The sequence below is a fragment of the Nocardioides daphniae genome (assembly GCF_004777465.1).
GTDB lineage: Bacteria > Actinomycetota > Actinomycetes > Propionibacteriales > Nocardioidaceae > Nocardioides > Nocardioides daphniae.
In genome coordinates, this window is sequence record NZ_CP038462.1 from 276,695 (window position 1) to 387,132 (window position 110,438).

The 110,438-nt window shown below is 71.8% G+C and carries 111 protein-coding genes, 1 tRNA gene and 7 pseudogenes (2 of these 119 running past the window's edge); 59 read left to right on the forward strand and 60 right to left on the reverse strand.

Annotation, left to right across the window (positions count from 1 at the left end; all coding sequences use genetic code 11):
• From E2C04_RS20545 to E2C04_RS01430, 16 genes and pseudogenes are all read left to right on the forward strand, one after another.
• Window positions 1–4 carry the 3' portion of an acyclic terpene utilization AtuA family protein gene (locus E2C04_RS20545; RefSeq protein WP_275106539.1) on the forward strand. It extends 461 nt beyond the left edge of the window, so the window shows 4 of its 465 coding nt (coding positions 462–465); its start codon lies beyond the left edge, outside the window; it ends in the stop codon at window positions 2–4.
• Between the two features lie 34 nt (window positions 5–38).
• The gene (locus E2C04_RS01395) at window positions 39–1,298 is read left to right on the forward strand and encodes an acyclic terpene utilization AtuA family protein (RefSeq protein ID WP_275106540.1); all 1,260 of its coding nucleotides are present in this window, start codon (window positions 39–41) and stop codon (window positions 1,296–1,298) included.
• Between the two features lie 159 nt (window positions 1,299–1,457).
• Window positions 1,458–1,970: an acyl-CoA dehydrogenase family protein gene (locus tag E2C04_RS19020; protein ID WP_238694385.1), complete on the forward strand. Its 513-nt coding sequence runs from the start codon at window positions 1,458–1,460 to the stop codon at window positions 1,968–1,970.
• A gap of 65 nt (window positions 1,971–2,035) precedes the next feature.
• A pseudogene (locus tag E2C04_RS20550) lies at window positions 2,036–2,140 on the forward strand (acyl-CoA dehydrogenase family protein); the annotation flags it as partial.
• Window positions 2,141–2,208: 68 nt separating this feature from the next.
• On the forward strand, window positions 2,209–2,463 hold the full coding sequence (locus tag E2C04_RS20555) for an acyl-CoA dehydrogenase family protein (RefSeq protein WP_275106541.1): 255 nt from the start codon (window positions 2,209–2,211) through the stop codon (window positions 2,461–2,463).
• Entirely contained in the window at window positions 2,460–3,062 is a 603-nt protein-coding gene (locus E2C04_RS20560; protein ID WP_275106542.1) for a carboxyl transferase domain-containing protein, read from the forward strand. The genes E2C04_RS20555 and E2C04_RS20560 overlap by 4 nt, the downstream gene beginning before the upstream one ends.
• Window positions 3,050–3,723 (forward strand): annotated as a pseudogene (locus E2C04_RS21190) (carboxyl transferase domain-containing protein). The gene E2C04_RS20560 and the pseudogene E2C04_RS21190 overlap by 13 nt, the downstream one beginning before the upstream one ends.
• On the forward strand, window positions 3,623–4,045 hold the full coding sequence (locus tag E2C04_RS20575) for a carboxyl transferase domain-containing protein (RefSeq protein WP_275106544.1): 423 nt from the start codon (window positions 3,623–3,625) through the stop codon (window positions 4,043–4,045). The pseudogene E2C04_RS21190 and the gene E2C04_RS20575 overlap by 101 nt, the downstream one beginning before the upstream one ends.
• 57 nt (window positions 4,046–4,102) lie before the next feature.
• A pseudogene (locus tag E2C04_RS20580) lies at window positions 4,103–5,388 on the forward strand (acetyl-CoA carboxylase biotin carboxylase subunit); the annotation flags it as partial.
• A gap of 507 nt (window positions 5,389–5,895) precedes the next feature.
• Complete coding sequence (locus tag E2C04_RS20585) at window positions 5,896–6,108, forward strand: biotin/lipoyl-containing protein (RefSeq protein WP_275106594.1); 213 nt, start codon at window positions 5,896–5,898, stop codon at window positions 6,106–6,108.
• On the forward strand, window positions 6,105–7,268 hold the full coding sequence (locus E2C04_RS01415; protein WP_135831241.1) for an acyl-CoA dehydrogenase family protein: 1,164 nt from the start codon (window positions 6,105–6,107) through the stop codon (window positions 7,266–7,268). The genes E2C04_RS20585 and E2C04_RS01415 overlap by 4 nt, the downstream gene beginning before the upstream one ends.
• Window positions 7,269–7,475: 207 nt before the next feature.
• Window positions 7,476–7,622: a hypothetical protein gene (locus E2C04_RS17540; RefSeq protein WP_158630551.1), complete on the forward strand. Its 147-nt coding sequence runs from the start codon at window positions 7,476–7,478 to the stop codon at window positions 7,620–7,622.
• 93 nt (window positions 7,623–7,715) lie between these two features.
• On the forward strand, window positions 7,716–8,777 hold the full coding sequence (locus E2C04_RS01420; protein ID WP_238694386.1) for a GAF domain-containing protein: 1,062 nt from the start codon (window positions 7,716–7,718) through the stop codon (window positions 8,775–8,777).
• On the forward strand, window positions 8,777–8,926 hold the full coding sequence (locus E2C04_RS19030) for a hypothetical protein (RefSeq protein WP_238694387.1): 150 nt from the start codon (window positions 8,777–8,779) through the stop codon (window positions 8,924–8,926). The genes E2C04_RS01420 and E2C04_RS19030 overlap by 1 nt, the downstream gene beginning before the upstream one ends.
• A gap of 184 nt (window positions 8,927–9,110) precedes the next feature.
• A pseudogene (gene exaC / locus E2C04_RS01425) lies at window positions 9,111–10,629 on the forward strand (acetaldehyde dehydrogenase ExaC).
• Window positions 10,629–11,018: a DUF779 domain-containing protein gene (locus tag E2C04_RS01430; RefSeq protein WP_135831242.1), complete on the forward strand. Its 390-nt coding sequence runs from the start codon at window positions 10,629–10,631 to the stop codon at window positions 11,016–11,018. The pseudogene exaC and the gene E2C04_RS01430 overlap by 1 nt, the downstream one beginning before the upstream one ends.
• Window positions 11,019–11,036: 18 nt before the next feature.
• Here E2C04_RS01430 and E2C04_RS01435 read toward each other — a convergent pair whose 3' ends face one another.
• Together E2C04_RS01435 and sigK (E2C04_RS01440) are read right to left on the reverse strand one after the other, a co-directional pair.
• The gene (locus E2C04_RS01435; RefSeq protein ID WP_135831243.1) at window positions 11,037–11,750 is read right to left on the reverse strand and encodes an anti-sigma factor; all 714 of its coding nucleotides are present in this window, start codon (window positions 11,748–11,750) and stop codon (window positions 11,037–11,039) included.
• The gene (gene sigK, locus E2C04_RS01440) at window positions 11,747–12,355 is read right to left on the reverse strand and encodes an ECF RNA polymerase sigma factor SigK (RefSeq protein ID WP_135831244.1); all 609 of its coding nucleotides are present in this window, start codon (window positions 12,353–12,355) and stop codon (window positions 11,747–11,749) included. The genes E2C04_RS01435 and sigK (E2C04_RS01440) overlap by 4 nt, the downstream gene beginning before the upstream one ends.
• 98 nt (window positions 12,356–12,453) lie before the next feature.
• Here sigK (E2C04_RS01440) and E2C04_RS01445 point away from each other — a divergent pair, with 98 nt between their 5' ends.
• Complete coding sequence (locus E2C04_RS01445) at window positions 12,454–14,106, forward strand: ABC-F family ATP-binding cassette domain-containing protein (protein ID WP_135831245.1); 1,653 nt, start codon at window positions 12,454–12,456, stop codon at window positions 14,104–14,106.
• A gap of 28 nt (window positions 14,107–14,134) precedes the next feature.
• On the opposite strand, the gene E2C04_RS01450 is transcribed toward E2C04_RS01445, so the two are convergent.
• The 5 genes from E2C04_RS01450 to E2C04_RS01470 form a co-directional block, all read right to left on the reverse strand.
• Window positions 14,135–14,833, reverse strand: coding sequence for an anti-sigma factor (locus E2C04_RS01450; protein ID WP_135831246.1), 699 nt, complete (start codon window positions 14,831–14,833; stop codon window positions 14,135–14,137).
• Entirely contained in the window at window positions 14,830–15,441 is a 612-nt protein-coding gene (gene sigK / locus E2C04_RS01455) for an ECF RNA polymerase sigma factor SigK (protein WP_229721360.1), read from the reverse strand. Before sigK (E2C04_RS01455) ends, E2C04_RS01450 begins: the two co-directional genes overlap by 4 nt.
• Window positions 15,442–15,471: 30 nt before the next feature.
• Window positions 15,472–16,104, reverse strand: a complete 633-nt coding sequence (locus E2C04_RS01460) for a fasciclin domain-containing protein (RefSeq protein ID WP_135831247.1) — start codon at window positions 16,102–16,104, stop codon at window positions 15,472–15,474.
• Window positions 16,105–16,247: 143 nt separating this feature from the next.
• A complete protein-coding gene (locus tag E2C04_RS01465) occupies window positions 16,248–17,774 on the reverse strand; it encodes a molybdopterin-dependent oxidoreductase (protein WP_135831248.1) in 1,527 nt (508 codons plus the stop codon).
• Between the two features lie 35 nt (window positions 17,775–17,809).
• Window positions 17,810–18,169, reverse strand: a complete 360-nt coding sequence (locus E2C04_RS01470; protein ID WP_135831249.1) for a DUF3054 domain-containing protein — start codon at window positions 18,167–18,169, stop codon at window positions 17,810–17,812.
• Window positions 18,170–18,392: 223 nt separating this feature from the next.
• On the opposite strand from E2C04_RS01470, the gene E2C04_RS01475 reads away from it, so the two are divergent.
• The 3 genes from E2C04_RS01475 to E2C04_RS01485 all read left to right on the forward strand — a co-directional run bounded on the left by E2C04_RS01475 (window position 18,393) and on the right by E2C04_RS01485 (window position 19,814).
• Entirely contained in the window at window positions 18,393–18,899 is a 507-nt protein-coding gene (locus tag E2C04_RS01475; protein WP_135831250.1) for a hypothetical protein, read from the forward strand.
• A gap of 71 nt (window positions 18,900–18,970) precedes the next feature.
• Window positions 18,971–19,423: a pyridoxamine 5'-phosphate oxidase family protein gene (locus tag E2C04_RS01480; RefSeq protein WP_135831251.1), complete on the forward strand. Its 453-nt coding sequence runs from the start codon at window positions 18,971–18,973 to the stop codon at window positions 19,421–19,423.
• Between the two features lie 70 nt (window positions 19,424–19,493).
• Window positions 19,494–19,814, forward strand: coding sequence for a hypothetical protein (locus tag E2C04_RS01485; protein ID WP_135831252.1), 321 nt, complete (start codon window positions 19,494–19,496; stop codon window positions 19,812–19,814).
• Here the strand turns inward: E2C04_RS01485 and E2C04_RS01490 are convergent.
• From E2C04_RS01490 to E2C04_RS01515, 7 genes are all read right to left on the reverse strand, one after another.
• Entirely contained in the window at window positions 19,792–20,160 is a 369-nt protein-coding gene (locus E2C04_RS01490; protein WP_135831253.1) for a hypothetical protein, read from the reverse strand. The genes E2C04_RS01485 and E2C04_RS01490 overlap by 23 nt on opposite strands.
• Window positions 20,161–20,180: 20 nt before the next feature.
• Window positions 20,181–20,402 (reverse strand): putative signal transducing protein, encoded by a 222-nt coding sequence (locus E2C04_RS01495; RefSeq protein ID WP_135831254.1) that lies wholly within the window; start codon window positions 20,400–20,402, stop codon window positions 20,181–20,183.
• Between the two features lie 49 nt (window positions 20,403–20,451).
• Entirely contained in the window at window positions 20,452–22,620 is a 2,169-nt protein-coding gene (locus E2C04_RS01500; protein ID WP_135831255.1) for a HelD family protein, read from the reverse strand.
• A 109-nt stretch (window positions 22,621–22,729) separates the two neighbouring features.
• Window positions 22,730–24,076, reverse strand: coding sequence for a hypothetical protein (locus E2C04_RS01505; RefSeq protein WP_135831256.1), 1,347 nt, complete (start codon window positions 24,074–24,076; stop codon window positions 22,730–22,732).
• Window positions 24,073–24,642, reverse strand: a complete 570-nt coding sequence (locus E2C04_RS01510; RefSeq protein WP_135831257.1) for a SigE family RNA polymerase sigma factor — start codon at window positions 24,640–24,642, stop codon at window positions 24,073–24,075. Before E2C04_RS01510 ends, E2C04_RS01505 begins: the two co-directional genes overlap by 4 nt.
• 247 nt (window positions 24,643–24,889) lie before the next feature.
• Complete coding sequence (locus tag E2C04_RS17545) at window positions 24,890–25,027, reverse strand: hypothetical protein (RefSeq protein WP_158630552.1); 138 nt, start codon at window positions 25,025–25,027, stop codon at window positions 24,890–24,892.
• Window positions 25,028–25,158: 131 nt separating this feature from the next.
• Window positions 25,159–25,920 carry an enoyl-CoA hydratase-related protein gene (locus E2C04_RS01515; protein WP_135831258.1) on the reverse strand — a complete coding sequence of 254 codons (762 nt, stop codon included), beginning with the start codon at window positions 25,918–25,920 and terminating at the stop codon, window positions 25,159–25,161.
• 199 nt (window positions 25,921–26,119) lie between these two features.
• Here E2C04_RS01515 and E2C04_RS01520 point away from each other — a divergent pair, with 199 nt between their 5' ends.
• Genes E2C04_RS01520 through E2C04_RS01535 form a run of 4 tightly spaced genes read left to right on the forward strand, consistent with a single transcriptional unit; the run spans window position 26,120 to window position 31,621 of the window.
• Complete coding sequence (locus E2C04_RS01520; protein WP_238694388.1) at window positions 26,120–28,012, forward strand: anthranilate synthase family protein; 1,893 nt, start codon at window positions 26,120–26,122, stop codon at window positions 28,010–28,012.
• Complete coding sequence (locus E2C04_RS01525; protein ID WP_135831260.1) at window positions 28,012–29,757, forward strand: sulfatase-like hydrolase/transferase; 1,746 nt, start codon at window positions 28,012–28,014, stop codon at window positions 29,755–29,757. Before E2C04_RS01520 ends, E2C04_RS01525 begins: the two co-directional genes overlap by 1 nt.
• Window positions 29,758–29,765: 8 nt before the next feature.
• On the forward strand, window positions 29,766–30,347 hold the full coding sequence (locus tag E2C04_RS01530) for an anthranilate synthase component II (RefSeq protein ID WP_135831261.1): 582 nt from the start codon (window positions 29,766–29,768) through the stop codon (window positions 30,345–30,347).
• Window positions 30,344–31,621 (forward strand): anthranilate synthase component I family protein, encoded by a 1,278-nt coding sequence (locus tag E2C04_RS01535; RefSeq protein ID WP_135831262.1) that lies wholly within the window; start codon window positions 30,344–30,346, stop codon window positions 31,619–31,621. The genes E2C04_RS01530 and E2C04_RS01535 overlap by 4 nt, the downstream gene beginning before the upstream one ends.
• Window positions 31,622–31,907: 286 nt before the next feature.
• Here E2C04_RS01535 and E2C04_RS01540 read toward each other — a convergent pair whose 3' ends face one another.
• The 5 genes and pseudogenes from E2C04_RS01540 to E2C04_RS01560 form a co-directional block, all read right to left on the reverse strand.
• On the reverse strand, window positions 31,908–33,305 hold the full coding sequence (locus E2C04_RS01540; protein WP_135831263.1) for a sensor histidine kinase: 1,398 nt from the start codon (window positions 33,303–33,305) through the stop codon (window positions 31,908–31,910).
• Window positions 33,302–34,011: pseudogene (locus E2C04_RS01545) on the reverse strand (response regulator transcription factor). The gene E2C04_RS01540 and the pseudogene E2C04_RS01545 overlap by 4 nt, the downstream one beginning before the upstream one ends.
• A 57-nt stretch (window positions 34,012–34,068) precedes the next feature.
• On the reverse strand, window positions 34,069–34,938 hold the full coding sequence (locus E2C04_RS01550; RefSeq protein WP_135831264.1) for a fructosamine kinase family protein: 870 nt from the start codon (window positions 34,936–34,938) through the stop codon (window positions 34,069–34,071).
• The gene (locus tag E2C04_RS01555; protein ID WP_135831265.1) at window positions 34,935–35,444 is read right to left on the reverse strand and encodes a low molecular weight protein-tyrosine-phosphatase; all 510 of its coding nucleotides are present in this window, start codon (window positions 35,442–35,444) and stop codon (window positions 34,935–34,937) included. The genes E2C04_RS01550 and E2C04_RS01555 overlap by 4 nt, the downstream gene beginning before the upstream one ends.
• A complete protein-coding gene (locus E2C04_RS01560) occupies window positions 35,444–35,839 on the reverse strand; it encodes a phage holin family protein (RefSeq protein ID WP_135831266.1) in 396 nt (131 codons plus the stop codon). Before E2C04_RS01560 ends, E2C04_RS01555 begins: the two co-directional genes overlap by 1 nt.
• Before the next feature lie 133 nt (window positions 35,840–35,972).
• On the opposite strand from E2C04_RS01560, the gene E2C04_RS01565 reads away from it, so the two are divergent.
• A complete protein-coding gene (locus E2C04_RS01565) occupies window positions 35,973–36,758 on the forward strand; it encodes a hypothetical protein (RefSeq protein WP_145965124.1) in 786 nt (261 codons plus the stop codon).
• 13 nt (window positions 36,759–36,771) lie between these two features.
• On the opposite strand, the gene E2C04_RS01570 is transcribed toward E2C04_RS01565, so the two are convergent.
• Window positions 36,772–37,716: an EamA family transporter gene (locus E2C04_RS01570; protein ID WP_158630553.1), complete on the reverse strand. Its 945-nt coding sequence runs from the start codon at window positions 37,714–37,716 to the stop codon at window positions 36,772–36,774.
• 69 nt (window positions 37,717–37,785) lie between these two features.
• On the opposite strand from E2C04_RS01570, the gene E2C04_RS01575 reads away from it, so the two are divergent.
• Genes E2C04_RS01575 through E2C04_RS01585 form a run of 3 tightly spaced genes read left to right on the forward strand, consistent with a single transcriptional unit; the run spans window position 37,786 to window position 40,442 of the window.
• Window positions 37,786–38,340 carry a VanZ family protein gene (locus tag E2C04_RS01575; protein WP_135831269.1) on the forward strand — a complete coding sequence of 185 codons (555 nt, stop codon included), beginning with the start codon at window positions 37,786–37,788 and terminating at the stop codon, window positions 38,338–38,340.
• Between the two features lie 22 nt (window positions 38,341–38,362).
• Complete coding sequence (locus E2C04_RS01580) at window positions 38,363–39,433, forward strand: aminotransferase class I/II-fold pyridoxal phosphate-dependent enzyme (RefSeq protein WP_135831270.1); 1,071 nt, start codon at window positions 38,363–38,365, stop codon at window positions 39,431–39,433.
• 22 nt (window positions 39,434–39,455) lie between these two features.
• Complete coding sequence (locus tag E2C04_RS01585) at window positions 39,456–40,442, forward strand: glutathione S-transferase family protein (protein ID WP_135831271.1); 987 nt, start codon at window positions 39,456–39,458, stop codon at window positions 40,440–40,442.
• A 6-nt stretch (window positions 40,443–40,448) separates the two neighbouring features.
• Here the strand turns inward: E2C04_RS01585 and E2C04_RS20590 are convergent, their stop codons facing one another.
• Window positions 40,449–40,985, reverse strand: coding sequence for a TetR/AcrR family transcriptional regulator (locus E2C04_RS20590; protein ID WP_135831272.1), 537 nt, complete (start codon window positions 40,983–40,985; stop codon window positions 40,449–40,451).
• Between the two features lie 64 nt (window positions 40,986–41,049).
• Between E2C04_RS20590 and E2C04_RS01595 the strand changes: the two genes are divergently transcribed.
• Window positions 41,050–42,576, forward strand: coding sequence for an MFS transporter (locus tag E2C04_RS01595; protein ID WP_229721359.1), 1,527 nt, complete (start codon window positions 41,050–41,052; stop codon window positions 42,574–42,576).
• 140 nt (window positions 42,577–42,716) lie between these two features.
• Here E2C04_RS01595 and E2C04_RS01600 read toward each other — a convergent pair whose 3' ends face one another.
• On the reverse strand, window positions 42,717–43,643 hold the full coding sequence (locus E2C04_RS01600) for a cation diffusion facilitator family transporter (RefSeq protein ID WP_135831273.1): 927 nt from the start codon (window positions 43,641–43,643) through the stop codon (window positions 42,717–42,719).
• Window positions 43,644–43,763: 120 nt separating this feature from the next.
• Between E2C04_RS01600 and pdhA the strand changes: the two genes are divergently transcribed.
• The 5 genes and pseudogenes from pdhA (at window position 43,764) to E2C04_RS01625 (ending at window position 50,031) form a co-directional block, all read left to right on the forward strand.
• Window positions 43,764–44,990 carry a pyruvate dehydrogenase (acetyl-transferring) E1 component subunit alpha gene (gene pdhA, locus E2C04_RS01605; RefSeq protein ID WP_135831274.1) on the forward strand — a complete coding sequence of 409 codons (1,227 nt, stop codon included), beginning with the start codon at window positions 43,764–43,766 and terminating at the stop codon, window positions 44,988–44,990.
• Window positions 44,987–46,003 (forward strand): alpha-ketoacid dehydrogenase subunit beta, encoded by a 1,017-nt coding sequence (locus tag E2C04_RS01610; RefSeq protein ID WP_135831275.1) that lies wholly within the window; start codon window positions 44,987–44,989, stop codon window positions 46,001–46,003. The genes pdhA and E2C04_RS01610 overlap by 4 nt, the downstream gene beginning before the upstream one ends.
• 14 nt (window positions 46,004–46,017) lie before the next feature.
• Window positions 46,018–47,510 (forward strand): annotated as a pseudogene (locus tag E2C04_RS01615) (dihydrolipoamide acetyltransferase family protein).
• A 117-nt stretch (window positions 47,511–47,627) separates the two neighbouring features.
• Entirely contained in the window at window positions 47,628–48,608 is a 981-nt protein-coding gene (locus tag E2C04_RS01620) for a DUF2804 domain-containing protein (RefSeq protein ID WP_135831276.1), read from the forward strand.
• 121 nt (window positions 48,609–48,729) lie between these two features.
• Window positions 48,730–50,031 carry an AI-2E family transporter gene (locus E2C04_RS01625; protein WP_135831277.1) on the forward strand — a complete coding sequence of 434 codons (1,302 nt, stop codon included), beginning with the start codon at window positions 48,730–48,732 and terminating at the stop codon, window positions 50,029–50,031.
• A 33-nt stretch (window positions 50,032–50,064) separates the two neighbouring features.
• Here E2C04_RS01625 and E2C04_RS01630 read toward each other — a convergent pair whose 3' ends face one another.
• Window positions 50,065–51,564 (reverse strand): carboxyl transferase domain-containing protein, encoded by a 1,500-nt coding sequence (locus tag E2C04_RS01630; protein ID WP_135831278.1) that lies wholly within the window; start codon window positions 51,562–51,564, stop codon window positions 50,065–50,067.
• Between the two features lie 207 nt (window positions 51,565–51,771).
• On the opposite strand from E2C04_RS01630, the gene E2C04_RS01635 reads away from it, so the two are divergent.
• The 5 genes and pseudogenes from E2C04_RS01635 to E2C04_RS19040 all read left to right on the forward strand — a co-directional run.
• Window positions 51,772–52,893 carry an ABC transporter substrate-binding protein gene (locus tag E2C04_RS01635; RefSeq protein ID WP_135831279.1) on the forward strand — a complete coding sequence of 374 codons (1,122 nt, stop codon included), beginning with the start codon at window positions 51,772–51,774 and terminating at the stop codon, window positions 52,891–52,893.
• 1 nt (window position 52,894) lies between these two features.
• Complete coding sequence (locus E2C04_RS01640; RefSeq protein WP_135831280.1) at window positions 52,895–53,722, forward strand: ABC transporter ATP-binding protein; 828 nt, start codon at window positions 52,895–52,897, stop codon at window positions 53,720–53,722.
• Complete coding sequence (locus tag E2C04_RS01645; RefSeq protein ID WP_135831281.1) at window positions 53,715–54,554, forward strand: ABC transporter permease; 840 nt, start codon at window positions 53,715–53,717, stop codon at window positions 54,552–54,554. The genes E2C04_RS01640 and E2C04_RS01645 overlap by 8 nt, the downstream gene beginning before the upstream one ends.
• A 78-nt stretch (window positions 54,555–54,632) precedes the next feature.
• Window positions 54,633–55,970, forward strand: a complete 1,338-nt coding sequence (locus E2C04_RS01650) for an LLM class flavin-dependent oxidoreductase (RefSeq protein WP_135831282.1) — start codon at window positions 54,633–54,635, stop codon at window positions 55,968–55,970.
• 217 nt (window positions 55,971–56,187) lie between these two features.
• Window positions 56,188–57,255 (forward strand): annotated as a pseudogene (locus E2C04_RS19040) (amidohydrolase); the annotation flags it as partial.
• Between the two features lie 373 nt (window positions 57,256–57,628).
• On the opposite strand, the gene E2C04_RS19045 reads toward E2C04_RS19040, so the two are convergent.
• From E2C04_RS19045 to E2C04_RS01670, 5 genes are all read right to left on the reverse strand, one after another.
• Window positions 57,629–57,829, reverse strand: coding sequence for a helix-turn-helix domain-containing protein (locus tag E2C04_RS19045; RefSeq protein ID WP_238694540.1), 201 nt, complete (start codon window positions 57,827–57,829; stop codon window positions 57,629–57,631).
• 125 nt (window positions 57,830–57,954) lie between these two features.
• Window positions 57,955–58,179: a hypothetical protein gene (locus E2C04_RS19050; protein ID WP_238694389.1), complete on the reverse strand. Its 225-nt coding sequence runs from the start codon at window positions 58,177–58,179 to the stop codon at window positions 57,955–57,957.
• Between the two features lie 5 nt (window positions 58,180–58,184).
• Window positions 58,185–58,811 carry an RsbRD N-terminal domain-containing protein gene (locus E2C04_RS19055; protein ID WP_238694390.1) on the reverse strand — a complete coding sequence of 209 codons (627 nt, stop codon included), beginning with the start codon at window positions 58,809–58,811 and terminating at the stop codon, window positions 58,185–58,187.
• 17 nt (window positions 58,812–58,828) lie between these two features.
• Window positions 58,829–59,149, reverse strand: a complete 321-nt coding sequence (locus E2C04_RS01665; protein WP_135831284.1) for a hypothetical protein — start codon at window positions 59,147–59,149, stop codon at window positions 58,829–58,831.
• A 493-nt stretch (window positions 59,150–59,642) separates the two neighbouring features.
• On the reverse strand, window positions 59,643–60,479 hold the full coding sequence (locus E2C04_RS01670; RefSeq protein WP_158630554.1) for an ABC transporter ATP-binding protein: 837 nt from the start codon (window positions 60,477–60,479) through the stop codon (window positions 59,643–59,645).
• Between the two features lie 243 nt (window positions 60,480–60,722).
• Between E2C04_RS01670 and E2C04_RS19060 the strand changes: the two genes are divergently transcribed.
• From E2C04_RS19060 to E2C04_RS01700, 7 genes are all read left to right on the forward strand, one after another.
• The gene (locus E2C04_RS19060) at window positions 60,723–61,364 is read left to right on the forward strand and encodes an FAD-binding oxidoreductase (protein WP_238694391.1); all 642 of its coding nucleotides are present in this window, start codon (window positions 60,723–60,725) and stop codon (window positions 61,362–61,364) included.
• Between the two features lie 35 nt (window positions 61,365–61,399).
• On the forward strand, window positions 61,400–61,837 hold the full coding sequence (locus tag E2C04_RS19065; protein WP_238694392.1) for a 2Fe-2S iron-sulfur cluster-binding protein: 438 nt from the start codon (window positions 61,400–61,402) through the stop codon (window positions 61,835–61,837).
• Between the two features lie 446 nt (window positions 61,838–62,283).
• Complete coding sequence (locus E2C04_RS01680) at window positions 62,284–63,132, forward strand: fatty acid desaturase family protein (RefSeq protein ID WP_338088797.1); 849 nt, start codon at window positions 62,284–62,286, stop codon at window positions 63,130–63,132.
• A 144-nt stretch (window positions 63,133–63,276) separates the two neighbouring features.
• Window positions 63,277–63,504, forward strand: coding sequence for a hypothetical protein (locus tag E2C04_RS01685; protein WP_135831286.1), 228 nt, complete (start codon window positions 63,277–63,279; stop codon window positions 63,502–63,504).
• A 105-nt stretch (window positions 63,505–63,609) separates the two neighbouring features.
• The gene (locus E2C04_RS01690) at window positions 63,610–67,401 is read left to right on the forward strand and encodes a carboxypeptidase-like regulatory domain-containing protein (RefSeq protein WP_135831287.1); all 3,792 of its coding nucleotides are present in this window, start codon (window positions 63,610–63,612) and stop codon (window positions 67,399–67,401) included.
• A 144-nt stretch (window positions 67,402–67,545) separates the two neighbouring features.
• Complete coding sequence (locus E2C04_RS01695) at window positions 67,546–67,896, forward strand: hypothetical protein (protein ID WP_135831288.1); 351 nt, start codon at window positions 67,546–67,548, stop codon at window positions 67,894–67,896.
• A gap of 49 nt (window positions 67,897–67,945) precedes the next feature.
• A complete protein-coding gene (locus tag E2C04_RS01700; protein WP_135831289.1) occupies window positions 67,946–69,112 on the forward strand; it encodes a hypothetical protein in 1,167 nt (388 codons plus the stop codon).
• A 16-nt stretch (window positions 69,113–69,128) separates the two neighbouring features.
• Here the strand turns inward: E2C04_RS01700 and E2C04_RS01705 are convergent, their stop codons facing one another.
• The 3 genes from E2C04_RS01705 to E2C04_RS01715 form a co-directional block, all read right to left on the reverse strand.
• The gene (locus E2C04_RS01705; protein ID WP_135831290.1) at window positions 69,129–70,625 is read right to left on the reverse strand and encodes a hypothetical protein; all 1,497 of its coding nucleotides are present in this window, start codon (window positions 70,623–70,625) and stop codon (window positions 69,129–69,131) included.
• Between the two features lie 77 nt (window positions 70,626–70,702).
• Window positions 70,703–71,644, reverse strand: coding sequence for an SDR family NAD(P)-dependent oxidoreductase (locus E2C04_RS01710; RefSeq protein ID WP_135831291.1), 942 nt, complete (start codon window positions 71,642–71,644; stop codon window positions 70,703–70,705).
• Complete coding sequence (locus tag E2C04_RS01715) at window positions 71,641–72,474, reverse strand: maleylpyruvate isomerase family mycothiol-dependent enzyme (RefSeq protein ID WP_194098871.1); 834 nt, start codon at window positions 72,472–72,474, stop codon at window positions 71,641–71,643. The genes E2C04_RS01710 and E2C04_RS01715 overlap by 4 nt, the downstream gene beginning before the upstream one ends.
• Window positions 72,475–72,900: 426 nt before the next feature.
• Here E2C04_RS01715 and E2C04_RS01720 point away from each other — a divergent pair, with 426 nt between their 5' ends.
• Both E2C04_RS01720 and E2C04_RS01725 read left to right on the forward strand, forming a co-directional pair.
• Window positions 72,901–74,466: an NHL domain-containing thioredoxin family protein gene (locus E2C04_RS01720; protein WP_238694393.1), complete on the forward strand. Its 1,566-nt coding sequence runs from the start codon at window positions 72,901–72,903 to the stop codon at window positions 74,464–74,466.
• 121 nt (window positions 74,467–74,587) lie between these two features.
• A complete protein-coding gene (locus tag E2C04_RS01725) occupies window positions 74,588–74,815 on the forward strand; it encodes a DUF6458 family protein (protein WP_135831292.1) in 228 nt (75 codons plus the stop codon).
• 104 nt (window positions 74,816–74,919) lie between these two features.
• Here the strand turns inward: E2C04_RS01725 and E2C04_RS01730 are convergent, their stop codons facing one another.
• Window positions 74,920–75,279 carry a hypothetical protein gene (locus tag E2C04_RS01730; RefSeq protein ID WP_135831293.1) on the reverse strand — a complete coding sequence of 120 codons (360 nt, stop codon included), beginning with the start codon at window positions 75,277–75,279 and terminating at the stop codon, window positions 74,920–74,922.
• A gap of 49 nt (window positions 75,280–75,328) precedes the next feature.
• On the reverse strand, window positions 75,329–76,114 hold the full coding sequence (locus E2C04_RS01735; protein ID WP_135831294.1) for a DUF7662 domain-containing protein: 786 nt from the start codon (window positions 76,112–76,114) through the stop codon (window positions 75,329–75,331).
• A 108-nt stretch (window positions 76,115–76,222) separates the two neighbouring features.
• Between E2C04_RS01735 and E2C04_RS01740 the strand changes: the two genes are divergently transcribed.
• Complete coding sequence (locus E2C04_RS01740) at window positions 76,223–76,870, forward strand: hypothetical protein (RefSeq protein ID WP_135831295.1); 648 nt, start codon at window positions 76,223–76,225, stop codon at window positions 76,868–76,870.
• A 78-nt stretch (window positions 76,871–76,948) separates the two neighbouring features.
• On the opposite strand, the gene E2C04_RS01745 is transcribed toward E2C04_RS01740, so the two are convergent.
• From E2C04_RS01745 to E2C04_RS01760, 4 genes are all read right to left on the reverse strand, one after another.
• The gene (locus tag E2C04_RS01745) at window positions 76,949–77,467 is read right to left on the reverse strand and encodes an RNA polymerase sigma factor (RefSeq protein ID WP_135831296.1); all 519 of its coding nucleotides are present in this window, start codon (window positions 77,465–77,467) and stop codon (window positions 76,949–76,951) included.
• Complete coding sequence (locus tag E2C04_RS01750) at window positions 77,464–77,685, reverse strand: hypothetical protein (protein WP_135831297.1); 222 nt, start codon at window positions 77,683–77,685, stop codon at window positions 77,464–77,466. Before E2C04_RS01750 ends, E2C04_RS01745 begins: the two co-directional genes overlap by 4 nt.
• A gap of 9 nt (window positions 77,686–77,694) precedes the next feature.
• Window positions 77,695–78,048 (reverse strand): hypothetical protein, encoded by a 354-nt coding sequence (locus tag E2C04_RS01755; RefSeq protein WP_135831298.1) that lies wholly within the window; start codon window positions 78,046–78,048, stop codon window positions 77,695–77,697.
• Window positions 78,049–78,145: 97 nt separating this feature from the next.
• Window positions 78,146–78,739 carry a hypothetical protein gene (locus tag E2C04_RS01760; protein WP_145965125.1) on the reverse strand — a complete coding sequence of 198 codons (594 nt, stop codon included), beginning with the start codon at window positions 78,737–78,739 and terminating at the stop codon, window positions 78,146–78,148.
• Between E2C04_RS01760 and E2C04_RS01765 the strand changes: the two genes are divergently transcribed.
• Window positions 78,719–78,907 (forward strand): hypothetical protein, encoded by a 189-nt coding sequence (locus E2C04_RS01765; RefSeq protein ID WP_135831300.1) that lies wholly within the window; start codon window positions 78,719–78,721, stop codon window positions 78,905–78,907. The two genes, E2C04_RS01760 and E2C04_RS01765, sit on opposite strands and share 21 nt — an antisense overlap.
• A 492-nt stretch (window positions 78,908–79,399) precedes the next feature.
• Here E2C04_RS01765 and E2C04_RS01770 read toward each other — a convergent pair whose 3' ends face one another.
• Window positions 79,400–81,280: an acyl-CoA dehydrogenase gene (locus tag E2C04_RS01770; protein ID WP_135831301.1), complete on the reverse strand. Its 1,881-nt coding sequence runs from the start codon at window positions 81,278–81,280 to the stop codon at window positions 79,400–79,402.
• Between the two features lie 312 nt (window positions 81,281–81,592).
• Here E2C04_RS01770 and E2C04_RS01775 point away from each other — a divergent pair, with 312 nt between their 5' ends.
• Both E2C04_RS01775 and E2C04_RS01780 read left to right on the forward strand, forming a co-directional pair.
• On the forward strand, window positions 81,593–82,516 hold the full coding sequence (locus tag E2C04_RS01775; RefSeq protein ID WP_135831302.1) for a sulfite exporter TauE/SafE family protein: 924 nt from the start codon (window positions 81,593–81,595) through the stop codon (window positions 82,514–82,516).
• A gap of 17 nt (window positions 82,517–82,533) precedes the next feature.
• Window positions 82,534–82,992 carry an RrF2 family transcriptional regulator gene (locus E2C04_RS01780; protein ID WP_135831303.1) on the forward strand — a complete coding sequence of 153 codons (459 nt, stop codon included), beginning with the start codon at window positions 82,534–82,536 and terminating at the stop codon, window positions 82,990–82,992.
• 4 nt (window positions 82,993–82,996) lie between these two features.
• Here E2C04_RS01780 and E2C04_RS01785 read toward each other — a convergent pair whose 3' ends face one another.
• Window positions 82,997–83,632, reverse strand: a complete 636-nt coding sequence (locus E2C04_RS01785; protein WP_135831304.1) for a DUF2461 domain-containing protein — start codon at window positions 83,630–83,632, stop codon at window positions 82,997–82,999.
• 22 nt (window positions 83,633–83,654) lie between these two features.
• Window positions 83,655–83,918, reverse strand: a complete 264-nt coding sequence (locus tag E2C04_RS01790; protein ID WP_135831305.1) for a hypothetical protein — start codon at window positions 83,916–83,918, stop codon at window positions 83,655–83,657.
• Between the two features lie 349 nt (window positions 83,919–84,267).
• Here E2C04_RS01790 and E2C04_RS01795 point away from each other — a divergent pair, with 349 nt between their 5' ends.
• Window positions 84,268–85,959 carry a BclA C-terminal domain-containing protein gene (locus E2C04_RS01795; RefSeq protein ID WP_158630555.1) on the forward strand — a complete coding sequence of 564 codons (1,692 nt, stop codon included), beginning with the start codon at window positions 84,268–84,270 and terminating at the stop codon, window positions 85,957–85,959.
• Window positions 85,960–86,033: 74 nt separating this feature from the next.
• On the opposite strand, the gene E2C04_RS01800 is transcribed toward E2C04_RS01795, so the two are convergent.
• Both E2C04_RS01800 and E2C04_RS01805 read right to left on the reverse strand, forming a co-directional pair.
• A tRNA-Gly gene (locus tag E2C04_RS01800) sits at window positions 86,034–86,109 on the reverse strand.
• Window positions 86,110–86,140: 31 nt separating this feature from the next.
• Window positions 86,141–86,902, reverse strand: coding sequence for an SGNH/GDSL hydrolase family protein (locus tag E2C04_RS01805; protein WP_135831307.1), 762 nt, complete (start codon window positions 86,900–86,902; stop codon window positions 86,141–86,143).
• A 64-nt stretch (window positions 86,903–86,966) separates the two neighbouring features.
• Here E2C04_RS01805 and dcd point away from each other — a divergent pair, with 64 nt between their 5' ends.
• A complete protein-coding gene (gene dcd / locus E2C04_RS01810) occupies window positions 86,967–87,545 on the forward strand; it encodes a dCTP deaminase (protein ID WP_135831308.1) in 579 nt (192 codons plus the stop codon).
• Window positions 87,546–87,706: 161 nt separating this feature from the next.
• Window positions 87,707–88,654, forward strand: a complete 948-nt coding sequence (locus E2C04_RS01815; RefSeq protein WP_135831309.1) for a siderophore-interacting protein — start codon at window positions 87,707–87,709, stop codon at window positions 88,652–88,654.
• A gap of 1 nt (window position 88,655) precedes the next feature.
• Here E2C04_RS01815 and E2C04_RS01820 read toward each other — a convergent pair whose 3' ends face one another.
• The 5 genes from E2C04_RS01820 to E2C04_RS01835 all read right to left on the reverse strand — a co-directional run bounded on the left by E2C04_RS01820 (window position 88,656) and on the right by E2C04_RS01835 (window position 95,792).
• Window positions 88,656–88,850, reverse strand: a complete 195-nt coding sequence (locus E2C04_RS01820) for a YiaA/YiaB family inner membrane protein (protein ID WP_229721356.1) — start codon at window positions 88,848–88,850, stop codon at window positions 88,656–88,658.
• Between the two features lie 475 nt (window positions 88,851–89,325).
• Entirely contained in the window at window positions 89,326–89,505 is a 180-nt protein-coding gene (locus E2C04_RS18380; RefSeq protein WP_202977851.1) for an AMP-binding enzyme, read from the reverse strand.
• Entirely contained in the window at window positions 89,478–90,776 is a 1,299-nt protein-coding gene (locus E2C04_RS01825; RefSeq protein ID WP_202977852.1) for an AMP-binding protein, read from the reverse strand. The genes E2C04_RS18380 and E2C04_RS01825 overlap by 28 nt, the downstream gene beginning before the upstream one ends.
• Window positions 90,777–91,047: 271 nt before the next feature.
• A complete protein-coding gene (locus E2C04_RS01830; RefSeq protein ID WP_145965126.1) occupies window positions 91,048–91,962 on the reverse strand; it encodes a hypothetical protein in 915 nt (304 codons plus the stop codon).
• A gap of 212 nt (window positions 91,963–92,174) precedes the next feature.
• Window positions 92,175–95,792 carry a (Fe-S)-binding protein gene (locus E2C04_RS01835; protein WP_135831312.1) on the reverse strand — a complete coding sequence of 1,206 codons (3,618 nt, stop codon included), beginning with the start codon at window positions 95,790–95,792 and terminating at the stop codon, window positions 92,175–92,177.
• Window positions 95,793–95,919: 127 nt separating this feature from the next.
• Between E2C04_RS01835 and E2C04_RS01840 the strand changes: the two genes are divergently transcribed.
• Window positions 95,920–96,273: a hypothetical protein gene (locus tag E2C04_RS01840; RefSeq protein WP_135831313.1), complete on the forward strand. Its 354-nt coding sequence runs from the start codon at window positions 95,920–95,922 to the stop codon at window positions 96,271–96,273.
• Here E2C04_RS01840 and E2C04_RS01845 read toward each other — a convergent pair.
• Complete coding sequence (locus tag E2C04_RS01845; RefSeq protein ID WP_135831314.1) at window positions 96,263–97,024, reverse strand: IclR family transcriptional regulator; 762 nt, start codon at window positions 97,022–97,024, stop codon at window positions 96,263–96,265. The genes E2C04_RS01840 and E2C04_RS01845 overlap by 11 nt on opposite strands.
• 77 nt (window positions 97,025–97,101) lie before the next feature.
• Here E2C04_RS01845 and hutH point away from each other — a divergent pair, with 77 nt between their 5' ends.
• The gene (gene hutH, locus E2C04_RS01850) at window positions 97,102–98,661 is read left to right on the forward strand and encodes a histidine ammonia-lyase (protein WP_135831315.1); all 1,560 of its coding nucleotides are present in this window, start codon (window positions 97,102–97,104) and stop codon (window positions 98,659–98,661) included.
• On the opposite strand, the gene E2C04_RS01855 is transcribed toward hutH, so the two are convergent.
• The 6 genes from E2C04_RS01855 to E2C04_RS01880 all read right to left on the reverse strand — a co-directional run bounded on the left by E2C04_RS01855 (window position 98,550) and on the right by E2C04_RS01880 (window position 103,352).
• Window positions 98,550–99,308 (reverse strand): winged helix-turn-helix transcriptional regulator, encoded by a 759-nt coding sequence (locus tag E2C04_RS01855; RefSeq protein ID WP_135831316.1) that lies wholly within the window; start codon window positions 99,306–99,308, stop codon window positions 98,550–98,552. The genes hutH and E2C04_RS01855 overlap by 112 nt on opposite strands.
• A gap of 62 nt (window positions 99,309–99,370) precedes the next feature.
• A complete protein-coding gene (locus E2C04_RS01860; RefSeq protein ID WP_135831317.1) occupies window positions 99,371–99,841 on the reverse strand; it encodes a hypothetical protein in 471 nt (156 codons plus the stop codon).
• Window positions 99,842–99,870: 29 nt separating this feature from the next.
• Window positions 99,871–100,422: an antibiotic biosynthesis monooxygenase gene (locus E2C04_RS21755; RefSeq protein WP_371870073.1), complete on the reverse strand. Its 552-nt coding sequence runs from the start codon at window positions 100,420–100,422 to the stop codon at window positions 99,871–99,873.
• 118 nt (window positions 100,423–100,540) lie between these two features.
• Window positions 100,541–101,041, reverse strand: a complete 501-nt coding sequence (locus tag E2C04_RS01870; RefSeq protein WP_135831319.1) for a TetR family transcriptional regulator C-terminal domain-containing protein — start codon at window positions 101,039–101,041, stop codon at window positions 100,541–100,543.
• 118 nt (window positions 101,042–101,159) lie between these two features.
• The gene (locus E2C04_RS01875; protein WP_135831320.1) at window positions 101,160–102,440 is read right to left on the reverse strand and encodes a methyltransferase family protein; all 1,281 of its coding nucleotides are present in this window, start codon (window positions 102,438–102,440) and stop codon (window positions 101,160–101,162) included.
• A gap of 3 nt (window positions 102,441–102,443) precedes the next feature.
• Complete coding sequence (locus E2C04_RS01880; protein WP_135831321.1) at window positions 102,444–103,352, reverse strand: hypothetical protein; 909 nt, start codon at window positions 103,350–103,352, stop codon at window positions 102,444–102,446.
• A gap of 135 nt (window positions 103,353–103,487) precedes the next feature.
• Here E2C04_RS01880 and hutU point away from each other — a divergent pair, with 135 nt between their 5' ends.
• On the forward strand, window positions 103,488–105,173 hold the full coding sequence (gene hutU, locus E2C04_RS01885) for a urocanate hydratase (RefSeq protein WP_135831322.1): 1,686 nt from the start codon (window positions 103,488–103,490) through the stop codon (window positions 105,171–105,173).
• A 111-nt stretch (window positions 105,174–105,284) separates the two neighbouring features.
• Here hutU and E2C04_RS17970 read toward each other — a convergent pair whose 3' ends face one another.
• Window positions 105,285–105,428, reverse strand: a complete 144-nt coding sequence (locus E2C04_RS17970; protein ID WP_170213479.1) for a hypothetical protein — start codon at window positions 105,426–105,428, stop codon at window positions 105,285–105,287.
• A 214-nt stretch (window positions 105,429–105,642) separates the two neighbouring features.
• Here E2C04_RS17970 and E2C04_RS01890 point away from each other — a divergent pair, with 214 nt between their 5' ends.
• Window positions 105,643–107,037 carry a hypothetical protein gene (locus E2C04_RS01890; protein WP_135831323.1) on the forward strand — a complete coding sequence of 465 codons (1,395 nt, stop codon included), beginning with the start codon at window positions 105,643–105,645 and terminating at the stop codon, window positions 107,035–107,037.
• Window positions 107,038–107,099: 62 nt separating this feature from the next.
• On the opposite strand, the gene E2C04_RS01895 is transcribed toward E2C04_RS01890, so the two are convergent.
• From E2C04_RS01895 to E2C04_RS01910, 5 genes are all read right to left on the reverse strand, one after another.
• Window positions 107,100–107,963 (reverse strand): HpcH/HpaI aldolase/citrate lyase family protein, encoded by an 864-nt coding sequence (locus E2C04_RS01895; RefSeq protein ID WP_135831324.1) that lies wholly within the window; start codon window positions 107,961–107,963, stop codon window positions 107,100–107,102.
• Window positions 107,964–107,996: 33 nt separating this feature from the next.
• Entirely contained in the window at window positions 107,997–108,125 is a 129-nt protein-coding gene (locus E2C04_RS20600; RefSeq protein ID WP_275106545.1) for a hypothetical protein, read from the reverse strand.
• Window positions 108,089–108,955: an HpcH/HpaI aldolase/citrate lyase family protein gene (locus E2C04_RS01900; RefSeq protein ID WP_238694394.1), complete on the reverse strand. Its 867-nt coding sequence runs from the start codon at window positions 108,953–108,955 to the stop codon at window positions 108,089–108,091. Before E2C04_RS01900 ends, E2C04_RS20600 begins: the two co-directional genes overlap by 37 nt.
• A 195-nt stretch (window positions 108,956–109,150) precedes the next feature.
• Complete coding sequence (locus E2C04_RS01905) at window positions 109,151–109,717, reverse strand: DnaJ family domain-containing protein (RefSeq protein WP_135831325.1); 567 nt, start codon at window positions 109,715–109,717, stop codon at window positions 109,151–109,153.
• Window positions 109,718–109,751: 34 nt separating this feature from the next.
• On the reverse strand, window positions 109,752–110,438 hold the 3' portion of the coding sequence (locus E2C04_RS01910) for an MFS transporter (protein ID WP_135831326.1). Its footprint extends 753 nt past the window's final position; only the last 687 of its 1,440 coding nucleotides appear in the window; its start codon lies off the right edge, out of view; its stop codon occupies window positions 109,752–109,754.

The window sequence follows — 110,438 nt, forward strand, 5'->3', positions numbered from 1 at the left end:
CTGACGTCGTCGTCACCGGCCGCGTCACCGACGCCTCGGTGATCGTCGGCCCGGCCGCGGCCCACCACGGGTGGACGCTCGAGGACCACGACGCCATCGCCGGCGCCATGGTCGCGGGCCACGTCATCGAGTGCGGCACGCACGCCACCGGCGGCAACTTCTCCGGCTTTCTGAGCCTGCCCAAGGCCGCCCGCCAGCAGAAGATGGGCTTCCCGATCGCCGAGATCGCCGCCGACGGCTCCTCGGTCATCACCAAGCACGCCGGCACCGGCGGCGCCGTCACGGTCGACACCGTCACCGCGCAGCTGGTCTACGAGATCCAGTCCGGCCTCTACCTCGGCCCCGACGCCACGGCCGACCTCACCAGCATCGAGGTCACCCAGCAGGGCGAGGACCGGGCCGCGATCGCCCAGGTCAGCGGCCAGGCGCCCCCGGAGACCCTGAAGGTCTGCGTCAACGAGCTCGGCGGCTTCCGCAACTCCATGGAGTTCCTGATCACCGGCCTCGACACCGACGAGAAGGTCGCCTGGATCAAGGAGCAGGTCACCGAGGCCTGGGGCGACAAGGCGCCCGCCACGGTCGTCTGGTCCGAGGGCCCGCCGCCGGTCGACGACCCGGCCACCATGGCCGAGGCCGCCACGATCCTGCGCGTCATGTGCCTCGACGCCGACGCGAAGGTCGCCGGCAAGGGCTTCACCGCCCCCGCCGTCGAGATCGCGCTGGCCTCCTACCCGGGCTGCACGCTCGTCGGTCCGCCGGCGCCCGCGTCGCCCTACGGCATCTACCGCCCGGAGTACGTCTCCCGCGACAAGGTCGCGCACACCGTCGTGCACGCCGACGGCACCCGCGAGGTCGTCGCCGACCCGACGACGTACGGGACCGCTGACGTCGCCGACGCCGGGCGGACGACCGCCTCCGGCACGACGGCCGTGACCGCAGGGGAGACCGTCCAGCTCGGGCGGCTCGTCCACGCCCGCTCGGGCGACAAGGGCGGCAACGCCAACCTCGGCCTCTGGATCCCGCGCGACGGAGGGGCGGAGAGCGACGAGAAGTATGCCGCCCGCGTCGCGTGGCTGCTCGACTTCGTCACCCCCGAGAAGGTGCGCGAGCTCGTGCCCGAGGCCGCCGACCTCGACGTCGACGTCTACGCCCTGCCGAAGCTGGGCGCCGTCAACGTCGTCATCCACGGCTTGCTCGGAGCCGGTGTCGCAGCATCCACCCGCGTCGACCCCCAGGCCAAGGCCCTGGGCGAGTGGGTCCGTTCACGCCACGTCACTGTCGAAGGAGGACTGCTGTGACGGCAGTTGCCGAAGAACTCTCCACGGCCGAGGACCGCGAAGCCCTCAAGGCCGCGGCCGCGGAGTTCACCCGGCGCGAGATCGTGCCCCACATCCAGGAGTGGAGGACGCCGGCGCGCTCCCCCGCGAGCTGCCAAGAAGGCGGCGCAGGCCGGCCTCATGGGCGTCTCGATCCCCGAGTCGGCCGGCGGCGTGGGCGGTGGGCTGCTCGACACCGTCGCCCTGCAGGAGGGCATGTTCTCCGAGGGCGCCACCTCGGGCCTGATGTCCGCGCTCTTCACGCACGGCATCGCGCTGCCGCACATCATCGCCCACGGCTCCGACGAGCTCATCGACACGTACGTCCGCCCCACGGTCGCCGGCGACATGATCGGCTCGCTCGGCATCACCGAGCCCGGCGGCGGCTCCGACGTCGGCAACATCCGCACCACTGCTGTCCGCGACGGTGACCACTGGGTGATCAACGGGTCGAAGACCTTCATCACCTCGGGCACCCGCGCCGACTTCGTCACCACCGCGGTCCGCACCGGTGGCCCCGGCGCCGGCGGCGTCTCGCTGATCGTGGTGCCGACCGACACCCCGGCTTCTCGGTCGACCGCAAGCTCGCCAAGATGGGCTGGCACTCCTCCGACACCGCCGAGCTGTCGTACGTCGACGTGCGCGTGCCGCTGACCAACCTGGTCGGCGACGAGAACGCCGGCTTCTGGTACATCGCCGAGCAGTTCGTCGTCGAGCGCATGGCGCTGGCGATCCACGGCTACGCGATCGCCGAGCGCTCGCTCGCCCTGACGGCCGACTACTGCCGCCAGCGCGACACCTTCGGCAAGCCGCTCATCACCCGCCAGGTGGTGCGCCACAAGCTCGTCGAGATGCGTCGCCAGGTCGAGGCTGCGAAGGCCTACACCCCCTGGTGGCCGGGCAGTACGTCGCCGCCGGCGGCCCGAACGAGCAGATCATCGCGCAGGCCTGCCTCGCGAAGGAGACCGCTTGCAACGCCGCGACGTACGTCTGTGACCAGGCCGTGCAGCTGCACGGCGGCACCGGCTACATGCACGGCACCGAGGTGGAGCGCCACTACCGCGACGCCCGGCTCCTGCCCATCGGTGGCGGTGCCACCGAAGTCCTCACTGACCTTGCCGCCAAGTTGTTGGGATACGCCAAATGACCGAGACCACTGTTGACACCGCCGAGGCGCCCGAGGAGCTCACCGTCGAGGAGCTCAGCGTGGAGGAGCAGCGCCGCGCGCACCTGCTCTCCAAGCTCGCCGACCTCGACGAGCAGCACGCCAAGGCCGTCGCCGGCGGCGGCGAGAAGTACATCGAGCGCCACCACAAGCGCGGCAAGCTGCTGCCCCGTGAGCGCATCGAGCTGCTGATCGACGAAGGCACCGCGTTCCTCGAGCTGAGCCCGCTGGCGGGCTGGGGCTCCGACTTCACCGTCGGCGCCTCCACCGTCTGCGGCATCGGCGTCGTCGAGGGCGTGGAGTGCATGATCTCCGCCAACGACCCCACCGTGAAGGGTGGCGCGTCGAACCCCTGGACGCTGAAGAAGACCTTCCGTGCCGCGCAGATCGCCGAGGAGAACAACCTCCCGCAGATCTCCCTGGTCGAGTCGGCCGGTGCTGACCTGCCGACCCAGAAGGAGATCTTCATCCCGGGCGGCAAGATCTTCCGCGACCTGGCCCGCCCTCGGGTCGTCGCCAGCCCACCATCGCGCTGGTCTTCGGCAACTCGACCGCCGGTGGCGCCTACGTGCCCGGCCTGAGTGACTACACCGTCATGGTGAAGGAGCAGGCGAAGGTCTTCCTGGCCGGCCCGCCGCTGGTCAAGATGGCCACCGGTGAGGAGACCGACGACGAGGAGCTGGGCGGCGCCGAGATGCACGCCCGCATCTCCGGCCTCGCCGACTACCTGGCCGAGGACGAGCGCGACGCGATCCGCCTGGGCCGCCGCATCGTCGCCCGCCTGAACTGGAGGAAGGCGCGCCCGAGGGCGAGCGTACGTATGCCGAGCCGGCCTTCGACCCGGAGACGCTGCTCGACCTGATCCCGACCGACCTCAAGGAGCCCTTCGACCCGCGTGACGTCATCGTCCGCATCGTCGACGGAGTTTCCGCCGGGAACGAGGTCCCCTTCGACGAGTTCAAGCCGCTCTACGGCTCCTCGCTGGTCACCGGCTGGGCTCGCCTGCACGGCCGCGAGATCGGCATCCTGGCCAACGCGCAGGGCGTCCTCTTCTCCGAGGAGGCGCAGAAGGCGACCCAGTTCATCCGCTGGCCAACGCCAAGAACACGCCGCTGCTCTTCCTGCACAACACACCGGCTACATGGTCGGCAAGGAGTACGAGCAGGGCGGCATCATCAAGCACGGTGCCGCGATGATCAACGCGGTCTCCAACTCGACCGTCCCGCACCATCTCCGTGCTGATCGGCTCCTCCTACGGCCGCGCAACTACGGCATGAACGGACGTGCGTACGACCCGCGCTTCCTCTTCACCTGGCCCAACGCGAAGTCGGCGGTCATGGGGCAGCAGCTCGCCGGCGTGCTCTCCATCGTCTCCCGCGCGGCGGCCGAGGCGAAGGGCAAGCCGTTCGACGAGGAGGCCGACGCCGGCATGCGTGCCTTTCGTCGAGCAATGGTCGAGGAGCAGTCGCTGCCCTACGTCCTGAGCGGAATGCTCTACGCTACGACGGCGTCATCGACCCGCGCGACACCCGCACCGTGCTGGGGATCGCCTTCTCCGCCATGACACCCAGCCCATCGAGGGCACCGACCGCTTCGGCGTCTTCAGGATGTGACCAGGAAAATGACTGACAAGACCATCACTCGCATTCTCGTCGCCAACCGCGGCGAGATCGCACGCCGTGTCTTCACCACCGCCCGCCGCCTCGGCATCGAGACGGTCGCGTGCACTCCGACGCCGACGCCGGCCTGCCCTTCGTGGCCGAGGCCGACCAGGCGGTCCGCCTCCCGGGCAACACCCCGGCCGAGACCTACCTGCGCGCCGACCTCGTCATCGAGGCCGCCCGCAAGACCGGTGCCGACGCCATCCACCCCGGCTACGGCTTCCTCTCGGAGAACGCCGACTTCGCCCGCGCCGTGACCGAGGCAGGCATCGCCTGGATCGGCCCCGCGCCGGAGTCGATCGTCTCGATGGGCTCGAAGATCGAGTCGAAGAAGCTCATGGAGGCCGCCGGCGTGCCGGTCCTGGCCGACCTGGGGACCACGGCCACCGAGGCTGACCTGCCGCTGCTGGTCAAGGCCAGCGCCGGCGGCGGTGGCCGTGGCATGCGCATCGTCCGCGACCTGGCCGCCCTGGCCAGCGAGGTCGAGCTGGCGTCCGCCGAGGCGGCCTCGGCGTTCGGCGACGGCACCGTCTTCGTCGAGCCGTACGTCGAGCACGGCCGCCACGTCGAGGTGCAGGTCGTCGGTGACCACTCCGGCACCGTCGCGGTCTTCGGCGAGCGCGACTGCTCGATCCAGCGTCGCCACCAGAAGGTCATCGAGGAGGCCCCGGCCCCCGGCCTGAGCGACGAGACCCGCGCCGCGCTGCACGAGGCGGCCCGCAACGCCGCCGCCGCCATCGACTACGTCGGCGCCGGCACCGTCGAGTTCCTGGTGGACGCCAGCGACCCGACCCGCTTCTGGTTCCTGGAGATGAACACCCGCCTCCAGGTGGAGCACCCGGTCTCCGAGGCGATCTTCGGCGTCGACCTGGTCGAGGCGCAGATCGCCGTGGCCGAGGGTCGCCCGCTGGGCCACGTCGCCGAGGCGGCTGCTGCGAAGCCGAACGGCCACGCCGTCGAGGTGCGCCTCTACGCCGAGGACCCGGCCGCCGACTGGCAGCCGCAGTCCGGCACCCTGGGCGCCTTCGAGATCCCGGGCGTGCAGGTCGAGTTCGCCAACCCCGCCGCATATGGCCTGCGCCTGGACACCGGCTTCGTCGCCGGCTCCGAGGTCGGCACGCACTACGACGCGATGCTCGCCAAGGTGATCGTGCACGCCGCCACCCGTGAGCAGGCCCTGCGCCAGCTCGCCGGCGCGCTGGCCAAGGCCAAGCTGCACGGCCTGACCACCAACCGCGACCTGCTCGTCGAGGTGCTGCGTCACCCGGTCTTCGTGGCCGGCGACGTCTCCACCGACTTCTTCGAGACCCAGGAGCTCGCGAACCGCTCGTCGGGCGTCGACGAGACCCTCGTCGAGCGCTCGGCCTTCGCGGCGACCGTCGCCCTCATGGAGGCGGCCCGCGAGGCCCGCACCGTGCAGCGCGGCATCCCGGTCGGCTGGCGCAACATCGTCTCCGCCCCGCAGGTCACCGAGTTCGCGCTCGACGGCATCGAGGAGCCGGTGCGCGTGGAGTGGTACGGCGGCCGTGACGGCTACTCCGGCGACAGCGGCGCGGTCCTGGCCGCCTCGCCGACCGCGGTGACGCTCGAGCACGACGGTGTCGCCGTGACGTACGCCGTCGCCGTCGACGCCAGCAGCCTCACCGCCCCGGTGGTCCACGTGGACTCGCCGTCGGGCTACGTGAAGCTCACCAAGGTGCCCCGCTTCGTCGACCCGTCGGAGCAGGTCGCCACCGGCTCGCTGCTCGCCCCGATGCCCGGAAGCGTCATCTCCGTGGCCGTCGAGGAGGGCCAGCAGGTCACCGCCGGCCAGACCGTCCTGGTCATGGAGGCGATGAAGATGCAGCACACCATCACGGCACCCACCGACGGTGTGGTCGCCAATATCAGCGTGAAGCCCGGCAGCCAGGTCGGCGCCGGCGACGTCCTCGCGGTCGTCGAGGGTGAAGAAGGAGCAGAGGCATGACGGTTGCGTTCACCGAGCCCGAGGAGCGCGTCGCGCTGCGCGAGGCGGTCGCCAAGCTGGCCGGCAAGTACGGCCGCGAGTACGTCGAGAAGCAGGCGCGCGAGGGTGGCAAGACCACCGAGCTGTGGCAGGAGATGGGCCGCAACGGCTTCCTGGGCGTCAACATCGCCGAGGAGTACGGCGGCGGTGGCGGCGGCATGTCCGACCTGGCCGCGGTGCTCGAGGAGTGCGCCGGCCAGGGTGCCCCGCTGCTGATGATGGTGGTCTCGCAGGCCATCTGCGGCTCGATCATCGGCCGCTACGGCACCGAGGAGCAGAAGCAGCGGTGGCTGCCCGGCATCGCCGACGGCTCGATCACCATGGCCTTCGGCATCACCGAGGCCGACGCGGGCTCCAACTCCCACAACATCACCACCACCGCGAGCCGCGACGGTGACGAGTGGGTGCTGAAGGGCCAGAAGACCTACATCTCCGGTGTCGACGAGGCGCAGCTGGTGCTGATCGTCGCGCGCACCGAGGACGCGAAGACCGGCAAGCTGAAGCCGGCGCTCTTCGTGGTGCCGACCGACGCCGAGGGCTTCTCCAAGCAGGTCATCCCGATGGCCTGGTCGGCGCCCGAGAAGCAGTTCACCCTCTTCATCGACGACGTCCGGCTGCCGGCCGACGCGCTCGTCGGCGACGAGGACGCCGGTCTGGTGCAGCTCTTCGCGGGCCTCAACCCCGAGCGCATCATGGGTGCGGCCTTCTCCTGCGGCATGGCGAAGTTCGCCATCGACCGCGCCGTGGAGTACGCCAAGACCCGCACCGTCTGGAAGGCGCCGATCGGCTCCCACCAGGGCATCGCGCACCCGCTTGCCAAGGCCAAGATCGAGCTGGAGCAGGCCCGCCTGCTCTGGCAGAAGGCGGCCGCGCTCTACGACGCCGGTGACGACTTCGGCGCCGGTGAGTACGCCAACATGGCGAAGTACGCCGGTGGCGAGATCGCCTGCAACGCGACCGACGTCGCGGTCCACACCCACGGCGGCAACGGCCTCACCGTCGAGTACGGCCTCGCCAACATGATGGTCGCCGCTCGCCTGGGCCGGATCGCTCCGGTCAGTCGCGAGATGATCCTCAACTTCGTGGCCATGCACTCGCTGGGTCTGCCGAAGTCCTACTGAGGTCCCGCCCCTCCGGTCAGGGGCCACGGCCCAAGAAGTCCACGACGCCGCCCGTCCCGCTGAGCGGGGCGGGCGGCGTCGTGCGTGGCGAACCTCCGCCGTGGTGGCCCCCTCTGCCTCTCATTTCTGCACCGAGCGCGTTTGGGTCTCCCGAGCCCCGGGCAGTGATGGGGGGGCCGACACCATCGAACGAAGTGAGGGATCCACGTGCGACGCAGGTCCACGAGCGCCGCGACCACCGTCCTGCTGATGACGCTGGCCGCTGCCAGCAGCATCGACGACGACGACCGGGCGCCGCTGCAGGTGCTGCCCGACGGCGAGGACGCGCTCGAGACCCTCCCGGTCGCCTCCTGATCCACCCCGCTGCCGCGCTCCTTGGCGCGCAGCGACGGCGCCGTCCTGGCCATTTTTCTGGCCATTCTTGGTGTGACCCAGTTCACTGGGCCTGTGGCGATCCGTCCCCCGATGCGGGCCGAGGTGGCCGAGTCGTGGCACCGCTCGGCCGCCGCCGGCGTGCGCCCGGACGTCGACGAGGCCCCGATCACGCTCGACGTCGACCTGCTGCGGGACCACCGCGAGGCCCACCCGCTGGCAGCGGTCTTCCCGGCGCTCGACGACGTCCTCGGTCAGGCAGCCCGTGACTTCGACGCGGTGATGGCCGTCTCCGACGCCTCCGCCCAGCTGCTCTGGGTCTGCGGCAGCCCGTCGGCGCTGCGGCAGGCCGAGCGGATCGGCTTCGTCGAGGGCTCCAACTGGGACGAACGGCTCGCCGGGACCAACGCCCCCGGCGTCGCGCTGACCCTCGACCGGCCGGTCGCGGTGATCGGCCAGGAGCACTTCCGACGCTCGGTGCAGCAGTGGAGCTGTGCCGCCTCGCCGATCCATCACCCGACGACACGAGAGGTGCTGGGCGTGCTCGACGTGACCGGAGGGGCCGAGGTCGCCGCTCCGCAGACCCTGGCGATGGTGCGGGCCGCGGCCCGGATGGCGGAGAGCGAGCTGGCGCAACGGCTGCTGTCGGCCGGGCCGCCGGTGCCCGAGTCGCGGGGGACGTTGACCCTCCACGTCGAGGCGCTCGGGCGCAGCGAGGCACTGGTGACGGTGACCTCGGGCGGGCGGCGCCGTGAGCGGCTGCGGCTCAGTCCGCGGCACAGCGAGATCCTGGTGCTGCTGGCCTCCGCCCCGCGCGGACTCTCCGGCGACGAGCTCGCGGTCCTGCTCTACGAGGACGACCAGGGCACGTCGACGCTGCGCGCCGAGGTGAACCGGTTTGCGGCAGGTGCTCGGCGACGAGCTGCTCGCCTCGCGTCCGTACCGGCTGCGGGCCGAGGTGCACGGCGACTGGCTCGGCGTCGAGGCAGCGACGACCTCGGGCGACGTGGCCAGCGCACTGTCGGCGTACTCGGGCGAGCTGTTGCCCCGGTCGGTGGCCCCGGCGTGCAGCGGCTGCGCGACGCCCTGGCCGACGACCTGAGGACCCGGTTGATCACCTCCGGCGCGCCGACCTGATGTCGACCTGGACCCGTACGACGTGGGGGCGCGACGACTACGGGATGTGGCTGGCCCAGCGTGCCGTGATCGGGCCGGGGTCGCCGCTGCTGCCGCTGGTGGACGGCCAGATCGCCCGGCTCGACCGCGAGCTCGGCAGCCCGCGCTGACCTTCCCTCCGCTGAGGTCGTCGTGTGCCGCAGCCACCGCCGGTCATGACGCCCGCAGGAAGGCGAGGGCCCCGGCTGCAACGTCGACGCAACGTTGCACTTCCTAGCGTGTGAGCCACGTCACCGAGGCGCGATCCCCCCGGCGTCTCGGTGACGCTCCAACTCACCTCCCGAGGAGCCCGAAGTGACGATCCACGCAGCCCCTGGTTCAGCCGACTCGACCGTCGAGGTCAAGTCCCGTTACGAGCACTACATCGGCGGCGAGTGGGTCGCGCCGGTGAAGGGCCAGTACTTCGAGAACGTCTCGCCGGTCAACGGCAAGGTCTTCACCGAGGTCGGTCGCGGCACCGCCGAGGACATCGAGGCCGCGCTCGACGCCGCCGAGGCCGCAGCGCCGGCGTGGGGGCGTACGTCCCCCGCGGAGCGGGCGAACATCCTCAACAAGATCGCCGACCGGATCGAGGACAACCTCACCGACCTGGCCGTGATCGAGACCTGGGACAACGGCAAGGCGGTCCGCGAGACCCTCAACGCCGACCTCCCCCTCGCGGTCGACCACTTCCGCTACTTCGCCGGCTGCATCCGCGCGCAGGAGGGCGGGATCTCCGAGATCGACGAGACGACCTACGCCTACCACTTCCACGAGCCGCTGGGCGTGGTCGGCATATCATCCCGTGGAACTTCCGATCCTGATGGCGGTCTGGAAGCTGGCGCCCGCCCTGGCCGCCGGCAACGCGGTCGTGCTCAAGCCGGCCGAGCAGACCCCCTGGTCGATCCTCAAGCTCGTCGAGCTGGTCGGCGACCTGCTCCCGCCGGGCGTGCTCAACGTCGTCAACGGCTTCGGCGTGGAGGCCGGCAAGCCGCTGGCCTCCAACAAGCGGATCCGCAAGATCGCCTTCACCGGCGAGACCACCACCGGCCGCCTGATCATGCAGTACGCCAGCGAGAACATCATCCCGGTGACCCTCGAGCTCGGCGGCAAGAGCCCGAACGTCTTCTTCGACTCGATCGCCACCGAGCGCGACGCCTTCTACGACAAGGCGCTCGAGGGCTTCACGATGTTCGCCCTCAACCAGGGCGAGATCTGCACGTGCCCGTCGCGCGCGCTGGTGCAGCGCAGCATGTACGACCAGTTCGTGCCCGACGCCGTCGAGCGGGTCAAGGCGATCAAGCAGGGCAACCCGCTCGACGAGTCGGTGATGATGGGTGCCCAGGCCTCCAACGACCAGCTCGAGAAGATCCTCTCCTACCTCGACATCGGCAAGCAGGAGGGCGCCACGCTGCTCACCGGCGGCGAGCGGCTGGTCCTCGACGGCGACCTGGCCGAGGGGTTCTACGTGCAGCCGACGATCTTCGAGGGCAACAACGCGATGCGGATCTTCCAGGAGATCTTCGGTCCGGTGGTCTCGCTGACCTCCTTCGACGACGAGGCCGACGCGCTCAAGATCGCCAACGACACCCTGTACGGCCTGGGTGCCGGCGTGTGGACCCGCGACGGCTCGCAGGCCTTCCGCGCCGGACGCTCGATCGAGGCCGGCCGGGTGTGGACCAACTGCTACCACGCCTACCCGGCCCACGCGGCCTTCGGCGGCTACAAGCAGTCGGGCATCGGACGCGAGAACCACAAGATGATGCTCGACCACTACCAGCAGACGAAGAACCTGCTCGTCTCCTACAGCGCGGACAAGCTGGGCTTCTTCTGATGGACGACCGGGCCGTCGAGCGGGTCGGCCTCACCGACCAGGCGGTGGACCTCGTCCGCCGCCTGGTCGGCGTGCACGGGCCGGTCATGTTCCACCAGTCGGGCGGCTGCTGCGACGGGTCCTCGCCGATGTGCTTCCCGGTCGGCGAGTTCCGCACCGGCGACGCGGACGTCCTGCTCGGCAGCGTACGGGTGGACGCGGAGGGTCAGGAGTCGGTCGAGGTGTGGATGTCTGCCGCCCAGTTCGCCTACTGGAGCCACACCCACCTCACCATCGACGTGGTGAAGGGGCGCGGCGCCGGCTTCTCGTTGGAGGCGCCCGAGGGGGTGCGGTTCCTGATCCGCTCGCGGCTCTTCACCGACGAGGAGGCGGCCGCACTGGGCGGCTAGGGCGGGGGCCGGAGCCGCTCAGCCGTCGACCAGGTCGAAGAGCGCGATCGGCTCCGACGTGGGCGCCTTCGAGCCGCCGACCGGCTCGACGGTGATCCCGACCCCGGTCGCGTCGGCGGCCGAGCCGTCGAGCAGCAGGGTCTGGTTGGGCACCGGCTCCATCACGCCGGCCGGGACCATGTCGTCCTCCGGCGTCTGGAACCAGACCTGGTAGACCTTGCCCTCGGGCGGGGCGACCATGTCCTCGGTCATCAGCACGGCACGGTCCTCGCTCACCGAGCGTACGACCGTGGCGCGGCCCGCCTCACCGAGGTCGACGACGTCACGCTCGGCGTCGTCGGCGCTGATCACCTGCTCGGCGGCGGTCAGCGGCGGGGCCTCGGACTCCCACGGGCTCCACGCGCTGATCCCGACGCCGGCCGCGGCCACCACGGCGGCGGCAGCGGCGAACATCAAGGGCAGTCGGCGACGCCGGCGGGCAGCCAGCTCGTCGTGCGGCACGACCGGCGGCAGCGGGCGGACCCGGGCGATCGCGCCCAGCACGCCGTCGCGCAGCTCGGGCGGTGGACCCAGCGGCTCCAGCTCGGCCAGCAGCGCAGCAGTCTCGCGCAGCTCGGCGACCTCCTGCGCGCACGCGGGGCACTCGCCCACGTGGGTCTCGAAGAGGAGCCGCTCGTCGCGGTCGAGCGCGTCCAGGGCGTAGGCACCGGTGAGCAGGTGGATGTCGTTCATCGTGCCACCCCCAAGGCGTCGCGCAGGCGGATGAGCCCGTCCCGGATCCTTGTCTTGGCGGTGCCGAGCGGCACCTCGAGCATGCTGGCCACCTCAGTGTGCGTGTAGCCGCCGAAGTAGGCCAGCTCGACGGCCTGGCGCTGCGCCGGCGTCAGTTCGGCGACGGCACGGCGTACGCGGTGCCCCTCCAGAGCAGCCTGCGCCGCCTCGGCGGTCTGGTCGTGGTCGAGCGGCCGGGCGACCTGCTCCCAGACCTGTTCCCGACGGACGGCGCTCTCGCTGGCCCGGACCCGGTCGACGGCCGCGCGGTGCACGATCGTCATCAGCCACGCGAGGGCGGAGCCCCGGGTGGGGTCGAACCGCGCGCTCTGGCGCCACACCAGGAGGTAGGCCTCCTGGGTGACCTCCTGCGCGTGGCTGGGGTTGCGCAGCACCCGCACCGCCAGGCCGTACGCCTGGGCACAGGTGGCGTCGTAGAACTGGGCGAACGCCTGCTGGTCACCCTGCGCGGAGGCCCGGAGCAGGGCCGCCACGTCGGGAGACGCGCTCCCTCCGGAGCTCCCCGGCTCGGGGCCCTCGGACGGCAGGGGCCGGAGGTGGTCCACGTGAATCCTCTGGTCGTGCGGCGAGACGATGACTACACCTTGGCACCGGCGCTCGGGCTGTCGCCAGGTAGGCCCACCCAGCGGCCTAGGCTGGGCCGGTGAGTGGAACCCTCGTCGCGAAGGGCCTGGCCGGGGGCCACGGCCACCGCACCCTTTTCGAAGGACTTGACCTGACCGTCGCACCCGGCGACGTCGTCGGCGTGCTCGGCGCCAACGGCTCCGGCAAGTCGACCTTGCTGCGCGTCCTCGCGGGCCTGGACGAGCCGCTCGAGGGCACCGTCTCCCTCGCGCCGGCCGACGCCTTCGTCGGCTGGCTGCCCCAGGAGCACGAGCGGATCGACGGCGAGACGGTCGCGGCGTACGTCGCCCGGCGTACGGGCGCCGCCGAGGCGACCGCGGAGATGGAGCGCACCGCGGCGCTCCTCGGCAGCGACGAGCCCGGCATCGACGACGCGTACGCCGTCGCCTTCGACCGCTGGATGGTCTCGGGCGCCGCCGACCTCGACGACCGGCTCCCCGGGCAGCTCGCCGAGCTCGGCCTGGAGGTCGGCCCGGACGCCCTGATGACCGCGCTCTCGGGGGGTCAGGCCGCGCGGGTCGCGCTGGCGGCGCTCTTGCTCAGCCGCTTCGACGTGGTGCTGCTCGACGAGCCCACCAACGACCTCGACCTGGCCGGGCTGGCGGTGCTGGAGGGCTTCGTACGCAGCCTGCGCGCCGGCGTCGTCCTGGTCTCCCACGACCGCGAGTTCCTGGCCCGGTGCGCGACCCGGATCGTCGAGCTCGACCTCGCCCAGAACGAGGTCTCCGTGCACGACGGCGGCTACGACTCCTTCCTGGCCGAGCGGGCGGTCGCCAAGCGGCACGCGCGCGAGGCCTACGAGGAGTTCGCCGAGAAGAAGGCCGACCTCGTGGCCCGCGCCCGGACGCAGCGCGAGTGGAGCTCGCAGGGCGTGCGCAACGCGATGAAGAAGAGCCCCGACAACGACAAGATCCGACGCCGGGCGCAGGTCGAGTCGAGCGAGAAGCAGGCGCAGAAGGTGCGCCAGATGGAGACGCGGATCGCCCAGCTCGACGAGGTCGCCGAGCCCCGCAAGGAGTGGGTGCTGCAGTTCGACATCGCGGCCGCACCGCGCGGCTCCTCGGTGGCCGCGGTGCTGGACGGGGCCGTGGTGCGCCGGCGTCGGCCGTCGGGGGAGGAGTTCGTGCTCGGACCGGTCTCGCTGCAGGTCAGCGCCGGTGACCGGATCGGCATCACCGGCCCCAACGGTGCCGGCAAGACCACCCTGCTGTCGCTGCTGCTCGGCGAGGTCGAGCCCGACGAGGGGCGGTCGTCGCTCGGCGCCACGGTCGCCGTCGGCCGGATCGACCAGGCCCGCACGGGCCTCGACCACGCACTGCCGTTGGGCGACGCCTTCGAGGCCGTCATGCCCGACATGGCGCCCGCCGATGTGCGGACCCTGCTGGCGAAGTTCGGCCTGAAGGCCGACCACGTCGCCAGCCCGGTCGGACGACTCTCGGGCGGCGAGCGCACCCGCGCGGCGATGGCGCTGCTCCAGGCTCGCGGCGTCAACCTGCTGGTGCTCGACGAGCCCACCAATCACCTCGACCTGCCGGCGATCGAGCAGCTCGAGCAGGCGCTGGGGTCGTACGCCGGCACCCTGCTGCTGGTCTCCCACGACCGGCGGCTGCTCGAGAACGTCAGCGTCGACCAGCGCTGGCACGTGGAAGCCGGTCAGGTCACCCGGCTCTGACCGCGTGTAGGCGCGGCGTCCGGGCGCGTCAGCTGAGGTCGAAGAGCGCGATCGGCTCCGTGGTCGGCGCGGGTGACCCGCCCTCGGGCTCGACGGTGATCCCGGCGCCGATCGCCTCGCTGGCGTCGCCGTCGAGCAGGACCGTCTGGTTGGGCACGCGCTCCATCAGGGCCGCCGGCACCATGTCGTCGTCCGGGGTCTGCAACCAGACCTGGAAGACCTTCCCCTCCGGCGGCTCGACCATGTCCTCGGTGATGAGGACGGCGCGGTGCTCGCTCGCCGAGCGGACCACGGTGGCCCTGCCGGCCTCGCCCAGGTCGACCACGGCCCGGACGGCGTCCTCGGCCTGCAGCACGCGCTGGGTGGCGGTCGGTGCGGCCTCGTCGGAGGACCACGGGCTCCAGGCCACGACGCCGGTGCCGACGACCAGCGCAGCGACGGCGGCGACCAGGAGCGGGAGGAAGCGGGAGACGCGGAGACGTCGCGCGTGCGGGACCACGGGCGGCAGGGGTCGTACCTGGGAGACAGCGGTGAGCACGGCGTCGCGCAGGGTCGGGGGAGGAGTCGTGGCCTGTCCCTCGCCCAGGAGCGCAGCGGTCTCCCGCAGCGACTCGACCTCCTCGGTGCACTCCGGGCACTGCGCCAGGTGCTCCTTGAAGCGGGCCCGCTCGAGCTCGTCGAGCGCGTCCAGGGCGTACGCGCCCGAGAGCAGATGGATGTCGTTCATGATCCCACCCCCAGGGTGTCGCGCAGCCTGATCAGGCCGTCTCGGATACGGGTCTTGGCCGTGCCCAGCGGCACGTCCAGCAGGGTGGCCACCTCGGTGTGCGTGTAGCCGCCGAAGTAGGCGAGCTCGATCGCCTGGCGCTGCACCGGCGTGAGCTCGGCGACCGCGCTGCGTACGCGGCGCCCCTCCAGTGAGGCATGGACGGTCTCGGCGGTGTCGTCGTGGTCGACCGGTCGGGCTGCCCGCTCCCAGGTGACCTCGCGCTGGGAGGAGCTCTCGACCGAGCGGACGCGGTCGACGGCCTTGCGGTGCACGATGGTCAGCAGCCAGGCGAGCACGGAGCCCCGCGACTCCTCGTAGCGGGCGCTCTGGCGCCACACGTCGAGGTAGGCCTCCTGGGTGACCTCCTGGGCGTGGCTCGGGTTGCGCACCACGCGCAGGGCCAGGCCGTACGCCTTGTCGCCGGTGAGGTCGTAGAACCGGGCGAACGCGGACTCGTCCCCGCGCGCGGCCTGTCGCAGCAGGTGGGCGAGGTCGGGGACCGTGCCCACCCCGGAGGGCCCCGCGGCGGCGGGGTCCTCCGGGGGGAGGGGCCTCAGGTGGTCCACGTCAGTCCTTGGCTCTGGTCGTTCGATCGATCAGGGCATGAGCACCGTGTCGATGACGTACACCTTGGCGTTGGCGGTGGAGACGTTGCCGCAGACGACGGCCGCGCCGTCGACGGTCCACTCCTCGCCGGAGCCCTCGACCATCACCATGTCGCCGTTGAGCGTCTCGTGCTCGCCGCCGATGGCGTCGGGGCCGGCCGCCTTGCCGACCACGTGGTGGGTCAGCACCTTGGTCAGGGCGTCCTTGTCGGCGAGGAGCGCGTTGAGGTCCTTCTCCGGGATCTTGGCGAAGGCCTCGTCGGTGGGCGCGAAGACGGTGAGCTCCTCGGCCGAGTTGAGGGTGTCGACCAGGCCGGCCTGCTTGATGGCGGCGGTCAGGGTCTTCAGCAGCGGGTTGCCCGCGGCGGCGGTCGCGACCGGCTGCTCGGCCATCGTGGCGGCCGATCCGTCACCCTCGGTCGGGAGGGAGTCACAGGCCGGGCCGAAGGGCGCGTCGGCGGCAGGCGCCATCGACTCGTCCTCCATGGGCGTCGGGGTGGCCGACGAGCTGGTCTCGGAGCTGCTGGCGTTGTTGTCGTCGCTGTCGTCGCCGCAGGCGGAGAGCCCGAGAGACAGGGTGAGCGCGAGTGCAGCCAGTCCGGCGGTGCGGTTCGAGAGCTTCATGATCGTGCCTTTCGAGTGGAGGACGGAGTCCGTGGACCGGAGCTCCGGGGCCGTTCTTCGGGCCCTGTCACGTGGTCTTCGGAGCGGCCGCGGCATCGGATTGGGCATTGGACAAACCTTTTACAAAAAACTTGGTTCGCGCCTCAGGAGACGGTCACGGCGATCTCCTGGATGCCGCTCGACCCGCTCGGGAAGGGCGTCCGCCGGACCGACTCCTGCAGCGTCCCGTCCTTGCCGCGAGCGCGGCAGGCCAGGTAGTGCGTGCCCTCCTCGGCCTGCCACGGCAGGTACCACTGGCGCCAGTGGTCGTCGCCGACGTCGGGGCCCAGCTCGGCCGTGCGCCACGCCTGACCGTCGATGCGCACCTCGACGCTCTCGATCCCTACGTGCTGCGCCCAGGCGACGCCGCCGATCACCAGCTCGCCGGCCTTCTCGTCGGCCAGCGCCCTGGGGGTGTCGATGCGGCTCGAGATCCTGATCGGGGCGTCGGTCGCCCAGTCACGCTCGGTCCAGTAGGCCTGCTGCTCGTCGTAGGTGGTGAGCGTCATCCGGGTGATCCACTTGCAGGCGGAGACGAAGCCGTAGAGCCCGGGCACGACCATCCGCGCCGGGAAGCCGTGGGCCAGCGGCAGCGCGGAGCCGTTCATGCCGATGGCGATCATCGAGTCGCGGCCGTCGAGGGCGACGCGCAGCGGCGTGGAGATGGTCATCCCGTCGACGTCGGTGGAGAGGATCTGGTCGGCCGAGGTGCCCTCGATCCCGGCGCGCGCCAGCAGGTCGCCCAGTGGCACTCCGAGCCAGCGAGCGCTGCCGACGTACGGGCCCCCGACCTCGTTGGAGACGCAGGTGAGCGTGATGTCGCGCTCCGTCAGCGGCATCGCCGTCAGCTCGTCGAAGGTGAAGCTGACCTCCCGCTCCACGTCGCCGTCGATCGTCAGCGACCACTGGTCGAGGTCGACCCGCGGCAGCATCAGACGGGTGTCGATCCGGTAGAAGTCGCTGGTGGGCGTGCGCAGCGGGGTGATGCCAGGGACCGTCTCCTCCAGCCCACGGGGGAAGGGGCCCGCCGGGTCCGAGGCCGCCGGGAGCACGACGTCGGCGACCTGCTGCGCCCGGCGTACGAGCCACTCGCCACCGGCTGCGAGCCCTGCGGCGACCGCTGCGAGGCCGGCACCGGCCAGCAGCACCCCGCGGCGGCTCGGGGCGGACGAGGCGGCGGCGACAGCTCCCGTACGCGCGTCCAGACGCACCAGCCAGAGCAGGACGCCGGCGCCACTCACCGCGGCGGCGACGCCGGGGAGCAGGGCGGCGGGGCCAGCGCCCGGGCGTGCCACGGCCGCTGCTGTGCCGATGCTGGCCAGCACGACCAGGGCCACGGCGCCCACCGTGGGTCGGCGGCGCGCGACGACGCCTGCGAGAGCGGCCAGGAGCAGGACGACGGCGACCACGCTGCCCAGCAGGACTGCCTTGTCGGCGGTCCCGAGCTCAGCGACCGCCCACTCCTTCACCGGCGTGGGTGTCAGGTCGACGACGGTGGACCCGACCGCGTAGACCGGTGAGGCGTCGGGGACGGTCAGCGCCGCCACCAGGTGGGCCAGGGCGATCCCGACGCAGGTCGCGACGACTCCGTGGAGCGCGTGGCGGGCGGTGGCTCTCGTGGGTGTCTGCACACCCGGTGTTCGTGGCGGAGCGCCGGTCGGATGGGTCAGCGGCGGCGTGCCACCAGCAGCGCGACCAGCCGCCACCCGACGAGCGTGGCCAGGGTGAACCCGGTCGCCACCAGCACGAAGGCCAGCGCAGTGCCGTCGCCGGTCGCGAGCCGCAGCGCCATCCCGACCACCACGGTGCTCACCCAGACCACCAGGCCGGAGGTGACGGTCCACGGCACCTGGCGCAGCGCATGCGCCAGCCCGAGCCCGACCAGGAAGGGCCAGGCCACGTCGGCGACCTCGGTGACGCCCACGGCGCCGTCGTGGTGCGTACGGGCGCCCAGCGTCGCGAAGACCACGACCAGGACGGCGTCGAGCGCGAGTGTGCCGAGACGGCGTACGTAGGGGCTGCTCATGGGTCGATCCTCCCAGCCCGGCGAGCGCTTGTCGCGCGCAGGCGTGGCCGGTGGCGAGAAGTGGTGGCGGGAGGTGCGCGGAGATGGTGGCGAGAAGTGGTGTCCAGAAAAGGTGGACAGGGTCTTCCCCCGAGCGCGGCGGTGTGGGATCCTGCAGCGCCCTCTCGTACCCAGCCAAGGAGAACCATGAGTCACCTCGTCCGTCGCGTCGGTCCCCGCCACCGTGGCTGCGCTCTGCGCGCTCTCCCTCGTCGGGTGCGGTGCGGGCGAGAAGGCGGTCGAGGAGGCCAGCAACAAGGCGATCGAGAAGGCGCTGGAGGACGACGGGGCCAAGGACGTCGACATCGACTCCGAGGACGGCTCGGTGAAGATCGAGACCGAGGACGGCACCACCGCCTACGGCGAGGACCTGGACATGCCGGGCGGGTTCCCCTCCGACGTGCCGCTGCCGCTGGCCGACCGTTCGATCATCTCCGCCACCACGAACAAGAACGAGATGGCCGTGATGATGGCGCTCACGGACCCCGACCTGGCCGCCGAGGAGAAGCACCTGGTGGGCGGCTTCGAGGAGGCCGGCTACACGGTCAGCGACAAGGTGAGCAGCCAGGCCGAGGGCATGGAGATGCTCATGTTCACCGCCACCAAGGGCTCGACCCAGGTGAGCGTCAGCATCACCGGTGAGCAGGGCGGCGAGTCCAACGCGATGTACGCCGTCACCCAAGGCTCCTGACTTCTTGCCCGGGGTGACTTGCCCGGGGTGACTTGCCCGGGGTGACTTGCCCGGGGTGACAGGGTGACGCCATGAGCATCTTCCGTCCCGGGTGGGACGCCTTCCCCGCCAAGCTGTGGGACTTCTACGGCGAGTACCACCTCAACACGCTGACGACCCTGCGCCCCGACGGTCGTCCGCACGTCGTGCCGGTGGGCGTCACCCTCGACCCCGAGAACAAGTGCGCCTGGATCATCACGCGCGCCGGCTCGCGCAAGGTGAAGAACGTGGAGGCGGGGTCGGCCACCCCCCAGGGCGCGCGCGTCGCCGTCTGCCAGGTCGACGGACCGCGCTGGTCGACGATCGAGGGCCGGGCGACGGTCGTGACCGACGCGCCGTCGATCGCCCGCGCGGTCGAGCTGTACGCCGCCCGCTACCGCCAGCCCTCCGACAGCCCGACGCGCGTCGCGATCCGCATCGAGCTCGACCGGATCGTGCACGGCCCGATGCTGCTCGACGACCCGCCGACCCTCCCGGGGCGCTGACCCGCACCACTGCTCGGCCAGTGCTCGGAAAGCGCTCGACCCGGCCGCGGCCGGCCGCTACGGTGCGTGCGTGACCTCGACTCCTGGCGGCCTGGGCCGCAGCACCCAGCGCGCCATCGGTGCAGTGATCCTGCTGGTGGCCGGCATGGTCAGCCTGCCGTTCTCGGCGGCCTTCCTCGACCGTGAGGGCACCGAGAGCTGGATCCTCCCGGTGCAGTTCGCCGTGATGGCAGCGCTCGGCGCCGAGACCGCCGTCGTCCTGCCAGCGCTCGCGCGTCCGGGCGCCACGACCGTACGTCGTGCGCTCACCGGCGTCGGCTGGGGACTGCTGGCTGCTCTGGTCGGGGTGGCCGTCTTCTGGTTGCTGCTCAACGGCTTCGAGGGCGCGTGACTCCTGAGTGGTGCCCCCGGTAGGGCACGAAGAGCCGCGCCAGGAAGGCGTCCAGCTCCTGCGCCATCTCGTCGTCCAGGTCCGGGAACGAGAAGGTCGCCCTCCCGGTCCGCCGCGCACGGAAGCGGTCGGACGCCTCCGTCAACGTCTCGGGCCAGGCGTCGACGGCGATCGCGTAGAGGCTGACCTTCCTGGCGCTGCGTTGCACCGCCGCGAAGTAGTCGTGCGCCTTGGCGCCGGGCCACCGCAACGACGGCATCCCGTAGATCGACGACTCTTCCAGGTCACCGCGGTAGGGGGCGAGAGCGGCCCAGATCCTGGCCTCGACCGCGTGGAGGTCAGCCATGGGTCACCTTTCGGGGGTGGTCACGGCCGCAGCCAGGACCCGAGGTCGGCGTCGGTCAGCAGCTGACGCGCCTCGACCTCCTGCTCGTCGGGCACCATCACGCGCATCGGGATCGCCATGATCGACCCCTCGATCGCGCTCATGTTGCGGTCGGTGACCTGGTGCGGGATGCCGGCGTCCTGGAGCAGCGCCTCGATCATCCCCACCAGCGCCACGTCGTTGCTGCGGACCAGCTCCACCATGTCGACTCCTCCGCCGGGGGTTGATCAGCGTACGCCCCCGCCGGGAGCCTCAGCCCTCGACGACCGTCAGCAGCTGCGTGGCGCGGGTGAGCACGACGTACAGCGTCGCGCGGCCGGTGCTCGACTCGGACTCGATCTCCTCGGGTCGCACCACGACGATGCCGTCGAACTCGAGTCCCTTGGTGTCGACGCCGGTCAGCACGACGACGCGGTCGTCGCCGGACGGCGCCACGGAGTCGTCGATCGCGGCGCGCGCGCCCTTGGCGTCGGCCGCGAACTCCTCCCACGAGGCGAGCCAGCCGTTGACCTCGGAGCGGCGCGCGACCGGCACGACGATGCCGACGGTGCCGGCGACCCGGCCCGCGATCTCGGTGACGGCCTTGCGGACCGTCGCCTGCAGGTCGTCGCCGGCCGGCACCACGACCGGGTGCTCACCGGTCGAGCGGACCGCCTCGGGCAGGTCGGCGTCGAGGCCGACGCGCTTCGCGTACGCCTCGGCGTGGGCGTAGATCTCCGACGAGTTGCGGTAGTTCTTCGACAGGTGGAAGGAGTGCACCTCCTTGCCCTGCAGCGCCTCCGCACGGGCCTGCTCGGCCTCGGCGCGCACCGGCCACGACGACTGGGCGGGGTCGCCCACGATCGTCCACGAGGCGGTGCGGCCCCGGCGTCCGACCATCCGCCACTGCATCGGCGTGAGGTCCTGCGCCTCGTCGATGAGCACGTGCGCGAACGGGTCGTCGTCGATCCGGTAGGTCGGCGGGCGCCACGAGCGGCCGCCGGCGAACTCGCGGTCGGAGACGGTGGTGAGCTCCTGCAGGTCGCCGCCGACGTGGTCGTCGAGGCTGTGGTCCTCGTCCGTACGCAGCGGGACGTCGCCGATCAGGTAGCGCAGCTCGTCGAGCAGCGGGACGTCCTCGACGCTCAGGCTCGGGTCGCCGGCCCACGAGTCGAGCAGCAGCTTCTGCTCCTCAGCACTCAGCACGCCGTCGCTCACCCGGGCCAGCAGCGCGGGGTCGCGCAGCCAGGTCAGCACGTCGGCGGCGTCGAGCGGCGGCCACCACTCGACCGCGAAGTCGAGGAAGCGGCGGTCGTCGAGCATGTCGGAGTTGAAGAGCTCGCGCCCGCGCTCGCGGCCACGGTCGCTGCGCACCTGGCGCCACATGGCGTCGAGGAGCGTCGAGGCGACGCGGGAGATCTGGCGGTTGCGCTCGCCGTTCGACATCAGCTGGCGGCGCAGCTTGCCGAGCAGGGAGGGGTCGAGGCGGATCTTGGTGTCGCGCCAGAAGATCTCGAACTCGCGCGGGCTGCCGGGCGCCTGCTGGCGCGCGGTGCGGCGCAGCAGCTCGGCCATCCGGGCGGCACCCTTGACGTCGGCGACGGCCGGCACGTCGTGGCGGGTCGCACGGACCCCGTCGACGACCTCGCCGAGCGACCGCAGCGCGACCGCGGTCTCGCCGAGCGAGGGCAGCACGCGCTCGATGTAGCGCATGAAGACGCCCGAGGGGCCGACGACGAGCACGCCGCCGGACTCGTAGCGGCGGCGGTCGGAGTAGAGGAGGTACGCGGCGCGGTGCAGCGCCACGACCGTCTTGCCGGTGCCGGGGCCGCCGGAGATGGAGACGACGCCCTTGCCGGGCGCGCGGATCGCCTTGTCCTGCTCGGCCTGGATGGTGGCGACGATCGAGTGCATCGAGCGGTCGCGGGCCCGCGAGAGCTGCGCCATCAGGGCGCCCTCGCCGACGATCGGCAGGTCGGTCTCGACGGAGTCGTCGAGCAGCTCGTCCTCGACCCCGACGACGGTGCGGTGGTCGGCGCGCAGCACGCGACGGCGTACGACGCCCGACGGCTCGGCGGCCGTGGCCTGGTAGAAGACGGCGGCGGCGGGGGCACGCCAGTCGATCAGCAACGAGTCGCGGTCGTCGTCGCGCAGACCGATGCGGCCGATGTAGCGCGGCGCCGGGTCGAGCTCGGGGCGCAGGTCGAGGCGGCCGAAGACCAGACCCTCGTGGGCGGCGTCGAGCTGGGCGATCCGCTTGGCGGCCTGGAAGACCATGGCGTCGCGCTCGACGAGACCACCTTCGTGGCCGAGCGCGCCACGCCCGTGGCCCTCCTTGGCCAGCTGCTGCGCGGCGGTGGCGGACTTCTCCAGCTGGACGTACACCCGGTCGACGAAGGCCTGCTCAGCGGCGACCTCGCGCTCCACGATTTCCTCGGGCAACTCTGCTCTCTCCACTTCCACGACGGCGGTCACCGGCTCAGACAAGTGGACAAGACTACCCCCGCCCGCCCGGGGTCACGGGCGGGCGGGGGAGTCTGGGACGAGGCGGTCAGTCGAGGAGGCGATAGACGCCGACGTGCTGCGTCGGCGCCGGGCCCTTGCCCTCGACCTTCGCCTGCGTCTCGAGGCGTCCGGTGCCTCGCGGGAGCACGGCGTACTCGGTTCCCGTCCCCCCGTCCCAGAGGCCGAACTTGCTGCCGTCGCCGATCTGTCGGCCGTCGGCCAGCACGACGGTGGCGACGGTCTGCTTCTTGCCACGTGCCGTCGTCGAGACGACAGCCAGGGCGGGGCCGTCCTGCGCGATGCTGCTGATCACGCGGCCGTCGGCGGTGCTCGGGTACACCTCCTTGAGCTGCCAGAGGTGACTGTCGTGCAGGTAGGTCCGGTCCAGCGTGATGTCGGCGCCGGGCACCGGCACCACGTCGACGGTCGGGGTGTAGACGGCGCCCGCCAGCCGGGCATCGGGGTGGTCGGCGGGGTCGAGCGGGGTCTCGTCGTCCTCCGAGCGGGCCACCCAGACCCGTGCCTCACCCTTGAACGTGGCCGTGTCGTGGCTCATCCAGTTCAACGTCAGGCCGAGGTCGTCCTGCCCGCGGCCCTCGCCGTCCTGGCAGGCGTCGCCCGCGTCAGCCATGGAGCCGCTGCCGTCCCAGCCGGCGTGGATGACGGCGCCGGCCGGAAGGCCCTTGCAGGAGAACTCCACCGAGATCCGCCTGTGCGAGCCGTCGAAGGGAATGCGCAGGTCGAGCTGTCCGGGGTCGCCGACGGCGGCACCGATCCGCTCGGCGGTGGGAGTTCCGGCGCGGAAGTACTCACCGTGAAAGCCCGTCACCACGTCCTCCAGTGCGCTCGGGTCGGCCTCGTAGAGCGCCGCGCCGAGCCCCACGGCGCCGGTGTTGCTGGCGATCTCGACGGTGCCCTCCGTGCCGGGGGCGATCTCGACCCAGTCGGCGAAGTCGTCGCGGCTGGAGTCCCAGGCGGTGCTCTCCGGCACGCGCACCTGGACGTCCTGGTCGTCGGTCGCGGTGGCCCAGGTGAGGATGCGAGGGGTGTCGCTGGCCTCGATCTCCACCCTGAGCAGCCGCTTCGTGTTGCCCTCGAAGCCCTCCGCGAAGCGGTAGCTGTAGGCGGGGGTCTCCACCGTCGACGGCGCCTGCATCCCGAGGACCGTGCGGTCGGCCGCGTCCGGTCCGTCGCCGCCGAGCTGCGGCACGACCACCGCGGCGACCGCAGCGACGGCAGCGAGCGCCAGGCCACTGCGTACGCGGTTGCGGCGACGCCTCGACGAGTCGATGCGGTCGTGGACCTGCCGGGAGCGGGTGACGCCGTCGATGGTGCTGCCGAGGGCGTGGCTGTGGGTGTCGAGTGCGCGGCGGATGGCGTTGAGGTCGTTCATCGCTGCTCTCCTTCTCCGGAGGCGGTCGGGGTGGCGAACGCGTCGTCGGCCAGGGCCGGGTCGATGCGGAGGTGGGCGAGGGCCTTGCTGAGCTGGCTCTTCACCGTGCCCGGGGTGACGTGGAGGGCGTCGGCGGTCTCCTGGACCGACAGGTCCTCGTAGAAGCGGAGCACCACGACCGCCTGCTGTCGGCGTGGGAGCCGTCCGAGCGCCACCCACAGGTCGTGGGCCGAGTCGGAGTCGCCGTCGCGGTGCGGCGCGGGTTCGGGCATCTCCTCGCTGGGCCGCTCGCCGTTCCACTTGCGGCGCCACCACGACGCGTAGCTGGTGGCGAGGATCCGGCGGACGTAGGCCTCGTGGTGGCCGTCGATCTTCGACCAGGCGAACCACGCCTTGGTCAACGCTGTCTGGAGGAGGTCCTCGGCGAGCGCGTGGTCGTGGGTGAGCAGGTAGGCCGTGCGCAGCAGCGCCACCGAGCGGGTGGCCACGAAGTCGTCGAAGTCGACCTCGTGGTCCCGGGCGGCGCTTCCCGAGCGGGCCGACTTGGCGGCGAGTGTGGCTGTCATGTCTGTCGAGACCGTCTGGCCCCGCGGATCGGTTGCCCCTGCGTCGGAACTATTTCTGCGGTGCACGTCGGCCTCCCCCTGTGCGGCGCAATGTACGCGGTCGTGCGGGCGTCGCCTCGTGCTCGGGAACCGGGCGAGACAGGTGGGCGTCACACCCGGGAGGGATGCCCGTGAAGATGGTGGCGGTCCAGGACGAACCCGCCCGCTTGGAGGACGCGCTTCCGAAGGACAGGCTGGTCGGTCGTGGTCAGCGCTCGCGCTCGAGGGCACCGTGGTCAGGGTCGAGCCGCAGCACGGTGTGCGTCATGCGAGTGCGGACCCTGGTCACCGTGGAGACGAAGAGGCTGGCGCGCAGGTCGTCTCCTTTGACGACCCCCGGGCGCACGAGCGGGTCCTCGAGGTCGTCGTGGAGCCGACCTGGACCACGGACGCCGACGAGGAGGTCGTCATCACCCTCGGGGCCAGCGGCGACATCGACCCGGAGGAGTTCGTGGCGAGCCTTCGAGAGCGGGCGGGTCAGCCCTTCGGGCGGGACAGGAACGCCATCATCGCCTCGCGCGCCTCGTCGGAGGCGAAGAGGCGGGCGCTCAGCTCGGCCATGTCGTCGCCGTCGGCGTCGATGCGGGCCACGAGCTCACGGTTGAGCACCTTCTTGGTCTCGCGGATGCCCTGCGCGGCGCCGGTCGCGACCTTGGCGACCAGGCCGTCGACGTACGCGTCGAGCTCCTCGGCGGGCACGGCCTTGGTGACCAGGCCGTACGCCGCCGCGTCCGCCCCGCTGAACGTCTCGCCGCCGAGCGCGGCCAGGGAGGCCGAGCGGGGGTCCATGCGGTGGAAGACCGAGAGGCTGATGATGGCCGGCGCCAGGCCGAGCTTGACCTCGGTCAGGGCGAAGGTGGCCTCCGTGGCGCTGATCGAGATGTCGGCGGAGGCGACGATGCCGATGCCGCCGGCGCGCACGGCACCGAGGTTCTTGGTGATGACGACCTTGTCCATGGTCGCCACCAGGCGCTGGAGGGCGATGATCTTGCGGGTGCCCTCCTCCATGCCTTCGGTGCTCGCCTCCGACAGGTCGGCGCCGGAGCAGAAGACCTTGCCGCTGCTCTGGATGAGCACGACGCGCACGGCCGGGTCGGCCTGGGCGGCCTCCAGGTGGCCGAAGAGCTCGGTGACCAGCTGGCGCGACAACGCGTTGCGGTTGTGCGGCGAGTCGAGGGTGATGGTCGCGACCGCGTCGTCGACCGCGTACTGCACGAGGGTGGTGGGCGTCTCAGACATGGCGACGAGTCTGCCTTCTCCGACGCCGAAAGTGGTGAATGATCGTTAACTGATTCTGTGGCGTGGCTCACACAGCGTCCGACCAGGGACGCCCAGCGTTGCCTTGGTGCTGGACCGCGCCACTCGCGCCCGCGCGCCCGAACTAGCCTTGCGCCATGACTACCACCACGCAGACGACGCCCCTCAGGAAGCAGGTGAGGTGCGAGCAGCCCTCGCCGAGCTCCAGGGGCACGAGGCGTGGGCCGTGGTCAGACTGGCACGCAAGGAGCCCGGTGACCCCGACGTCGTCACCTTCATCGGCGGCCCGCGCAGCACCGTCACCTCGCTCACCGACGTCCCGCTCGAGGAGGGCCTCCCCGAGGAGGGCCGCCGCTTCGACCGCCTGGTCGCGGTTCCCTTCCACCAGGTCACCGAGCGCGGGTTCGCCGCCCACGACGACGGCACCCCGCTGGTCGTGGTCGACATCGAGACCGAGCAGCGCTTCTCCGTCGAGTCGGTCCTCGAGGCGATCACCGACGACGGCATCGAGTTCACCGACCGCGGCGGCTTCCAGACCTCCGACGACGACTACGCGAAGGTCGTCGAGTCGATCATCCGCGACGAGATCGGGCAGGGCGAGGGCGCCAACCTGGTCGTCGGCCGCCAGTACACCGCCGTCGTCGCCGACTGGAGCGCCGCCAAGGCGCTCACCGTCTTCCGTCGCCTCCTCGAGCGCGAGCGCGGCGCCTACTGGACCTACTGCTTCTTCACCGGCGACCGCTTCCTGGTCGGCGCCTCGCCCGAGCGCCACGTCTCCGTGCACGGCGGCGACGTGCGGATGAACCCGATCTCCGGCACCTTCCGCGTCGGCGGCCGCTCGGTGGCCGAGCTGAAGCCGGCCCTGCTCGACTTCCTCGCCGACGAGAAGGAGATCTACGAGCTCTTCATGGTCGTCGACGAAGAGCTCAAGATGATGTGCGACATCTGCGACCAGGGCGGCATGGTGCTCGGCCCGTTCCTCAAGCCGATGACCCACCTCATCCACACCGAGTACCTCCTCGCCGGCCGCTCCAGCCGCGACGTCCGCGAGATCCTGCGCGACACGATGTACGCCGCCACGGTCACCGGCAGCCCCGTCGAGAACGCGTGCAAGCTGATCAAGAAGTACGAGGACGGCGGCCGCGGCTACTACGCCGCCGCGCTCGCGCTGCTCGGCCGTGACTCCTCCGGCCAGCCCACGGCCGACAGCCCGATCGTGATCCGCACCGCCGACGTACGCCCGGACGGCGCGCTGACCGTGACCGCGGGCGCGACGCTGGTGCGCGACTCCGACCCGCACTACGAGGTGGCCGAGACCCACGCCAAGGCGGGCGGCATCCTGTCGGCCTTCGGCCTGGTGCCCGCAGCCGGATCCCCTTCCGCCGGCCTGGCCGAGCTGGCCCGCGACGAGGACGTGCTGATCGCGCTGCAGTCGCGCAACCGTCGGCTGTCGACCTTCTGGCTGACCGACCAGGCGGGCGCGACGCCCGACCCGACGCTGGCCGGCAAGCGGGTCGGGATCCTCGACGGCGAGGACGACTTCGTCAACATGATCCGCCACGTCCTGCGGGTGCTGGGCATGAGCAGCGAGGTCGTGCGTCACGAGGCCTGGACCGAGACGGCGCTCGACGACTACGACCTGGTCATCGTCGGCCCCGGCCCCGGCGACCCCCGCGACGGTGACGACCCGAAGATCGCGACCTTCCGCGCCGCCACCGAGCGCCTCCTGGCGCGCGGGCAGAAGTTCCTCTCGGTCTGCCTCGGTCACCAGACCCTCTGCCACGCGCTGGGCCTGGACCTCGGCTTCAAGGACATCGTCTTCCAGGGCACCCAGGCAACCGTCGAGATCAACGACCGGGTCGAGCGGGTCGGCTTCTACAACACCTTCGTGGGCCGCGTCGGCGACGCCGGCCTCCCCGAGGGCGTCACCGTGGAGGCCGACGCCGAGACCGGCGACGTCCACCTGGTGTCGGGCCCGCACTTCCGAGGCATCCAGTTCCACGCCGAGTCGATCCTCACCGAGCGCGGCTTCGACCTCATCAACGAGCTCGTCACCGACCTGCTCGTCGACTGATGGCCGCCGGACGCCGCCGCCTCGCCACCCTCGTGGCGGCGCTCTGCGTCTCGGTGGCCGCGCTCGCCGGCTGCAGCGACGGGGAGCCGCAGGCGGAGCGGACCGTCGGCCCCGCGCCCACCCCCACCGGCACGATCACCCCCGAGCCGCCTGCCCGGGGCGGGGGCGCCCGGCCGGTGCTCAAGGGCACCCGCCCCAACGTGGTGATGGTCCTGATGGACGACTTCTCGATGGACCTGCTGCCGACCATGGCCACCGCCGCCGAGCTGGCCGAGCGCGGCGCCACCCTCGACCACTTCGTGGTCGACTCGCTCTGCTGCGTCTCCCGGGCGAGCCTGATGACTGGCCAGCTGCCGCACCAGACCGGCGTACTCACCAACAGCTCCAAGTCGGCCGCCGGCGAGGGCCCCGCAGGCGGCTGGGCGGCCTACCGCGACTACGGCAACGACGCGCGCACCGTCAGCCTGCGGCTGCAGAAGTCGGGCTACACCACCGGCTTCGTCGGCAAGTACCTCAACGAGTACGAGTACGACCCGGGTGACGAGCTGCCGACGGTGCCCCCGGGCTGGGACCAGTTCAACGTGCTCTTCGGCTCGGCCTACGACGGCTGGGGCTTCGACAGCGTCGACATCGTCGACGGCCAGGTGGTCGTCCGTCACCACCCGACGCCGGCCGCCAGCGCCAGCGCGGAGGAGAAGGACGCGGTCTACGCCGGCCAGGTCATCGAGGACTACGCGATCGACTTCATCGAGGCGCACGCCGACTCCGACGACCCCTGGTTCCTCCAGGTCAACCCCTACGCCCCGCACAACCGCACCAACCCGCAGGGCGCATGGCCCGACGAGCCGGTCTTCCCGGCGGCCTTCCGCGACCGCCCCGGCGTGCGTACGCCGCGTGGCAACTGCGGTGCCGTGCCGTGCGGGCAGCTGCGGGCCCACGACGACCTGCCCGGCATCGACGACGACACCAGCGACAACGTGCCGCTCAAGGCCGACGGCACCCCCGCGCGCGCCTGGAACGACCGGTCGCCGCTGCGCCGCAAGGTCGCCACCCAGTACCTGCGCGAGCGCGCTCGGATGGTCCAGTCGGTCGACCGCACGCTCGCCCGGATCTTGGAGACGGTCGACGACGACACCGTCGTCATCCTGACCTCCGACAACGGCTTCCATCTCAGCCAGAACGGGCTGCGGATGGGCAAGGGCACCGCCTATGACACCGACGTGCGGGTGCCGCTCATCGTCGCCGGCCCCGGCATCGCGCCCGGCGAGCGCGCCGAGATCACCTCCAACATCGACCTCGCGCCGACGCTCGAGGAGTGGGCCGGCCTGCGCCCCGCGCCCTACCGCGCCGGCACCTCGCTGCTGCCTCCCCTGGCCGACCCGGCCCGGGCCGACCGCGACCTGGTCTTCCACGAGCACACCACCGACACCGTCGGCGACGACCCCGACCTGGCGTTCACCGGCGGCGAGCTGCAGCGGATCCCGAGCTACACGGCCGTGCGCAGCCGCACCGGCCTGCTGATCCGCAACGACCTCGACCCGCGGCGTCCCGGCCGCCAGACCGGCTGGGAGTTCTACTCCTACGCCGACGTCGGCTGGGAGCAGCGCAACGCGTACGCCGACCCCGAGCACGCCGACGAGGTCGCCGCCCTGACCGCGGCGCTGGAGGGCTTGGACGCCTGCCGGCGGGTGACCCGTGGGGCGCGGTGGCCGCGCGAGTGCCGCGACCTCGCCGCTGCTCCATGACGGGCCCGATGGCCCAGCGCGTCGTCGTGGTCGACCACCACGACTCCTACACCTGGAACCTGGTGCACCTCGTCGCCGGTGTCACCGGCGAGCTGCCGCACGTCGTGCAGCACGACGAGGTGACCGCGGCAGAGGTGCTCGCGTACGACGTCGTGGTGCTCTCGCCCGGGCCCGGCCACCCCGACGTGCCGGCCGACTTCGCCGTCGGCCGGGAGGTGCTGCAGGCTGCCACCCGTCCGGTGCTGGGCGTCTGCCTCGGCATGCAGGGCATCGTCACCGCCTTCGGCGGACGGGTCGAGCGGATCGCGCCGGCCCACGGCGACGTGGCCCGGATCCGCCACGACGGTCAGGGCCTCTTCGCTGGGCTGCCGCAGGAGTTCGACGCGGTGCGCTACCACTCGCTGGCCGCGCTCGCGCTGCCAGAGGTGCTCACCGCCACCGCGCACAGCGACGACGGCGTCGTGATGGGCGTACGCCACCGCACGTTGGCGATCGAGGGCGTGCAGTTCCACCCCGAGTCGGTGCTCTCGCACCACGGCGCGGCGATGGTCGCCAACTTCTTGCGCGCCGCCTCGGCGGTGGCGCGATGAGTCCGACGAACGCGAGCCCCGAGGAGTGGTTCGAGGAGGTCGCGGGCACCCACCCCCGCTGCTTCTGGCTCGACGGTGGCGGTGCGCGCGAGTGGTCCGGACGGCGCTCGGTGATCGGCCACCTGGTCGACGACGACGTCTCGATCACCTTCCACGCCGCCGCGGGCGAGGTGCGCCGGCACGTCAACGGCACCTCGACGGTGGTCGGTGACGACGTCTTCGACGTGCTGGCCCGCGAGCTGGCCGACGGACCCGACGACGCCCAGTGGTTCGGCTACCTCGGCTACGCCAGCCGCCGCGACCTGCCCGCACGCCCCGACCCGCGGCTGCCCGACGCGGTCTGGATGCGCCCGAGCGTGGTGCGCTCCTTCACCCACGAGGCCCCCGACCTCGCCGGACGTCATCACGAGCGGTCGCCCCAGGCGTCGCCCACGATGACGTCCGCGGGGGTGGAGCCGGTGCCCGACGACTACGCCGCCGCCTTCGCGCGCGTCCAGGACGAGCTGCACGCCGGCAACACCTACGAGGTCAACCTGACCCACCGCGCCACCACCCGCTCCGACCTCCCGCCGGCGCAGGCCTACCGCCGACTCCGGGCGCTCAACCCCGCGCCGTACGCCGGCTTCCTCCAGCACGACGTCGCCGACGCCCGCGCCTGGCTGCTCAGCTCCTCGCCCGAGCGCTACGCCCTGGTCACCGCCGACCGCACCTGCGAGACCAAGCCGATCAAGGGCACGACGCCACGGGGCGCCACCCCGGCCGCCGACGAGGAGTCGCGGGCGCTGCTGGCCAGCGACCCGAAGTTCCGTGCGGAGAACCTGATGATCGTCGACCTGCTCCGCAACGACCTCGGCATGGTCTGCGAGCCGGGCAGCGTCGAGGTGCCCGCGCTCATGCAGGTGGAGTCGTACGCCTCGGTCCACCAGCTCGTCTCGACCGTCCGCGGCCGCCTGCGCGACGACGTCTCCACGCTCGAGGCGCTGCGCGCGCTCTTCCCCGCCGGCTCGATGACCGGGGCGCCCAAGCTGCGCACCATGGAGATCGTCGAGGCCGTCGAGGCGACCCCGCGGGGGGCGTACGCCGGTGCGTTCGGCTGGCTCGCGGCCAACGGCCTGGCCGACCTCGGGGTGGTCATCCGCTCGCTGATGACGTCCGGCGACGGCGAGTGGACCCTCGGCACGGGCGGCGGGATCACCGTCCGCTCCGACGTCGCGGAGGAGTGGGCCGAGGCGGCGTGGAAGGCCGAGCGGCTGCTGCGCGTCTTCGACGAGTGACCCCGCAGAGAGGTGGTCTGGACCAGTCATCCCCAGTTCTGGGGACGAGGTCGGGTTCCCCTTACCGGTGCGTAACTTCGGTGGTCAACTACTGCGCACAGGGAGGGAAACCTGGAGGGAACAACCACATACTGCGACTCCACTCTCACGGGTGGTCGTCCGGATGCACGCCGCTGGGGGGTGGATCTCGTGCTGGGGACCGGACACGTCGCGTGGTGAGCAGCGCGGGACCAAGGGAGAAGGTCCCGCGCTGCTGCTATTTCCGCCATCTGCGCAGGTGAGCAGCTCAGGTGGTCGAGGCGACCGGCCCCGCGACGCCCGGCACCCACATCACCAGACGGGCGCCACCGCCCGGTGCCCGGTCGGCGCGCACCGCGCCGGCGTGCCTCTCGGCGGCCTGCTGCACGATCGCCAGGCCCAGGCCCGAGCCGGGCATCGAACGGGAGTCGTCGGAGCGGTAGAAGCGGTCGAAGACGTGCGGCAGGTCGGCCTCGTCGATCCCCGGCCCCTCGTCGTCGACGGTCAGCACGCCCTCGCGCAGCGCCACCGTCACGGTGCCGCCCTCGGGGCTCCACTTCACCGCGTTGTCGAGCAGGTTGGTGACGGCCCGCTCGAGGGCCCCTGCCTCGCCGCGCACGGTCCACGGCTCGAGTGAGACGTCGAAGGTCGCGGTCAGGGCACGACGGCGTACGCGCGCCAGCGCCCGCTCGACGACGTCGGCCAGGTCGACCTCGGTGATCGCGTGGGTGAGGTGCTCGTCGCGGGCGAGCTCGACCAGGTCGCCGACGAGCGTCGAGAGCTCCTCGAGCTGGCCGCGTACGTCGTCGAGCAGCTCCGCGCGCGCCTCGGCCGGCAGCCCGTCCCCGGCCTGGGTGAGCAGGTCGATGTTGGTGCGCAGGCTGGTGAGCGGCGTACGCAGCTCGTGCCCCGCGTCGGCGATCAGTCGCCGCTCGCGGTCGCGCGAGACCGACAGCGCCATCAGCATCTGGTTGAAGGCGGTGGTGAGGCGGGCGATCTCGTCGGCCCCCTCGACCGGCATCGGGCGCAGGTCCTGGGTGCGGGCGATCTGCTCGACCGAGCGGGTGAGGCGGCGCACCGGGCGCAGGCCGTTGCGGGCCACAGCCCAGCCGCCGATCGCGGCGATCACGACGCCGGCGCCGCTGAAGAGGAGGAGGACGACGCTGAGCTTGCGCAGCGTCCGGTCGGTGTCGGCCATCGGCTGGAGCAGGACCAGCGCGGCCCGCTGGCCCGAGGGCACGGCCGCCACCCGGTAGCGCACCCCGCCGGCGGCGGTGATCGTGCGGATCGACTCGCGCGAGCGGCCCTCGGCGACCCGCATCTCGGGGCGCCCCAGCTGCACGGCCGGGCCGGTGTCGGCGGTGAGCACGTTGCCGCCGGAGTCGACGAAGGCGACGCGCACGTCGGCGGCGCCGAGCATCCAGCCCGGCACCTCCTGCGCGGTCATCTCGGCCAGCGCCGGGTAGGAGGCGGCCTTGGTGGCGCGGTTGAGCAGCGACTGGTCGAGGGAGGACTGGATCTGCATGCGCATCACCACGAACGCGGTCGCGGCGATGAATGCCACCGAGACGCCCAGGATCAGGGTGGTCAGCAGCGCCACCCGGCTGGCCAGGGAGCGGCGGTAGTGGAAGCCCTTCCGCTCCCACCAGCGCTGGAGGGGAGTCATGCGTCCTTCAGGACGTAGCCGACGCCGCGCACGGTGTGGATGAGCCGTGCCTCGCCCTCGGCCTCGGTCTTGCGGCGCAGGTAGCCGACGTAGACCTCGAGGGAGTTGGCGGTGGTGCCGAAGTCGTAGCCCCACACCTCGTCGAGGATGAACGAACGTTCGAGCACCCGGCGGGGGCGGCGCAGGAACATCTCCAGCAGCGCGAACTCGGTGCGGGTGAGCTCGATCTGCCGCTCGCCGCGGCGGACCTCGCGACTGGCCAGGTCCATCGAGAGGTCGCCGAAGACGAGCACCTCACCGGCCTCGTCGTCGCTGGGGGCGACCCGGCGCAGCAGCGCGCGGAGCCGGGCCAGCAGCTCCTCCAGCGCGAAGGGCTTGGTCAGGTAGTCGTCGGCCCCGGCGTCCAACCCTTCCACCCGGTCGCCGACCGCGTCGCGGGCGGTGAGCACCAGGATCGGCACGTCGTTGCCGGCCTGCCGCAGCGCCCGGGGGTGGCCTCCAGCCCGTCGAGGCGCGGCATCATCACGTCCATCACCACGAGGTCGGGCTGCACGCTGCCGATCGTGGCCAGTGCCTCGGCACCGTCGCCGGCGAGCGCCACCTGGTAGCCGTTGAAGTCGAGCGAGCGGCGCAGCGACTCACGGACCGCCTTGTCGTCGTCGACGACCAGGACCGTGGGGCGCGGGGCGGCAGGGGCTGAATTCACGAGGCCACTGTGCCACCGGCCCCTGAGACGGTGCTTAGAAGTGGGCCCGGAAGTCGATCAGAAACGCGACGCGATCGCCCCGGCGCGCGCACCGTAGCTGCCGCCGAACATGCAGGCGTGCACCAGCAGCGGGAAGAGCTGGTGGATCGGCTGGCGCTCCTCCCAGCCATCGGCGAGCGGTGAGGTCTCGGCGTACGCAGCCACGGCCCGCGCCAGGTGCGGCAGCCCGAAGAGCGCGAGCATCGCCAGGTCGGTCTCGCGGTGGCCGCCGTGGGCTGCGGGGTCGATGAGGTGGACCTGGCCGTCGAGGCCCCACAGGCAGTTGCCGTTCCACAGGTCGCCGTGCAGGCGCGCCGGCCCCTCCTCGGGGACGAGGTCGGGCAGCCGCCCGACGAGCGCCTCGATCGCGGCGGCGTCGTGCTCGAGGATCGCGCCGCGGTCACGGGCCAGCTTGAGGTAGGGCAGCACCCGCCGCGTCGCGTAGAACTCCGCCCACGTCGGGGCGGTGCGGTTGGGCATCGGCAGGCGGCCGATGAAGCCGTCGACGTTCTCCGCGCCCACCGCGCCGTACGCCGTCGCCCCCGCTGCGTGCGTACGCGCGAGTCGGGCGCCGAAGTCGGCCGCCGCCTCCTGGGTGGCGCGACCCGGCTCGATCCAACGGACGATCAGGCAGTCGGTGTCGACCGCCAGCACCTCGGCCACGGGCACGCCGTCGGCGACCTCACGCAGCCAGGAGAGCCCGCGCGCCTCGGCCTCGAAGAAGCCCTCCGGCGGGCGCGGCAGCGTCTTCATCAGCGCCGTCGTGCCGTCGTTGAGGCGCAGCCGGTGGGCGGTGGCGATGTCGCCGCCCGCGACCGGGGCGGTGCTCACCACCGAACGGCCCAACAGGCCTTCGGCGCGCTTGGCGACGAGGGGGGCGCGGGTCATCGGTCGACGACGCCTGCCACCAGCTCGACCAGGTGTGCGCTCGTCCGCTCCACCATCGACAGCACCTCCCTGAATCCGTCCTCTCCACCGTAGTACGGGTCCGGGACCTCCTCGCCGGGAAACTCGGGATCGAAGTCGCGGAAGAGGCGTACGCGGTCACGCTCGGCCCCGCGCGTCACGTCGTCGTGGTTGCTGTGGTCCATGACCAGGATCAGGTCGACGTCGTCGTGCCAGGCGTGCTGGAACTGCTGCGCGCGGTGGCGGGTGGCGTCGTAGCCTGCGGAGGTCAGCGTCTCGGCCGAGCGCGGGTCCATCGACTTGCCGACGTGGTAGTCGGCGGTGCCGGCGGAGAAGACCTCCACCACGTCGTCGAGTCCGGCCTCGGCGATGCGCGCCGACGTCACCACCTCGGCGACCGGGGAGCGGCAGATGTTGCCCAGGCAGACCATCGCGATGCGGTAGCGGCCAGGGTGCAGGGGAGGGGGCAGCGTGGCGGTGGTGCTCATCAGTCGCGGTCCTCGACGAGGATCCCGGAGACGATCCGCTCGACCAGGGTGATGACCAGGGCGCCGCCGAGCGCCACCCAGAAGCCCTCGACGTGGAAGCCGAGGCCGACGCCGTCGGCGATCCAGCCGACCAGCATCAGCATGAGCGCGTTGACGACGAGCAGGAAGAGGCCGAGCGTCAGCACGATCAGCGGCAGCGACAGCAGCTTGACCACCGGCGCCACCACCTGGGAGACCACCCAGACGATCAGGGCGACGAGGGCGACCGGGACGACCTTGTCCTTGAGCTCGGTGCCGAAGGGCGAGTCGGCGCCCTCGAACCAGATGCCGTCGAAGAGCCAGGCGGCGACCGCGAGGGCGGCCATCGTGGCGAGGAGAGAACCCAGGAATCGCATGTCCTCACCCTAGGGGCCGCTGGGTGAGCGGCGCAGGCCTGAGTGCCCGGCCCTCCGCTAACGTCGACGGCTCGAGAGGGAGGTCGACGACGTGGGGAATCGAAGGAAGACGCTCAGCGCCTGGTGCGCGGTCGTGGCGCTCCTGGTGCTGGCCGGGTGCGGGGCCTCGGACCCAGGGGCCGAGGGCGGCGACAAGGCGGGGGAGGAGACGGTGAGCCAGGAGGCGGTCACCGTGGCTGACCTCACCGACGCGCCGTCCGCGGAGGTCGAGTACCCGACGATCAAGGTCCCCGAGGGGGCCGACCCGGTGCAGGTCGACTGGCTGGTGAAGCAGCTCATCGAGGTCACCGAGCGCTCGCTCGACGTCGAAAAGGTCTCCCGCGGCACCGAGGCCGACGCGGTGCGGTGGATCACCGAGCCCGTGCAGGAGTCAGCCGACTTCGACTACCCGGCGGCCTTCGAGAAGGAGCTCGGCACGGGCTACTCCTTCGTGCTCGGCAACCGCTTCGCGGCCGACGAGCAGCCGACCGGTCCGGTCCACGTGCTGGGGACGCGGTGGGAGTCCCGGAAGAGGGAGGGGTACGTCATGGTCCGCCTGTTCGTGGAGCAGGCGATCCCGTTCGACGAGGGCGTGGCCGTGGTGCGGCGCTGGTTCGGCATGAGCTCGCCCATGGACGCCGGCACGACCGGGCGCCCCGGCGTGCAGGCGTACATCAGGACGCTGGGCGTCGTCCGCTGCGCCTACACCGAAGAAGGGGCGGCGCGGCCGGGTGACGCCGGCGAGGTCTCCGAGCGGCTCGACGCCCTCAAGGAGCGTGAGGAGGCGGGTGGGCTCAGCGCGTGGGCCAGCGCCGAGGAGCCCGAGGGTCCCTCCAACGACCCCGCCGACATCAGCGAGGAGTGCGACGCGCAGGAGTGAGCGTGCGCTCGTCTCAGGTGAGCGCGACCGGGTCGGCCGGGTGCTCGGCGCGCGAGCTCTCCGCCAGCAGGATGCCGGCGACCACCGTCAGGCAGCCGATGATCGCCACCACCCCGAGCGCCTCCTGGTGCCACGCCCAGCCCAGGGCGGCGGCGCCGACCGGCTCCAGCATCGCGATGGCGGTCACCGTGGTCGGCGGGATGTAGCGCAGCGCCGCGAGCTCGACGCCGAAGGGCAGCAGCGTGCCCAGCACGATCACCGAGGTGACCACGCACCACAGCGGCACGTGCAGGTGCGACAGGTTGCCGAGCAGGGAGACCTGCTCGGTGAAGGGCGCGTCGACCAGCCAGAAGGGCTGCGCCACGTTGACGGCGATCGCGGCCACCAGGAACGACCAGAACATCGTGCCGACCGACGACATCGTCTGCTGGGCCGACTCCCCGAGCAGGAAGTACGCGGCGAACGCGGCCGCCGCGAGCAGCGCGGCGAAGATGCCGAGCGTGTCGAAGGAGGCGCCCTTCCAGACCTCGGTGGCGGCGGCCAGGCCGAGGATCGCCATGCCCAGCCCCCACCAGAGTCGCGCGGTCACCTGGTTGCGCTGCACGAACTTCGCCCACAGGGCGACCAGGAAGGGCGCCTGGAACTCCAGCAGCAGCGCCAGGCCGATCGTCAGCCGGTCGATCGCCACGAAGTAGAGGAACTGCAACGCCGCGACGCCGAAGAGGCCCAGCGCGACGACCAGCACGACCTCCCGGCCGCGCGGCAGGCGCAGCGCGCTGCGCCGGAAGAGGGCCGCCACCAGCAGGAGCGCGACGAAGGTCCCGGTGATGCGCAGCGAGGCCAGCTCGAGCGAGCTGATCCCCGAGCGCAGGGCCACACGGGAGACGCCGGAGTTGAGGATGAAGAGGAGGGCGCCGGTCACCACGAGTCCGACGCCGACACCGCGCTGGGTCGACACCGCTGCATTCTGACCCATCGGAGGGACGATCGGCCGCTCGCTGTGGCGCGCCCCGATAGGTTTTCGCAGGTGGAGGGTCTGTGGAGCGGCGGCATCCCGACGATGCTGGCCGGGGTCGGCGTCATCGCGGTGGTCAGCCTGCTCGTGGGCCTGCTGCTGCGGATCTTCCTTCCGCCCTTCACCGCGTGGTCGTTGGCGGCGCTGCTCGCCGCGGTGGCCTGCATCGGCGTGCTGACGCTGACACCGGCGTACGAGGTGCCGTCGGTGATCGCGGCCGAGGACCGGCCGACGAGCTGCTCCTTCGACTACGGCGGCCCCTCGCCCGAGGGGTTCTGGATCCTCGGCGGCGACCAGCGGCTGCTCAACCTGGTGGCCTTCGTGCCGGCCGGTGCGCTGCTGGTCATGGCGTTCGCGCGCTGGCGTGCGGCGCGCGTGCTGGTGCTGCTCGGCCTCGTCGCCCTGGTCGGCTACTCGGTGGGCATCGAGTGGCTCCAGCTCGAGGTGGCGCGGATCGACCGGGCCTGCGACGTCACCGACATGGTCGACAACTCCCTCGGCGCGCTGGTCGGCGTCGGGCTGGGCCTGCTGGTGGTGGCCGTGGTGCGGCCCTGGCGACGTGGGTGAGGCGTCACCTTAGGGTGTGACGATGGACACCCATCCCACGCCCCGTCCCGACGTCGCGGCGATCCCGCGCTACGTCCCCGGACGCCGGCCGACACCTCGGCCCGGGCTCACGACGTACAAGCTCTCCTCCAACGAGAACCCCTACCCGCCGCTGCCCGGCGTGGTGGAGGCGGTCGCCGAGGTCGCGCCGCGTTCGACGACCTACCCCGACCCCACCTGCCCCGACCTGTACGCCGCGCTCGAGCGCCGGCACCCGGGTCGCGCGCTGCTGGCCGGGACGGGCTCCGTCGCGCTGATCTTCCACACGCTCCAGGCCTACTGCCGCCCCGGCGACGAGTCGTCTTCGCGTGGCGCAGCTTCGAGGCCTACCCGATCGCGACCGCCGCCGCGGGCGACGGCCGTCGAGGTGCCGCTGACCGTCGACGGACGCCACGACCTGGACGCGATGCTGGCCGCGGTCACCGACCGCACCCGCGTCGTGATGGTCTGCACCCCCAACAACCCGACCGGCGCGACGGTGACGCAGGGCGAGCTCGTCGCCTTCCTGCGGGCGCTGCGCGACGACGTACTGGTGCTGCTCGACGAGGCGTACGTCGAGTTCGTGCGCGACGACGACCCGGTCGACGCCGCCGCGATCCTCGACGAGTTCGAGCAGGTCGTGGTGCTGCGGACCTTCTCCAAGGCCTACGGGCTGGCCGGCTTCCGGGTCGGGTACGCCGTCGGCGCGGCCGAGGTGGTCGACCCCGTGCGCGCCATCGTGCTGCCATTCGGGGTGACCGACGCGGCCCAGGCCGCGGCCCGCGCCGCGCTGGCCACCGAGGACGTCGCCCAGGAGCGGATCGCGGCGCTGGTCGCCGAGCGCGAGCGGGTGCTCGCCGGGATCCACGCGGCGGGGTGGAACGTGCCCGCCGCGCAGGGCAACTTCATCTGGTTCCCCGGCGACGCGACCATCGAGCCTCTGATGAAGGCGGCCGAGGAGCTGGGGATCGTGGTGCGTCCCTACCCGCCGGACGGTGTGCGGGTGAGCCTCGGGGTACCGGAGGCCAACGACCGCATCATCGAGCTGGCCCGCGCGGTCCGTCCGAGTTGTTGAGCGTTGAACTAAGGTGGCAGACATGAGCGACGACCTGAAGCCCACGTACACCAAGAAGGGCGAGGCCTTCGAGCGCGACATGGACTACATCGGCGACCGCATCCTCGCCGGTGACTCCTCCGCGGACCCCGACGACGCGGCGTACGGAGGACGGGCCGACGTGCGGGTGTGGCCTGTCGAGCCCGGGCGCTACCGCCTCGTCGCGGCGCCGGCCTGCCCGTGGGCCAACCGGTCGCTGATCGTGCGCCACCTCCTCGGCCTCGAGGACGTCATCTCCGTCGGGCTGCCCGGCCCGACGCACGACAAGCGTTCGTGGACCTTCGACCGCGACCCCGGTGGCGTCGACCCGGTGCTGGGCATCGAGCGGCTGCAGCAGGCCTACTTCAACCGTTTCCCCGACTACCCGAAGGGCATCACCGTCCCGGCGATGGTCGAGGTCGAGTCGGTCGCGGTCGTCACCAACGACTTCCCGTGGATCACCCACGACCTCTTCTTCGAGTGGAAGGAGTTCCACTGTGAGGGCGCGCCCGACCTGTGGCCGCCCGACCTCCGCGAGGAGATGGAGGCCGTGATGAAGCGGATCTTCACCGAGGTCAACAACGGCGTCTACCGCTGCGGCTTCGCGGGCTCCCAGGAGACGTACGACGCCGCGTACGAGCGACTGTGGACCGCGATGGACTGGCTCGAGGAGCGGCTCGCGACGCGGCGCTACCTGATGGGCGACGCGATCACCGAGGCCGACGTGCGGCTCTTCACGACGCTGGTGCGCTTCGACGCCGTCTACCACGGCCACTTCAAGTGCAACCGCAACAAGCTGACCGAGATGCCGAACCTGTGGGGCTACGCCCGCGACCTCTTCCAGACGCCCGGCTTCGGCGAGACGGTCGACTTCGAGCAGATCAAGGCGCACTACTACGTCGTGCACACCGACATCAACCCCACCGGGATCATCCCGGCCGGGCCCGACCCGGCGGTCTGGGAGACCGCGCACGGGCGCGAGTCGATCTGAGCCGGGTCAGCGCCCGCAGAGCCGGTCGACGAGGGTCAGCAGGTCGGGCAGCGACTCGGCGAAGGTGTCGCGTGACCAGGTGCCCGGCATCGACGCCTGGTGGTAGAGGCCGTCGCCGATCAGCATGATCGTCCGGGCGACCGCCTCGTCGCCCACCTCGGCGACGATCTCGGCGAGCCAGCTGCGGTGCAGGTCGTCCACGGCGGCCAGTGCTCCGGCGTGACCGGCCTGGGCCAGGCGCACGATGGCGCGGTAGATCGGGTCGAGCTCGTGGTCGACCTGCCACGACGTGCGTACGAAGTGCTTGGCGGCGCCCTCGGGGGCGACCCTCATTGCCCGGAGGTCGTCGGCGGTGACGGTCGCGAAGCGCTCCAGCACGGCCTCGGCGAGCGCGTCCTTGCTGGGGAAGTGGTAGAGCAGGCCGCCCTTGGAGACCCCGGCCTGGGCGGCTACCGCGTCCATGGTGGCGCCGCGCTCGCCCTCGAGCAGCAGGGCGACGTAGGCCTGCAGCACCTTGTCGCGAGCATGAGGGGGGCGGGCCATGCAGGGAGGGTAACCAACGCTGCGGGATTCCATAACTGCACCGTCTGGACGGTACAGTTTCTCGGTGACTGTCTCGACCCCCACCGCGCTCCCCACCTCCGGTCCCCCCATCGCCTCGGCCCGCCGTCGCTGGGCCGCCCTGGTCGTGCTGATGCTCCCGGTGCTGCTGGTCTCGGTCGACAACACCGCCCTCTCCTTCGCGGTGCCCTCCCTCGCGCGCGACCTCCAGCCCTCGGCGACCCAGCTGCTGTGGCTCGTCGACGCCTACCCGCTCGTGCTCGCCGCGCTGCTCGTGCCGATGGGGTCGGTCGGCGACCGGGTCGGACGCCGGCGGCTGCTGCTGGTCGGCGCGACTGGCTTCGCGCTCGTCTCGGCGGCAGCGGCCTTCGCCCCGTCGGCGGGCTGGCTCGTCGCGGCCCGTGCCAGCCTCGGCTTCTTCGGCGCGATGCTGATGCCGGCCACGCTGTCGCTGCTGCGCAACATCTTCACCGACGCCCAGGAGCGGCGGAAGGCGATCGCCGTGTGGGCGGCCGGCTTCTCGGGAGGTGCGGCGCTGGGTCCGATCGTGGGCGGCTGGCTGCTGGAGCACTACGAGTGGGGCTCGATCTTCCTGATGGCGGTGCCCGTCCTGGTGCCGCTGCTGCTGCTCGGCCCGGTGCTGCTGCCGGAGTCGCGTGACCCCGACCCGGGGCCGGTCGACCCGGCGGCCATCGTGCTCGCCGTGCTGGCGCTCGGTGGCCTCGTCTTCGCGGTCAAGGCTGCCGGCGCCGGCGACGGCCTGCTGGTCGTGCTCGTGGCGGCGGGCGTCGGCGTCGCCGCCGGCGTGACCTTCGTACGACGCATGCTCACCCGCCCGCAGCCGATGCTCGACGTGCGCCTCTTCCGCAACCGCGTCTTCTCCGGCGCGCTGGCCACCAACCTGGTCGCCGTCTTCGCCTTCGTCGGCTTCATCTTCTTCCTCAGCCAGCACCTCCAGCTGGTCGCCGGCCACTCCCCGATGGTGGCGGGCTGGCTGATGGTGCCGGGCCTGTTCACCACGATCGTCTTCGGGCTCCTGGCCGTGCGCCTCGTCGGTCCGCTCACGCCCGCCCAGGTCGTGGTGCTCGGCCTGCTGCTCAACGCCGCCGGCTACGCGGTGGTCGCGCTGCTCGGCTCCGAGGGCACCCTGCTCGCCCTGCTGGGTGGCTTCGTGATCCTCTCGGCCGGCGTGGGCATGGCCGAGACCATCTCCAACGACCTCGCGCTGTCGGCCGTGCCCCCGGAGAAGGCCGGTGCGGCGTCCGCGGTCTCCGAGATGGCGTACGAGGTCGGCGCGGTGCTGGGCGTCGCGGTGCTGGGCACGCTGCTCAACGTCGCCTACCGCACGGGCGTCGACGTCCCGTCCGGGCTGCCGGACGACCAGGCCGCGCTCGCGGGCGAGACCCTGGCCGGCGCGGTCGAGGTGGCGCAGTCGTGGCCCGGTGCCGTGGGTGAGGCCCTGCTGGCGTCGGCGGCGAGCGCCTTCGACCACGGGGTCCTGCTCACCGCCGGCGTCGGCGCGGTGCTGACCGCCGTGATGGCGCTGGTGGCGCGCCGGGCGTTGCGCGATTGAGCCGACTCCGCCTCGACTCCGCAGGAAACTCCGCCCCTCGACTCTGCAGGAAACTCCTTCCCCAGCGGGCGCGTACGTCGGCGTGTCCCGCCGAATCCCCGCGAGCTGCCTTCCGGGTCGAGGGGCGACCCGGCGTGCCCTCACCAGTCGGTGGTGTGGCACTCGTGGCTGGCGCTCTCCACCTGCAGCGTCGCGTGCTCCATCTGGAAGCGCTCGCGCAGCACCTGCGCCGCCGTCGCCAGCACCGCGTCGGCCTCACCCGGCGCGGCGACCAGGTGGGCGGTGGCCACGTTCATCCCCGAAGTCAGGCACCACACGTGCAGGTCGTGGACCTCGCTGACGCCGGGCACCTCGGCGAGCGCCGCCTCCACCTCGGCCGGCACGATCCCGGCGGGGGCGTGCTGGCCCAGCACCTGCACGACCTCGCGGCCCAGCAGCACCGCCCGCACCACCACGAAGGCGGCGATCGCCAGCGCGACGCCGGTGTCCCAGGCCGGGTTGCCGGTCCACAGCACCAGGAGGCCGGCGCCGATCACGCCGACCGAGCCGAGGGTGTCGGCCAGCACCTCCAGGTAGGCGCCCTTGACGTTGATCGACTCCCCGGCGCCGCCGCGCAGCAGCACCAGTGCGACCAGGTTGGCGACCAGCCCGAGCGCACCGACGACCAGCATCGGCCCGCTGGAGACCTCGACGTCGGCGCCGATCCTGGTGCGCGCCTCGTTGGCGATGAAGACGGCGACGCTGACCATCAGCAGCACCGTCAACCCGGCGGCGAAGACCTCGGCCCGGTAGGAGCCGAAGGTCCGCTGACCCGTCCGGTCGGGGCGCGTGGCGATCCGGGTGGCCGCGAGCGCGGCGCCCAGGGCGAGCACGTCGGCGGCCATGTGGCCGGCGTCCGAGAGCAGGGCCAGTGACTGCGCGACGAGCCCGGCGACCAGCTCGACCACGAAGAAGGTGGCGATCAGCACCAGCGCGGCCGTGAGCCGCCAGCGGTGCCGGGCGCCGGCGTGCGCGCCGATCCCGTGACCGTGGCCGTGCCCGGCCCCCTGTGCATGTGCGTCAGCCATGCCGACAGGGTAAGTTCAACGCATCGTGTGTCACGGGTCACACCCTCGATCCGGACGCACGCTGACCACGACAGTGGAGTGCGGCGACCCCGGGCTCCACGCCACGGCGAAGGGAGCCACATGTCCCAGCAACTCACCGGTCCGGACCTCGCAGGGGAGGGTCCGGACCCCCGCACGACGACGGCGTCGTCCGACGGGTCGACCAGTGGGTCGACGCAGGCCTTCGAGGAAGTCTTCGGCCCCACCCGCGACAACGAGCCGGAGCTGGTCCAGCTCCTCACCCCCGAGGGCGAGCGCCAGCACCACCCGCTCTTCGACCAGGACTTCAGCGCCGACATGCTGCGTGGCTTCTACCGCGACATGGTGCTCGTACGCCGCCTCGACACCGAGGCGACCGCGCTCCAGCGCCACGGCGAGCTCGGGCTCTGGGCCCAGCTGCTCGGCCAGGAGGCCGCCCAGATCGGTGCCGGTCGGGCGCTGCGCGCGCAGGACCACGTCTTCCCGACCTACCGCGAGCACGGCGTCGCCTGGTGCAAGGGCGTCGACCCGCTGCGCCTGCTCGCCATCTTCCGCGGCGTCGACCAGGGCGCGTGGGACCCGGAGGCCCACCACTTCGGGCTCTACACGATCGTGATCGGCGCGCAGACGCTGCACGCGGTCGGCTACGGCATGGGCATGCAGCGCGACGGAGTCGTCGGCACCGGCGACCCCGACCGCGACGCCGCGGTGATCGCCCACTTCGGCGACGGCGCCTCGAGCCAGGGCGACGTCAACGAGGCCTTCATCTTCGCCGCGTCGTACAACGCCCCGGTCGTCTTCTTCTGCCAGAACAACCAGTGGGCCATCTCGGAGCCGATCGAGCGCCAGTCGCGGATCCCGCTCTACCAGCGCGCCAACGGCTTCGGCTTCCCCGGCGTGCGCGTCGACGGCAACGACGTGCTCGCGACGTACGCAGTGACCCAGGCCGCGCTGCAGCGTGCCCGCGAGGGGCAGGGCCCGACGTTCGTGGAGGCGTACACCTATCGCATGGGGGCACACACGACGACCGACGACCCGACGCGCTACCGCCTCAACGACGACGTCGAACGGTGGAAGCTGCGCGACCCCATCAAGCGTCTCGAGGTCTACCTGCGCCGCAACGGCCTGGTCGACGACGCCTGGCTGGCGGAGGTCGGTGAGGAGGCCAACGAGCTCGGCCGCACCCTGCGCGAGGGCTGCAAGTCGATGCCCGACCCGAAGCCCGACGCGATGTTCGCGCACGTCTACGCGGAGGAGACCGAGGAGCTGCGCGCCCAGCGCGAGGGCTTCGCGGCCTACCACGCGTCGTTCGAGGGAGGGGCGGCATGAGCGAGCAGCTGCTGGAGCGGCCGGCCGAGCGGGTCGTCGAGCGGGTCACGCTCGCGAAGGCGCTCAACGCCGGGCTGCGGCGCGCGATGGAGGCCGACGACAAGGTCCTGGTGATGGGCGAGGACGTCGGCAAGCTCGGCGGCGTCTTCCGGATCACCGACGGCCTGCAGAAGGACTTCGGCGAGGACCGGGTCATCGACTCGCCGCTGGCCGAGTCGGGCATCGTCGGCACCGCCGTCGGCCTGGCGCTGCGCGGCTACCGGCCCGTGGTTGAGATCCAGTTCGACGGGTTCGTCTACCCGGCCTACGACCAGATCGTCTGCCAGGTCGCCAAGATGCGTTACCGCTCGGGCGGCAACCTGACGATGCCGATGGTCATCCGCATCCCGTACGGCGGTGGCATCGGCGCGGTCGAGCACCACTCCGAGTCGCCGGAGGCGCAGTTCGCGCACACGCCGGGCCTCAAGGTGGTCACCTGCTCCAACCCGGTCGACGGCTACTGGATGATCCAGCAGGCGATCGCCAGCGACGACCCGGTGATCTTCCTCGAGCCGAAGCGGCAGTACCACGCCGACAAGGTCGACCTCGACACCTCCGCGACCCCCGACCCGCTCTTCGCCTCGCGCGTGGTGCGGTCGGGCAGCGACGCGACGCTGGTGACCTACGGTCCGCAGGTGAAGGTGGCACTGGCTGCCGCGGAGGCCGCAGCCGCCGAGGGCCGCTCGCTGGAGGTCATCGACCTGCGCACCCTCTCGCCGCTCGACCTGGGTCCGGTCTACGACTCCGTACGCCGCACCGGCCGCGCCGTCGTCACCCACGAGGCCCACGTCAACCTGGGCATGGGCGCGGAGATCGCCGCCCGGATCTCGGAGGAGTGCTTCTACTCGCTGGAGGCGCCGGTGCTGCGCGTCGGCGGCTACGACACCCCCTACCCGGCCTCGCGGATCGAGGAGGAGTTCCTGCCCGACCTCGACCGGGTGCTGGACGCCGTGGACAGGAGCTTTGATCACTGATGGCTGACTTCTTGCTGCCCGACGTGGGTGAGGGCCTCACCGAGGCCGAGATCGTGGAGTGGAAGGTCGCCGTCGGCGACGTCGTCGAGATCAACCAGGTCATCGTCGACATCGAGACCGCGAAGTCGATCGTCGAGCTGCCGTCGCCCTTCGAGGGCACGGTGCTGGCGCTGCTCGCCCAGGTGGGCGACACGGTGCCGGTGGGGGAGCCGATCATCTCGATCGGTGACCCGGCCGCGTTGACCGAGGCGCCGGCGGGGGCTCCGGTGGAGGCGCCGGGCGCGGCCGCGTCGGGGGGCTCGCTGGGGAAGGAAACTCCTTCCGAGATGCAGATCGACCTCTCCAACCCCGCCGCGAGCGGTGGGTCGGAGGGCGAGTCGCTGGTTGGTCGCAACAAGGCCGAGCGGGGTCCCGTACGCCGCCCGCGCACCGGCTCCGCTTCTCCGTCGACCCTCGCCGGGGCCGCGACGCAGATGCAGGTGCAGGGAGCTTTCGCGCCCGGTGGCGCGCAGAGCCAGGAGGTGGTCAGCGCCGACGAGCCCGTCGTACCGGCGCCGCCCACCGCGGCGCCGCCGCCCGAGCCTGTCGCCTCGCCTACCGCCTCGGGAGCCGCGCAGGTCGCCTCGCCGCGGAAGGAAATTCCTTCCCGGCCGCTGGCCGCCCCCGCCACCCGCGGACTCGCCCGCGAGCACGGCGTCGACCTCGCGTCGGTGACGCCGACCGGGCGCGACGGCGTGGTGACCCGCGACGACGTACTCGGTGCCGTGGGTGCACCGTCGGCTCCGAGACGCACCAGCTCCGACCCGCGCGAGAGGCGCGAGCCGGTCAAGGGCGTGCGCAAGATGATGGCTCAGGCGATGAGCTCGTCGGCCTTCACGGCGCCGCACGTGACGGAGTGGATCACCGTCGACGTGTCGCGAAGCCTGCGCTACCTGGAGCGGCTGCGCCAGCGTCCGGAGTACGGCGACGTCAAGGTGACGCCGCTGCTGCTCCTGGCTCGGGCCTGCATGCTGGCGATGAAGCGGACGCCGGAGATCAACTCGACCTTCGACGACGAGGCCGGCGAGGTGGTCTTCAAGGACTACGTCAACCTCGGCGTCGCGGCCGCCACCCCGCGCGGGCTGGTCGTGCCCAACGTCAAGGACGCCCACAGATGCGGATGCTCGACCTGGCCCGTGCGCTCAACGGGCTGACCGCGACGGCCAGGGACGGGCGTACGCAGCCCGCCGAGATGGCCGGCGGCACGTTCACGATCACCAACGTCGGTGTCTTCGGCGTCGACGCGGGCACGCCGATCATCAACCCCGGCGAGTCGGCGATCCTCTGCTTCGGTGCGATCAACAAGCGTCCGTGGGTCGACGAGGAGACCGACGAGCTGGTGGTGCGCGACGTGACCACGCTGGCGCTGTCGTTCGACCACCGCCACGTTGACGGGGCGGCCGGGTCGAAGTTCCTGGCCGACGTCGCGTCGATCATGCGGGACCCGGCCAACGCGCTGCAGTTCTGACGCAGGCCACCGCCACCACGTCGGAAGTTCGCCCGGATCTGCCCCTCGAGGGCCGGTTTCGGGTCGAACTTCCGACGTAGTGGCCCCTCATCGCGGACCCTCTGAGAGGCTGCGCCCGTGACCGAACGCGAGATCACCAGCCCCGTTGACCTGTGCCTGCCCGACGGCACGCTCAACCCTGACGCGGTGGGGTGGACACGTACGCCGTTGCACCGCGCCAACCTGCGCGGCTGGGGGCGGGCGAAGCGCTGGGAGTACTGGGGCGTCGTCACGCCCACCCACATCATCGGCATCGTCGCCTCGACCCTCGACTACGCCGGCGTCCCGAGCCTGTACGTCCTCGAGCGCGCCACCGGCCGCGAGTGGACCGAGGACGGCATCGTCCCGCTCGGCCGCGGCATCGAGATGCCGGAGGTGAGCGGCGCCGGGCTGGTCGTCACCACCGGTGGCGGCGTCTGGATCCGGATCGACCAGGGCTCCAGCGGCACCGCGATCAGCGCCAGCGCCGGTGACATCTCGCTGGACCTCGACGTGCCGCTCGACCCCGGCCACGAGTCGCTCGGCGTCGTCGTCCCGTGGAGCGCGAAGCGCTTCCAGTACACCGTCAAGGACGTCGCCCGCCGGGTCTCCGGCACGCTCACGCTGGACGGGCAGACGTACCAGGTGGGCGAGGGCTCCTTCGCGGTGCTTGACCACGGGCGCGGCAAGTGGCCCTACTCGATGACCTGGAACTGGGCGGCGGCGTACGACCCCGCTCGCCGCGTCGGGATCCAGCTCGGCGGCAAGTGGACCGACGGCACCGGCTCGACCGAGAACGCGCTCTTCGTCGACGGCCGGCTCCACAAGATCAGCGACGACCTCCAGTGGAGCTACGACCGCAGCGACTGGCTGAAGCCGTGGCACGTGCTCGGTGAACGGATCGACGCGACCTTCAGGCCGTTCCACGAGCGGGTGTCGAAGACCGACCTGCTCGTGCTGGCCGGCGAGACCCACCAGTGCTTCGGCCACTTCACCGGCTGGGCCACCACCGACGACGGCGAGCGGGTGTCGCTCGACGGGCTGGTCGGCTGGGCCGAGGAGGCGCACAACCGCTGGTGACTGCGGACGTGACGCTGATCCGGGAGTCCTGAGGCCACCCGGTGGCCCGAAGACTCCCCGATGACCTCGCACCACAGAGCGCCGCCGCGATCCTGCTCGCCTGACCTGACACACTCACCCCATGTCCGACAAGACCCACAGCGACGACGCCCACGTCGAGCCCGGCACCCGCGACGCCGAGCAGGCCACTGCCGAGATGGTGAGCGAGGCTCCGGTCGGTCCCCGCAAGGAGGTCGTGATCGGGCAGGGCATCGCCTGGACCGCCACGTGGAGCGCCCGCTGGATCCTGATCGCGATCGCCCTGGTGATCGTCGGCGAGGTCATCGGCAAGACGTGGAGCATCCTGATGCCGGTGGCGCTCGCGCTGCTGGTCACCGCCGTCCTCGCGCCGATCGCCGGCTTCTTCGAGCGCCGGGCGAAGTTCCCGCCGTCGCTGGCCGCCGCCGCCACCCTGGTCGGTGGCGTGGGCCTGGTGACGTGGGGCATCTTCCTGATGGCGCCCTCGGTCGCCAGCCAGAGCACCGAGATCGCCGACGACGCGGTCAAGGGCATCGACGAGCTGCAGAAGTGGGTCCGGGACTCCAACCTCTTCAACAAGGACCAGATCGACGACTTCCTCGCCGCCGCGCAGAAGAAGCTCAGCGAGTCGGCCGACGTGATCGCCGGAGGCGTCCTCACTGGCGTCAGCGCGGTCACCTCGGCCCTGATCAACATGGTCGTCATCGCCTTCCTGGTCTTCTTCTTCCTCAAGGACGGCCGCAACTTCCGCCCCTGGGTCCGCAGCGTCACCGGCCCCTCGGTCGGCGAGCACCTGGTCGAGCTGCTGGGCCGCATCTGGGCCACGCTGGGCGGATTCATCCGCACCCAGGCGCTGGTGAGCGGCATCGACGCCGTGCTCATCGGCATCGGCCTGGTCGTGATCGGCGTGCCGCTGGCCGTGCCGCTCGCCGTGCTCACCTTCTTCGGCGGCTTCGTCCCGATCGTCGGCGCGATCGCCGCCGGCGCGATCGCGGTGCTGGTCGCCCTGGTCTCCAACGGTCTCACCGGCGCGCTGTGGGTGCTGCTGCTGATCGTGGCCGTCCAGCAGATCGAGGGCAACCTGCTCTCGCCGATGCTGCAGTCGAAGTCCATGAACCTGCACCCGGCGATGGTGCTGCTCTCGGTCACCCTGGGCAGCTCGCTCTACGGCATCGCCGGCGCCTTCCTCGCCGTGCCGGTCGCCGCCGTGCTCGCCGTGCTCTTCCGCTACCTGCTGGAGCAGGTGGACCGCACGGTGGCGCGGGGTGGCAAGACGCCGGAGCCGCGCCCCGACGAGGACGAGGAGGAGCCCTACAACCCGCTGGTCAACGTGGGCGAGAAGGTCGGAGCCCTGGTGACGAAGGTCCGTGCGCGTCGCGCCGACCGCCACGAGCGCGAGGCCTGACGCCGGCCCGGTCCGCAGCCGAGCGGCTGCGGCTCAGCCGACCCCGCCGTAGCGAGCCGCGCGTACGTCCGGAGCTCCCGGCCCGCGCGCGACGAGCGCGGCCAGCTCCTGCTCGAGCACCTGACCCATCCGCCGGCAGAAGGCCTCGGGCTCGTCGGCCGCGTCGGGGCGCTCGGCCACGATCCGGTCGACGGTGCCGCGCGCGTGCAGGTCCTGCGCGCGTACGTGCTGTGCCCTGGCCATCTCGGGCGCGTGGTCGGTGGTGCGGTGCACGATGGCGCTCGCGCCCTCCGGTGGGAGCGGGGAGAGCCAGGCGTGCTCGGCGGCCACCACCCGGTCGGCCGGCAGCAGCGCCAGTGCGCCGCCGCCGGTGCCCTCGCCGAGCATCAGGCAGAGGGTCGGCGCATCGAGGGTGACCAGGTCGGCCAGGCAGCGGGCGATCTCGCCGGCCAGCCCGCCGTTCTCGGCGTCGGCACTGAGCGCCGCACCCTGGGTGTCGATCGCGGTGACCAGCGGCAGGCCGAGCTCGGAGGCGAGCCGCATGCCGCGGCGCGCCTCGCGCAGTGCGCCGGGCCCCATCGGGTGGTCCGGGGTCTGGCCGCGACGGTCCTGGCCGAGGAAGACGCAGGGTGAGTCGCCGAAGCGCACGAGCGCGATCAGCAGGCCGGGGTCGGACTCACCCTGGCCGGTCCCGTTGAGCGGCACGACGTCGGTCGCGGCGTACTTCAGCAGTCGTCGGACGCCGGGGCGGTCGGGGCGCCGGGAGCGGGTGACCGAGTCCCACGCGTCGATCTCGACCGTCAGGTCGGCGTCGAGGTCGGGGTGCTGCTCCGGCGGGGTCGGGTCGGCGTCGGTGCCGCGCAGCTCGATGATCGCCAGCGCGCGGTGGACGATGTCGCTGATCTGCTCAGGCGGCACGACGGCGTCGACGATGCCCCGGGCGAACAGGTTCTCGGCCGTCTGGACTCCCTCGGGGAACGGCTCGGCGTAGAGCGCCTCGTAGACGCGCGGGCCGAGGAAGCCGAGCAGGGCGCCGGGCTCGGCCACGGTGATGTGCCCCAACGAGCCCCACGAGGCCATCACGCCGCCGGTCGTGGGGTGGCGCAGGTAGACGAAGTAGGGCAGGCCGGCGACCTTGTGCGCGGCGATCGCCTCCGCGATCCGCACCATCTGCACGAAGGCGACGGTGCCCTCCTGCATGCGCGTGCCGCCGGAGACCGGGGCACCGAGCAGGGGGAGCCGCTCGGCGGTGGCGCGGCGGATGGCCCGCACCAGGCGGTCGGAGGAGGCGGTGCCGAGCGAGCCGGCCAGGAAGCCGAACTCGCTGGCCAGGACGGCGACGCGACGCCCGTGCAGGGTGCCCTCGCCGGTGATGACGGACTCGTCGACGCCGGACTTCTCGGCCGCGGCGGCGAGCTGCTCGGCGTACGCGCCGGTCGCCGCGGAGTGGTCGGGGGCGCTGTCCCACGACTGCCAGGAGCCCTCGTCGAGGACCAGGTCGATCAGGCCGCGGGCGGTGAGGCGGGTGGTCATGCGGCTCAGCGTAGGGGGGGCGCCGACCTCTGGGCCCTGCTCGGGCCCGGGTCGCGGGAGACGGTCGTCACCTCTCGGTGGGCGGACAGTCGTCTCACGATGCGACATGGAGTGGTGGAGGACTGCCGCTTCTGACAAAGTCGAGTAAGTCACTCAATATTGATAGTAAACCGACCTGCGTGGTCTCGCTCCGGAAGGAAACTCCCCATGCCCCTGCAGTGGCTGCCCCCGCGTCGCTCGCGCCACCGTCGTACGAGGCCCCGTCTCACGGTCCGCCTCGCTGCCGCCATCGCCACCCTCGGGCTCGGAGCGACCATGACGGCCTGCGGCTCCAGCGGCGCCCAGACCACCGAGGACGGCAGGACGGTCATCCGCTACCAGTCCTCGGCGGGTGCGGTGACGATCCCGGAGATCGCGGCGGAGCTCGGCTACCTCGACAACATCGAGCTCAAGCTCGTCGGCGAGACCACGGGCGGTCCGGAGAGCCTGCGGGCGCTCGCCACCGACCAGGTCGACATCGCCAACGCCTTCCAGGGGGCGATCGCCAAGGTCGTCTCGACCGGCGCCCCGGTCAAGGCGGTCGTCGCTTCCTACGGCTCCGTCGGCGAGGTCAAGCAGTCGATCACGGTGCGTGACGACGGCAGCGTGAAGAGCGCGAAGGACCTCGTCGGCAAGAAGGTCGCGCTCAACACCCTCGGTGCCAACTGGGAGGCGGTGCTCGACACCTACCTCGCACAGGAAGGACTGACCCCGGCTGAGATCGAGAAGGTCACCCTGGTGCCGCTGCCCGCCAACGTGCTCGAGGCGTCGCTGCGGGAGAAGCAGATCGACGCGGCCTTCCTGAGCGGCCCCGCGCTCGAGATCGCCCAGGAGCGCCCCGGTCTCACGGTGCTCGCGACCGACCTCGACGTCGTCGGCCCCTACACCGGTGGCTCCTACGCCGTGCACGAGAAGCTGCTCGAGGAGAACCCGGAGGCGGCCGAGGAGCTCGTGGCCGGCATCGCCAGGGCGATCGAGTGGACCCAGACGCGCTCGGTCGAGGAGGTGCGGGAGTTCGTCATCGACTTCCTGACCGAGCAGGGCCGTGACGACGCCGTGCAGACCATCAAGTTCTGGCACGGCACCGGCATCCCGTCGGCCGGTGGCTGGCTGCGCGACAAGGACTTCTCGATCTGGCTCGACTGGCTCGAGGCCTCCGGCGAGGTCGACCAGGGCTCGGTGGAGATCGAGGACATCTACACCAACGAGCTCAACCCGTACGCCGACGAGGCGGCCTTCATCGACGGCTACGAGGCCGCGCAGGGCAACGGCGAGAGCGAGGAGAAGTGACATGAGCAGCAGGATCGAGCTGTCCGGAGTCCGTCAGACCTTCCAGGTCCGCAGCGACACCGACAAGCAGCTGCACGAGTTCGTCGCCCTCGACGACGTCGACCTGACCATCGCGGCGGGCGAGTTCATCACCCTCGTCGGGCCGTCGGGCTGCGGCAAGTCGACGGTGCTCGACCTGGTCGCCGGGCTCACCCGCCCGACCGCCGGCCGGCTGACCGCCGACGGCGTCGAGATCACCAGGCCCGGACTCGACCGCAGCGTCGTCTTCCAGCAGTACACGCTGCTGCCGTGGCGCACCGCTGCCGGCAACGTCGAGTTCGCGCTCGAGGCCAAGGGCGGGATGTCGAGGGCCGAGCGCCGCGAGCGGGCGCTGGAGGTGCTCGACCTGGTCGGCCTCGCCGACTTCGCCGACCGCCACCCGCACGAGCTCTCCGGCGGCATGAAGCAGCGCGTCGCCATCGCGCGCTCACTCTCCTACGACCCGCAGGTCCTGCTCATGGACGAGCCGTTCGGTGCCCTCGACGCCCAGACCCGCGAGCGCCTCCAGGAGGAGCTCATCGGCATCTGGAAGCGGCTCGGCACCACGATCGTCTTCATCACCCACGACATCGACGAGGCCGTCTTCCTGGGTCAGCGCGTCGCCGTCATGAGTGCCCGCCCGGGCCGCATCAAGGCCTTGGTCGACGTCGACCTCGACCGCTCCGGCGGCGCCGACGTCGACATCCGCTCCACGCCGCAGTTCGCCCACCACCGCCACGAGATCTGGACGCTGCTGCGCCAGGCCAACCGCCGCACCAGCACCGCCGAGGGAGTGACCAAAGTTGCCTAGTCTGCTGAAGGAACGCACCGAGCCGAGGCTCAACCCGCGCCAGGAAGCCTCCGCCGGGGTCAAGCACGTCTCGAAGTACCGCCGCAACGCCGCGCGCTGGGGACGCGGAGTCATCGGGGTCCTGCTGCTCGCCGCGGTGTGGGAGGTCGCGCCGCGCCTGGAGATCGTGCCCTCGTACGTCGTCTTCCCGCTCTCCGACGTCCTCGTGGCGTGGTGGGAGCTCGTCGAGAGCGGCCGGATCTGGGGCCACCTCGGGCCGAGCCTGCAGCGCTCGGCGATCGGCTTCGGGCTGGCGGTGGCCACCGCGATCCCGCTCGGCACCGCGATCGCCTGGTACACCCCGGTCCGCGAGCTGCTCACGCCCGTGCTCGAGATCTTCCGCAACACCGCGGCGCTGGCGATCCTGCCGGTGTTCATCCTGGTCTTCGGGATCGGTGAGACGTCGAAGGTCGCGATCGTCCTCTTCGCCTGCTTCTTCCCGATCCTGCTCTCGACGATCACCGGCGTCGCCACCGTCGACCCGCAGCTGCTGCGCTCGGCCAAGGTGCTCGGCCTCTCCCCGGTCACGACCTTCCGCAAGGTGGTCTTCCCGGCGGCCGTGCCGCAGATCTTCACCGGCATCCGGATGGCCGGTGCCGCCGCGATCCTGGTGCTGATCGCCGCCGAGATGATCGGCGCCACCGCCGGCGTCGGCTTCCTCATCACCTACAGCCAGAACAACTTCCTCTACCCGCAGATGTTCGCCGCGATCCTCACCACCACCGCGCTCGGACTGATCGTCAACGGCTCGCTGGTCGCGCTCGAGAAGCGCCTCTCCCGCTGGCGCGTCTGAGCCGCGCCCGAGCCGCGTACGCCCGTCCCCGCCGCCCCGCCACCCGTCGCCCCGTCCCACCTCTGAGAGGACCACCCCATGCCGAAGCCCACCCGCCACCTCGCCCTCAACGCGTTCCTGATGAGCGCGGGCCACCACGAGGCCGCCTGGCGCTCCAACGCCACCGAGCCCGACGACTACCTCTCCCTCGAGCACGTCGTCGCCCTGGCGCAGACCGCCGAGCGTGGCCTCCTCGACTCGATCTTCTTCGCCGACGTGCCGTTCCTCGGCCACCCGGACCGGCGCCCGTCGGAGTCGCTCGACCCGACCGTCAAGCTGGCCGCGATCGCGGCGGCGACCTCGCGTATCGGCCTGATCGGCACGGCCTCGACGACCGTCGAGGAGCCCTACAACCTGGCCCGCCGCTTCGCCAGCCTCGACCGGCTCAGCAAGGGGCGCGCCGGCTGGAACGTGGTCACCACGGCCACCGACCAGGTGGGCGCCAACTACGGCATCACGCAGTGGCCGGGCCACGACGAGCGTTACCGGCGGGCCGACGAGTTCGTCGACGTCACGCTCAAGCTGTGGGGCTCGTGGCGCGACGGCGCCGTGGTCGGCGACCGCTCCGAGGGGGTGTGGGCCGCCCCGTCGCTGGTGCGTCCGATCGACCACCACGGCGAGTTCTTCGACGTCGCCGGGCCGCTCACCGTGGGCCGCAGCGAGCAGGGCCACCCGGTGGTCGTGCAGGCGGGCTCGTCGGGGCCCGGGATCGCGCTCGCCGCGAAGTACGCCGAGGCGGTCTTCACCGCGCAGCGCACCATCGAGGACGGCCGCGCCTTCTACGCCGAGCTCAAGGCGGCGACCCGCAAGGCCGGGCGCAACCCCGACCACCTCAAGATCCTGCCGGGCATCGTCACCGTCCTGGGCGGCACCGAGGCCGAGGCGAGGGCGAAGGCCGATGCGCTCGACGACCTCATCGTGCTCCGCCACCCGCACGAGCAGCTGGCCCACGCCACCGGCCTCCCGGTGGAGCAGCTGCCGCTGGACGAGCCGCTGCCCGCCGCGGTCAGGGCGCCCGACGACAACACGGGCAGCCGCTACGCGCTCACCCTGGAGCTGGCCCGCCGCGACAACCTCACCGTGCGTGAGCTGCTGCGCCGCCTCGGCGGCGGCCGCGGCCACCGGGTCTTCGCGGGTACGCCAGAGCAGGTCGCCGACACCATCGAGCTGTGGTTCACCACCGGCGCCTCCGACGGCTTCAACGTCATGCCCGCGACGCTGCCCGACACCCTGGAGGAGTTCGTCGACCACGTCGTGCCGATCCTCCAGCAGCGCGGGCTGTTCCGCACCGCGTACGAGGGCTCGACGCTGCGCGAGCACTACGGGCTCCCGGTCCCCGGGCGCGAGGACGTCGCCGAGGTCTCCCGAGCAGGCTGAGACGCGGCCGGGCGTCCCGCGCGAGGAGTGCCGGCGCGGGCGCCCGGGGTCGTACGCTTCTCCGGTGCTGCTCCGCAACGTCCGCCCCGTCGCGCGGGGCCCGGGGAGGGCGTACGACGGCGAGCCCCTCGACCTCGACCTGCCCGGCGTCGGTGAGCCCGGCCAGGTCGTCGACGCCGACGGTGCGTGGGCCGTCCCCGGCCTGTGGGACGCGCACGTGCACCTCGGCCAGTGGGCGCTCGTCCAGTCGCGGCTGGACACCTCGGCGGCCGACTCGGTGGGGGCGGTGCAGGCGGGCGTACGACGTCGGCTCGCCCAGCGCCCCGGGCAGCCGGTCATCGGCTTCGGCCACCGCCCGACCGCCTGGCCGACCCTGCCGACGACCGCCGACCTCGACGCGGTCACCGACGTGCCGGTGGTCCTGGTCGCCGGCGACGCCCACCACGGCTGGCTCAACTCGGCCGCCCAGCGCGCCCTCGGCCTGCCGGAGCGCGACGAGGTGGTGAGCGAGGACGAGTGGTTCGACGTCTTCGGCCGCCTCGGGGAGACCTTCGGCTCCGAGCGCGTCGGGCCCGACGACTACGCCGCCACGCTGCGGACCGCCGCCGGGCTGGGGGTGACCGGCGTCGTCGACTTCGAGTTCGGCGACGGCCCCGCCGCGTGGACCGAGCGCTGGGCCGGCGCCGACGTGCTGCGGGTGCGCACCGCGACGTACGCCTCCGGCCTCGACGACGTGCTGGCCGCCGGGCTGCGCACCGAGGACGCCCTCGACGCCGCCGGCCGCCTCACCGTCGGACCGCTCAAGATCATCAGCGACGGCTCGCTCAACACCGGCACCGCGTGGTGCTGCGAGGCGTACGCCGGCACTCCCGCCCTGCCCTTCGGTGAGCCGAACCTGCCCGTCGAGGAGCTCACCGAGCTGCTGGCCCGTGCCCACGCCGGGGGCCTGCAGGCCGCCGTGCACGCGATCGGTGACCGGGCGGTCGGCGCCGCACTCGACGCCTTCGCGGCGACCGGGGCGCGCGGGTCGGTCGAGCACGCCCAGCTGGTGCGCCACGAGGACGTGCTCCGGATGGCCGAGCTCGGGATCCGCGCCAGCGTGCAGCCCGCGCACCTGCTCGACGACCGCGACCCCACCGAGCAGCAGTGGCCGGGGCAGGGCGGGCGCTGCTTCGCGCTGCGGTGGATGCGCGACGCCGGGGTCGGCCTGGCCTTCGGCTCGGACGCGCCGGTCTCCCCGCTCGACCCGTGGCTGGCGATGGCGGCGGCCGTCCACCGCAGCGCCGACGAGCGCGACGGGTGGCACCCGGAGCAGTCGCTGACCGCCGCCGAGGCGCTGGCCGCCAGCGTCGACGGCGTACGCGACCTGCGTGAGGCCCGTGACGTGGTGCTGCTGGCCGACGACCCGCTGCGGTTCGATTCCGGGCCGGAGGCGGCGGCGCAGCTGTTGGGAATGCGGGCAGGTGGTGGCGACGTACGTGGACGGTCGGGCGGTGCACCCGGCCTGAGCGCGCTCCGGAAGGAAACTCCTTCCGGAGCGAGGGAGCCCACGCTCACCCCACCAGATCCGGCGGGGAGTTTCCTTCCGAGGCGAGCCTCACCCCCAACGCGACTTCAGAGGCGAGCCTCACCCCCAACCCGACCCCCCGAGACGCGCCTCACCCCAACGCAATCGTCGCCCGCCGCACGAACTCCGGGTCGTCGAGCTCCTCGCCGTAGGCCTCCCGCAGCTGGCCCATCCGGTAGCGGACCGTCTGCGGGTGCACGAAGAGCGTGGCGGCCACGGCGTCACGACGCCCCTGGTGCAGCAGCCAGGCCCGCAGCGTCTCGACCAGCTTCTCGCGGGTCGACCCGCTCATCCCGGCCAGCGGCGCGAGCACCTGCTCGCGCAGGTCGCGCAGCGCGTCGGGGTCGGCGGTGACCACCAGGTCGGCCAGATGCGCCTCGGTGTCCAGCGTCGCCGAGCGCGACTCGCGCTCAACGCTCAGCGCCCGGCGCGCCCGCTCGTAGGAGCGCGCACCTCGAGCCACGGTCGCGTCGGACCGACCACGGCACCGTGCCCGGCCACCGCGCGCAGCAGCACCGAGCGGTGCGCGTCCGGCACCAGCAGCACCGAGCGCTGGCTGCGGCTGGCCGGGTCGTCGACCAGCAGCGAGCTGGGGGCGATGAGCCCGAGCAGCGCCGACCCCTGGGCCTCCGGCACCAGCACCGCGGTCAGCGTCTCGGGCGGCTCCCACTCCGCGCGGGAGGCGAGGGGGCGACCGCCTCGGGCGTCTGGCCCTCGACCAGCGCCCGGGCGAGCGCGTCGAGCATCCGCTGCCGGGCGCGGCCCGACTCGTTGGTCTCGTCGCGGTGACCGGTGGCGCTCTGGTCGGAGAGCTGGTCCATGTAGGCGAAGACGAGCTCCGCGTACGCAGCCACCGTCGCCGAGTCGACGCCGGCGCCGACCAGCCCCACGGCCATCTGCCGCCACGAGACCCGCGAGCCGACGCGGTAGGCGGCGAGCAGCGCCTCCATCGACCGTCCGGAGCGGGCCTCGCCGCGGCCCAGCTGGTAGGCGCCGTCCATCGAGGCGGCCGCCGGCCGGTCGCTGCGCCGGTCGCCGCGCGCGCCGAGCTGCACGAAGCCACCCAGCGCGAGGGCCACCGCGTCACGGATCACCTCGCCCATCGGTCCGCTGAGCGCGTTGGCGTAGGTCGGCACTTCCGCGATGATGGCGGCGACGGCTGCGTCGGCCACCGACGGCAGCTCGGCGGTCAGCTCCTCGACCAGGTCGGGGGGCAGGGAGAGGCGCGGCTCCTCGGGGTAGCGAGCCATGGAGTCTCCGCTGCTGGTGCTCATCGAGGTCAAGGTACGCCTCACCAGGCCTGGCTCGTACGCCGACGGGTGAGGCTGCGGCGTCCGTGCAGCCAGAGGGCGAGCGCCCCCAGCGGCACGGCCCACAGGGCCATCCCGGCGAGCGCCGCGACGGCGCGCCCGGGGGTCGCCCCGGCGCCGGCCACGTCGTGCGCCAGCAACGGCGGCGACAGCGCCACCAACGCCTCGGCCAGCCACGCCACCGGCCGCGGCAGGTAGCCCGCGACCGCCGAGGCGGTGATCGGGACGACCGCCCACCAGCCCAGCAGGGCCAGGGCTGCGCCGACCGGGTGGTCGACCGCGATCCCGACCATGGCTGCCAAGGTGCAGAGCATGGCTCCGGCGACGGCACCGCACAGGACGCCCAGCGCCACTTGGCCCGCCGCTGCCGGCCGGCGGCAGTGTCGGCCGCCGCGGCTGCGACCGTGCCGACCAGCAGGGCGACGGCACCGGTGTGCACGCCCGCGACCGAGGCGACGGCGGTGAGGCGGGCAGCGTACGAGCGGGAGCGGTCGGGGGTGAGGGCGAGCGTCGTCGGTCCGGCGCCACGGCTGGTGTGGGCGCCGGCGTGCAGGGCGGCGCCGACGGCGAGGACGAGTGCGGCGGCCGCGACCCCCAGCGCGACCGGGGCGCCGACGCGGGTCGCGAAGGGCAGCGCGCCGAGGCCGAACACGAGCCCGCCGAGCAGGCTGGCGACCAGTGCCGGGACCAGCCCGCCCTGGCGCAGGAGCCGGCGCACCTCGGCCCGCAGCACCACCGCCCAGGTCTGGGCGGGTGGGCGCAGGTCGGCGGGCAGCGGGGCGAGCGGGGTGAGGCTCACGCGGCGCCTCCCGAGCGGCGGGCGAGGGTGGAGAGGTGGGTCAGGCCGGGGGCGTGGTCGAAGGCGACCCGCCCTACGGCGGCGGGCTCGGCGTGCACGACGGCGCCCTGCCCCTCGCGCACGACCTGGAAGCCGCGCTCCTGCAGCGCCCCGACGACCAGCTCGAGGTGGTCGGACTCCACGTAGCTCATCGTCTCGTCCGCGGTCTGGAAGCTGGCCCGCGGCCCGGAGCACACGACGCGGCCGCGGTCGAGCATCACGACGTGGTCGGCGACGGGGGCGACGTCGCCGAGGCGGTCGGCGGTGATGAGCACGGCCCCGCCGCGGGTGGCGGTCGCCCGGACGATGCCGTGCAGCCACGCGGTCGAGTCGGCGTCGAGCCCGCGGGTGGGCTGGTCGAGGAGCAGGTGGTGCGGGTCGCCACTCAGGGCGGAGGCGATCCCGAGGCGCTGGCGCATCGCCGGGGTGCAGTCCTTGATGCGCCGGTGTCGGGCGCCGTGCAGCCCGACGCAGGCGAGCAGGTCGTCGACGCGACCGCGGGGGAGCCCCTGGAGCGCGCAGACGTGGGCGAGGTGGCTCTCCAGGGTGAACTCCTCGGGCAGCCAGTCGTCGGTGAGCTGCAGCCCCACCAGTGCACCGGGGCGCCGCGCCTCGGCCAGCGGGTGCCCGTCGATGAGCACGCGGCCGTGGTCGGGGCGTACGAGGCCCGCGATGACGCCCAGCGTCGTCGTCCTGCCCGCGCCCGTGCTGCCGACCAGGGCGGTGACGGCACCGTCGGGGACGCCGAAGCTGACGTGGTCGAGCGCCCGGTGGGAGCCGTAAGTCTTCGTCACGGAGGAGACGGTGATCATCGGCCTGCCTCGCTCTCCTCGCTCTGGTCGCGGTGGGGTTCGCGCAGTCGTCACCCGGGTGGAAGGTGCTCGGCACGCTAGTGAACGAACTCGCCCTCAGGGGTGTGTCTCATCGTGATCGGCGTCACGACGCTTGCCTATTTTGTTCAATAGAGACAGTTCTCGCCAGTAGGTTCACTGGATCTGGTCAGGAATCTAGCCCGGTGGGCGGTGCACCATGGAGGCATGCCCTCGACGATGGACCGCCCCGGACGCCTCCGCGACCGAGCCATCCGCCTGGTGGAGGCCGCGACCACCCCGTTGCTGCCGGCCGACTACCTCGACCTCTTCGCCCCGCTGCGCCCCGGCGCCGAGCTCCGCGGCCGCATCGTCTCGGTGCACCCGGAGACCGCCGACGCCGCGACGATCGTGATCAAGCCCGGCGCCGACTGGGCCGGCCACCAGCCCGGCCAGTACACCCGCATCGGCATCGACGTCGACGGCGTACGCCAGTGGCGCGCCTACTCGCTGACGCACGGCCCGCGCACCGACGGCCTGATCTCCATCACCGTCAAGGCGGTCGCCGACGGCGTCGTCAGCCGCCACCTGGTGCACGACTGCCCCGTGGGCAGCATCGTCCACCTCGAGCAGGCGGCCGGCGAGTTCGTCCTGCCCGACCCCGACGGCGGCAAGTTCCTGATGGTGACCGCCGGCTCCGGCGTCACCCCTGTGATCGGGATGCTCCGCAACCTCTTCCCGGTCGCCGACTCCGGTGCGGTGCACCTGGAGCGCAGCAAGAACTTCGACATCGTCGTCGTCCACGTCGCGCCCAGCGAGCCCGACTCGATCTTCCTGCGCGACCTGCAGGCGCTCGACGCCGCGGGCTGATCCGCCTCGTCGCCCGCTACGACGACGTGCACGGCGTGCTCGACGTCAACACGCTCGACCAGCTCGTCCCCGACCTCGCCACGCGTACGACGCTCGCGTGCGGCCCGTCGGGCCTGCTCAACGCGCTCACCGAGCACCACGAGCGTGCTGGCGTGCCGCTCGTCATCGAGCAGTTCCGCACCACCCGCGTCGAGCCCGGCGAGGGCGGCACGCTCCACTTCGCCAGGAGCGACAAGGAGCTGGTCGTCGACGGCGCCACGCCGATCCTCGACGCCGCCGAGGACGCCGGGATGCTGATGCGCTCCGGCTGCCGCATGGGCCTGTGCATGGGCTGCCTCATCCCGATGACCGAGGGCACCGTGCGCGACCTGCGCAACGGCGAGCTCACCACTGCCATCCCCGGCGAGTCCGGCACCGTCAAGGTCCAGACCTGCGTGAAGACCGCCGCCGGGCCCTGCCACTTCGATCACTGATCCAGACAGCCACCGCTGAAGGAGACACACGATGACCGTCATCCAGAACAAGAGCGACAACCCGATCGCCCACCTGTCCAAGGCGCAGATCGAGGAGCTCGGCCGCGAGCTCGACGCGATCCGCCAGAAGATCATCGACTCCCGTGGCGCCGACGACGCGGCGTACATCCGCAAGGTCATCAAGACGCAGCGCTACCTCGAGATGGGCTCGCGCGGCGTGCTCCTCTTCTCGGTCTTCCCACCGGCCTGGGTGCTGGGCACCCTCGGCCTGAGCGTCTCGAAGATCCTCGAGAACATGGAGGTCGGCCACAACATCCTCCACGGCCAGTGGGACTGGATGCGCGACCCGAAGATCCACTCTTCGACGTGGGAGTGGGACAACGTCACCCCGTCGGAGGCGTGGAAGCACAGCCACAACGAGGTGCACACACACCTACACGAACATCGTGGGCAAGGACAACGACCTCGGCTACGGCATCATGCGCGTCGACGAGGACCAGAAGTGGTACCCGATGTACATCGCGCAGCCGGCGTGGAACTTCATCAACGCCTGCTTCTTCCAGTACGGCATCGCGGCCTACGACCTCGAGCTCGGCAAGAACCTCAAGCGGTCGAAGGACAAGCGTCCCGCCGACTTCGACGACCAGGTCAAGCAGGTGCTGGTCAAGATCCGCAAGCACATGACGCGCGACTACGTGATCCACCCGGTGCTGTCGATCCCGACCGGCTCGTTCCTGCCGACGATCGCCGCCAACCTGGTCGCCAACTGGGCCCGCAACGTGTGGAGCCACTCGGTCATCATGTGCGGCCACTTCCCCGAGGGCGTCGAGACCTTCGAGAAGGACATGCTCGACGACGACGAGACCCGCGGCGACTGGTACATCCGCCAGATGCTCGGCTCGGCCAACATCTCGGGCTCCAAGGCCATGCACATCATGACCGGCAACCTGTCGCACCAGATCGAGCACCACCTCTTCCCCGACCTGCCGTCGAACCGCTACGCCGAGGCCGCGGTCGAGGTGAAGGCGCTCTTCGAGAAGTACGGCCTGAACTACCTCGAGCGCCCGCTGGTCCCGCAGATCTACTCGGCCTGGCACAAGGTCGTGCGCCTCAGCTTCCCCAACGGCTGGCTCGAGACCACCACCGTCAAGAACCTGCCCAAGCAGGTCGGCCTGCTGGCCAAGATGGTGACCGGCGACCGCAGGACGCGTCGCCTCCTGCAGCGCCACCTCGACAACCAGGCCCGTCGCAAGGCCGTCAAGGTCGAGAAGGCCGAGGTCGTCGAGGCGGCCTGACGCCACCTCGTACGCACGCAGCACGGAAGGTTCGAGTCACCAGGTGGCTCGGACCTTCCGTTGTTTCCACGCGGCCCACTGCCGGGCGCGACCACCGGCGTGAGAGGGTCGTGCCGCACGACGAGCACGAGGAGCGAGGGCGTCATGGGTGAGAGCACGGAGCAGGACCGGCAGGCGGCAGGGCGTACGCCCAGGCGTGCGAGCCCCGTCGCGAGCGTCGCGATGCTGCTCGTGGCTGGCATCGTGTGGTTCTTCCTGCACAACCTGGCCGACCTGCACTACGCCGTCGACCTGCTGCTCGCGGCCGTCGCCGGCGGCATCGCGGGCTTCGTCGTGCAGGAGGTCGCGGGCAGGCGCCGCGGCCAGGCCTGACCGAGCCCACCGGGGGAGCTCGTCGTCCATCCGGACGAAGTTCCCCATTCCGGGCGTCTGTGTCGGCGCTCGCGTCTAGCCTCCAGACGTCACGTCGGGTGCGTCATGGAGGTCGCATTGTCCCTGTCAGCCGCTTCACGACACTGGATCACGGCGCTGTCCGTCGGTCTGGCGTCCTTCGCCTTCTCGGTCCCAGCCGCCACGGCAGCACCCTCGGGTGGCGAGGGCGACGGGTCCTCCGTCACCCGCCTGCTGGCCACCGGCACCCGTACGACCGACGAGGCCGAGCGCCCCACCGACGAGGACCTCGCACCGCGCGACCGTGCCGCCCGCGTCGAGGCGGAGAGGCTCGACCAGCCCTTCGGTGACGAGCCCGAGGAGACCACGCCGAGCGAGCTGCTCGACGAGGCGGAGCGGGTCCACCGCGCCCTCCAGCGCCGCGACGTCGGGCGGGTCGCGAAGGCGCAGCAGGGCCTGACCGGGTCCTCCTCCATCTCCGGCACCGTCACCAACGCGTCCGGCGAGGGTCTCGAGCAGGTCTGGGTCGGCGTCTTCCGCGAGCACCCGGAGCTGGAGGAGTGGGAGAGGTGGGAGTGGCTCCCCGGCACCATGACCGGGGCCGACGGCACCTTCACGGTCGGCGACCTCGAGGCAGGCAACTACCGACTCAGCTTCTCGCCCTCCGACCCGTACGCGAGCGAGTACTACGACGACGCCCGGACGTGGCGCGACGCCACCACGATCACGATCGGCTCCGCGCAGGCCCTGACCGGGGTCGACGCCGAGCTCGCCCTCGGGGCCGAGGTGGAGGGTGTGGTCTCCGCCCCCGCCGGCAGCGACCTCTCCTCGGTCTGGGTCCACCTGCTGGAGTGGGACGACCAGGACCAGTTCTGGAGCCCGACCTTCTCCACCACCGTCTCCGACGACGGCACCTACCGCCTCTCGGGGGCGGCCGCTGGCGAGTACCGCGTGCTCTTCTCCCCGCAGAGCAGCGAGCTGCTCGAGCGAGAGTACTACGACGGGGTCGCCGACGTCGACGCCGCGACGCCGGTGACGCTGCGAGCCGGTCAGGTGCAGGCGGGCATCGACGCCGACCTCGTCCGCGCCTCGACGATCACGGGCCGCGTGCAGCTGCCGGCCGGCTTCTCCCCCGAGGACGTCAACGTGGTGGCCTACCGCGACGGCGAGGGCGAGGACGACTGGGAGTGGGCGGGCTCCACCATGCCGGCGCTCGACGGGTCCTACCGGCTTGCGCTCGAGGGCGCTGGCCGCTTTCGGGTGCGGTTCGACGGTCCCGACGGGATCGTCACCGAGTACTACGACGACGCTGACCTCTTCGACGACGCCACCGTGATCGAGGCCGCCCAGGGCGAGCAGGTCACCGGCATCGACGCGACCCTCGAGCAGGGCGCCAGCATCGCCGGAGTGGTCTCGGGGCCCGGTGGTCCCCTGCAGGACGTCACCGTCGCCGCCTACGAGGTCACCGGCGAGGGTGACGACCTCGACTGGGAGTGGGTGGGCTCGGCCGAGACCCGCGCCGACGGCAGCTACACGGTCCTGGGACTCGGGGCCGGGCGTCACCGGGTCCGCTTCATGGACGGGACGGGCCGCCACCTGTCGGAGTACTACGACGACGTGGCGAGCATCTACCGAGCCACCGACCTGACCTTGGCGCGCGGCGCGTCCCTCACCGGCATCAACGCGAGGCTGGCCGTGGCCGGCCAGATCACCGGCCGCGTCACCTCCGCCGACGACCCCGAGAGCCTCGAGGTCGTGGCCCACCGCCTGGTCCAGGACGAGGACGGCCCCTGGTGGTCCGAGGACGCCTACGCCTCCGTGGACGAGACCGGTGCCTACACCCTCGGCGGCCTGCCCACCGGTCAGTACCGCATCGAGTTCTACTCCTACGGCGACAGCGTCGGCGAGTTCTACGACGACGTCCCCACCCTGGAGGAGGCCCGGACGATCTCCGTCACCGCCGGCTCCACCGTGAGTGGGATCAACGCCAGCCTCGAGGTCGGCGGCGTCGTCACCGGCCGGATCACCGTGCCCGTCGGCACGGACACCGACGACCTCGCCGCGCGCCTCTACCAGTGGGACGCGAGCGACCCGGAGGACCCGTACTGGCGGCGTACGAAGACCGCGTGGGTCGACGAGAGCGGCACCTACCGCGCGTCGGGGCTGCGGGCCGGCGCCTACAGGGTCGAGCTCTCCGACGACTCCGGAGCCCTCGAGCCGGTGTGGTTCCGTGACGCCTCGACGGTCGAGGCCGCCCAGGACGTCGTGGTGGCGCACGGTCGGGAGACCACCGGGATCGACGCCACCCTCAAGCCGTGGGCCACGCTGTCCGGCGTGGTGACCGGCCCGGTCGGCGAGGACGTGGGCGGTGTCGAGGTCCAGGTCTGGGAGCACGGCGCCACGCCCGCCCAGGACGCGTGGTGGGATCCCGTCGGCCACGCCACGACCCAGGAGGACGGCTCCTTCACGGTGACCGGCCTGCGCGCCGGGACGTACGCCGTGGAGTTCCGCACCAACGGCCGGCTCGCCGGTGAGTGGTACCAGGACGCGGCCGACCGCGCGAGCGCGGCCGCCGTGCGGGTCGCCGCCCACACGGCCGTGACCGGCATCAGGGCCACCCTCGACCTGGGGTCGACGGTCCGCGGCCGCGTCACCTCGGCCAGCTCTCCTGTCGGCGACGTCCGCGTCTCCGTCCTGCAGGAGCGACGCTGGGACGACTTCTCCGAGTGGGAGCGGGTCTCCAGCTCCTACGTGGGCCAGGACGGCTCGTACGAGGTCGGCGGCCTGCGTGCCGGCACCTACAAGGTCGCCTTCGAGGACCAGGAGGGTGACCTACTCGACGAGTACTACGACGACGCCCCCACGATCGCGCAGGCCAAGGACGTGGTGGTCGGCACGCGCACGACGGTCCAGGGGATCAACGCCGACCTGGCGCGCGCCAGCACGATCTCGGGGACCGTGCGCGGCACCTTCGACGTCGACGGCCTCGAGGTCGTGGCCCTCCGCCTGGTGGACGGCGAGTGGGAGTGGGCGTGGAGCGCCTCGGTCCGCGAGGACGGGACGTACACGATCGGCCGCCTGGCCGCCGGCACCTACCGCGTGCTCTTCCGTGACTGGACCTCCGGCAACGTCTCCACCTACTACGGCGGCGCGCTCGACGTGGAGTCCGCGAGGGACGTCCGGGTGGGCGTCGAGCAGGCCCTCACGGGCATCGACGCCACCCTCGTCCCGGGCGGGAAGGTCAAGGGCTCGGTGACCGTGCCCGACGGCGTCCGCGTCACCGGCGTCAGCGTCACGGCCTACCGCAAGGTCGGCAGCGAGTGGCGGGCCGACGTACGCGCCGGCGTGAACGCGGACGGGACGTACGAGGTCAAGGGCCTCGCCTCAGGGACCTACCGGATCGGCTTCGAGCACGGCGACGACGCCGTCGTCGACGAGTTCTACGACAACGCCGCCACCGTCGAGCAGGCCAAGGACGTCGTCGTGGCCGACCGCGCCACGGTCTCGGGGATCGCCGCGGCCCTGTCGACGACCCCGCCGACCGGCCCGAAGCCGGAGGACCCGAAGCCGCAGGACCCTGCTCCGGCGCCGAAGGTGATCAAGCTGGTCAAGGCACCCAAGCTGTCGGGCACCGCCAAGGTCGGCAAGACCCTCAAGGTGTCGAAGGGCACCTGGAAGCCCGGGCAGGTGACGGTCAAGTACCAGTGGTTCGTGAAGCAGGGCAAGAGGTGGGTGGTGGTCAAGAAGGCCACCAGGCCGTCGCTCAAGCTGACCAGGACGATGAAGGGCAAGCAGGTGCGGGTCCGGCTGACGGTGAGCGCGAAGGGCTACAGGACGCTCGTCCACACCACCAAGGCCTCGAAGAAGATCAGGAAGTGAGCGGCCGGTGGGGCCGTGACGTCGTCGGCCCCCACCGGTCCCCGACGACCTATCCTCGACGCATGCGACCAGCCCCTCGTCCCGTCCCGCCCGTCGTCATGACCGGTGGGTCGAGCGACCGGCCGGCCGGCGGGGCGCGCTGACGTGGGCTGGATCCTCGTCGCCCTCGGGGCGCTGCTGTGGGGCGCCATCGGTCCGGCCACGATCGTGGTCGTCGGGGCGCTGCTGCTCGTCCCGCAGGTGAGGTCGCGGGTGCCGCGTCCCCGGCTCTCCTGGCGGGGCGCCGGCATCGGCGTGCTGGTCGCCGTCGTCCTGGCGGCGGTGGTGGTCGTCCTGCCCGACGGGACGCTGCCGGTGCCGAGCAACGGCGGACTGCTGGTCACGCCGGCGTACGAGGGTCGTCAGGTCGCCGCGAAGCCGCTCGACGGTCGACGAGCCGTCGCAGCACCCGTGGCTCGCCGACTCGCAGATCAACCGGCCCGGCCCGCTGGGTGACAACCCCGAGTCCGACAGCGCCTGGTACGGGCTGGAGAGCTGCCGCAGCATGCAGTTCGCCTCCAACGGGCGGCTCGTCGCGATCTGCCACGACCGCCGCGGGCCGCTGCTGCACGTGCTCGACCCGGAGTCGATGCGTCCGTTGGCCACCAAGCGCCTGCCCGCTGCGTCGCAGACCGACGACGCGGTCCGGGCCGACGCCTGCTCGGGCGCCCGCTTCTACCTCGACAACGGCGACCGCGCCGTGCTCGCCACCACCGACGGCCGGATCCAGGCGATCGGCACCGCCGACGCCGACGGCGAGCCCGACCTGACCGTCGACCAGACCTGGAACCTGGTCAAGCTCATCGGCGAGGACGACTGCCTGGTCCGGGCGATGGCCGACTGGTCGGGCCGCATCTGGTGGGTCAGCTACCAGGGCCGGGTCGGCATGCTCGACACCGTCGCCGGCGGCGCCAAGGTGCTCGACCTCGAGGAGCAGATCACCCAGCCCTTCAGCGTCGACGAGTCCGGCGTCTTCGTCACCACCGACCGCGCGCTCTACCGCCTCGTCGTCGACGACCGCGGGGCGGCGAAGGTGTCGTGGCGCACGACGTACGACCGGGGCGTCGAGGTGAAGTCGGGCCAGATCGCGCAGGGCTCCGGCTCGGGCCCGGCGCTGGTCGACGACAACCTGGTCGCGATCGCCGACAACGCCGAGCCGCGCATGCAGGTCGCCTTCCACGACCGCTCGACGGGCGCGGAGGTCTGCAAGTCGGCCGTCTTCGACGGTGGGGAGAGCGCGACCGAGACGTCGCTGGTCTCGGTGGGGTCCGGCGTCGTGGTCACCAACGACCACGGCCGTCGTTCGGTCGCCTCGACCCTGCTCGGCTTCACGCCCACCGGCGGGATGGCGCGCGTCGACCACGCCGACGGCGCGTGCCGCGTGGTGTGGACCAACCCGGTGGCGGCGGTGAGCACCCGTCCGGTGGTCTCGTGGGCCACCGGCCTCGTCTACACGATGGCGAAGCGGCCCTCGGCGTGGGGCGTCTCGGCGTGGTACCTCACCGCGCTCGACGTGCGCGACGGCAAGCGTGCCTTCGCGGTACGCACGGGCACCGGCGTCCTGCACACCCCGCGGCTGAGCTTCGTCGCCCTCGGCAAGGACGGGGCGGCGTACGTCGGCCACCGCAGCGGCCTGGTGCGGGTGCGCGACGCGGAGCGCGCCAAGAAGTGACGCGCTCCGCGACGGCTCAGAACTTCTTCGTGTAGAGCGTCAGGCTCCAGCCCTTGTGCTTGGAGACCGCGAGCAGGCTGACCCGCGACCGGCTGTCACTGGCGAACTTGAAGTCACCGAAGCGGTTGATGCCTGCGCGCACCCAGGCGCCGTTCTTCTGCCAGGCGACGCCGTTGAGCCCTGCGCGGTAGGAGACCAGGACCTTGCCGTTGGCGGTCATGTGCACGCCGGGGTTGAAGTACGACCACTCGTTGCGGACCCTCGGCTGCACGCCGCGCACGTCCCACGCGCCGCCGGGCTTCGCCTGGATTCCGGCGGTCACGGTGACCCACTCGGGCGGGTTCTCGGCGGAGTAGCCCAGGCCGATCATGGCGACCTTGCCGGAGTTGTTGCCGTCGATGTCCCAGGTGTTGCCGCCCGGGCTCTTCTTGGGCGTCACGGTCGGGGCGGCCCAGACGCCGTTGGTGCGGCGCACCGTGTACCAGGTGTCCTTGAGGCTCCCGCTGGTGTCGTACCAGGAGTCCATGTAGGAGACGGTCACGTTGCCGCCGTCGGTGGCGGTGTGGGTCGAGTTCATGATCATGTTGCTGGCGGTCGCGGCGACGCGCTGGGTCACGGTGCCCTTGCTGTCGAGGGTCACCGCCCGGAGGCGCCCGCCGAGGCTGCCGCCGCGCTCGACCCAGGTCGCGGTGACGAGGCCGGAGGTGCTGACGGAGGCGTCGCCGCCCTCGTCGGGCATCCACCGGGAGTCACGGGCGTACTTCAGGCGCGTCCAGCCGGCACGGCCCTTCCAGCTCACGAAGTGCACGGGGTGGCCCCAGGCCTTCGGGTCGTGTCCGTTCCACCACACGACGGTGTGGCCGTTGGGGGAGGTGTGGACCCTCAGGTGCGGGGGAGGCGGGGCGGTCGCGGTGATCCAGCGCCGGGCGACCTTGCCGCGGGGGCTGACGGTGGCGACCTGCACACCGGTGCGCCACTTCTTCCCCACCTTCTTCGCGGCGGTCCAGCCGACGACGGCGCGCCCGCTGCGGTCGAGGGAGACGGCGACCTGCCCGGAGATGCCGCCGTCGCCGACCTGCTTGCTCCAGCCGGCGAGGCGGACCGGCTTCGACCACTTCCCGCGCGCGGTCACGCGGCGGAACCACGGTCGTACGCCCTTGCGGCCGATCTCGGTCCACGCGACGATCCCGGCGCCCTTGCCGTTGCGGGCGATGTCGTAGGACTGGAACCCGTTCGGCGCGCTGACCAGCGCCTTGGGCCGCGACCAGCTCTTCACCTTCGGCAGGGCGCCGGCGCGCGGCGTCTCGACGCGGGCGGCCCGGTCGAGGTCCCGAGGCTGAACGACGGCAGGGGTGCTCCCCTTCCACCCGGGGCGCGAGCTCCGGTCGAGCGGCTCGTCGGCGGAGGCAGGGGCGAGCGGCAGCAGGAGCGCGAGGGCCGCGCCGGCCACCGCCGGGGCGACCCGACGGCGCCGCCGGGGTGGGAGGGGGACGGTGCCCGAGAGAGTCGACATGTGCGACATTGTCTCCTGACTCCTGCCGGCTGAACCGCCGGTCTGGACGGGTGTGTCGCGGCTGCGCAGGTGCGCTCTCAGCGCGGGTAGCGCAGCCCGACGGTCCGTTCGCTGACCTCCCACAGCTCGTGCTGCGCCGCGGGGTCGAGGGCGAGGTCGCTGGGGCGTACGACCTTGGGCAGGCCCCGGGCCTCCCCGCGTCCGCTCGGACCGCAGTAGGTGGAGCCGGGCAGGTCGGCAACGGTCGCCATCAGGATCGGCCAGGCGCCGTGGGCCGCGGGCTGCGCGAGCGCCTTGTGCACGGCGTCGACGATCGAGGCGCCGCCGCCGGAGGGCCGCCCGAAGCGGCCGTTGGCGAAGAGCGGCGTCGCGGAGTAGCCGGGGTGGGCAGCCAGCGCCTTGACCGGCAGGCCGGCCTGCTGCAGCCGGCGGTCGAGCTCGTAGGTGAAGAGCAGGTTGGCGAGCTTCGACTGGCCGTAGGCCTGCATCCGGATCTTCGGCGGCTCGGTGATCCGTGGCTCCCCGGTCGGGGCGGTGCGGGCGGCGCGGTGGGCCTGGGAGCTGACCGAGACGACACGTCCGTCGCCGGAGGCGGCGAGCTGTGGGAGCAGCATGCCGGTGAGCAGGAACGGCCCGAAGTGGTTGGTCGCCATCTGCAGGTCGAGGCCGTCGGCAGTGCGCTGCGGAGCCGAGACCATGACCCCGGCGTTGTTGACCAGGCCGTGCAGCGGGCCGAAGTGCTCGGCCTCGTGGGCTGCGCGGCGGACGGCCTCCATCGAGGCGAGGTCCAGGAGCAGCTCGTCGAGGTCGGCGTCCGGCACCTCGCCCCGCACCAGGTCGACGGCGCTGGCGAGGCGGCGGGCGTTGCGGGCGGCCATCACGACGCGGGCGCCGGCCGCGGCCAGGTCGCGGGCGACGTACTGCCCGATGCCGCCGGGGCTGGTGCCAGTGACGAGGTAGGTGCGACCGCTCAGGTCCGGGGTGGTCCCGGGGTGCCAGATCGTGGGGTCGCTGCTCATCGCGGTGACCCGACGCGGAGGCGCCTCACGGCGTCACGGCCATCGCCTCGAGGACCCGCTGGGCCAGCTCGACGTCGCCCTCGACGCCGATCTGGAGGCGCTCGGGGCCCCGACGCCCGCCGGCGACCAGGATGAACGCCTCGGGCTCGAAGGTGAGCCGCACGTCGGCGGCGTCGGGCACCTCGGTCAGCTCCTCGCCGCGACCGGTCGTTGACCACCCAGGCGCGGGGTGCGCGACCCTCGACGTCCAGGCGCAGGGTGGTGCCCGGGGCGGCCTTGGCCCGCTTGGCCAGGACCAGTCCGAGGGAGTCGGAGAGGTAGTCGACCGTGTGCCTCGCCCCGGGGGTGTCGAGGTGGCCGGGGAGGTCGACGGCACGGCGTACGTCCTGCTCGTGCATCCACAGGTCGAGGGGCCGGTTCTTCCACAGCGTGGTGCTGGTCCAGCCGATCGCGCCGAACGGGTCGCGCGCCGGCGCCTCGGGATCGGGGGTGCCGTCGGCCAGCAGCGCGGTGTGGGTCGCGGTGGCCGACTCGCGGATCTCACGGATCAGGTCGTCGTGGGAGCGGTCGCGTCGCGCGACGACGCCCTGCTCGGTGAAGACCCCCATGAAGCCGCGCGCGTGCGGCACCTCGCCGAGCTCGACGTCGTCGTGCGCGCCCCCGGAGAGCAGGTGCTCGAGGTGGGCGGTGTGGGCGGCGACGTCGCGCACGGTCCAGCCCGGCAGGTCGGTCGGCAACGACCAGGCCGACTCGGGCAGGTCCTCGAGCAGCAGCGTGAAGTCGGCGATGGCGCTCCACCAGATGTCCACGTAGGGCGTCAGGTTGGTCATGCGCACACCCTAGGGGCGGGCGCCGACAGGGGACAGATGGCAGCGCGATCGAGCCGCTGCGACCGGGCGAAGCGGTACGCGCTCGACGGTCGTCGGGTCCAGCGCTTCCGTCAAGCAGCAGCGGGTGGGTGGTGGTCGCCGAGCAGCGTTCGCGTGACGCCCAGCACCGCGTGGTCGGCACCGGTCCGCCGTCGCTGACGCGCGCTCACCACCCGCAGGCGAGAATCGTCGGGTGAAGGTACGCGCCCCCGAACTCACCGGCCGAGGCTGGCTCAACACCGACCGTGACCTGACGATCGGCGAGCTGCGTGGCCGCTTCGTCCTGCTCGACTTCTGGACGTTCTGCTGCATCAACTGCCTGCACGTCCTCGACGAGCTGCGGCCGGTGGGGAGGAGAAGTGGGCCGAGGAGCTGGTCGTCGTCGGCGTGCACTCGCCGAAGTTCGTCCACGAGGCCGACCCGGACGCGCTGGTCGCGGCGGTCGAGCGCTACGGCGTGCACCACCCGGTGCTCGACGACCCCGAGCTCACGACCTGGTCGGCCTACACGGCGCGCGCCTGGCCGACGCTGGTGCTGGTCGACCCGGAGGGCTACGTGGTCGCGCAGTACGCGGGCGAGGGCCACGCCCACGCCATCGACGCGCTGCTCGCCGACCTGGTCCCGCAGCACCGTGAGCGCGGCACGCTCCAGCCGGGCGACTCGCCCTACGTGGCCCCCGAGGTGACGCCGAGCGACCTGCGCTTCCCGGCCTCCGTCGTACGCCTGCCCGACGGCCGCCTGGCCGTCGCCGACGCCGGCCACGACGAGGTCGTCCTGCTCGGTGCGGACGGCGAGGTCGTGCAGCGCATCGGCGGCTTCTCCGAGCCCAACGGGATCTGCGTGCTGCCTGCCGACGTGGCGGCCGAGGTCGGCTACGACCTGGTCGTCGCTGACACGGTGGGCCACCGCCTCGTCGGCGTCGAGCTGGCGTCGGGCGGGCTGCGTACGCTCGCCGGCGACGGCCAGCAGTGGATGGGGGGCGACGGCACCAGCCGCCTCTCCAGCCCGTGGGACGTCGCCTGGTGGCGCGAGCGGGTGTGGGTCGCGATGGCCGGCATCCACCAGCTCTGGACCTTCGACCCGCGCACAGGCGCGGTCGAGGTGGCCGCCGGTACGACCAACGAGGGGCTCCTCGACGGCCCGCTCGAGCAGGCGTGGTTCGCGCAGACGTCGCGACTCGCGGCCGACGGTGAGCGGCTGTGGCTGGCCGACTCGGAGACCTCGGCGCTGCGCTGGGTCGAGTTCGAGGATGGCGCCGGCACGGTGCACACCGCGATCGGCACCGGCCTCTTCGACTTCGGCTTCCGCGACGGCGCGGCCGACCAGGCGCTGCTCCAGCACCCGCTCGGCGTGGCCGTGCTGCCCGACGGCTCGATCGCGGTGGCCGACACCTACAACGGCGCCGTACGCCGCTACTCGCCCACCACGCGCGAGGTGACGACGGTGGCGACCGGCCTGTCGGAGCCGAGCGCGCTGCTGCTCAGCGAGGACGGCCAGGCGCTCGACGTGGTCGAGTCGACCGCCCACCGGATCAGCCGGGTGCCGCTCGGCGGCGTGGTCGAGGTGGAGGCGTTCGCGCACCGGACCCAGCGCCCGGTGACCGAGATCGGCGCGGAGCTCGACCTGGTCGTCGACTTCACCCCGCCGCCCGGCCAGAAGGTCGACGACCGCTTCGGGCCGCCGTCGCAGCTGCTGGTCAGCTCGACCCCGGAGGCGTTGCTGCGCGAGGGCGGCGGCCGCGGCACCGACCTGACCCGGCGCCTCGTGCTCGACCCGCGGGTCGGCGAGGGCGTGCTGCACGTCGCGGCCCGGGCGGCGTCCTGCGACGCCGACGGTGGCGAGGGCGCGGCCTGCCGGATGCACCAGCAGGACTGGGGCGTCCCGGTGCGGGTGGCTGCGGCGGACGGAACGGCCGAGGCCGTGCTGCGCCTACCGCTGGGCGGCTCTGCCTGACGCCTGCCGCAGCCTGCGGTCCAGACCGCGCGTCAGGGCGTACGTTTCGTGCCCCGCGCGAGGGGGCACGGTCCGTCCAGAGCGTGCGGCACGGGCCGCACCACACCCGGGAGGTAACACCATGGGACTCGGACTCGGAATCGTGCTGATCGTCCTCGGACTGATCTTCGGCCTCGGGGTCGTGAACATCCCCGGACTCGACGACTACGTCGCCACCGAGACGCTGGGCTGGATCCTGGTCGCAGCCGGAGTGCTGTCGATCGTGCTCGGCCTGATCATGAACAAGCAGCGTGGCGAGACGCGCCACGTCGAGGAGCACCACGTCGACAACCGTCGCGACGTCGTCTGACGCTCGTACGCTGCGCACCCGCGCACGACAGCTCCCGGAACCGGCCTTGGGGGGACGGTTCCGGGAGCTGCGGCGTTCAAGGGGGCTGTTGCGTTCAGGGGGCGTCAGCGAGGTGACCACACCAGTCGCACGTCACCGTCCTCGGCCACCGACCAGACGTGGACCCGCAACCGCGTCCGCACCCACTCAGGCACCCGCAGTGCCGCCGTGACCCCTAGCTCCGGGACCACGACGCCGAGGATCGAGTCGCTCGCCTCGTCCGGGACGCGGCGAAGGAGTTGCCCGTAGAGGGTGTCGACGTCGAGGCCGACGGAAGACGTGCGGCCTTTCGCCTCCGCGTACAGGGTCTGACCGCGACGCGTCGCCGTCACGTCGACGTGGTTGACCTCCCTCTCGACCGCCCAGCCGTCAGCCTCCAGGTGTGCGCAGAAGGCCGCCACCACCCGTGCTTCGTCGCCGCGCATCGTTGCCCCCGTCCGGTGTCCTTGGCCGATTGTGTCAGCCGTGGCTCTCTCAACCGAGGTTCTCGAGATCGGCGGTCCCGTCGATCTGTGCGAGGACCACTGCGGCGCTCTCCACGAGTAGCCGTCCCGCCTTGCGCGAAAGGTCGAGGGGTGCGGGTGGAGTTGGTGTGGACACCTCCGCGGCGGTCGAGATGGCCACCTCCACCTGCCCTCCGGCGGCGAGGTGCGCGCGAACCAGTGCGTTGATGCGCAGGCTGGTCCGTTGACGCGGCCCGGGGTTCCGGTAGTTCGACGTGAGTCGTCGCCGTAGGTTGTCGGATTCTCCGATGTAGACCTGGGGTCGCTCCCTGATGCCGGTCAGGGTCAGGGAATAGATCCCAGGCATTGCTGGGACGGGGCGGGGGAACAGGAGCTTGTCGGAGGGGTCGAGGGTTACTGCGCCCAAGCGGCTCCACCTGAAGGTGACTCGAACGTCCACTGGGGCCCCGACGGGTGCGAGCGGTGGCGATGGACAGGTGGCTTCCCCACGCCGGGGAGCCGACGAATGTGTGGGATCCGCTGGGATACGCGAGCGGTCGGCGTAGGTGCCCCCCACTCGTCCGCGGGCAAAGACGACCGTACGGCCCGCCATGTCGACCGCGCGGACGTGCCACCCGCTCCTCCGCCACGCGAGTGACTGGACGTGTGAGCTGTTGCCCCACCACGTGCGTGTCGTCCTTGCCGACGGAGGCAAGGAACCCACCAGGGTGTCGATGAAACCGAAGGTGAGTTCAACCTCTGACTCGTGCGCAGGCACGTCTTCGAGGAAGCGTCCCATCGCGTCGTACTTGGCCATGGACGGATCGTGGCAGAACCAACATCGGTGATGTCGCCATCTCGCGCAACGCGGTCCGTGCGAACACCTACTGTTCATGGGTACGCGCTTCGTCAGGAGAGATCACCCATGACCCAACTCATCGCCTACTACGAGGATGAGCCCGTCAAGCTCAAGAGCCAGGTCGAGGTGACCCAGTTGCCGTTGTCCTCGGCCGCTGATGCGCGCTCATCGGAAGGCATCGTGCGCCCCAAGGTGATCTACGTCCGGGCCCCGAGCCATGGTGCTCCGTTCCTTATCCCCTTCGGCCAGTACGACGAGTGGTCGCTGAGGGACCGTTACAACGAAGCCATCAGAATCATGAACGAGCTCGGTGCCGCCACGATCACTTGCGAGACGTTCCGAGAAGTGAGTGCAATCCGCAAGGCCGGCGGCAAGCTCTTGAAGTTCGGCAACGCATCTGCTGAGCAACGCAAGGTCGAAAACAGCGGATTCGACTACAAGTCCCTCGGCACCGGTAGCCCGCCGCGTGACCCACGCCCGCTGCGCTGGCCCGACGAGCCCGGTTTCTCGGCAGCCGTCAACAGTGTGCTCAACAATGGGGCGACCCAGGTGACCATCAGCATCAAGAGCAACCGGTCGCACTCCGTCGACAGCGGACTGGGCCTGTCGTTGAAGAAGTTCGGGTTCGACCTGGGAGCCAGCTCACAGAAGAGCGCAGCGACGAGCCTGCGAATCGAGGCGAACTTCCCGGCATTCAAGAAGAACTGGAAGTAGGGACCTCTGACCGCCGTGAGTCGAAGACGCCAGCGGAAGGTTCGAGTCACCAGGCGGCTCGAACCTTCCGCTGAACTGCTACGACGCGATCGTCGCTGAGCTGAGCAACGCCTCGCGCAACTGCTGCCGCGCTGCGGAGTAGCGGCTGCGCGCCGTCGAGGCGTTGAGCCCCAGCAGCTCGGCCGCCTCGGTCACGGTGAAGCCGTCCCAGTGGATCAGCATCACGAGCTCGCGGTGGGCGGCGTGCAGGCGCAGCATGGCGTCACGGACCGCGGTGGTCTCGCTGGGGTCGGCCACGTGCTCCTCGGCCGCCGGCGTGACCTGCGCCCGGAGCCGGTCGGCCAAGGCGTTGCGTCGCCCGGCGGAGCGCCGGTGGTTGGCCAGCACGTGGGCGGCGATCGTGAAGAGCCACATCCGCCGCCGTTCGGGCGCCTCCGGCATCGCGTCGACCCGCCGCCACGCCTGGAGCATGGTCTCGGCCAGCAGGTCCGCGGCGTCCTCGCGCGGGTGCGTACGCCGCCGCTCGAAGTAGCCGAGCAGGTCGTCGGCCGTGCCCTGGAGCGCGGCCCGCATCTGCGCGGACTGGTCGGTGGTCACTCGTCGCACCGCCAGCCCTGGCTCGAGACGACCAGCTCGGTGGGCACGCCGGCGGCGTCCATGTGGGCGTCGAGGTCGCTCCACACGATGCGGCCGACGGCGCTGATCTCGAGGTCGTCGCCGGTCAGTCGCGGCGGCTCCGTGGACGGCACGGCCGCGATGGCCTCGTCGGTGTCGATCGCGGCGTAGTCGTAGGAGGCCAGGAAGGCGGTGGCCACGTCGAGCGCCTACTCCTGCTCGGCCGCGGAGTAGCTCCGCGACAGCGGCTCACCGTTGGCCTGGCCCCCGTCGACGAGCGCGGGCGCCACGGAGAACTCCATCTCGCAGGCGCTGCCCGACTCGGTCGCCCACGGCACCCACGCCGGTGTCGGCAGCAGCCCGCTCGCCGCGGCTCCCACCACCCCGACCCCGAGGAAGACGCTCGCGGCCGCAGCGGCGACCCCCACTCGTACGCTGCTGAGTCGCCGCACCGCCGGCGCCGGCTCGGTGGCGAGGACGAGGGCGCGGAGCTCGGCGCGGAGTGCGTCCGTACGTCGTGTGGTCGCCGGCGCGGAGTCGGCGAGCAGGTGGTCGAGGTCCATGGTCAGGTCCTTCCATGCAGGGATGCGTCACCCCGTACATGTCCGCCAGGTGCCGATTTGTCCATCGGGGGTTGATTCTTGTGCGGGTGGCTCGTGCTCAGCCGTCGGCGCGGAAGGCGAATACGACCCTCAGTTCTGCTTCATCCAACTCGTGAGCCTTTCGGGCGTGCAGCGCCACGTCGGCCTTCAAGGTGTTGCCGCGTAGGGACGCACGGCAGAAGATCCTTCTGCCCTCCGCTTCCGCCCGCTTGACCAACGGAAGAAAGTTGGCGGTCTGCGTCGCCGAAAGAACGCCAACCTGCTGGCCGTCGATGTCCACCGCCACGAGGTCCACGGTCGAGCGTGGCCGCACCTCGGTTGCTGACCGGAGCGAAGCAGCTACCACCATTTCGGTGCCGTAGCGATCCAGCAGGTCGACGAGGTGCTCCAAGTACTGCTCTTCCTTGGTGACCTGAATGGTGGAGCCGGGCGGCAGCATCACACAGTCGGCATCGAAGAGGTTGGGGCACGCAAGGTGTTCTGGATCTGGGAGCGAGAGCGTCACACGCGCCCACGTCTCGCGGCCAGCAGCGCGAAGCCACTGTCGTGAGGCCACCACGAGTTCGCCACCCGGCAGCGCTGCGATGTGCTGGTGGTACCTCTCGGCGTCGGGGCGTTCCATGTAACCGACGTGCAGATCGTCGACGAACACGGCTACGGCGTTGTTGTCATGAGGGTTCGAGGGGTCTGGAACGAGAACTGCCGGGAGTCGGATCTCGGCTCCGTCCTCGGACAACTTGGCGTGGCGGGAGAAGAGTCTCCGGAGGTCGGCCGCTCGGTACCACTCTCCGGCCACTTCGAGCTGATGCGTGCGAGGTGACCAGGCACCTTGACCCTGACCAGTCGGTGCAGGGGGTCGGTGATCTGCGTTGGTCTTCCCCTTCAAGGGACGCAGATGGCCGGAAGAGGTAGACGCTGGACCGTGATCCCGCTGGATCGACGATTCGATCTGGTCGCGAAACGAACTGTCGGAGAGGGCCCCGTTGGTGTCACTTGCTCGGCTCTTCCGCACCCCCAGCCAAATCAAGAGGACCAGCAATGCGAGACCGAGCAGAGATTCCATGCGGAAGATCGTGCCTCAGAGCCATGCGGGGCCGCGGCCTTTTGGCTGAGAGCCCTCCCCGTGCCAAGAAGAGACTCCGTCGGCAGGTGAAGTCTCAGCGCGAGCGCATCCCACTAGCTGGAGTTCTCCAGCCGCCAGGCGACTGCAGAACTCCACCTACGGGTGTTCGGGGCTGATCCAATGCCGCCCCACCAACGCCGAAGGGCCGCATCCCCACGGGTGCGGCCCTTCATTGCGTCGTACGTCAGATCAGAACGCAGCCTCGTCGATCTCCATGATCGAGTTGTCGGTCGCCTGGGCGATCGCGAGCTCGGAGGAGATCTTCGGGAGGTTCTGCGTGGCGAACCAGGACGCAGCGGCGACCTTGCCCTCGTAGAACGCCTTGTCCTTGGCGGAGACGTCGCCGCCGAGCTTGGCGAGCGCGACCTCGGCACCCTTGAGGAGGAGCCAGGCGCAGACGACGTCGCCGAGGACCATCAGCACGCGGGTGGTGTTGAGGCCGACCTTGTAGATGTTCTTGATGTCCTCCTGCGCGGACATCAGGTCGTTGATCATGTGACCGACCAGCGCGTTGGCGTCCTCGAGGGCCTTGGCCAGCAGGCCACGCTCGACCTTGAGGCGCTCGTCGGCGTCGGCGGAGCCGATGAAGGCCTCGATCTCCTTGGCCAGGTGGCCCAGGGCGGCGCCCTGGTTCTTCACGATCTTGCGGAAGAAGAAGTCCTGGCCCTGGATGGCCGTGGTGCCCTCGTACAGCGTGTCGATCTTGGCGTCACGCACGTACTGCTCGAGCGGGTACTCCTGCAGGAAGCCGGAGCCACCGAAGGTCTGGAGCGACTCGGTGCCGAGCAGCACCCACGAACGCTCCGAGCCGTATCCCTTGACGATCGGGAGCAGCAGGTCGTTGACCGCGACGGCGAGCTTGGCCTCGGGGGAGTCGGAGCGACCCTCGTGCTCGGCCAGGTAGACCTCGTCCTGCCAGGTGGCGGTGTAGAGGACCAGCGAGCGCATGGCCTCGGCGAACGCCTTCTGGGTCATCAGCGAGCGGCGCACGTCGGGGTGGTGCGTGATGGTGACGCGCGGGGCGGTCTTGTCGGCCGACTGGGTGAGGTCAGCACCCTGGACGCGGGACTTCGCGTACTCCAGCGCGTTGAGGTAACCGGTCGACAGGGTCGCGATGGCCTTGGTGCCGACCATCATGCGGGCGTTCTCGATGACGTCGAACATCTGCGCGATGCCGTCGTGCACCTCGCCGACGAGCCAGCCCTTGGCGGGCTCGCCGCCACCGACCTGCGGGTCGCCGAAGGTGACCTCGCAGGTGTTGGAGACCTTGATGCCCATCTTGTGCTCGACGTTGGTCACGTAGATGCCGTTGCGCTCACCCGTGAGCTCGCCGGTCTCGTGGTCGAAGTGCCACTCGGGCATCCAGAAGAGCGAGAGACCCTTGGTGCCGGGGCCGCCAGCGCCCTCGACGCCCTCGGGGCGGGCGAGGACCAGGTGCATGACGTTCTCGGTCATGTCGTTGGTGGCGGAGGTGATGAAGCGCTTCACGCCGGTGACGTTCCACGAGCCGTCCTCGTTGGGGGTGGCCTTCGTGCGGCCCGCACCCACGTCGGAGCCGGCGTCGGGCTCGGTGAGGACCATGGTGCAGCCCCACTGGCGCTCGACCATGATCTCGGCGATGCGCTTGTCGCGCTCCACGCCGTTGGCGTTGTTCCAGATGACGCCGGCGAACGGTGCGCCAGCGGCGTACATCCACACGGGGGCGTTGGCGCCGAGCACCATCTCGCCCAGGGCCCACACGATGGACGGCGGGGCGGGGGTGCCACCGAGCTCCTCGCGGATCTGCAGGCGCCAGAACTCGGAGTCCATCCACGCCTGGTACGACTTCTTGAAGGAGTCGCCCAGCGGGGCGGCGTTGGTCTTGGGGTCGAAGACGGGCGGGTTGCGGTCGCTGTCCTCGTACGACGCGGCGAGGTCCTCGCGGGAGAGGCGCTCGACCTCGGCCAGCACCTCACGAGCGGTGTCGCCGTCGACCTCGGCGAAGGGTCCCTGGCCGAGGATCTCGTCGCGGCCGAGCACCTCGAAGAGGTTGAACTCGATGTCGCGCAGGTTGCTCTTGTAGTGGCTCACTGCCCCACCTGTTCCTATCCGTTCGAACCGCGCCTCGGTGGCGGGTCTTGTCCGTGAATCGACGGGCGGCTTACGCGGGGATCCCTGCGGTGCTACCAGTCAGTAACTTAGATTGTGCCTTGAGAATCGCCCCCGCGCAACACGCAATCCGGTGATGTGTGCAACTCGACGCACAGGGTTGCGCCGTGGCGCGCGACACGTCCACCCCTGCGCGCAGCCTGAGCGGGCGCTGCGCTTGACTGAACCAAACTCATCAATGTTTACTATTTCGGGTTAGTTAGGCAATACAGGTTTCGCGATACGGATGGGCACATGCGGCAACTGATCGTCCTCGGACTGGTGGGCTTCCTCGCCCAGTTGATCGACGGCTCCCTGGGCATGGCCTACGGGGTCACCTCCTCGACGCTGCTGCTCGCCGCCGGAGTCGCTCCCGCGGCGGCGTCGGCCGCCGTGCACTTCTCCGAGATCGGCACCTCGCTGGTCTCTGGCTTCAGCCACCACAGGCTCGGCAACGTCGACTGGCGCACGGTCGGGATCCTGGCTGGCCCCGGCTTCGTCGGCGCCTTCCTCGGCGCCACCCTGCTGGTGAACCTCGACGGCGAGGTGGCCAAGCCGATCGTGGCCTGCATCCTTCTTGCCCTGGGCTTCTACGTGGTGTGGCGCTTCCTGGTGCTGGGTGGGCGTCGCCCGACCTTCAAGGGACGCCCTTCCGCGGGCTTCCTCGCCCCGATGGGTCTCTTCGGAGGCGCGCTCGACTCGATCGGCGGCGGCGGCTGGGGCCCGGTCGGCACCACCACCCTGCTCTCCTCGGGCCGGCTCGAGCCCCGCAAGGTGATCGGCTCGATCGACACCTCGGAGTTCGTCGTCGCCGTCGGCGGGTCCCTGGGCTTCCTCGCGGGTCTGGGTGCGTCGAACATCGAGTGGGGCTACGCCATCGCGCTGCTGGTGGGCGGCGTCTTCGCCGCGCCGCTCGCCGCCATGCTGGTGCGCCACCTCCCGGCCCGGATCCTCGGTGTGGCGGCCGGCGGGCTGATCATCTCCACCAACAGCCGGACCCTGGCGCTCTCGTTCGACGCGACCTCCACCACCGTGTGGACCCTGATGGCCGTCGTCTTCGTGGTCTGGATGACCGCCCTGGGTGTCGCCATCCGCAACGAGCGCCTCTCCCGGCGCGCCGCGCAGCCGTCGACCGTCGGCGAGTTGGACGACGACGTACGCGTCCCAGCCGCAGGCTGATCTGACACACTGACCCCATGCGCGTCTCCGCCAAGTCCGACTACGCCCTGCGTGCCCTCATCGAGATGGCCGCGAGCAACGACGGTCGTCCCGTCAGCGCGGAGGAGCTGGGTCGTCGCCAGGAGATCCCGCACGGCTTCCTCCAGGCCATCCTCGCCGACCTGCGCAAGGCCGGCGTCGTGGTCTCCCAGCGCGGGCAGTCCGGCGGTTGGCGCCTGGCTCGTGAGGCCAGCGCGGTCTCCGTCGCCGACGTGATCCGCGCCGTCGACGGCCCGCTCGTCTCCGTCTACGGCCTGCGCCCCGAGTCGGTGCAGTACAACGACTCCGCCGAGGTCCTCCAGCACGTATGGATCGCCGCCCGCCGCTCGCTGCGCGACGTCTTCGAGCAGGTCTCGATCGCTCAGCTCGCCACCGCCGAGCTCCCCGACGCGGTCACCTCGCGGACCGCCGACGAGGACGCCTGGCAGCCGCACTGATCCGTCAGTCGGCCTTCGGCCTGGTCGTGAGCCAGGTCAGCAACGGACGCAGCGACTCCCAGTCACTGCGTACGCGCTCCACCAGGTCGGCGCCGATCGCGTCGGCCTCGAAGCCGTAGGGGCGCCCGACGAAGAGCTGCTTGTGGCGCAGCAGCTCGATCCGCGGGTGGTCAGCGGTGAAGCCTCGGGGTGCGGTCTTGAGGCGGTCACCGCCGACCTCCCAGCCGTCCTTCTCGTACTTCTTCAGCAGCCGCGCCAGTGCCGGCCCGTCCTTGTCGTCGGCCATCGCCTCACGCACCGCTGCCAGCCGCGGACCCGACGCCTCGTAGAAGCCGGCACCCACCCGCGTACCGCGGGGGGAGAGCTCGAAGTACCAGCCCGTCGCCGGGGCCACCGCCACGAACGCGCCCTGGTGGGTCTTGTACGGCGTCTTGTCCTTCGCGAAGCGCACGTCGCGGTAGGGCCGGAAGATCTTCGCGGTGCCGAACTGCGGCTCGAGCGCCGCCATCAGCGCCTCGAACGGGCGACGTACGGCGTCGCGGTAGACGCCCTTGTGCTCCTCCCAGAACGCCTTCGAGTTGTCCATCTCGAGGTCGTCGTAGAAGTCGAGCGCTGCGGTCGGGAAGCCGTTGAAGTCCACGGCAGTCACGCTACGCGGGGGCTCAGAGCTCGCCGCTGGTGAGGCGGTCGAGGGTCGCCATCCCGGTCACGCCCGTGCCCTCGTCGGTGGGCAGGTCGACGCCGCGCTGTCGCTCGCGCGCCGCGAAGAGGGACGAGAACCACATCGTGTAGACGGCGGCGGCGCGGGCGTGGGGGTCGATCGGGTGGGCGAAGGAGGAGGCCGAGGAGCTCAACCTCGCCTTCTGCCAGGTCGAGGTCGGCTCCGCCCGCAAGGACGTCGAGAAGTGGTTGGGCGCTCCCGACAAGGAGTCGATCGACGACGACGGCCAGACCGAGCTCGAGTGGCCGTCAACCAGGACAGCTACTTCGTGTGGTTCGCCGACGACAAGGTGGCGCAGTTCTCCGCGAGCACGCCGCGCGAGACGGACGTCTGCGCGGACTGACCTGCGTCCGAAGCGTGCACGCGGTGGGTTGAGGTCATCAGGTGCCCGCAATCCACCGCGTCGTTGTCTCCACCGCAATCCGCGCGGGACAGTGATCAACTCTGGACAGTTTCCGAGTTTTCCGCGTGTCGGCCCGGTGTTCGCGTTCGAATGCTCGTCCGTGACGAGGCGCGCTCGATCCCCCGGGCGCATCGACAGAAGAAGGAAGACCGTGAGCACCCACACCCCTCAGGATGACCCCCAGGTCGGACCCCGCGACCGCTTTCGCGCCATGGGAGGTGCGCTCGGCCGTCGGACCCCCCTCGTGGCTGGTGCCCTGGCCCTGGTCCTCGCCTCCGGCACCGGCGGCGCCATGGCAGGGAGCCTGATCACCAGCGCCCAGATCGAGGACCGCACGATCAAGGCCCGCGACCTGGCCACCGGCGCGGTCAACACCCGGGTGATCGGTGACCGGACCGTGCAGGCCAACGACCTCACCCTCGCTGCCCGTGCTGCGCTGCGCGGTCAGCCCGGCGCGCCCGGCTCGACGTGGCTCTCCGGTGTCGGCGCCCCGGCCAGCACTGCTGGTGCGAAGGATGGCGACTTCTACCTGGACACCCGCAGCAACGACGTCTACACGCTCGAGGGCGGCGCGTGGGGCTTCGTGGTGAACATTCGCGGCGTCCAGGGCGACACCGGTCCGGCCGGTGCGACCGGTGCGAAGGGCGACAAGGGTGACAAGGGCGACGCCGGTGCGGCTGGTCCCGCGGGTCCGGTCGGTGCCACCGGCGCGAAAGGCGACAAGGGTGATGCTGGCGCGAAGGGCGACACCGGCGCCACGGGTGCGACGGGTGCGACTGGTCCCGCGGGTCCGGTCGGAGCCACCGGCGCCAAGGGTGACACCGGCGCGAAGGGCGACAAGGGTGACACCGGCGCGAAGGGCGACAAGGGTGACACCGGCGCGAAGGGCGACAAGGGTGACACCGGCGCGAAGGGCGACAAGGGTGACACCGGAGCTGCCGGCGCGACGGGCGCGACCGGCCTTACGGGCGCGGCTGGCGCCGCCGGCAGCGTGTGGCTCAGCGGCTCGACCGCCCCGGTGGCCGGTCAGGGCGAGGACGGCGACTGGTACCTCGACACCGCGACGGGGCAGGCGTACCAGAAGGACGCCGGCGCCTGGACCTTCCGCGTGAACCTGCAGGGCGTACGCGGCGAGAAGGGCGACGCCGGTGACGACGGCCTCGACGGGGCGACCTGGTACGCCGGAAGCGGCGCGCCCGACAACGCCCTCGGTGCTGAGGGCGACCTCTACCTCGACGACGCCACGAGCAACGTGCACCGCAAGGGCGCGTCGGCCTGGAGCCTGCTGACCAACATCAAGGGACAGAAGGGTGACCCGGGCGTTGCTGGTCCGGCCGGCGAGAAGGGCGACAAGGGCGACAAGGGCGACCCCGGAGTTCCTGGTCCGGCCGGCGAGAAGGGGGACAAGGGCGACACCGGCGCGACCGGCCCCCAGGGGCCCAGCGGCTCCGGCGGGGACTACATGAGCCGCAACGCGACTCCGGGGACGACGGTCGCCGTCGTGCTCGCTGGTACCGACCTGCCGTTGCCGCAGGGTGGGATCGCGCGCAACATCGCCACGTCTGGTTCGGCCGCGCAGCACACCGTGATGAGGTCCGGCACCTACCGGGTCTCCTACCAGGTGGACATCACCAGTTCCACGTTGCTCAGCACGAGGGTCCTGGTCAATGGCCTGCCGGTGGACTCCTTGAACCTCAATGGCACCACCTCCCGGGCGTCCTTCTCCCAGGAGGCGTTCGTCACCCTGGCGGCGGGCGACACGCTGAGCCTGCAGGCGTACGGCCTGCTCGGTGCGATCGTCCTCCAGGGCTCGACCAGCCTGCTCATCCAGCAGGTGGAGTGACGCCTGAAATCGGATGATGGCGGAGGGTTCGGGTCACCTGGTGACTCGGACCTTCCGCCATCTTCACGTCGATCTGGAGCGGACGACGAGACTCGAACTCGCGACATCGACCTTGGGAAGGTCGCGCTCTACCAACTGAGCTACGTCCGCAACACCGGGCTGGGCCCGGCTGCTCGGAATGCTAGCCGATGCGCTCCAAGGTCGGGTGCTTGGGCGAGACGGTGTCGCCCGACGAGCGCCCCGTCAGCCGGCGGTGGATCCAGGGTCCGAGGAACTCCTTGGTCCAGCGCGCGTTCTCGACGAGCGCTTCCTTGCGGGTGAGCACCGGTGGCGGGGCGACCTCGATCCGCTCCAGCGTGTGGCCGATGTTGAGTGCATCGAGCACCTGCATCGCCATGTACTGGTGGCCCGCCGCGTTGAGGTGCATGCGGTCGTCGTCCATATGGGTGACCAGGTCGACGCCGCGCATCCGCCACATGTCGACCACGGTCACGTCGTGCCGGTCGGCGATCTCGCGGACCCACTCGTTGAAGATCGCCATCCGGCCGCGCACGGGGCCGTAGATGCCGCCGGCGCCCGGGTCGAAGAGCGTGAACATGACGACCCTTGCGCCGGTGCGCCGCAGCTCGACGATGGCTTCGTCGTACGCGCGTGCGAGCGCGTCGATGTCGACCTTCGGCCGCAGCACGTCGTTGCCGCCGCCGTGGATCGTGACCAGGTCGGGGGCGAGGTCGACCGCGCGCTGGACCTGCTCGTCGATGATCTGGGGCAGCTTGCGCCCGCGGATCGCCAGGTTGGCGTAGCGGAAGTCGTCGTCCAGGGTGGCCAGGTGCTCCGCCACCCGGTCGGCCCAGCCGCGCAGGCCGTTGGGTCGGGTGGGGTCGTCGTCGCCGACGCCCTCGGTGAAGGAGTCGCCCAGGGCCACGTAGCGCTTGAAGCTCATGGGTCCCATTCTCGGGTGTCGACGCAAGCCCGCGCGCCACGGCCCTCGCGGGTAGGGTGCCACCGTGCTGCTCTCAGACCGCGACATCAAGGCAGAGCTCGACGCCAAGCGCATCGGGATCACCCCCTGGGACCCGGAGATGCTCCAGCCGTCGAGCATCGACATCCGCCTCGACCGCTTCTTCCGCGTCTTCGAGAACCACCGCTATCCGCACATCGACCCGGCCGCCGACCAGTCCGACCTCACCCGGATGGTCGAGCCGGAGGGCGACGAGCCCTTCATCCTGCACCCGGGCGAGTTCGTCCTCGGGTCGACGTACGAGGTGTGCTCGCTCCCCGACGACATCGCCGCGCGCGTCGAGGGCAAGTCGTCGCTGGGCCGCCTCGGCCTGCTCACCCACGCCACCGCCGGCTTCGTCGACCCGGGCTTCTCGGGCCACGTCACGCTGGAGCTGGCCAACGTCGCGACGCTGCCGATCAAGCTCTACCCGGGCATGAAGATCGGCCAGCTCTGCTTCTTCCGCCTCACCTCGCCGGCGGAGCACCCCTACGGCTCGGAGAAGTACGGCTCGCGCTACCAGGGTCAGCGCGGCCCGACGCCGTCGCGGTCGTACGCGAACTTCCACCGCACGAAGATCGGCTGACACTTCTCTTCTCGCCCTTGCGCGACACCCCCCGGCTCAGGTTAGGCTTACCTAACAGATCCGGGCACTGTCCGGCCCCCGAACTTCCCCGGGTCGCTCCGGTTGCCACGCCACGCGGCCCGGGGGGACGACCTACAAGTCGTCGCGAGAGCGAGAAGGTCATGAGCGCCGCCACCGAAGAGACTGCCGTCGAGCCGCTGCCCCTGGTGCTGACCGAGGTGGTCGTGAGCTCCGTCGAGCGGCTCTCGCCCAGCTTCGTACGCCTGGAGCTCGCCGGCGACGGCCTCGCCGACGTCGGCCAGCCCGTCGACGGTGACCCGTGGTGGGACCAGCGCTTCAAGCTCGTCGTGCCGCACGAGGGCGGCGCCCTCTCCGACGTCTCCCGCGCCGACGCCAGCTGGATGGCGACCTGGCGGGATCTTCCGGTCGAGGAGCGCGGCCACATGCGGACGTACACCGTGCGCGAGGTGCGCGGTGAGGGCGTCGGCACCACCGTCGTGGTGGACGTCGTCGTCCACGAGGGCGTCAGCGGGCCTGGAGCCGACTTCGCGACCGCTGCCCGCGTCGGCGACCGCGCGGTCGTCATGCTGCCGCGTCGTGGCGTCCCCTTCGGGGGCATCGAGTTCGTGCCCCCCGCCGGGGCCGAGCTGCTCCTGGTCGGCGACGAGACCGCCGTGCCCGCGATCTGCGCGATCCTCGAGCACCTTCCGGCCGGCACCACCGGCGCCGCCTTCATGGAGGTGCCGTACGCCGCCGACGTGCTCGGCTGCACGGCCCCCGACGGTGTCGAGGTGACCTGGTTGGCCCGCGAGGGGCGACCGCACGGCGAGGCGCTCACCGCGGCCGTGACGGCGTACGTCGGTGGCAGCGGCACCCCGCTCGACGAGCCGTCCGAGGTCGACGAGGGGCTCTGGGAGACCCCGACCTGGTCGTCCTCGGGCGAGGAGGTCGAGGGCGTGGCCGACACCGCGGAGCTCTACGCCTGGATCGCCGGCGAGGCCGGCACGGTGACCAGCCTGCGTCGCTACCTGGTCAAGGAGCAGGGGCTCGACCGCAGTCAGGTGGCCTTCATGGGCTACTGGCGGCGCGGTGTCGCGATGAAGTCCTGACTCAGGCGACCTGCTTGAACGGGTCGTGCTCGGCCAGCAGACGGTCGATGCGCGCCTGGTCGAGGCGGTGGTGCACGGCCTGGTTCTCCTGGTTGTCGCGCACGACCTTGGCGAGCGTGAAGGTCGAGGAGACCAGGAAGAGCGACGTCATCCCGAGGAAGGCGCGCGCCCACGGGTCGAGGGGGAGGAAGAGCACTGCCCATGCGACGCCGAGGAGGGCGACGTGAAGGCGATGACGGCCTGCACGAAGAAGGCCTGGGTGTTCTTGGCGGAGGGCGAGTTCTTGTCCATGCGCACCACAGTGGCCCGCCGGCGCAGGCCGGCAGATCCGTGCAGGTACTCATTCGCCCTGGGTGGGCCACCTCAGACGAAGAGGTGGCCCCCGCGGGTTCCTCGACACGGCGGGGGGAGGGGATGCGTGTCGAGTCCGCGGGGGCCGTGGCGCTGCGTCTCCGGGGTCGGCGGTCGTGGGGAGTCCGCCGCGGTGACGCGCGCCGTCCGGGGTCCCCCTGCTGGGGGAGGCGGGGTGGGCCTTGGGTCAGACCTTGCGCAGCTCGTGCTTCATGACCTTGCCCGTGGAGGTGCGCGGGAGGCCGTCGGCGAAGACGATGTCGCGCGGCACCTTGTAGCCGGCGATCCACTCGCGGGCGTGGCGACCACCTCGGCGACGGTCAGCTCGGCGCCGTGCTCGGTGATGACGAAGGCGCGGGCCGCTCGCCCCACTTCTCGTCGGGCACGCCGACCACGGCGACGTCGACGATCTGCGGGTGGCGCAGCAGCGCCTGCTCGACCTCGACGGTGGAGATGTTCTCGCCGCCGGAGATCACGATGTCCTTGGCCCGGTCGCGCACCTGGATGTAGCCGTCGGGTGCATGACGCCGAGGTCGCCGGTGTGGAACCAGCCGCCGTGGAAGGCCTCCTCGGTGGCGTCGGGGTTGCGGAAGTAGCCGAGCATGATGTTGTTGCCGCGCAGCACGATCTCGCCCATCGTCTCGCCGTCGGCCGGCACGTCGTTCATGTCGAGGTCGACGACGCGGGCACGCTCGGCCTGGACCATCCCGACGCCCTGGCGCGAGAGCAGGTTGGCGCGCTCGGAGGCGGCCAAGGTGGGCCAGCCCTCCTGGTGCTCGCAGATCGTGAAGGGGCCGTAGCTCTCGGTCAGTCCGTAGACGTGGACGACGTGGATGCCGATCTCCTCGAGCGCCGCGATCACGGTCGGGGCGGGCGGGGCGCCGGCGGTGGTGATGCGCAGCGGGCGGTCGAGGGCGTGGGCCTGCTCGGCGCCGGCGATCGTGGTGCAGACGGCCGGGGCGCCACAGATGTGGGTGGTGCCGAGGTCGTCGATCGCGTGCCACACGGCCTCGGCGCGCACCTCGCGCAGGCAGATCTGGGTGCCGCCGGCGGCGGTCACGGCCCAGGCGGTGCACCAGCCGTTGCAGTGGAACATCGGCAGCGTCCACAGGTACTTCGACTCCGGCGTGAACTGGTTGTGCACGACCGAGCCCATCGACGCCAGGTAGGCGCCGCGGTGGGAGTACATAACGCCCTTGGGGGTGCCGGTGGTGCCGGAGGTGTAGTTGATCGAGATGACGCCCTGCTCGTCGGCGACCTCGTAGGGCAGCGGCTGCTCGACGGGGGACGCGACGTACGACGCGTAGTCGCCGGTGACCTCGGCGCTGCCGGAGGGCGCCAGGCCCGACTCGGAGTCGTTGACCTCGACGACCTTGCCCAGCGCCGGGACCAGCTCGCGGATGCCCTCGACGCGCTCGACCAGCTCGGTGTCGACGAGCAGGACCCGCGCCTCGCAGTGGTTGAGGATCTGGGCGATCTCGGGGCGGGTCAGGCGCGTGTTGAGCGCGACCAGCACCGTGCCGGCCAAGGGCGCGGCGAAGTGGGCGAAGATCGACTCGGGCACGTTGGGGGTCAGCACCGCGACCCGCTCGCCGGGCGCGACGTCGCGCTTGAGGGCCGCCGCGAGCGACTGGACCTCGTCGGCGAACTCGGCGTACGTGTAGCTGCGCCCACCGTGCAGCACCGCGGTCTTGTCGGGGAAGACCTCGGCGGAGCGCTCGAGGAAGCGCAGCGGGGTGAGGGCGGAGTGGTTCGCGGGCGTGGTCGACACAGGGGGCTCCGTGGGGGTACGGGGAAACGTCAACGGTGGCGGGCGGGAGACCTGCTGGGGGACAGGTCTCGCGGTGCCACGCGCGCGGCAGCGTCGACGCGCGTGGGACGAGCGTACGAACGCAGCCCCCCGGACCTCCAGCGAGTTGCGCCGAGAAGTCCGAGGGCTGCGACGAGTGGTCACCAGGGCAGGTCCGTGTCCGCTGCCGAGTGTGCAGAAGATGTCGGTAGCACCCGGCTGAGCGGCATCCTCTGCACACTCACCACTGCACTCACCTCTGCACTCGGGGCCAGAGCAGGTGCCGCCCCGCGGCAGTGAGTGCCGACGTACGCAGCAGCTCGTGCCAGGCGTCGATCCTGCGGCGGTCACTGGCTCGGCCCAGGCTCCGGTCGACGTCGGCCAGCACCTCCTCGGGGCGACGCAGCAGGTCGACGGCGGAGTAGCCACGTCGTACCCAACCTGCAGCCTCCAGGTGCCGGGAGCGCCGCAGGTCCGAGCGCTGGCGCGCGACCTCCAGGTGGTGGTGGCCGTCGTACTCGTGCAGCACCCGAGTGCCGTCGAGCCGCAGGTCGCCCCGGGCGACGAAGTGGCCCTGTGCGTCACGCACCTCGAACTGCGGCGTCACGTCGGCGCCCACGCTCCGGTGGAGCTCGCGCAGCACCGTCTCCCAGGGCGACTCGGAGCGGGCGTCGGCCCTCGACAGCAGGCGCCTGAGGCGTGGCGCGCCGGGGCGCCCCCGCAAGGCCACCTGGTCCAGTGCGGCGGATGTGACCAACCGTTGGTGCAACGCGGAGTCGAGCGCCATGAGGGCGTCGAGGTCGCCGAGGTCGCGGCACAGGGCCAGTACGACGTCCGCGGCGGGTGCCACCGGGAGTCCCTGCGCCATGAGGGGCGTCCCGCTCTGGTGGGATCTGGTTGCCCGCAGTCCGCGACGACGTACGGGGTGGGCGGCAGGCGGCAGGGCGACCACCGTGACCAGGTCGTCGGGCAGCGGGGGCAGCCAGAGGCCGAGCAGGCGAGCGGCAGTGACGTGGGTGAAGCAGGCGTCCGGGGGCAGGACCCCTAGCCAGGCCCGGAGAGTGGCCAGCTCGGGCGCCGGGGCGTCCTTGCGGCGGTGGGCTCCGCGGGTCACGCGGAGGAAGGCCACCCCTGCCCGTTGTCCGCTGCGCGTCGTACGCATCTCCATACGGGCAGGCTGGCCTGCGTGAGGGGTCGCCGGTGGTGGCCCGGGCTCGCCGTGGGGAGAACGGTGCTCTGTGTGTGCCCGGCGGCCTCCGATTCACCCACGAGTGTGCAGAAGATGTCGTCGGGGCTTCGCTGAGCGACATCATCTGCACACTCGCCAGAACGCAGAAGGCCGCCACCCAGGTCGGGTGGCGGCCTTCTGCGTCTGACGGATCAGAGGTCGAACAGCGACTTCGCTCCGTGGATGTCGGCGTCCGTACGCGGCGTGTGCGCCTCGCCGTTGGAGACCGGCGCCGCGGGGGCGGCCGGCGCCTCGCTAGGTGCCTCGGTGGCCGGTGCCTCGGCCGCGGGTGCCTCCTCGACGGGTGCCTCCTCGGCCGGAGCCTCAGCCGCGGGTGCCTCCTCGGCCGGCGCCTCCTCCACCGGAGCGGCGGCAGCAGCGGCCGGGGCGGCAGCAGCCGGAGCTGCAGGAGCCACGGTGCCCGGGGCGACCTGGACGGCACCGTCGGGCGCCTCGATGTCGAAGAGCGACGAGGCGTTGTGGATGTCGACGTCCGTACGCGGCGTGCTCACCGCACCCGAACCAGCCACCGGGGCGGCTGCGGGAGCAGCGGCCGCAGGCGGAGCAGCCGGAGCAGCCTCGGTCGCAGCGGGCGTCTCAGCCTTCGGAGCCTCAGCCTTCGGAGCTTCAGCCACGGGGGCCTCCGCCGGAGCAGCGGGAGCCTCATCAGCCGGAGCGGCAGCCGGAGCGGCAGCGGCAGGGGCCACGGTGCCGGCGGCGACCTGGACCGCGCCGTCGGGCGCCTCGATGTCGAAGAGCGACGAGGCGTTGTGGATGTCGACGTCCGTACGCGGCGTGCTCACCGCACCCGAACCAGCCACCGGGGCGGCTGCGGGAGCGGCAGCCGGGGCCGGAGCAGCTGCGGCGGGAGCCGGAGCCTCCGCAGCAGGCGCCTCGGCCTTGGGGGCCTCAGCCTTCGGAGCCTCGGCGGCGGGAGCAGCAGGAGCTGCCGGAGCCTCCGTCGGGGCCGCGATGTCGAAGAGCGACCCGCCGGCGTTGAGGTCCTGCGCCGGAGCGGCGGGAGCGGCAGGCGCAGCCTCGGTCGTGGCCGGCTCGGCCTTCGCCTCGGCCGGGGCCGCAGCCGGAGCCTCGGTCGGGGCGACGTCGAAGAGCGACCCACCCGCGTTGAGGTCCTGAGCCGGGGCAGCCTTCGCCTCGGCCGGCTTGGTCTCGGCCTTCTCCTCCGCCGCCGGAGCCACGTCGAAGAGCGAGCCGGAGCCCAGGTCAGCCTTCGCCTCGGCCGGCTTGGCCTCGGCCTTCTCCTCAGCGGCCGGAGCCACGTCGAAGAGCGAGCCACCGGCAGCCGGAGCAGCCGCAGCGGGCTTGGTCTCCTCGGGAGCCGGGGTGTCGAAGAGCGAGCTCGACGCCTTGGCGTTCGCGCCCACCTCGTCCGGGGCGGTGACGGTGTTCTCGGTCTGGGTGACGTCCCCGACCTCGGGCTCGTCCTTGACCTCCTCGTCGCCCTTGGCGGTCGACTTGGCGGTCGCGCCGGCAGCGGCAGCCTCCTGGGCCGCGCCGCGTACGGCCTTGGTCGCCTGCTCGCCCTTGACCGAGGCCAGCAGCATCTGCGCGACGTCGAGGACCTCGACGGCCTCGTCGGCACGGCCAGCAGCCTGCTCGGCGGTCAGGCCGTCGGCCAGCATCACGCGGCAGAAGGGGCAACCGACGGCGATCTGGTCGGCACCGGTGGCGACGGCCTCCTGGGTGCGGTTGACGTTGATCCGCTCGCCGAGGGTCTCCTCCATCCACATGCGGGCACCACCGGCGCCACAGCAGAAGGACCGCTCGTTGGCGCGCTCCATCTCGACGTACTCGACGCCGGGAAGGATCTCGAGCAGCTCGCGCGGCGGGGTGTACACCTGGTTGTGGCGACCCAGGTAGCACGGGTCGTGGTAGGTGATCGAGCGCTTGGCGGCGCCGACGCCGTCCTTCATCGGGGTCAGCTTGCCCTCGCGCACGAGGCGGTTGAGCAGCTGCGTGTGGTGGATGACCTCGAGCTCGATGCCGAAGTCCTTGTACTCGTTCTTCAGCGTGTTGAAGCAGTGCGCACAGGTCGAGACGACCTTCTTGACCTTGAACTCCTTGAACGTCTCGACGTTCTGCTGGGCCAGCGACTGGAAGAGCATCTCGTTGCCGGCGCGGCGGGCGGAGTCACCGGTGCAGGTCTCGCCGTTGCCCAGGACGCCGAAGGAGATGCCGCCGATGTTGAGCAGCTCGGCCACGGCGCGCGTGGTCTTCTTCGCACGGTCCTCGTAGGCGCCGGCGCAGCCGACCCAGAAGAGCCAGTCGACCTCGTCGAGCGACTCGATGGTCTCGCCGACGACGGGCACGTCGAAGTCGAGGTCCTTGGCCCAGTCGAGGCGGGCGTTGGGCGACATGTTCCACGGGTTGCCCTTGCCCTCCAAGCCCTTGAAGAGCTGGTTGAGCTCGGCCGGGAAGTTCGACTCCACCAGCATCTGGTAGCGACGCATGTCCATGATGTGGTCGACGTGCTCGATGTCGACCGGGCACTGCTGAACGCAGGCGCCGCAGGAGGTGCACGACCAGAGGACGTCCTCGTCGATGACGAAGTCGCCGCCCTCGGGGTTGTAGAACCAGTCGGTGACCTCGGTGGTCGAGCCGGAGGCAGCGTCCTGGTCGCCCTTCCCGATCAGCGAGCGGTTGACGACGCCGGCCAGGGCCGGGTCCTTCTCCAGCAGCGCAGTCGCGGCCTCGGAGCCCTCGCCACCGGCGTTGATGTAGGGCGCCTTGGCGTAGGCGTGCTCACGCAGGCCCATGACGAGCAGCTTGGGGGAGAGCGGCTTCTCGGTGTTCCAGGCGGGGCACTGCGACTGGCAGCGGCCACACTCGGTGCAGGTGGTGAAGTCGAGGATGCCCTTCCAGGAGAAGTCCTCGATCTTGCCGACGCCGAGGACGGTCTCCTCGTCCATGTCGTCGAGCGCGTCCAGCGTGAACGGCTTGCCGTCGACGACGAGCGGCTTGATCGCGCCGAGCGCGGTGCCGCCGTCTTCCTCACGCTTGTAGAAGATGTTGAACCAGGCGGTGAAGCGGTGCCACGCGACACCCATGGTGAGGTTGCTGGAGATCACCATCAGCCAGATCATCGCGGAGACGATCTTGATCATCGCGATCGTGTAGATGACGTTCTCGAGGCCCTGCTCGCTGTCGGGCCAGAGCCCGGAGAAGAGCTGCGAGACGGGGAACTCCCAGCCGCTGATCTCCTTGTCGGTGTGGTTCTGGAAGAGCTTGTACTCGGCGCCACGGATGAAGAGGATGGCCGACGACTCGAGCAGCACCATGAACTCGACGAAGTACGCCTGCCACATCGTCGAGCCGAAGAAGCGGCTGCGGCGGCCGTTGGCCGACGGACGGTTGCGCAGGCGGTAGATGATCAGCGGGACGATCGCCAGCGTGCCGAGGAGGCCGAGGAACTCGGCGATCCAGGTGTAGAGCGGCCAGTGGCCGAAGATCGGGAGCGCGAAGTGCGAGTCGAAGAGCTGCCCGTACGCACCCATGACCGCGGTGGCCAGCACGATGAACGCGGCGAACGCGAACCAGTGCAGGATGCCCACCCACGTCCACTGGAGCATGCGCGTGTGGAGCACCGTCTCCTTGAGCATGGTGAGCAGGCGACCCGTGGGGTTGCCGCTGCGGTTGTAGGCCGGCTGACCGATCTTGATGACGCTCAGCATGTGCCGGACGGCCATCACGGTCATGGCGACACCCACGACCGTGAAGGCCAGTGAGATGACGATCGCTGCGATCTGCATGGTGGGGGAGCTCCTCGTTCGGGCGTGACACGCACCACGAACTCTATGTCGGGGGTCCGACAGTCAGTTCGGTGGCGCGTGGGATGGATACTACCCAGCGGTAACCTTTCTGCGTCATCATGTGGCGATGACCACGCCACCGGTTCGCCCACGCGCCCTCACCCACCAGGCCGTCGCCCTCGCCGTGAGCCTCCTGGACCAGGTCGGCGTCTCCGGCCGGCTGCCCGGCTCCGCAGTCAAGGTCGGGACGCCGATGGAGGTGGTCGGCGACACCAGCACGACGTACCTCTACCCGTTCGGCACCTCCGGTGAGGAGGGCGCCGCCCCCTACCTCCTCGTGCACAACCTGCCGCTCACGTGCGGCGTCGTACGCGTGCCCGAGGGCGAGACCGGTGCCGGTGCCTGGCGCATCGAGCTCGACAAGCCGGTCGCCGACTACGTCGCCTCGGGCGGCCTGCGCGAGTTCACGGTCACGGACTGACGCCCCGCAGCCGCCGCGACAGCAGCTCCGCCGTGCGTACGACGGCAGCCGCGATCCGCGCCTGCTCGCCTGCCGCGACCTCGTCGGGGTAGGTGACCGCCAGCCCGGCCACCGGCAGGTGGTTGTGGTCGAGCACCGGCGCGGCCACCGACGCCAGGCCGGGGGTGACCTCGCCCGACTCGGTCGCCCACCCGCGCTGCCGCGTCTCCTGCAGCAGCGGGCGCAGCGCGCTCAACGACTGCGGCCCCACGCCGGTCCGGTCGACGAAGGCGTCGCGGTCGGGGTAGAGCGCCCGCACCTGGGCGGCGGGCAGTGCCGAGAGGATCGCCCGTCCGCTCGCGGTGAGGTGGGCGGGCAGGCGTACGCCGACGTCGGTGACCAGCGGCGGCCTACCCGGCGCGCGCTCCTCGATGACGTAGAGGACGTCGCGCCCGTGCGGCACGGCCAGGTGGGCGCCGTGGCCGACCGCGTCGACCAGCGCCGCGAGCGGGCGGCGGGCCAGCCGCTGCAGCGGCTCCTGCCGGGTGAAGCCCGAGCCCACCTCGAAGGCCGCGACGCCGAGCCCGTAGCGGTGGTCGTCTGCCAGGTGGACGACGAATCCTTCCTCGATCATCGCCGTGAGCAGGTGGTAGGCGGTCGAGCGCGGCAGGTCGACCGCGCGCATGATCCGCTCCAGCGGCACCGGGTCGGCCTGCGTGGCGAGGAAGCGCAGGACGCGGAGCGTACGCGTGGCGGCGGGGACCTGGCTCATGCGCCGAGTCTCGGATCCGAGACGCCCGGCGTCAACGGTGACCCGCCGCGCCCGGGCGCCCGACGCACGATGGAGCCATGCAGACCACCACCCCCCACGTCCGGGTCGGCACCGGCCCTGTCTCCTTCACCGAGCTCGTCGCCGTCGCCCGCCACGGCGCCGGCGTGACCCTGGCCGACGACGCCGTCGCCGCGATCGAGCGGGCCCGCGGCGTCATCGACACGCTCGCCGAGGCCGAGACCCCCTCCTACGGCGTCAGCACCGGCTTTGGGGCGCTGGCCACCCGGCACATCCCCGTGGAGCTGCGCGCCCAGCTGCAGCGCTCGCTGGTCCGCTCGCACGCCGCCGGCTCCGGGCCCGAGGTGGAGCGCGAGGTGGTCCGCGCGCTGATGCTGCTGCGGCTGTCGACGCTCGCGACGGGGCACACCGGCGTACGCATGCCCACCGCGCAGCTGATGGCCGACCTGCTCACCCACGGCATCACCCCGGTCGTGCGCGAGTACGGCTCGCTCGGCTGCTCCGGCGACCTGGCGCCGCTCTCGCACTGCGCGCTCGCGCTGATCGGCGAGGGCGAGGTGCGTGACGCCGCCGGCGAGCTGATGCCCGCGGCGCAGGCGCTGGCCGCCGCCGGGCTGGAGCCCGTCGAGCTCGCCGCCAAGGAGGGACTGGCGCTGATCAACGGCACCGACGGGATGCTCGGCATGCTGGTGATGGCGATCAGCGACCTCGACCTGCTGCTGCGCACCGCCGACGTCGCTGCGGCGATGAGCGTCGAGGGGCTGCTCGGCACCGACCGGGTCTTCGCGCCCGACCTCCAGGCCGTTCGCCCGCACCCCGGCCAGGCGGCCTCCGCCGCCCACCTCCTCGCGCTGCTGGAGGGCTCCGAGGTTGTCGCGTCGCACCGTACGCCGGACTGCACGCGCGTCCAGGACGCGTACTCGCTGCGCTGCTCGCCGCAGGTGCACGGCGCCGCCCGCGACACCGTCGACCACGCCCGGCTGGTCGCCGAGCGCGAGCTGGCCTCGGCCGTCGACAACCCGGTCGTGCTCGGCGACCGGGTCGAGTCCAACGGCAACTTCCACGGGGCACCGGTGGCCTACGTGCTCGACTTCCTGGCGATCGTCGCCGCCGACGTCGCCTCGATCTCCGAGCGGCGCACCGACCGCTTCCTCGACCCGGCGCGCAACCACGGGCTGCCGCCCTTCCTGGCGCACGACCCCGGCGTCGACTCCGGCCACATGATCGCCCAGTACACCCAGGCCGCGATCGTCTCGGAGCTCAAGCGGCTCGCGGTGCCGGCGTCGGTGGACTCGATCCCCTCCAGCGCCATGCAGGAGGACCACGTGTCGATGGGCTGGTCGGCCGCCCGCAAGCTGCGTCGCAGCGTCGACGGCCTGACCCGCGTGGTGGCGATCGAGGTGCTGACCGCTGCCCGCGGCCTGCAGCTGCGGGCACCCCTGCGGCCGGCGCCGGCGACCGGCCGGGTCGTCGAGCTGCTGCGTGAGGCGGGCGTCTCGGAGCCGGGTCAGGACCGCTGGCTGTCGCCCGAGATCGAGGCCGCGGTCGACCTCGTACGCTCGGGTGCGGTGCTCCGCGCAGCCGGCACCGGGGGCACCGGTGGCGCCCCGCTCGGCTGAGCCGGGGCGAGCACCGACTGGCCGAACCACTCCGGCACGCGGCGGGCGACCGCCGGGAGGGCGTCGACCTGGACGCGTCCGCTGCGCAGCGCCTGCGACCAGCCGAGGTCGCCGCGCCAGACGTGGGTGAGGTCGCGCAGCGAGACCCGCACCGTGGCGGTCACCTCGTGGCCGGGGTCGACGTCGCACGACTCCGCCCCGCCGTTCTTCACCACCAGCCACCAGTGGCGACGGCGCGGGGGCAGGTCGATGAACTCGAGCAGCACGCAGGTGGTGCCCGGCGGCCAGAGGTGGGTGGGCACCGTGCGCTGCACGTCCCACATCAGCAGGTGCGGGTCGAGGTCGCCGTCGCCGACGTCCTTGATCCACCGCTGCCCCCACATGCCCAGGTGCATGACGGCGGCGTGCAGGTCGCGGCCGCACTCGGTCAGCTCGTAGCCGAGCTCGGTGCGCGCCACGATGCCGACGCGCTCGAGGGAGCGCAGCCGGGTCGCCAGGAGAGACGGTGACATCCGGGGCACTCCCCGGCGCAGTTCGTTGAAGTGGGTGCTGCCCAGGAGCAGCTCACGGATCACGAGGACGGTCCACCGCTCGTCAAGGAGCTCCATGGCCTTGGCGACGGGACAGAACTGGCTGTACGTGGCCATCCCTCATCCTGACCCCGGCGCGACGGGTCGCGCCAGAGCCAGGATGGGGGAGGCGGGCGTCCTCAGGCGCGGTGGGTGCCGTGCGAGCCGGTGCCGTCCGACGTGTCGTCGTGCGGCGTACGGTCACCGGTCTCCTCGGCGACCGCCTGCTCCTGCGCCACGTCGGGGTCGGCCACGCGGTGGGTGCCGGCGGTGCCGTCGGGGTCGAGCTGGTCGGCCTCACGGAGCCGGTCCTCGTGGCGGGCGGCCTGCTGGAGGTAGTCGGTCTCGGCGTGCTTGGCCCGCTCCTCGGCGTGCTCCGCCTCGCGGCGCAGCTTCTCCGCCTTGAGCTGCTCCTCCTTGGCCCGCAGCTCGGCGTCGGGCAGGACCTGCGCCTGGCGCTCGGCGTGCTGACGCAGCTCGGCAGCCCGCTCCCTCCGCTCGGCGTCGGCCTTCTGCTGCTTCTTCCTGTTCGCGAGCCAGGCGATGACCGCGACGAGCGCGAGCACCACCACGACGGCGACGACGATCCACACGATCTCTGCAGTGTCCATTCCTTCGCCGTACCCCGCCCGGGAGCGCCCTAACCAACGGCGGTACAGATCGTGAACTGGAGGCCGCGCCCGTCGCGGAGCAGCGTGGGTGGTCCGAACCACTGGACCACGCATGGGGGACCACCATGGACACCACCACCTACACCCTCGACACCGCGCTCATGGAGCGGCACCGCGCGATGTGGGCGACCGGCGACGACCCGCGGGTGGCCGCGAGGTCGTCGCGCCGCTCGGCGAGGTGCTTGTCGACGCCGTGGACGTACGCTCCGGCGAACGCGTCCTGGACGTCGCGGCGGGCACCGGCAACGCGGCCGCCCGGGCCGCCCTCGGGCCCGGTCGGCGACCGCGAGCTCCGCGGGCAGCGAGGCGAGCTCGCCGGCCGCGACGGCGGCAGCGTACGCGTCGTGGGCGGGCTCGCTCTCCCACAGCTGCACGGCCGCGACCTCCTCGGGCGTCCGCAGCCCGCCGTACGCCTCGGACTCGAGGCAGCCGGGCAGCGCACGGGTCGCTCGTGCCTCCGCGACCAGGCGCGGGTGCTCGGAGGTGGGCAGGTGGAAGCGCTGCAGGATCCGCAGGTGCACGGGTGGTCCTTCGACGTCGGGAGGCGTGGGCTCCCAGCCTGATCGGGAAGCGCGTCCTGCCAACGGCGGCGTTCTGCCTGCCGGAACGACCCAGCCCAGTCGACTCAGCCCGGAGGGTTCAGCCCAGCGCGCCGAAGATCCTCCGCGCCAGCGGCGCCGGCACCAGCTTCATCGCGCGGTCGAGCAGCGGGGGGAGGCCGCGTACGGCGGCGATCGGGTCGCCGAGCGGCTGCCCCGGCACCGAGCCCAGGGTCATCATCCCGATCGTCGAGGCGGTCAGCGACGCGGTCAGCGCCTCCACGTCGATGGCGCCGCTGAGCTTGCGCAGCGTGAGGATGCGGTCGATGGCCGTCGAGACGGCCTCGTTCCACCGGGCCATGTTGTCGTGCAGCATCCGGGCCATCGCCTCGTCGGTGTGGGCGGCGGCGATGATCGCGCTCAGCATCGCGGCCGAGCCGTCGGTGCGGGCCTTCTCCGCCATCGTCGCCCCCACCCGGTAGAGCTCCTCGAAGCTGCGCACCGAGGTCAGGTCGGCGGTGTAGTCGCCGATCATCGTCAGCGTGGCCCGCTCGTAGGCCTGGTGGAGCAGGCCGTCGACGCCGCCGAAGTGGTAGTGCACCAGGGCCGCGTTGACCCCCGCCTCCCGGCGATGCCGCGGGCGGTCAGCCCCTTGGTGCCGGTGGTCGACGTCAGTCGCACCGCCGCGTCCATCAGGGCGGTCCTGGTCTCGTCGCTGCTCATCGGGGTCCTTGTCGTACGTCGGGTCGTGCGGGGGACAGGTCGCGCGGTCCGAGGCCGGCGGCGTCCGCCACGAGTTGTAGCACCTGCGCCACACCGGGCAGACGCATCCACCATCCCACCCAGGCCCACACGAGGGTGGTCTGCTCGAGCGCGCGGGCGAAGGCGGTGAGCCCGGAGTCGGTGCCGTGGCCGTCCTCCCAGGTCATCCGTCGCAGCGGTCGGGGCGAGCTCTCGGCAGCCCTGCGCTCCAGCCCGGTGGGGTGCAGCGCGTCGAGGGTGGCGCCGGTCGCGGCGCAGAGCTCGCAGGTCTCGCTGACCCACAGCGTCGTCGGGGCCGGCACGTAGGGTCGCCACCGCGGCAGCCAGTTGCGCACCCGGGCGCGGTAGGCGGCGTACGCGGGCCAGCGCGCGCTGAGCGTGCGGTGCTCGTGGCGCTCGGCGAGCACCGCCGAGAAGCTGACGGCGAAGACGACCGCGACCCACAGCAGCGCCGACCCGGAGGACAGGGCCAGCAGGGCCAGCAGCCCGGTCATGCCGAGCTGCATCGGGTTGGCGACGTACGCGTAGGGGCCGGTGGTCACCAGGCGTGCCGGTGGGTCCCAGGGGAACGGCGTCCCGCCGGCCCTGCCCAGCTCGACGACCGCCGAGAGCGCCGGGACGGCGAGGAGCACCGCTGCGGTGAGGAGCATCGAGCGCACCGGCAACGAGTGGTCGACCACGTCGCGCCACCCCAGGCCGTCAGCCTCCAGGGCGAGGTGGGGGAGGAGCCACAGGAAGGTGGCGCCGAAGAGGGCGGCCTGGAGCCCGACGCGCGCCCACAGGCAGCGACGCGCCACGGTCAGGCGGCCGATCACCAGCGCCGGGACGGCCGTGACCGCCAGCAGCAGCGCCTCGCCGACCAGCCAGGAGTCGCCCAGCTCGAGGCCGTGGATCATGCTCACCGCCATCAGGTCGACCCAGGCGAAGCCGACCAACCAGGCCCACCACGGACCGCCGGCGACCACCGGCAGCGCGCCCCACGCCAGGGCCCAGCCCAGGGAGACCTCCATCGGCATCCCGCCCAGCGCGGTCGGGGTGGGGCCGAACTCCCACCACTGCTGGTGCTGCTCGACCAGGAGCAGGCTGACCCAGGCGGTCAGGCTCGCCAGGAAGGCGGCCGGGGCGCGGGTCGCGAGCTCCGCCCGCCGGGAGACGGCCATGACGAGGACCAGCACCAGCGGCACGAGCAGGACGGCGTTGCTGAACCAGGCCACCAGCGTCCAGCCGAGGATCTCCACGGGTCAGTCCAGCCCGGCCAGGAACGCATCGGCCCCGGCGGTCATGAAGAGGTCGCTGACCGGACCGAACCAGAAGGCCGGGTCGAGGTCGCGCTCGAAGGTGATCGCCACCTCGGCGCGGCACCCCGCGTCGGTCTGCTCCCAGCTCAGGCGCCCCTCCTGCAGCGTCACCCAGCGGGTGGTGCGGGCGTCGTCGGCGGTGACGTCGAAGAGGATCGTGTCGTCGGCGCGGGCGCGGACCACGGTGCTGATGCCACCCATCGGCATGGCGAGCTCCCACGTGTCGCCGACCGCCAGGCCGGTGCCCTCGGCCGACTGCGGGGTGGGGTACTGCGCCAGGCGCAGCAGCCAGCCGCGGTCCTCCTGGTCGAAGGCGGGGCCGCGCTCGAGCCCCTCGGCGAACTGGGCGCAGTCGTCGGCGACGACGCGCTCGGCGCTCACCTCCTGCACCGGGTTGATGCGGGTGCCGGGCAGCGCCCCCTCCAGCGCGGCCAGCAGCACCACCCCACCCAGGGCCATCCGGTGGCCGATGCTGCGCGCCGCCTTGACCAGCGCCCAGATCCCGAAGGCCAGTCCGTAGACCAACGGGCTGACGATCAGCACGCAGAGCGCGCCCTCGTGGAGGAAGGCGGAGACCAGGAGCAAGGTCACCGTGATCACCTGGAAGAGCTGCGCGCCGCTGTCGTCCGACGGCATCACGCCGACCACCACGGCCAGCAGCACCGGGACGCCGACGAAGAAGAGGGCGGTGTCGAGGCGGCCGATGGCGCCGGCCAGGAGGGTCGCGGCCACGGCCACGGGGATGGCCGCGGTCAGCATCAGGGTGAGCCGGGCCCGGAACGGGCTGCTCCCGGCGGGCGGCTCCTCGTGGTCGGGAGCAGGGTACGGGTCGGTGTCGAGGTCGCGTGTCATGGGTTGACCATATGTTTAAAACATATGTTCAAACAAGTGGAACGCTCGGACTCGCCCCTACCCGTCTCGGATCCGAGACGCACGGCGCTGGCGACTCACTTCCCCAGCCGCCGCCGGAGCGGTTGCATGGCAGGCATGACCAGCAACCCGCGCCTCCCGATCCACGCCGCCACCGGCACCGAGCTGAGCGCCCGCTCCTGGCAGAGCGAGGCCGCGCTGCGGATGCTGATGAACAACCTCGACCCGGCCAACGCGGAGCGCCCCGAGGACCTCGTGGTCTACGGCGGCACCGGGCGTGCGGCGCGCAGCTGGGAGGCGTACGACGCCCTCGTGCGCACGCTGCGCACGCTCGCCGACGACGAGACCATGCTGGTCGCCTCGGGCAAGCCGGTCGGGGTGATGCGCACCCACGAGTGGGCGCCGCGGGTGCTGATCGCCAACTCCAACCTGGTCGGCGACTGGGCCAACTGGGAGGAGTTCCGCCGGCTCGAGGAGCTCGGGCTGACGATGTACGGCCAGATGACTGCGGGGTCGTGGATCTACATCGGCACCCAGGGGATCCTCCAGGGCACCTTCGAGACCTTCGCCGCGGTGGCTGACCGGCTCGCGGCCTCTGGCCGCTTCCCGCACAGCCACGGGACGCTGGCCGGCACGATCACGCTGACCGCCGGCCTCGGCGGGATGGGCGGGGCGCAGCCGCTCGCCGTCACCATGAACGACGGCGTCGCGATCTGCGTCGAGGTCGACCAGTCGCGCATCGAGCGCCGCATCGAGCACCGCTACCTCGACGTGCAGGCCGACTCGTTGGAGCACGCCCTCTCCCTGGCCGAGGCGGCCCGCGACGCGCGGAAGCCGCTGTCGATCGGCCTGCTCGGCAACGCTGCCGAGGTCTTCCCGCGGCTGCTCGAGATGGGTGCCCCGATCGACGTGGTCACCGACCAGACCTCGGCGCACGACCCGCTCTCCTACCTGCCGCTGGGCGTCGACGTGGCCGACTGGCACGAGGAAGCGCGCCGCGACCCGGCCGGCTTCACCGAGCGGGCGCGGGCGTCGATGGCCGCCCACGTCGCCGCGATGGTCGGCTTCCTCGACGCCGGCGCGGAGGTCTTCGACTACGGCAACTCGATCCGCGACGAGGCCCGCAAGGGCGGCTGCGCGCGCGCCTTCGACTTCCCCGGCTTCGTGCCGGCCTACATCCGGCCGCTCTTCTGCGAGGGCCGCGGCCCCTTCCGGTGGGCGGCGCTCTCGGGCGACCCGGCCGACATCGCCGCCACCGACCGTGCCGTGCTCGAGCTCTTCCCCGACAACGAGCGGCTGCACCGCTGGATCACCATGGCCCAGGAGCGGGTCTCCTTCCAGGGGCTGCCCGCCCGGATCTGCTGGCTCGGCCACGGCGAGCGCCACCTGGCCGGCCTGAAGTTCAACGAGATGGTGCGCAGCGGCGAGCTGAAGGCCCCGATCGTGATCGGGCGCGACCACCTCGACTGCGGCTCGGTGGCCTCGCCCTACCGCGAGACCGAGGCGATGAAGGACGGCTCCGACGCCATCGCCGACTGGGCTGTGCTCAACGCCCTGGTCAACACCGCCTCGGGCGCCAGCTGGGTCTCCTTCCACCACGGCGGCGGCGTCGGGATGGGCCGCTCGCTGCACGCCGGGCAGGTCTGCGTCGCCGACGGCACCGACCTGGCCGCGCAGAAGCTGGAGCGCGTGTTGACCAACGACCCCGAGATGGGCGTCATCCGCCACGTCGACGCGGGCTACGAGCGGGCCGAGGAGGTTGCGCACGCCCACGGCGTACGCGTGCCGATGCGGGAGTCGTGAGGGCACCATCCGCGCCAGCGCCACGGCCCCGGGCACGGCAGAAGGGCCGCACCCGGGGGGAGTGCGGCCCTTCTGAGGGGGGTGGTCTTCTGACGACCCGATGTTCTGCGACTACCAGACCCTGCGGGAGCTACCGCCGATCGGGACGAAGTTCAGGATCAGGCCCACGACGATGAGGATCAGGCCGATCGTGACGAGGATCGACGGGCCGGTGATGAGCCCGAGGATCAGCAGAATGAGACCGAGTACGACCATGGTTCTCTCCTTGGAAAGGTCAGGTGCGCCGGCGGGGACGCCAGCGCTTGACGAGAAGCCTCCCCGTCGCCGAACCGTTCAAACCTGCGACCTTCGAACGACTTCCCATACCGCATATCGGTCAACTCCCGCCACTGTTTCCCGCTCGTGGCTGCCGAGCGACTGTTGACCCCCGGCGGAGGGGGTGCGAGCCTCGTCGGCGGGAGGAAGAACAATGAGGGATCACGTACGCGCGCGCCAAGCGTTCGCGGCCGTCGCCACTGGTGTGGTCGCGGCCGCCGCGCTCCTGCTCACCCCGCACGCCGGGTGGGCGGAGCCGGGCGCCCAGGTCACGGTGAGCAAGGCCCGGGTCTACCTGGGCGAGAAGATCGAGGTCGTCGGCACCGGGTTCGAGTCGCAGGGCAGGGTCGCGGTCAAGGTCTGCGGCGCCCCCGACGCGTCCGGCCGCCTGGCCTGCAACAAGGGGATCGAGGAGGTCCGCGTCTCGGCCACCGGACGGGTCAAGCAGGAGCTCAAGATCACCGACCCCGCGGGCCCCTGCCCGTGCACGGTGGTGGTCGACTCCCCGAACGGCCCCCCGGTCAGCACCCGGATCGAGCTGGTCGGCTACGCGGTCGCCAAGACCGTCAAAGCGCCAGAGATCGTCCTGGACGAGGCCACGATCGAGAAGCCGACAGGCATCACCCACCTCTTCGGCATGCCCCCGAAGGCGACGCTGAAGCTCAAGCTGCGCAACGCGGGAGCCTCTGCCGCCCAGCCGACGCTCGACCTCGGGTGGCGCCAGGGCGATGACGACCGCGTGGCGATCACCGACTCCGGTGCCCCCGTCATCGAGCCGGGCGAGTCGGTCGAGTTCAGCATCCCGGTCACCTTCGGCGCCTTCGCGCAGGGTGAGCACTCGGTCTCCGGCCAGATCGTCGTGGGTGACCTCTTCACCCCCGTCGAGGCCTCCACCAGCGTCGGCCCGTGGGGCCTGTACGCACTCGCGGTGGTCGCGCTGGTCGGAGGCGGCGTCCTGCGACTGCGTACGACGTCGGCCCCCGCCGCGCGCCCCGCCCGCAGCCGCGTCGAGGCTCCGAGCCGTCCGTCGCGCCCGTCCCGCCCGGCGCCGGCCCGCACGGTCCCGACGCCGCGCAGCTCGTCCCGCAGCTCGTCGCGCAGCTCCTCGAGCCGGCGTCGCAGCTCCGAGCCCGAGTACGTCGGACCCCCGCGCCTCGAGTCGACCCCGATCACGCCTCTGGCGACGCCGCCGACCGGCCCCACGCCCGTCCAGGCGCCGGAGCCGTCGAGCCCGCTGGGTCGCCTCAGGGCGGCCGGGCCGCACGCGCCGCGCACCGACACGATGGTCGAGGAGGCCCCGGCCCCCGTCGTACCGCGTCAGCAGCCGGCCGTGCCGCCGGCGCCGACGGTCCCCAGCCACTCCGCCAACCCGGACCGGGACAAGGCGCGGGTGGCGGAGGCACTGGCGGCGATCAAGCAGCGCAACGACGCCCTGCCGGCCCGGTTGCCCGACAACGACCTGCCGCCGCCGCCGGCCCGTCGCGCCGAGCGGGGTGGCAAGCGCGCCGCCCGTCCGGAGCGCGGGCAGGGCTGGATCACCCGGCGCTGAGCCACCCGGAGAACGCCGAAGGCCCCCGGAGGACCGGGGGCCTTCGGCGTTGCTGGGGGCGATCAGCCCTGCAGCGCGGTGATCGCCTCGTGGATGGCCAGCGTGCGCTTGGCCGACTCGACGTGGAGGTTCTCGACCATCTTGTTCTTGTAGGTGACCACGCCACCGTCGGAGGACTCGAAGGCCTCGATCAGGCCGCGGGCGTCCTCGACGGCCTCCTCGGAGGGGGCGAAGGCGGCGTTGGCACCCTCGACCTGGCCGGGGTGGATCAGGGTCTTGCCGTCGAAGCCCATCTGACGGCCCTGCTCGCACTCGGCGAGGAAGCCCTCGGTGTTCTTGACGTCGTTGTAGACGCCGTCGATCACCGCGATGCCCGCCGCGCGGCCCGCCAGCAGGGCGGTGTGCAGCGACGGGAGGATCGGGGCGCGGCCGGGCACGTGCTCGGCGTACAGCTCCTTGACCAGGTCGTTGGTGCCGAGCACGAAGGCGCCCAGGCGCGGCGACGCCTGCGCGATGGCAAGGCAGTCGAGGATCGCGATCGGGGTCTCGACCATCGCCCAGAGCTTGGTGTGCTCCGGGGCGCCGGCGGCCTCCATGGCAGCGACCAGCTGCTGCACCTCGGCGGCGCTGTTGACCTTCGGCACCACGATCGCGGCCGGGCCGGCCTGCGACGCGGCGACGATGTCGTCGTCGTGCCACTGGGTGCCGATGCCGTTGACGCGGATGGTGACCGTGCGACGGCCGTACTCGCCGGACTTCACGGCGGCGACGGCCTTGCCGCGGGCCTCGACCTTGGCGTCCGGGGCGACGGCGTCCTCGAGGTCGAGGATCAGGCCGTCGCACGGGATCGACTTCGCCTTCTCCAGCGCGCGCTCGTTGGACGACGGCATGTAGAGGACGGACCTCAGGGGGGTGAACTCAGTCATCTCGGTTCCTTGTGTCGTGGGGGCGCGGCTGAGTCAGTCGAGCACGATCGCGTCGTACTTGGCCTTGAGGTCGGGGTCGATCGCGGCGAGCTCCTCGGCCAGGTCGACCATGACCTTGCACTGCTTCACCGAGGCGTCGTCCTCCATCTTGCCGTCGAGCATGACCGCGCCGGTGCCGTCGCCCATGGCGGCGATGACGCGGCGGGCGTGCTTGACGTCCTCGACGGAGGGCGAGAAGACCTTGTTGGCGATCTTGATCTGCACCGGGTGCAGCGACCAGGCGCCGACGCAGCCCTCAGGAAGGCGTTGCGGAACTGGTCCTCGCAGGCGACGGTGTCCTTGATGTCGCCGAACGGGCCGTAGTAGGCGTAGATGCCGTGCATCGCGCAGGCGTCGACCATGCGGCCCATGGTGTAGTGCCACAGGTCCTGCTGGTAGATCGTGCGGGCACCCTCGAAGTCGTAGCCGCCCTCGGCCAGCGGGGCCGCGTCCTGACGCACCAGGTAGCCGGGGTGGCCGCCGCCGACGCGGGTGGTCTTCATGCGACGGTCGGCAGCCAGGTCGGCCGGGCCGAGGGAGATGCCCTGCATGCGCGGGGAGGCGCCGCAGATCTCCTCGACGTTGGCGACGCCGCGAGCGGTCTCGAGGATCGCGTGGATCAGGATCGGCTTGGTGATGCCGGCCTTGGCCTCGAGCTGGGCCAGGAGGCGGTCGACGTAGTGGATGTCCTCGGCGCCCTGCACCTTCGGGACCATGATCACGTCGAGCTTGTCACCGATCGCGGGGACGAGCGTGGTGAGGTCGTCGAGCACCCAGGGGCTGTCGAGCGAGTTGATGCGGGTCCAGAACTGGGTGGGGCCGAAGTCGACGGACTGGCCGATCTTCACCAGGCCCTCGCGGGAGATCTCCTTGTTCTCGGCCTTGACGGCGTCCTCCAGGTTGCCCAGGAGCACGTCGACCGTGCCGACCATGTCGGGCACCTTGGCAGCCATCTTGGGGTTGCCCGGGTCGAAGAAGTGGATCGCGCGGCTGGGGCGCGCGGGGATCTCGCGGACGGGGGCCGGAGCACCGACGGCGAGGGGGCGAAGAAGTCCTTGGCAGTGCGCATGCGCCGGAACATAACAGCGCAGCAGTACCCGTCGGTATGACGGACCCCACGGTGGACGGTCCCGAGGTGTCAGAGACCCTCAGCGGCGCCGCCACCAGCGCCGGGGAGAGGGCGCCGACGGGGCACGGTCCTGCTTCGCCTGCTCGGCCAGCAGGGCCCGCTGCGCCTCGCGCCGGGCCACGCGTCGCTCGCGCCAGCGTACGACCTCGGCGTCGACGTCGCGCTGCCGCGTGACGACTGGGAACGCGGGGGCGTTGCCGACCGGTGGGGTGTAGAGCGCACGGCGTACGGAGGCGTTGAACTCCTCCACGGCCGTGCGTACGCGGCCCTCGTCGGAGATGCGGTCGAGCTCGCCGTCGAGCTCGGCGTCGGCCTTGCGGACCTGGAGCGCGGGCGGCAGGACGCCGGTGACCTGCTCACGCTCGACGAGCTTCTTCACCCACCAGTCGGGGTCGTGCTCGGTGCCCAGGCCCTCCAGCGGCTTGCCGAAGCCGGGCAGGTCGTCGAAGTCGCCGCGCTCCTGCGCGACGCGGATCTGCTGCTCGACCCAGTGGGTCTGGTGCTGGATCCGGGCGGCCGCGGCGGACCGTCCGGTGCGCTCGTCGCGCTCCGGCTCGCGGGGTCGGCGGTCGGGGCTCTCAGCCATCGCCTCCGACGATAACCACGCGGGCCAACCGTCGTCACACGGTCACGGGCTCCTCGGCGCCCGCCCCCTCGAAGACGTGCTTGGGGGCCAGCAGCAGCAGGCCGGCGGCGACCAGTCCGGCGACCGAGCAGATCGCCCACACGGTCATGTAGCCCTCCAGCGAGGCGTGCCCTGCCTCGGCGTCCTCGATGGACCCGGTGGAGGCCAGCGCGATGGCGAAGATCGAGGAGGCGATCGCGCCGCCGACCGTCTTGGTGCCGTTGGTCATGCCGGTGGCGAAGCCGGTCCGCTCGGGCGGCGCGGCAGCGGCTGCGGCCGCCGGCAGCGCAGCGACGAGCATGCCGGAGCCCGCCCCGGCCACGCCCATGTTGACCATCGCCTGCAGCACCGTGTCGTGCAGCGGCAACCAGAGCGCGTACCCCAGCGCCACCAGCAGCGCGCCGAGGACGAGCGCGTTGCGCGCGCCGAGCCAGCGCGACCACAGCGGCAGGCTGAAGGCACCCGCGGCCATCGAGAGGACGTACACCGCGATCAGGTAGGAGACGGTCTGGGTGTCGACGCCGAGGCCGTAGCCCAGCTCCTTCGGCGTCTGCGCGAAGGTCGACAGCGGGATCTGCGCGCCCAGCACCGAGAAGCCGAAGAGGAACGCGGTGACCTGGATCGGCCACTGGTTCGGCGAGGCGAGCAGGCGTACGTCGACGAGCGGCTCGTCGAGGCCGCG

Excerpts from the sequence above, each read along its gene's own strand:
- E2C04_RS01650 (WP_135831282.1), top strand. The coding sequence starts at position 54,633 with ATGCCGAAGCCCACCCGCCACCTCGCCCTCAACGCGTTCCTGATGAGC.
- E2C04_RS01845 (WP_135831314.1), bottom strand. The coding sequence starts at position 97,024 with ATGAGCCAGGTCCCCGCCGCCACGCGTACGCTCCGCGTCCTGCGCTTC.
- E2C04_RS19060 (WP_238694391.1), top strand. The coding sequence starts at position 60,723 with ATGCCCTCGACGATGGACCGCCCCGGACGCCTCCGCGACCGAGCCATC.
- pdhA (WP_135831274.1), top strand. The coding sequence starts at position 43,764 with ATGTCCCAGCAACTCACCGGTCCGGACCTCGCAGGGGAGGGTCCGGAC.
- E2C04_RS01840 (WP_135831313.1), top strand. The coding sequence starts at position 95,920 with ATGACCACGCCACCGGTTCGCCCACGCGCCCTCACCCACCAGGCCGTC.
- E2C04_RS01755 (WP_135831298.1), bottom strand. The coding sequence starts at position 78,048 with ATGGACCTCGACCACCTGCTCGCCGACTCCGCGCCGGCGACCACACGA.
- E2C04_RS20585 (WP_275106594.1), top strand. The coding sequence starts at position 5,896 with ATGCCCGGAAGCGTCATCTCCGTGGCCGTCGAGGAGGGCCAGCAGGTC.
- E2C04_RS01855 (WP_135831316.1), bottom strand. The coding sequence starts at position 99,308 with ATGGCCACGTACAGCCAGTTCTGTCCCGTCGCCAAGGCCATGGAGCTC.
- E2C04_RS01715 (WP_194098871.1), bottom strand. The coding sequence starts at position 72,474 with ATGACCAACCTGACGCCCTACGTGGACATCTGGTGGAGCGCCATCGCC.
- hutU (WP_135831322.1), top strand. The coding sequence starts at position 103,488 with ATGACCAGCAACCCGCGCCTCCCGATCCACGCCGCCACCGGCACCGAG.
- E2C04_RS01460 (WP_135831247.1), bottom strand. The coding sequence starts at position 16,104 with ATGAAGCTCTCGAACCGCACCGCCGGACTGGCTGCACTCGCGCTCACC.
- E2C04_RS01710 (WP_135831291.1), bottom strand. The coding sequence starts at position 71,644 with ATGAGCAGCGACCCCACGATCTGGCACCCCGGGACCACCCCGGACCTG.
- E2C04_RS01580 (WP_135831270.1), top strand. The coding sequence starts at position 38,363 with ATGGACACCCATCCCACGCCCCGTCCCGACGTCGCGGCGATCCCGCGC.
- E2C04_RS01450 (WP_135831246.1), bottom strand. The coding sequence starts at position 14,833 with ATGAACGACATCCATCTGCTCTCGGGCGCGTACGCCCTGGACGCGCTC.
- E2C04_RS01555 (WP_135831265.1), bottom strand. The coding sequence starts at position 35,444 with ATGAGCACCACCGCCACGCTGCCCCCTCCCCTGCACCCTGGCCGCTAC.
- E2C04_RS01690 (WP_135831287.1), top strand. The coding sequence starts at position 63,610 with ATGGAGGTCGCATTGTCCCTGTCAGCCGCTTCACGACACTGGATCACG.
- E2C04_RS01530 (WP_135831261.1), top strand. The coding sequence starts at position 29,766 with ATGGCCCAGCGCGTCGTCGTGGTCGACCACCACGACTCCTACACCTGG.
- E2C04_RS01625 (WP_135831277.1), top strand. The coding sequence starts at position 48,730 with ATGTCCGACAAGACCCACAGCGACGACGCCCACGTCGAGCCCGGCACC.
- E2C04_RS01815 (WP_135831309.1), top strand. The coding sequence starts at position 87,707 with ATGAGCGCCGCCACCGAAGAGACTGCCGTCGAGCCGCTGCCCCTGGTG.
- E2C04_RS19055 (WP_238694390.1), bottom strand. The coding sequence starts at position 58,811 with ATGAGCACCAGCAGCGGAGACTCCATGGCTCGCTACCCCGAGGAGCCG.
- E2C04_RS01730 (WP_135831293.1), bottom strand. The coding sequence starts at position 75,279 with ATGCGCGGCGACGAAGCACGGGTGGTGGCGGCCTTCTGCGCACACCTG.
- E2C04_RS01550 (WP_135831264.1), bottom strand. The coding sequence starts at position 34,938 with ATGACCCGCGCCCCCCTCGTCGCCAAGCGCGCCGAAGGCCTGTTGGGC.
- E2C04_RS01470 (WP_135831249.1), bottom strand. The coding sequence starts at position 18,169 with ATGAGCAGCCCCTACGTACGCCGTCTCGGCACACTCGCGCTCGACGCC.
- E2C04_RS01510 (WP_135831257.1), bottom strand. The coding sequence starts at position 24,642 with ATGACAGCCACACTCGCCGCCAAGTCGGCCCGCTCGGGAAGCGCCGCC.
- E2C04_RS19020 (WP_238694385.1), top strand. The coding sequence starts at position 1,458 with ATGGGCGTCTCGATCCCCGAGTCGGCCGGCGGCGTGGGCGGTGGGCTG.
- E2C04_RS01495 (WP_135831254.1), bottom strand. The coding sequence starts at position 20,402 with ATGGTGGAGCTGGTCCGCAGCAACGACGTGGCGCTGGTGGGGATGATC.
- E2C04_RS01860 (WP_135831317.1), bottom strand. The coding sequence starts at position 99,841 with ATGGACACTGCAGAGATCGTGTGGATCGTCGTCGCCGTCGTGGTGGTG.
- E2C04_RS01735 (WP_135831294.1), bottom strand. The coding sequence starts at position 76,114 with ATGGCCAAGTACGACGCGATGGGACGCTTCCTCGAAGACGTGCCTGCG.
- E2C04_RS01635 (WP_135831279.1), top strand. The coding sequence starts at position 51,772 with ATGCCCCTGCAGTGGCTGCCCCCGCGTCGCTCGCGCCACCGTCGTACG.
- E2C04_RS20560 (WP_275106542.1), top strand. The coding sequence starts at position 2,460 with ATGACCGAGACCACTGTTGACACCGCCGAGGCGCCCGAGGAGCTCACC.
- E2C04_RS19045 (WP_238694540.1), bottom strand. The coding sequence starts at position 57,829 with ATGAGCGGGTCGACCCGCGAGAAGCTGGTCGAGACGCTGCGGGCCTGG.
- E2C04_RS01640 (WP_135831280.1), top strand. The coding sequence starts at position 52,895 with ATGAGCAGCAGGATCGAGCTGTCCGGAGTCCGTCAGACCTTCCAGGTC.
- E2C04_RS01540 (WP_135831263.1), bottom strand. The coding sequence starts at position 33,305 with ATGACTCCCCTCCAGCGCTGGTGGGAGCGGAAGGGCTTCCACTACCGC.
- E2C04_RS01505 (WP_135831256.1), bottom strand. The coding sequence starts at position 24,076 with ATGAACGACCTCAACGCCATCCGCCGCGCACTCGACACCCACAGCCAC.
- E2C04_RS01610 (WP_135831275.1), top strand. The coding sequence starts at position 44,987 with ATGAGCGAGCAGCTGCTGGAGCGGCCGGCCGAGCGGGTCGTCGAGCGG.
- E2C04_RS01435 (WP_135831243.1), bottom strand. The coding sequence starts at position 11,750 with ATGAACGACATCCACCTGCTCACCGGTGCCTACGCCCTGGACGCGCTC.
- E2C04_RS01880 (WP_135831321.1), bottom strand. The coding sequence starts at position 103,352 with ATGACACGCGACCTCGACACCGACCCGTACCCTGCTCCCGACCACGAG.
- E2C04_RS01585 (WP_135831271.1), top strand. The coding sequence starts at position 39,456 with ATGAGCGACGACCTGAAGCCCACGTACACCAAGAAGGGCGAGGCCTTC.
- E2C04_RS01725 (WP_135831292.1), top strand. The coding sequence starts at position 74,588 with ATGGGACTCGGACTCGGAATCGTGCTGATCGTCCTCGGACTGATCTTC.
- E2C04_RS01490 (WP_135831253.1), bottom strand. The coding sequence starts at position 20,160 with ATGGCTGACCTCCACGCGGTCGAGGCCAGGATCTGGGCCGCTCTCGCC.
- E2C04_RS17970 (WP_170213479.1), bottom strand. The coding sequence starts at position 105,428 with ATGGTCGTACTCGGTCTCATTCTGCTGATCCTCGGGCTCATCACCGGC.
- E2C04_RS01905 (WP_135831325.1), bottom strand. The coding sequence starts at position 109,717 with ATGGCTGAGAGCCCCGACCGCCGACCCCGCGAGCCGGAGCGCGACGAG.
- hutH (WP_135831315.1), top strand. The coding sequence starts at position 97,102 with ATGCAGACCACCACCCCCCACGTCCGGGTCGGCACCGGCCCTGTCTCC.
- E2C04_RS01830 (WP_145965126.1), bottom strand. The coding sequence starts at position 91,962 with ATGGAGATGCGTACGACGCGCAGCGGACAACGGGCAGGGGTGGCCTTC.
- E2C04_RS19030 (WP_238694387.1), top strand. The coding sequence starts at position 8,777 with ATGTCGACCTGGACCCGTACGACGTGGGGGCGCGACGACTACGGGATG.
- E2C04_RS01775 (WP_135831302.1), top strand. The coding sequence starts at position 81,593 with ATGCGGCAACTGATCGTCCTCGGACTGGTGGGCTTCCTCGCCCAGTTG.
- E2C04_RS01535 (WP_135831262.1), top strand. The coding sequence starts at position 30,344 with ATGAGTCCGACGAACGCGAGCCCCGAGGAGTGGTTCGAGGAGGTCGCG.
- E2C04_RS01685 (WP_135831286.1), top strand. The coding sequence starts at position 63,277 with ATGGGTGAGAGCACGGAGCAGGACCGGCAGGCGGCAGGGCGTACGCCC.
- E2C04_RS01480 (WP_135831251.1), top strand. The coding sequence starts at position 18,971 with ATGAGCATCTTCCGTCCCGGGTGGGACGCCTTCCCCGCCAAGCTGTGG.
- E2C04_RS01515 (WP_135831258.1), bottom strand. The coding sequence starts at position 25,920 with ATGTCTGAGACGCCCACCACCCTCGTGCAGTACGCGGTCGACGACGCG.
- E2C04_RS01835 (WP_135831312.1), bottom strand. The coding sequence starts at position 95,792 with ATGCAGATCGCAGCGATCGTCATCTCACTGGCCTTCACGGTCGTGGGT.
- E2C04_RS20575 (WP_275106544.1), top strand. The coding sequence starts at position 3,623 with ATGGTCGGCAAGGAGTACGAGCAGGGCGGCATCATCAAGCACGGTGCC.
- E2C04_RS01630 (WP_135831278.1), bottom strand. The coding sequence starts at position 51,564 with ATGACCACCCGCCTCACCGCCCGCGGCCTGATCGACCTGGTCCTCGAC.
- E2C04_RS01890 (WP_135831323.1), top strand. The coding sequence starts at position 105,643 with ATGAGGGATCACGTACGCGCGCGCCAAGCGTTCGCGGCCGTCGCCACT.
- E2C04_RS01525 (WP_135831260.1), top strand. The coding sequence starts at position 28,012 with ATGGCCGCCGGACGCCGCCGCCTCGCCACCCTCGTGGCGGCGCTCTGC.
- E2C04_RS01740 (WP_135831295.1), top strand. The coding sequence starts at position 76,223 with ATGACCCAACTCATCGCCTACTACGAGGATGAGCCCGTCAAGCTCAAG.
- E2C04_RS20600 (WP_275106545.1), bottom strand. The coding sequence starts at position 108,125 with ATGCTCGACGGCAAGATGGAGGACGACGCCTCGGTGAAGCAGTGCAAG.
- E2C04_RS01705 (WP_135831290.1), bottom strand. The coding sequence starts at position 70,625 with ATGTCGACTCTCTCGGGCACCGTCCCCCTCCCACCCCGGCGGCGCCGT.
- E2C04_RS01560 (WP_135831266.1), bottom strand. The coding sequence starts at position 35,839 with ATGCGATTCCTGGGTTCTCTCCTCGCCACGATGGCCGCCCTCGCGGTC.
- E2C04_RS01600 (WP_135831273.1), bottom strand. The coding sequence starts at position 43,643 with ATGGCTGACGCACATGCACAGGGGGCCGGGCACGGCCACGGTCACGGG.
- E2C04_RS01415 (WP_135831241.1), top strand. The coding sequence starts at position 6,105 with ATGACGGTTGCGTTCACCGAGCCCGAGGAGCGCGTCGCGCTGCGCGAG.
- E2C04_RS01895 (WP_135831324.1), bottom strand. The coding sequence starts at position 107,963 with ATGACTGAGTTCACCCCCCTGAGGTCCGTCCTCTACATGCCGTCGTCC.
- E2C04_RS01900 (WP_238694394.1), bottom strand. The coding sequence starts at position 108,955 with ATGGCTGCCAAGGTGCCCGACATGGTCGGCACGGTCGACGTGCTCCTG.
- E2C04_RS01700 (WP_135831289.1), top strand. The coding sequence starts at position 67,946 with ATGCAGTTCGCCTCCAACGGGCGGCTCGTCGCGATCTGCCACGACCGC.
- E2C04_RS01430 (WP_135831242.1), top strand. The coding sequence starts at position 10,629 with ATGGACGACCGGGCCGTCGAGCGGGTCGGCCTCACCGACCAGGCGGTG.
- E2C04_RS01780 (WP_135831303.1), top strand. The coding sequence starts at position 82,534 with ATGCGCGTCTCCGCCAAGTCCGACTACGCCCTGCGTGCCCTCATCGAG.
- E2C04_RS01805 (WP_135831307.1), bottom strand. The coding sequence starts at position 86,902 with ATGAGCTTCAAGCGCTACGTGGCCCTGGGCGACTCCTTCACCGAGGGC.
- E2C04_RS20590 (WP_135831272.1), bottom strand. The coding sequence starts at position 40,985 with ATGGCCCGCCCCCCTCATGCTCGCGACAAGGTGCTGCAGGCCTACGTC.